Source organism: Actinomycetospora aeridis (assembly GCF_037400275.1).
GTDB lineage: Bacteria > Actinomycetota > Actinomycetes > Mycobacteriales > Pseudonocardiaceae > Actinomycetospora > Actinomycetospora aeridis.
Window position 1 is genome coordinate 1 of sequence record NZ_JBBEGL010000004.1, and the last position, 115,343, is coordinate 115,343.

The following is a 115,343-nucleotide window of genomic DNA, read 5'->3' on the forward strand; positions in this document are numbered from 1 at the left end:
AGGGGCAGGATGCGGGCATGACGGAGAGCGACGAGCCGGGCTACGAGGAAGCGCGCGAGGAGCTCGAGAAGGTCGTCGCGCGCCTGGAGGCCGGGGGCCTGAGCCTCGAGGACTCCCTCGCGCTGTGGGAGCGCGGCGAGACGCTGGCGCGCCTGTGCGAGCGCCACCTGGCCGGGGCCCGCGAGCGCGTCGAGACGGCGCTGCAGGAGGCCGGCGACGGCACGCGCGGCGAGACACCCGGGTGACGACCGGGCGACACCCGGGCGAGGAACCCCTGCGCCACGCCGTGATGCCGCAGACTCGACGGCCATGAGCAGTCCGTACGGCCCGGGCGGTCCCGGCGACGTGGACCGGGCGGTGTCCGGTGCCCACGCCGACTACCACCGCGAGATCCAGCAGCACACCGAGCCGGACGGGCTCGTCGACGACGTCGTCACCTACCGCATGCTCGCGCCGCACCTCATGCGCACGCTGCTGTTCCTCGTGGCGCCGACGGTGCTGCTCCTGCTGAAGTTCGTCATCGACTACCTCGCGTCGATGTCCTCGCCCGACGACGTCACCGACATCGTCTCCACGCTGCTCGGCCTGGTCATCGTGGTGCTCTACCTCGCCGGGATTGCGTCGTTCTTCGCGCCCGCCAAGGAGCCGATCGCCGAGTACGCCCGCCTGCTCGAGAACCGGGGCGACGCCGCGACGAGCGCGTTCGAGTACGTCCGCGCGGCCGCCGAGGGCCGCCGCAGTCCCGCCGAGGTGCGGCCGTCGACGGTGGCGGGCGTCCCCGTGCTGCTGTTCCACCAGTACAGCGAGCGCGCGATGCTGCTCGTCCAGCCCTACGGTCGCGACCTCTACGTCGGCTGGACGATGTGGCGGTCCCGCTCGACGGCGACCCTGCTGGTGCACTTCCTGCGCGACACCTTCGGGCGCTTCGCGCCAGCGCCGCGCTTCTCCGCCGAGCTGCGCGCGGCGGCCACCCGGGCGCTGCGCGAGAGCGTGCACTCCCTCGCCCGGGAAGGGGTCGCCGCGGCAACGAACCTGCCCACCGGACCACCCCCGTCGGCCCCCTTCCCCGCCCAGGCACCCCAGCAGGCCCCCCACCAGCAGGCCCCGTACCAGCAGGCGCCCCACCAGCAGGCCCCCCACCGCACCGAGAGCCCCCGCGAGGACGACGACCGACGCGCGGACGCCCTCCCCCCGCGTGCGGCGCCCCCGCGGGACGACCGAGAGGCCTGGACCGGCGGGAGCACTGACACCGGCGGCTGGACCGCCCCGCGCCGGGACGACGAGCGCGTCGGCGTCCGTCGCGACGCCCGCCAGGAGGACGACGACGACGGCTGGGGGCCGCCGCCGCGCGACCGCTGGTGAGGGCGGGACTCAGCGCACGAACGGCGCCGCGAGCGCGGCCTCGGCGAGCTGGCCCAGGCGTTCGGGCGCCGCGCTGCCCGTGACGAGCAGCCGCACGCCGTCGACGTCGGTGACCCAGATCGGCTCGCCGCGTCGTCCGGTGTGGGTCACCCACGTCCGCCCGCCGGCCGTCACGGTGCCGGAGGCGGTGGGGTCGCCCGCCTCGGAGACGACGACGGCGGCCTCGTCGGCGTCGGTCTGCACGAGGCGCGCGAACTCGTCGTCCGGCGTCACCCAGCCCACCCGCGCGGCGCGGGCCCCACCGACCAGCACGACGTCGGACGACTGCGGGATCCAGTCCCCCGGCAGCGACGGCACGCGCAGCGGGAACGTCAGGTTCGGCGCGTCGCGGCGCAGTTCGGCGGCCGGGTCGATGCGCGGCACGCTCTCGCGGTCGACCTCGGGCTGCCCCGGAGCGAACGAGCAGGCCCGTACCAGGCCGGCCAGCAGGAGCACCCCGACGCCGAGCACGACGAAGGCGCGCAGCAGGGCCGCGGGGCCGCGCTGCGGCTCGTCGTCGCGGGCGCCGGGACCAGGCGTTGGGGTGGCCACGACGTCATCCTCGCAACGAACGGCTCACCCGGCCCGCGAGGCATCCGGACGGGAGGGCTGTGTGAAGCAGATCCGCACGACCGCCGCGCCCGGCGGATTCTGCGAGGATGGCGGCCCGACCCGCCCCGCTCCCGCCCCACGGAGGTGCACACGGTGAGCTCGCAGGAACCGTCCCGGACCCCCGAGCGGCCCGACCGCAACCTCGCGCTCGAGCTCGTCCGGGTCACCGAGGCCGCCGCGATGGCGGCCGGACGCTTCGTGGGCCGCGGCGACAAGAACGGCGGGGACGGGGCCGCGGTCGACGCGATGCGCAAGCTCATCGGCTCGGTGTCGATGCGGGGCACGGTCGTCATCGGGGAGGGCGAGAAGGACGAGGCCCCGATGCTGTTCAACGGCGAGGAGGTCGGCAACGGCGACGGGCCCGAGGTGGACGTCGCGGTCGACCCGGTGGACGGCACCACGCTGATGAGCAAGGGGATGCCGAACGCGCTCGCCGTGCTCGCCGTCGCCGAGCGCGGGGCGATGTTCGACCCGTCGGCGGTGTTCTACATGTCCAAGCTCGCGGTCGGTCCCGAGAGCGCCGACGTCGTCGACATCGACGCCCCGGTGCGCGACAACCTGCGCGCGGTCGCCCGGGCCAAGGGCATCAACGTCTCCGACGTGTCCGTGGTCGTGCTCGACCGCCCGCGCCACGACCAGCTGGTCCAGGACATCCGCGACGCCGGCGCCCGCATCCGCTTCATCTCCGACGGTGACGTCGCCGGCGCGATCGCCGCGGCCCGTCCGGAGAGCGGCGCCGACATCCTGCTGGGGATCGGCGGCACTCCCGAGGGGATCATCACGGCCTGCGCGCTGGCGTGCATGGGCGGCGAGCTGCAGGCCAAGCTCTGGCCGAAGGACGACGCCGAGCGCGAGAAGGCCGTCGCCGCGGGGCACGACCTCGACCGCGTGCTGCGCACCGGCGACCTGGTGCGCGGCGAGAACATCTTCTTCTGCGCCACGGGTGTCACCGACGGCGACCTGCTGCGCGGCGTGCACTACCGCGCGGGCGGCGCGTCGACCCAGTCGATCGTCATGCGCTCGAAGTCCGGCACCGTCCGGATGATCGACGCCTGGCACCGGCTGCGGAAGCTGCGGGAGTACTCCGCGATCGACTTCGGCGCGGACGACGACCACCTCGACCCCGACGGTCCGGCCTGGGTGCCGGACCACTCGGTGCTCTGACGGGTAGATCACCGCGACACGGCGGGTCGCTCGGTCGGGCTAGCACGCGTCTGGGATGATCCCGCGCCACTCGGGGTAATCCGATGTGACCAGATCTTCCTCGGAGGTTCTCGTGTCGTCCCACACGCGTCGGTCCACCCCACTGGCCCTCGTCACCGTCGTCCTCAGCGCGCTCGCCGCCCTGCTCGTCGGCACCGGCAGCGCCGTCGCCGCGCCGGCACCCGCCGCCCCGGCCCAGGTCGCCGTCCCCGCGCCCGTCGCCGCCCCCGCTCCGGCGGTGGCCCTGACGGCCGGCACGCCGTGCGCGGCCACCGCCGACGCGTGCGTCGACCTGTCGTCGCAGCGCGCCTGGCTCACCGACGGTGAGGGCAACGTCACCTACGGCCCGGTCGGCGCCCTCGGCGGCACGCGGAAGTACCCGACGCCGACCGGCACGTTCTCGGTGGACTACAAGGACGCCGACCACGTCAGCAACCTCTACGACGCCGACATGCCGTACTCGGTGTTCTTCGCGCCGGCGATCGCCTTCCACACGGGCAGCCTCTCGGAGCGCTCGCACGGCTGCATCCACCTCGGCAAGACGGCGTCGAAGCGCTTCTTCTCCAACCTGGCGCCGGGGGACACCGTGCAGGTGGTCTCCTGAGTCCGGTGACCGTGCCCCGGTGAAAGACTGGGTGGCATGACCGAGGAGCAGGAGACGCAGCGAAGCGGAGCTCGACCCGGAGAGGAGGAGTACCGGACCGAGCACGACACCATGGGCGAGGTCCGGGTGCCGGCCGCCGCGCTGTGGGCCGCGCAGACCCAGCGCGCCGTCGAGAACTTCCCGATCTCCGGACGTCCGATCGAGCCCGCCCAGATCCGGGCGCTCGGGCTGGTCAAGGGCGCCTGCGCGCGGGTCAACAAGGACCTCGGCGTGCTCGACGCCGCGCACGCCGACGCGATCGCGGACGCGGCCGACCTGGTGGCGTCCGGGGCGCACGACGCCGAGTTCCCGATCGACGTCTTCCAGACCGGGTCGGGCACCAGCTCCAACATGAATGCCAACGAGGTCATCGCGACCCTGGCGTCCCGCTCGTCCGGCCAGAAGATCCACCCGAACGACCACGTCAACGCCTCGCAGAGCTCCAACGACGTCTTCCCGACGACGATCCACGTCGCCGCCGCCGAGGCGATCGTGCGCGACACCGTGCCGGCGCTCGACCACCTCGGCGCGGTGCTGAACCGCAAGGCCCAGGAGTGGCGCCACGTCGTCAAGGCCGGGCGCACCCACCTCATGGACGCCGTGCCGATCACCCTCGGGCAGGAGGCCGGCGGCTGGGCGAGCCAGGCCGCGCACGGCACCGAGCGCCTGCGCGCGGTGCTCCCCCGCCTCGCCGAGCTGCCGATCGGCGGCACCGCGGTGGGCACCGGCATCAACACCCCGGAGGGCTTCGGCGGCAAGGTCGTCGAGCAGCTGCGCCAGGCCACCGGCATCCCCGAGCTCACCGAGGCCCGCAACCACATCGAGGCGCAGGGCGCCCGGGACGGGCTGGTCGAGGCCTCGGGCGCGCTGCGTGCCGTCGCGGTGAGCCTCTACAAGATCGCCAACGACATCCGGTGGCTGTCGTCGGGCCCGTCGACGGGGCTCGCCGAGATCCGCATCCCGGACCTGCAGCCCGGCTCGTCGATCATGCCCGGCAAGGTCAACCCGGTGATCTGCGAGGCGGCGATGATGGTGTCCGCCCAGGTCATGGGCAACGACGCGACCGTCGCGTTCTCCGGCAGCCAGGGCAACCTCGAGCTCAACGTCATGATGCCGGTGATGGGCTACAACGTCCTCGAGTCCTGCCGGCTGCTGGCCGCCGCGGCGCGCCTGCTCGCCGACCGCGTCCTCGAGAACACCGAGCCCGACGAGGAGGCGTGCCGCCGCTACGCCGAGTCGTCGTCGGCGATCGTCACCCCGCTCAACCGCCTCATCGGCTACGAGGAGGCGGCGAAGATCGCCAAGCAGGCGATGAAGGAGCGGAAGACCATCCGCGAGGTCATCGAGGCCGAGGGCTACGTGCAGGACGGGCGCCTCACCCAGGAGCAGCTCGACACCGCCCTGGACGTGCTGGCGATGACCCGCGTCGACCAGTGACGCTGCTGGGCGACGTCGTCGCCGCCTCGGGTGAGGTGGCGGCGACCCGCTCGCGCAAGGCCAAGACCACGACGCTGGCGACGCTGCTGGCCCGTCTCGAGCCCGACGAGATCCGCCCGGCGACGGCGTGGCTCGCCGGCGAGATGCTGCAGGGCCGCACGGGGATCGGGTGGCGCACGCTGCAGGCGGTGACGCCGTCGCCGGCGGCGGCGTCGACCCTGACCGTCGGCGACGTCGACGCCACCCTCGACCGGCTCGCGGCCATGGCCGGGTCGGGTACCGGGGTCGGGGCGCGCCGCAGCGCCGAGCTCGGCGCCCTGCTCGACGCCGCCACCGAGGACGAGGGCCGGTTCCTCGTGCGCCTGCTCGGCGGGGAGCTCCGTCAGGGCGCGCTCGAGGGGATCATGATCGAGGCGGTGGCGGCCGCGGCCGAGGTGCCCGCCGACGCCGTCCGCCGCGCGTTCATGCTCTCGGGCCGCCTGCCGACGACGGCGCACACCGCGCTGACCGGCGGCGATCTGGCGGCGTTCGGGCTCGAGGTGATGCGCCCGGTCCGCCCGATGCTCGCCTCCCCGGGCGACTCGCTCGACGCGGCGCTCGCCGAGCTGGGCCCGCCCGACGGCGAGCCGGGCGTGGTCGTCGAGCACAAGCTGGACGGCGCACGGATCCAGGTGCACCGCCACGGCGACGAGGTGCGCGTCTGGTCGCGGACCCTCAAGGAGATCACCGGCGCCGTCCCCGAGATCGTGGCGCTGACCCGCACCCTGCCCGTCGAGACCGTCGTCCTCGACGGCGAGACCCTCGCGGTCGCCGAGGACGGGCGGCCGCGCCCGTTCCAGGAGTCGATGCAGGGGCTGGGCAGCGGGGCCATGCAGCCCTGGTTCTTCGACTGCCTGCACCGCGACGGCGTCGACCTCCTCGACGAGCCGCTGTCGGTGCGCCGCCAGGTGCTCGCCGAGGTCGTCGGCGACCGGCTGATCCCCGGCGTCGTGCGCCCCACCGCCGCGCAGGCCGAGGCCGCCGTCGCCGAGGCCCTGGCCGCCGGGCAGGAGGGCTCGATGGTCAAGGCGCTCGACTCGACCTATTCCGCCGGGCGCCGGGGCCGCGCGTGGCAGAAGGTCAAGCCGTCGCACACGCTCGACCTCGTCGTCCTGGCCTGCGAGTGGGGCTCGGGTCGGCGGCGGGGGTGGCTGTCGAACATCCACCTCGGCGCCCGCGGCGAGGACGGCGACTTCGTGATGATCGGCAAGACCTTCAAGGGCATGACCGACGCGACGCTGACCTGGCAGACCGAGACGTTCCCGCGGTACGAGACCCACCGCGACTCCTGGGCCGTGTACCTGCGCCCGGAGATCGTCGTGGAGATCGAGGTCGACGGCGTCCAGACCTCCACCCGCTACCCGGGCGGCGTGGCGCTGCGCTTCGCGCGCGTCGTGCGCTACCGCGACGACAAGACCGCCGCCGAGGCCGACACGATCGAGACGGTGCGCGAGCTCCGGGGCTGACCCCACTCGCAACGAACGTCCTATCGGCGTGCTCAACAGGACGTTCGCTGCTTCTAAGCGCGCGAAGTCCCCGTTCGCTCCTCGCCCAGCTCGCCGCCCAGCTCGCCGCGGCGCACGGCGCGGCGCTCGAACCAGATCGTCGCGGCCGGCGGGATGCTGGCGGCGAGGGCGAGGATCGTCGTCACCGCGCTCCACCGGAACACCCGGGCGGTCACCAGCGCGACCACGACGTAGGCGACGAACAGCGCCCCGTGGATCGGACCGAACACGCGCACCCCGACGTCGTCGAACACCACGAGGTACTTGAACGCCATCCCGATCAGCAGCCCGATCCAGGAGCAGGCCTCGGCGATCGCGACGACGCGGAACCCGCGGGCGAGGACGGCGGCGCGGGGCCCGGCGATGATCGTGGACACGGTCCCACTCTGCCTGCCGCGGCCACCGATCTCACCGCGCGCGTAGCCTCGTCACACGTGCAGTTCCTCGACGGCGAGCGCCCGCCCCACGACCTGACCTACGACGACGTCTTCCTCGTCCCGACGCGGTCGGACGTGGCCTCGCGCTTCGACGTCGACCTCGGCGTCGCCGACCCGTCCGGCGCCACGATCCCGATCGTCGCGGCCAACATGACGGCGGTCAGCGGGCGGCGGATGGCCGAGACCCTGGCCCGCCGCGGGGGGCTCGCGGTCATCCCGCAGGACGTCGACGCGGACGCCGTCGCCGACATCGTCGCGGGCGTGAAGTCGCGGCACACCGTGTGGGACACCCCGGTCGTGCTCCACGCGGGCGACGCGGTGGCCGACGCGCTGAACCTCGTCAACAAGCGGGCGCACGGCGCGGTGGCCGTCGTCGACGAGGCCGGGCGGCCGGTCGGGGTGGTCAACGAGTCGTCGTGCACCGGGGTCGACCGCTTCACCCGTCTCGCCGACGTCCTCTCCCCCGCCGTGACGCTGCCGGTCACCACCGCGCCGCGGGCGGTGTTCGACGCCCTCCAGGATCCGGCGCACGCGGGCGCCCCGGCGCTCGGGGTCGACGCCGACGGCCGGCTCGCCGGCATCCTCACCCGCACCGGCGCGCTGCGCGCCGAGGTCTACCGGCCCGCCGTCGACGCCGACGGCCGGTTCCGGATCGCCGCGGCGCTGGGCGTCAACGGCGACGTGGCGACGCGGGTCAAGGAGCTGGTCACCGCCGGCGTCGACGTCCTCGTCGTCGACACGGCCCACGGCCACCAGGAGAAGATGCTCGCCGCCCTGGCCACCGCCCGCGAGGCCGCGCCGGACGCCGTGATCGTCGCCGGCAACGTGGTCACGGCCGAGGGCACCCGCGACCTCGTGGCGGCCGGCGCGGACGTCGTCAAGGTCGGGGTCGGTCCGGGCGCCATGTGCACCACGCGGATGGCGACCGGCGTCGGTCGCCCGCAGTTCTCCGCGGTCGCGGAGTGCGCGGCGGCGGCCCGGGCGGTCGGCGCGCACGTCTGGGCCGACGGCGGGGTGCGTCACCCGCGCGACGTGGCCCTCGCCCTCGCGGCGGGCGCGTCGGCGGTGATGGTCGGGTCGTGGTTCGCCGGCACCTACGAGTCGCCGGGCGACCTGCTGCGCGACGAGCACGGCGCGGCGTACAAGGAGTCCTTCGGCATGGCGTCGAAGCGCGCGGTCACCGCCCGCACCCGCGGCGACTCCGCGTTCGACCGCGCCCGCAAGGGCCTGTTCGAGGAGGGCATCTCGTCCTCGCGGATGCGCCTGGACCCCCAGCGCCCCGGCGTCGAGGACCTGCTCGACAGCATCTGCGCCGGCGTGCGCTCGGCGTGCACGTACGCGGGCGCCGCGAGCCTCGAGGAGTTCCACGCCCGGGCGACCCTCGGCGTGCAGTCGGCGTCCGGCTTCGCGGAGGGCCGCCCCCTGCCCGCCGGCTGGTAGGTGCCTGCGGCTCGTGAGCAGTTTGGCGTGCTGTAGCCCGCCAAACTGCTCACGAGCGCGAAGCGCACCTAGCGCTCACCCTCCAGCATCTCGGTGACCAGCGCCGCGATCGGCGAGCGCTCGGAGCGGGTCAGCGTGACGTGGGCGAACAGCGGGTGGCCCTTGAGCTTCTCGATCACGGCGGCGATGCCGTCGTGGCGCCCGACGCGCAGGTTGTCGCGCTGGGCCACGTCGTGGGTGAGCACGACGCGCGAGTTGGTGCCGAGACGCGAGAGCACCGTGAGCAGGACGTTGCGCTCCAGCGACTGCGCCTCGTCGACGATGACGAACGCGTCGTGCAGCGAGCGCCCGCGGATGTGGGTCAGCGGCAGGACCTCGAGCATCCCGCGCTCGATGACCTCCTCGACCACGTTCGACGAGACGAGCGCGCCGAGGGTGTCGAACACCGCCTGCGCCCAGGGCGCCATCTTCTCGTTCTCGCCGCCGGGCAGGTAGCCGAGCTCCTGCCCGCCGACGGCGTAGACGGGGCGGAACACGACCACCTTGCGGTGCTGCTGGCGTTCGAGCACGGCCTCGAGGCCGGCGCACAGCGCGAGCGCCGACTTGCCGGTGCCCGCCCGCCCGCCCATCGAGACGATGCCGATCTCGGGGTCGGAGAGCAGGTCGATGGCGATGCGCTGCTCGGCGGACCGGCCGTGCAGCCCGAAGACGTCCCGGTCGCCGCGCACGAGGCGGACCTGCTTGTCGGGCGTCACGCGCCCGAGCGCCGACGAGCCGCCGCCGAGCAGGCGCAGCCCGGTGTGGCACGGCAGTTCGCGGGCGGCCTCGATGTCGGCGAGGCCGTCGGCGAAGAGCGACGACACCTCGTCGGGGGTGGTCGTGATCTCCGCGGTGCCCGTCCAGCCCGTCGTCGTGACGTCCTGGCCGTGGTACTCGTCGGCGGGCAGGCCGACCGACGCCGCCTTGACGCGCAGCGGCATGTCCTTGGTGACGAGGGTGACGAGGTGACCGTCGGCGGCGAGGTTCAGCGCGCACGCGAGGATGCGGCTGTCGTTCTCGGCCGTGCGGAAGCCCGCCGGCAGCACCGACGGGTCGGAGTGGTTGAGCTCGACGCGCAGCGTGCCGCCCTCGGGGGTCATGGGCAGCGGCTGGTCGAGGCGGCCGTGACGGATGCGGAGGTCGTCGAGCAGCCGGAGCGCCTCCCGCGCGAACCACCCCAGCTCGGAGTGGTGACGCTTGCCCTCGAGCTCGGAGATCACGACGAGCGGGAGGACCACCTCGTGCTCGGCGAACCGCGTGGGCGCCCACGGGTCCGACAGCAGCACGGAGGTGTCGAGGACGTAACAGCGCGCGCCGTCGGCGGCCCCGGAGGGACCGGCGGTGCTGTGGGGGCTCACGGAAGCGGGACGCTCGGCTGGTGCTGCGCTCACGGCTACTCCCTCGAGCGGCCACGGCACCCGCGACCACTGTGTTCCTCGTCGGAACGGGTCGGCTAGTCAGGCGGCTCGACGGCGCGGTGGCGCGGCCCGGGGGCCGTCCTGCGCCATCGCGGGGCAGAACCGGGTGCCGGCCCTCCCCCGGGACCGGACCAGGGCGGTCGCGTCACGCCGGCCACGGACACGGGTGCCGAGGCACCTGCGCCGCGAGCGGTGGACGTCCCCGTCCCGCTCCGATCTGCCACTACCGGCCTCCCCGGACGCCCCGCATCCGGTGCGGGTCCGTCGGCGCGGACGCTACCGCCGGTGACCGGTCGTTGTCGCGCGCCGAACGCGACGAGTTCGTGATGTGGCTTACCCATTTTCGGGCGACCTGCGGTGGGGGACGACCGTTCGGCGCAGCCACGGCGCCCACCCGGCACGCTCCGGCCGGGGACGCACGCTCGTCGTGGACGGTGCGACGCGCCCGCCGGCCTGCAGTGCGGCGGGCGTCGGCGGGTCGTCGAGCACCTGGGCGAGACGCGCCGTGACCACCGCCCGCGACGGGGCGGCTCCCCCGGGCCGGTCGGGACCCAGCAGCCACGGCCGCAGCAGGCGCGCGCCCTCGACGTAGGTCGTGGTGTGGGTGCGCCAGCGGGGATGGGCCAGGAACTCGAGCATCCGCCGGGCGCGGGGCTCGTCGACCAGCAGCCAGCGACGCAGGTGCGCGACCACCTCGTCGGCGGGCCGGTGCCGGTCGTGCAGCATCAGCGCGGCGTCCTGGCGCACCGGGGCGAGGCGGGCCATCACGCTCTCGACGGCCTCGCCGAGGGCACCCTGCTCCGGGTCGGCGGGCACGCCGGCCCCGGCCAGCACCTCGGCGTTCCACCGGCCCCACCCCGGGCCGACGACCGCCTCGAGGCCCAGCTCGGCCGCGCCCTCGGCGATGAGGCTCTGCGGGGTCCGCGCGAGGAACACCCGCCGCTCGGGGCGCGCCCGCAACCGGTCGGGGGCGGCGGCGAGGCGGCAGTGCTCGGTGTGGTGCCCGGGGTACGCCTCGTGGGCCACGAGCAGGGGCAGGTGTGTCATCCGGTGGGAGATGCCGCCGTTGACGGTGACGGCCGAGCGCAACGGCCCGACCCAGCGGCTGAACCCGCTCCACGGCGCGGAGTCGACGACCTCGAGCGCGACGTCCTCGCCGGGGGGCAGGCCGACGGTGGCCGCGGTGCGCTCGCGCAGGGCCCGGACCGCCGCCCGCAGGGCCACGGGCAGGTGCCCGGGCGCGAGACGGTCGCCGTCCCGGAAGGCCGCGAGCCGCGTCGCGAGGTCCCCCGAGCCCCCGAGCAGCCCGCCGAGCGTCCGGTGGGCCTCGCGGTAGCCGTCCCGGTCCCCGGGGGAGATGCGGACGCCGAAGGACCGCTCGACCTCGTCGACGAAGCCGACCTCGCGCCCGCCCGCACGCTCCGCGAGGACCCGGCAGGCACGCAGCTGGGCGGCCAGGAACGCGGCGCGGCCCGCGTCGGCGCCGGAGCTCCCGGACAGCTCGGCACGCAGGTGGTCGGCCTCGCGGGCGAGGGCACCGGCATCGGGCGCGGGCCCGTCGTCCACGCGGGCGGGCTCTCCGAGGTGGGCGTCGAGCACGCCGGGCAGCACGCGGTCGAGGCGCAGCGCGAGGCCGACGTAGGCCTGCGCGAGCCCGTCGAGGCCCGGATCCGCAACCACCGGCCGAGGCTACGCCGCGTGGCCGCCGGAGGCCTCGTCCGACCGTGACCGGCCCTTGATACGACAGCCGGGTGTCGAGGTGTCTGACGCACAGGCACTGAATAGGCCGCCGGCCGTGGAATCCGGGTGCCCGGTGATCGACGGATCACCCGGATATCCCACTCAAGTCGCGCTCGGAATTGTCAATCACTCGATGGGGGTCCGCGGCTGGAAAAGCCCCTCCGGAGACGGCTAGCTTTTCTCCCATCAGCCGCACCGTCCGTGAGGCTGGAGCCATTCGACGGGAACCCCGAATTCCCGCCGATGACCACGAACGAAACTGGAGCACTGGATGCTGAAGAAGGCGGGAATCGTCGTGCTGGGCGCGACGGCGGGCATGCTCTCCCTCGCCCCGCTGGCGAGCGCCGGCGAGGCCCCCCAGCGCAACAACGACCACGGCCACCACCACGACGGTGACCACGGCGGCCACCACCACGGCGGCCACCACAAGCACGACCGCGGCCCGCGCGGCTGCGACGGCGACGCCGCGCTCCTCAACGTGAGCTGCATCGGCAACGACGCCGACATCAACCCGATCAACGTCGGCGGCGACCAGGTCAACGTGGACGACGATGACGACGACGGCCGCGACGGCCGCGACGACCGTGGGGGCCCCGGTGGGCGCTTCGACGACGATGACGACGCCCTGATCAACGTCAGCGACATCCTCCAGCGGCCCGAGGTCGGCCCGATCAACGCGCTGGGCGACCAGGCCAACATCGACCGCTGACGAGCAACCCACGGCCCGGACGACCGTGCTTATCGGGGGATGGCACGGCTGAACGGGTGAGGAACGGGTGAGAAACGGCCCCGGGAGCGCTGCTCCCGGGGCCGTTCGCGTGCCGTGCTACTGACCCAGCCGACGATTCCGTCGCGAGTAGTCGCGCAGAGCGCGCAGGAAATCGATGTGACGGAACTGGGGCCAGAGCGCCTCGGTGAAATAGAACTCCGAGTAGACCGACTGCCACATGAGGAAACCCGACAGGCGTTGCTCGCCCGAGGTGCGGATCACGAGGTCCGGATCGGGCTGGCCCGAGGTGTAGAGGTGCTCGGCGATGTGGTCGACGTCGAGCACCTCGGCGAGCTCCTCGATCGACGTGCCCGCCTCGGCGTGCCGCAGCAGGAGCTTGCGCACGGCGTCGGCGATCTCCTGGCGCCCGCCGTACCCGATGGCGACGTTGACCTGCATGCCGTCGCGGCCTGCCGTGCTGTCCGCGGCCACCTCGATGCGCTCGGCGATGCGCCGGGGCAGCGCGTCCGGGTTGCCGACGACCCGGAGGCGCCACCGCCGGTCGGGCGCCGCGAGCCCTTCGACGGCCGCGGCGATGATCTCGAGGAGCTGGTCGAGCTCCGCTCGGGGCCGGTCGAGGTTGTCGGTGGAGAGCAGGAACAGCGTCACCAGCTCGACGCCGGCGTCCTGGCTCCAGTCCAGCAGGTCGACGATCTTCGCCGCGCCCGCGCGGTGCCCCGCGCTGGGGTCGGCGAGCCCGGCCTCACGGGCCCAGCGCCGGTTGCCGTCGAGGATCACCCCGATGTGGCGGGGCGGGTCGATCGTCGCGCCGCGGCGACGGAGCCGCTGCTCGTAGAGCGTGTAGGCGACCCGGCGCAGATCGTCCCGGAGTGTCACGGGCCACCACGCTAGCCGGTGCCCCGCACGCCCGGGATCCCCGTGACGGGGCAGTGACGACCGCCGGTCGGGACGGGGAACCCGACCACAGGGACAGGGCACGCACAGGTCCGCGACCTACGCTGGTGCCCGTGACCCTCATCGACCCCCTCGCCGAGCCGGCCGCGGTCAAGCCGCGGATGCGGGGCTGGCTGCACCTGTGGTCGTTCGTGGTCGCGGTCGCGGCCGGGATCACGCTGGTGTCGCTGGCCGGCGCGACCGTTTCCACCGAGGCCGCGTTCGCCGTCGCCGTCTACTCACTGACGGTCTGCGGTGTCTTCGGCATCAGTGCGCTCTACCACCGGCGCACGTGGGTCACGCCCCGCGCCCGGGGGGTGATGAAGCGCCTCGACCACGCGATGATCTTCGTCTTCATCGCCGGCACCTACACGCCGTTCGCGGTCCTCGCCCTCCCGGAACGGACCGGGCTGATCGTGCTCGCGATCGTCTGGGCGGGCGCGCTGGGCGGCGTCGTGCTGAAGCTGGTGTGGCCGCACGCGCCGCGGTGGGTCGGGGTGCCGTTCTACCTGGCCCTCGGCTGGGTCGCGGTGTTCGTCATCCCCGACCTGCTCCACCGCGGCGGCGTCGCGGCCCTCGTCCTGCTCATCGTCGGCGGGGTCTTCTACAGCATCGGCGCGGCGTTCTACGCGCTGCGCCGGCCGGTCGGCTGGCCCGCCACGTTCGGCTACCACGAGTTCTTCCACGCCGCGACCGTGGTGGCCGCCGCCTGCCACCACGTCGCGATCTGGCTGGTGCTCTACGCGGGCTGAGCCCCGCGCCCGACCTCAGCCCTGCGGCGGGGTCGGGTCGCCGCCGCCCCCGTCACCGGCGTCGGGACGCCCCTGCCCGTCGGCGTCGTCGTCGAGCACCGGACCCTTCGACCGCAGCTCGTCGACGGCGCTCATCGCGCCGCGCAGGTCCTCCAACCAGGTGCCGGCGTGCTCGCCGACGAGGGCCACCGCCCACGCCAGCGCGTCCGAGCGCGACCGGGCCACCCCGGCGTCGACCAGCGTGTCGAGCACGAGGCGCTCGGGCTGGCGCAGCCGCGTCATCACCGGCACCGACAGCGTCGTGAACAGGTCCTCGACGTCGCCGATCCGGGCGCCCCACGCCACCTTGCGCCCGTAGCGGTGCTCGGCCTGCCGGGCGACCTCCATGCGCTCGCCGCGCGTCTCCTCGCGGAAGCGCTCGATGCGTCCGCGCGCCGCCGCCGTCCGCGCGGCCTCGTCGGCACCGTCGTCGAGGGTCGGCGCCGGCAGCTCGCCGACGACCAGGATCTCCTCCCGGTCGACCGTCACCGACGGCGCGCCCGTGAACCACCCGTCCGGCAGCCGGCCCGCGAGCCAGCCGGCGAGGTCGTCGGTGCCGGGCAGATCGGTCGGCACCCGTCCGCCGCCCCGGCGCCCGGGACCCCCTCGACCGCCCCGGTGTCCTCCGCGTCCCACCATCATCGCGCTCTCCCTCCGTGCTGTGCTTACAGCATTACACAGCTACGCGAGCATCGGTGTTCGCTCGGCGCGAAGCGCTCCGCCGGCCCCTCGGCGGGTGATCAACGCGGACTTTCGACGCCTAGAAGCAGCGAACAGCGCGTTCGTTGCGAAAGGCGGGCGCGGGGCGCGGGGCGCGGGGCGCGGGGGCGCGGCGTGGGGGCAGCGGGTCAGCGGGTCAGGGCCGCCGCGAGGTCGTCGGCCTCGGTGCGGGGTCGGTCGCGCACGAAGCCCCGGCAGACGTAGGCCGCGGGCGCGCCGTCGACGAGCGCGCGGTCGGCCAGCAGCGGCACGCCGTCGGCGTCGGGCTCGCCCGCGACGACCACCGTCCCGCCCGGGGCGTGCCGGCGCGCGACGTCGGCGAGGCGGTCGCGACGCGCGCCGTCGTCCGGACCGCCGACCACGGCCACCTGCAGGGGCCCCTGCACGGCGGCCTCGGCGACCGTGAGCCACCCGCCCGCGAACCGGGCGTGCTCGCCGAGCAGGCCGCCGACGGCGGCGACCGCGGCGTCGGCGATCTCGCGGTAGCGCGCCGAGGCCGCGGGCTCGACGAGCAGCGAGGCCGTGAGCAGGGCGCCCGCCACCAGCGACGACCCGCACGGCGAGGCGCCGTCGGTGACCTCCCGGGGCCTGGTCACCAGGGACTCCGCGTCGTCGGCGGTGTCCCAGAAGCGGCCCGTGAACGCCCCGTCGTCGCCGATCTCGGCGAAGTGGTCGAGCGTGGTCTCGAGCAGGGTCCGGGCCTCGGCGAGCCAGCGGGCCTCGCCGGTGGCCTGGTGCAGGGCGAGGAGGGCGTCGGCGAGCGCGGCGTGGTCCTCGAGGACGGCGGGCGCGTCGCCGACCTCGCCGTCGCGCGAGGTGCGCCGCAGGCGGCCGTCGACGACGTGCACCCGCAGCAGCAGCGCGACCGCGCGCCGGGCCGCCGCGAGCCACTCGCTGCGGCCGAGGGCCGCGGACGCCTCGATCAGCGCGGTGACGGCGAGCGCGTTCCAGGCGGCGACGACCTTGTCGTCGCGCTCGGGCTGCGGGCGCCGGGCGCGGGCGGCGAGCAGGGCCCGGCGCGCGGCCTGCCAGCGGCCCTGGTCGTCGGGGTCGGCGCGCATCTGCAGGGTGGAGCGGCCGTGCTCGAACGTCCCGTCCTCGGTGACGCCGAGCAGCGCGGCCGCCCAGGCGCCGTCGTCGGGCCCCAGGACCTCGACGAGCTCGGCCGGGCTCCACACGTAGGTCGAGCCCTCCTCGCCGGCGGCGTCGGCGTCGAGGGCGGAGGCGAGCCCGCCCTCGGGCGTGCGCAGGTCGCGCAGGAGGAAGGCCGCGGTCATGTCGGTGACCCGCGCCGCGAGCTCGGAGCCGGTGACGCGCGCGAGGTGGGCGTAGGCCCGCAGGAGCTGCGCGTTGTCGTAGAGCATCTTCTCGAAGTGCGGCACGGTCCACGTGGCGTCGACGGAGTACCGCGCGAACCCGCCCGCGAGCTGGTCGAACAGCCCGCCGCGCGCCATCGCCTCGGCGGTGGTCCCCGTCATCGCCAGGGCGTCGGAGCTGCCGGTGCGCTCGTGGTGGCGCAGGAGGAACTCGAGCACCGCCGACGGCGGGAACTTCGGTGCCGGGTGGGAGGGCGAGGCGAAGCCGCCGCGCAGCGCGTCGAAGTCGGCGGTCAGCGCCGCCACGGCGCCCGCGAGCAGGTCGGCGTCGACGCTCGCGGCCGGCAGCGACCGCGACACCGACGCGAGCCGCTCGGTGATCGAGCGGGCCGCGCTGCGCACCCGGTCGCCGTCCTCGGACCACGCCGTCACGACGGCGCCGACGAGTTGCATGAACGACGGCATGCCGCCGTGCGGGCGCGCCGGGTAGTACGTGCCGCAGTGGAACGGGTCGCCCTCGCCGGTGAGGAAGCAGGTCATCGGCCAGCCGCCCTGGCCGGTCATGGCCTGCGTGGCCTCCATGTAGACCGCGTCGACGTCGGGACGCTCCTCGCGGTCGACCTTGACCGCCACGAAGTGCTCGTTGACGTACCCGGCCACCTCGTGGTCGGAGAACGACTCGTGGGCCATGACGTGGCACCAGTGGCACGCGGCGTAGCCCACCGAGAGCAGCACCGGGACCTCACGCCGCCGCGCCTCCGCGAACGCCTCCGCCGACCACGGCTGCCAGTCGATCGGGTTGTCGGCGTGCTGTCGCAGGTAGGGGCTGGTGGAGCCGGCGAGCCGGTTGGGCATGACGGGAGATGGTCGCAGCCGGGGTGCGTCAGGGCGAGCCGGCGCCGGGTGGTCGCCCGCCGCCCGGATCCGCCCGGTCCGTGCCGCCGTGTCCCGCCACGGAGCGGTCCTCGCCGTCCGGAGCACCGTCCTCCTCCGGACGGGCCGACCCGTCGTGCTCCTCCGGCGGATCGAACGACTCCGGCACGTTGCGCAGCCGCTTGGTCATCGAGCGGATGAGCAGCGCCGTCGCCACACCGAGCAGCAGGATGACCACGAGCGCGATCGGCGAGGACTTGCCGAACTCCTCGCCGCGCTCCGAGCCCGGGGCACCGCCGGGCGGGGGCGCGGGCACCCTCGCCGGCAGCGTCGTCCACCAGGCGGCCAGCGGGCTCATGCCGCCTCGGCCCGCTCACGCACGCCGGCGAAGAGGTCGTCACCGGGGTGCTCGTTCGACTCCTGGGTGTCCACCAGCGAGCGCGCGAGCTCGTAGTCCTCGGTGGGCCAGACGCGCTGCTGCATCTCCATCGGCATCTGGAACCAGCGGCCGTTGGGGTCGATCTGCGTGGCGTGGGCCCGCAGCGCGTCGTCGCGGACCGGGAAGTACTCCGGGCACGTGACGCGCGTGGTGATCCGCGTGCCCGGGTCCGGCCGCGAGTCGTCCCACTTCTCGAGCCACTCCGCCCACGGCGACTCCATGCCGGCGTCGAGCAGGGCGTGGTGGAAGGCCTCGATGCGGGCCTTCGAGAACCCGTGCGAGTAGTAGACCTTCGACGGCTGCCAGGGCTCGCCCGCCTCGGGGAACCGCTCCGGGTCGCCCGCCGCGTCGAACGCCGCCATCGACACCTCGTGGCAGCGGATGTGGTCGGGGTGGGGGTAGCCGCCGTTCTCGTCGTAGGTGACCACGACGTGCGGGCGGAACTCGCGCATGAGCCGCACCAGCGCCTCGGTGGGCACCTCGAGGGGCTCGAGCGCGAAGCAGCCCTGCGGCAGCGGGGGCTTCGGGTCGCCCTCGGGCAGCCCCGAGTCCACGAACCCGAGCCAGCGGTGCTGCACGCCGAGGATGGCCGCGGCCTTCGCCATCTCCTCGCGGCGCGTGCCGACCATGTCGGCGCGGACCTCGGGGGTGTCCATCGCGGGGTTGAGGATGCTGCCCGCCTCGCCGCCGGTGCACGTCACGACCATGACCTCGACGCCGTCCGCGACGTAGCGCGCGCAGGAGGCCGCGCCCTTGCTGGACTCGTCGTCGGGGTGGGCGTGGACCGACATCAGCCGCAGCGGCTGATCGGTGGAGTGTGCGCTCATCGTGTGTCCGGAGCCGTCCTCGTGCGTCGTACGGTGGGGAGTACCGGGAAGTGCTGGGGCCCTGCCGGGGGACGGTTGTCGACGTCCGACATCGTTCAACGCCCCCGCTGCTCCCCATCATCCCGGGCACCCCCGACAGCGCCCGCCGTGGGCCGCTGCGGCGCCGTCGACGATCATGGGCGGGCACCCCGCCGCGGGTCGCCGCCGGGGTCGTGGAACACCGAAATCGCAGGTCGTCAAGGCCCTTCACACGCATCCGATCTCAGCGCCCGCACCCTCGAACGGGTTTCGCACGGGCCTGGGCGTGTTACCGTAGGGCGACACGGCCCGCATGCCGCGGGCCGTGTTTTTCCGTCTGTGGCCCCCGGGCCGCCGACACCGCGGACCGGTGCGGTGTCGGGTGAAGGCCCGCGAGGAGAACAGGCCGCCGACCCGCGCAGCGCGGGAACGGACCTCCGAGGAGTTGATCGACGTGACCGAGACGCAGACGCAGGTGACCTGGCTGACCCAGGATGCGCACGACCGGCTGAAGGCCGAGCTCGACGACCTCGTCGGCCAGCGTCCCGTGATCGCGCAGAAGATCAACGCCGCGCGCGAGGAGGGCGACCTCAAGGAGAACGGCGGCTACCACGCGGCGCGCGAGGAGCAGGGCGTCATGGAGGCCCGCATCCGCCACCTCCAGGAGCTGCTGCACACCGCGAAGGTCGGCGAGACGCCCACCGAGAGCGGCACGGCCGTGCCCGGCACCGTGCTGACGGTCCGCTTCGAGGGCGACGACGACACCGAGACCTTCCTGCTCGGCTCGCGCGAGGAGGGCGCCCACGGCGACCTCGAGGTCTACTCTCCCAACTCCCCGCTCGGCTCGGCGCTGCTCGGCGCCAAGGCCGGCGACACCGTGAGCTACGACCTGCCCGACGGCGGGTCGATGGAGGTCACGCTGGTGTCGGCGGAGCCGTACAGCTCCTGACTCACTCGGCCGCCACGTCGTAGCCCGCGCCGGCGAGGTCGGCGAGGATCGCCGCCCGGTGGTCGTGGCCCCGCGCCTCGAGCGTGAGGGCCACGTCCACGGTGCCCGGAGCCGTGACCGCATCCGGGCCGCTGCCGGTCAGCCGGCGGTGCTCGACGTCCACGACGTTGCCGCCCGCCAGCCCGACGCGGTGCAGCACGTCCGCGAGGTAGCCGGGGCGGTCCGTGAGCCGCACGCGCAGCGCGGCGTAGCGCCCGGCGGCCACGAGGCCGCGGCGCACGATGTCGACCAGCAGCATCGGGTCGACGTTGCCGCCGGAGAGCACGGCCACGACGGGCGCGGGCCAGCGCCGCGGGTGCTCGGCGACGGCCGCCACCGCCGCGGCGCCCGCGGGCTCGACGAGCAGCTTCTCGCGCTCGAGGCAGCGCAGCACGCCCCGGGCGATGGCCTCCTCGTCGACGGTGACGATCTCGTCCACCAGCGCCTCGACGTGCGCGTAGGTGACCTCGCCGGGCCGGGACACCGCGATGCCGTCGGCGATGGTCGCGCCGGCCACGCTCGTCGGCGCGCCCGCGGCCAGCGAGGGCGGCCAGGCGGCGAGCCCCGCGGCCTGGGCCCCGACCACGCGGACGCCCGCCGGCGCGCATGCCGCGGCGATGCCGGAGAGCAGACCGCCCCCGCCGGTGCAGACGACGATCGTCGCGACGTCGGGGACCTGCTCGAGGATCTCGAGGCCGACCGTGCCCTGGCCCGCGACGATGTCCGGGTGGTCGAACGGGTGGATGAGGACGGCCCCGGTGCGCGTGGCGAAGGCTTCCGCCGCGGTGAACGTCTCGTCGAGCGTGTCGACGAGCTCGACCTCCGCGCCGTACTCCCGCGTGGCCTCGATCTTGGGCAGCGGGGCCCCGGCCGGCATGAACACCGTGGCCCGGGTCCCGAGCAGCCGGGCGGCGAGCGCCACGCCCTGCGCGTGGTTGCCCGCGCTGGCGGCCACCACCCCGGCCGCGCGCTCGGCGGCGGAGAGGCGCTGGATGCGCCGGTAGGCCCCACGGATCTTGAAGCTGCCCGTCCGCTGCAGGTTCTCGCACTTGAGGAGGACGGGGGCGTCGGTGACGGTCTCGAGCGCCCGCGAGGGCGTCACGGGCGTCTCGCGCACCACCCCGGCCAGCGCCGTCCGCGCGGCCTCGATGTCGGCGGGACGGACGAGCTCCACGGCCCCGATCCTGGCAGCCGGCCGCGGCGGTGCCTCTCAGGCCCCGCTCAGGACGAGCGGTGGCCGAGCGGCGGGCGGCGTGTGCCCGCCCCTTACCACACCGGACGTGTGACCGGTCGTCGCGCCCGGCCCGACGCCGGACGCCCGATCGTGCGCGTCGGGTTCGCACTCCCGCGACGTCGGTAGCCTTGTGGTGTCGGCGTGAGGATCCCGCCGCAGCACGGTGCCGGAGGGGGGTGGGCGAGGTGGACACGGTCCCGGCGTCCGACGCGCGCATCACCCGTCTCGCCCGCGCGCTCCCGCTGCTCCTCGCCGCGCTGCTCGCCCTCGGCGCCGTCGGCACGGTCGGGTCCGCGGGCTGCGACGACCCCGCCCGGTACGTCAGCACCCCCGACGGCATCGCGCTCGAGGGCGGCTGTCTCAAGCCCGCCGAGATCGACCCGCTCGTCGGCGAGCCGAGCGATCACGACGCCTGGTCGCGCCGCGGGTAGGCGCATCATCGGGGGATGACGTCCTCGTCGTCCTTCGACCCCCGCGCCCTGCTCGTCGAGAGCCGCCTCGGCGTCCTCGCGACCATCAAGAAGGGCGGGCTCCCCCAGCTCTCGCCCGTCATGCCGTTCTACGACCCCGTGGCGGGCACGGTGTCGGTCTCGATGACCGAGGGCCGCGCCAAGACCGCGAACCTGCGGCGTGACCCGCGCGCGGCGCTCGAGGTCACCGCCGCCGACGGCCGCGCGTGGGCGACCGCCGAGGGTCCCGTGACCCTGACCGGCCCCGGCGCCGACCCCTCCTCCTCGGAGGTCGACGCGCTCGTGGAGTACTACCGCGCGGCGGCGGGCGAGCACCCCGACTGGGACGAGTACCGCGCGACCATGGTCGCCGACCGCCGCGTGCTGATGGTCATGCTCGTGGAGCGGATCTACGGCGAGAGCATCCGGGCCTAGCCGACCCGGTCGAGGGCCTGACGCAGGTCGTCGACGAGGTCGTCGGCGTCCTCCAGGCCGACCGACAGGCGCACGAGGTCGTCGGGGACCTCCAGCAGCGAGCCGGCGGTCGACGCGTGGGTCATGGCGCCGGGGTGCTCGATGAGCGACTCGACCCCGCCGAGGGACTCGGCGAGCGTGAAGACGCGGGTCGCGGCGCAGAGGTCGCGGGCGGCCTGCCCACCCCCGGCGACACGCACCGAGACCATCCCGCCGAAGCGGCGCATCTGCTTGGCGGCGACCTCGTGGCCCGGGTGCTCGGCGCGGCCCGGGTAGAGCACCGACGTGATCGCGGGGTGGGCGGCGAGGACGTCGGCGACCCGCTCGGCGTTGTCGCTGTGGCGCTCCATGCGCACCGCGAGGGTCTTGATCCCGCGCTGGGTGAGGAAGCAGTCGAACGGCGAGGGCACCGCGCCCATGCCGTTCTGCATCTTGCCGAGCAACTCATGCAGCGCGTCGTCGTCGGTGACGAGCGCGCCGCCGACGACGTCGGAGTGCCCGCCCAGGTACTTCGTCGTCGAGTGCACGACGGCGTGCGCCCCGAGCGCGATCGGGGTCTGCAGGTAGGGCGAGGCGAAGGTGTTGTCGACGACGAGCATCAGCTCGTGCTCGCGGGCCAGCGTGCCGAGGGCCGCGATGTCGGCGATGCCGAGCAGGGGGTTGGTGGGCGTCTCGCACCACAGGATCCGGGTGTTCGGACGGATCGCGCCGCGCACCGCGTCGAGGTCGGCGGTGTCGACGGCGGTGAACTCCACGCCCCAGTCGGCGTAGACCGTGGAGATCAGCCGGTAGGTGCCGCCGTAGGCGTCCAGTGGGATCAGCACGTGGTCGCCCGGGCGCAGGACGGCGCGCAGCAGCGCGTCCTCGGCCGCCATGCCGGAGGCGAAGGCGCGGGCGTGACGGGCGCCCTCGAGCGACGCGAGCGTCGTCTCCAGCGAGGTCCGCGACGGGTTGCCGGTGCGCGCGTACTCGTAGCCCGAGCGCAGGCCGCCGACGCCGTCCTGGGCGAAGGTCGACGTCGCGAAGATGGGCACGACCACCGAGCCCGTCGTCGGGTCGGGCTCCTGTCCGTCGTGCAGGGCGCGGGTGGAGAAGCCGTTCACCCCGTCCACCCTAGGCACCGTCCCGTCACGCGGATCCACCGACGTCGTAGCGGCTGCCGGTGGCCAGGAACGCGAGGATGTCGGCGCGCGTCACGATGCCCGCCGGCCGCCCGTCGACGACCACCATCGCGCCGTCACCGCCGCGCAGCGCCTCGACGGCCTTGGACAGCGGCTCGGTGCTGCCGAGGCTGGGCAGGGGCCGCGAGAGGTGGCGCTCGACGGGGTCGGTGAGCGACGCCTCGTTGTTGAACACCTTGTCGAGCAGGTCCCGCACGGTCACCGCGCCCCGGACCTCGGCCGCCATGACCGGCGGCTCGGCCTTGACGATCGGCATCTGCGAGACGCCGAACTCGCGCATGATCGACACGGCGTCGGCGACGGTCTCGCTGGGGTGGCCGTGCACGAGGTCGGGGATCGAGCCGTCCTTGCGGCGCAGCACGTCGCCGACGGTCCACTCGCCGGTGTCGGGGGCGATGAAGCCGTAGGACGACATCCACTGGTCGTTGAAGACCGTCGAGAGGTAACCCCGGCCGCCGTCGGGCAGCAGCACCACGATGACGTCGTCCGGACCCGCCTCGGCGGCCACCTTCGCCGCCGCGCACACGGCCATCCCGCAGGAGCCGCCGACCAGCAGCGCCTCCTCGCGGGCGAGGCGGCGGGTCATGCCGAAGGAGTCGCCGTCGGCCACCGCGACGATCTCGTCGCAGATGCCGCGGTCGTAGGTCGTCGGCCAGAAGTCCTCGCCGACGCCCTCGACGAGGTAGGGCCGCCCGTCGCCGCCGGAGTAGACCGAGCCGACGGGGTCGGCGCCGACGATCCGCACGCGCCCGTCGGAGATGTCCTTGAGGTAGTGGCCCGTGCCGGAGATCGTGCCGCCGGTGCCGACGCCCGCGACGAAGTGGGTGATGCGCCCCTCGGTCTGCTCCCAGATCTCGGGGCCGGTGCTCGCGACGTGCGAGGCAGGGTTCGCGGGGTTGGCGTACTGGTTGGGCTTCCAGCCGCCCTCGGTCTCGCGGGCGAGCCGGTCGGACACCGAGTAGTAGGACTCGGGGCTCTCGGGCTCCACGGCCGCGGGGCAGACGACCACCTCGGCGCCGTAGGCCCGCAGCGCGTCCTGCTTGGCGACGCTGACCTTGTCGGGGACCACGAAGATGCAGTGGTAACCGCGCTGCTGGGCGATGATCGCCAACCCGATCCCGGTGTTGCCGGACGTGGGCTCGACGATCGTCCCGCCGGGCTTCAGCTCGCCCGACGCCTCGGCCGCGTCGATCATCTTCTCGGCGATGCGGTCCTTCACGCTGCCGCCGGGGTTGAAGTACTCGACCTTGGCGAGCACCAGCGGCGCGTCCGGGCCCGTCGGCACCACGTGGTTGAGTCGGACCAGCGGGGTGTTCCCGACGAGTTCGGCGACGTGCTCGACGTAGCGCATACGCCCATCTTCCGGCCTCGCCCCGGCCCGCGCCGCTCACCCCCACGGACGTGCCCGGTCTCACGTCCCTCGGCGTGTCGCGCGCGGCGTGTCGTGTCAGCGGCGTGCCTCCGCAGACGTTCAGTGTCCGTCACGCCACTCACTCGCTCGCCCTCGCGGTCGTAGGGTCGGCGCCATGGTCGACCCTGGCCGCGAGGCCGTCATCGTGTCCGCCGTCCGCTCGCCGATCGGCCGCGCCCGCAAGGGCTCGCTGGCCGCGATGCGCCCGGACGACCTCACCGCGCAGGTCGTGCGCGCCGCGCTCGACGCCGTCCCGTCGCTCGACCCGGCCGAGGTCGAGGACCTCCTGCTCGGCTGCGGCCTGCCCGGCGGCGAGCAGGGCTTCAACCTCGCCCGCATCGTCGCCGTCGAGCTCGGCCTCGACCGCCTGCCCGGGGCGACGATCACGCGCTACTGCTCGTCGTCCCTGCAGACCGCGCGGATGGCCGCGCACGCCATCCGCGCCGGCGAGGGCGACGTCTTCCTCGCGGCGGGCGTCGAGACGGTGTCGCGGTTCGAGAAGGGCAACTCGGACTCCTGGCCCGACACCCACAACCCCCTGTTCGCCGACGCCGAGCAGCGCACCGCCGACGTGGCCGCGGCGGGCGCGTCGGAGTGGCACGACCCGCGCGCCGACGGCCTGTTCCCCGATCCCTACATCGCGATGGGGCAGACCGCGGAGAACGTCGCGCTCGCCGAGGGCGTCAGCCGCGAGGAGATGGACCGCTTCGCGCTGCGCTCCCAGCAGAACGCCGCGCGGGCGCAGGAGTCGGGCTTCTGGCGCCGCGAGATCACGCCCGTGCGCCTGCCCGACGGCTCGGTGATGGAGCACGACGACAGCCCGCGGCCCAGCACCACCTACGAGGCGCTCGCCGACCTCAAGCCCGTCTTCCGTCCCGACGGGCGCATCACCGCCGGCAACGCGTGCCCGCTGAACGACGGCGCCGCGGCGCTCGTGATCATGTCCGCGGAGCGCGCCGAGGCGCTGGGGATCACCCCGCTCGCACGGATCGTGTCCACCGCCGTCAGCGCCCTCTCCCCCGAGATCATGGGGCTCGGGCCCATCGAGGCGTCCGCCCGGGCCCTGGCCCGTGCCGGCCTCACCGTCGGCGACGTCGACCTCGTCGAGATCAACGAGGCATTCGCCGCGCAGGTCATCCCCTCGGCCCGCGGGCTGGGGATGAGCGACGACGACATGGAGGCCAAGCTCAACGTGCACGGCGGCTCCATCGCCGTCGGCCACCCGTTCGGCATGACCGGCGCGCGCATCGCCACGACGCTGCTCAACGGTCTGCGCGAGCGCGACGCCACCCTGGGGCTCGAGACCATGTGCGTCGGCGGCGGGCAGGGCATGGCGATGGTGCTCGAGCGCTTGAACTGAGCTGGGGGCTTTCCTGACGTTCAACGTCAGCGTGGCCGCCAGGCTGGAACACCCCGGACATGCGGCGGCCCCTCCCGGAAGCTTCCGGAAGGGGCCGTCGTCTCGGGAACGCCTACTCGCGGAAGTAGCTCAGCAGGCGCAGGATCTCGATGTAGAGCCAGACCAGCGTGGTCATGAAGCCGAAGGCGAGGTACCACGCGAAGCGGGCGGGAACGCCGGCCTTCACGGCCTGGTCGGCCTGGTCGAAGTCGAGCAGCAGCATGAAAGCGCCGATGCCGATGCAGACCAGGCTGAAGACGATCGCCAGCAGGCCGCCGCTGCGCAGGCCCAGGCCGTCGGCGACGAAGAAGCCCGCGACGAGGTTGGCCAGCATGAGCACGACCACGCCGATGGCCGCCCCGATGACCATCTTGGTCAGGCGCGGGGTGACGCGGATGGCGCCGGTCTTGTAGACGACCAGCATGCCGATGAACACGCCCAGCGTCGCGAGGACGGCCTGGACGCCGATGCCGGCGTAGCTCGTGCCACCCGGCGAGGTGGCGATGCTCTGGAACACGCCGGTGATCGCTCCGAGCGCCATGCCCTCGGCCGCCGAGTAGCCCAGCACCAGGAACTTGTTGGTGCTCTGCTTGAAGATGATGATCAGCGCGAGGACCAGGCCGACCACGAAGCCGACGATCCCCAGCACATAGAGCCCGCTCCACACGGTGGCGACACCGACCGCGAGGGCGAGGACCACGTTGATCGCGGTCTTCTGGACGACGTCGTCCACGGTGAGCGGACGGTCGTCCGCCGCCGCGGTCGGCAGGGGACTGCCGCCCCCGCCGAACATGCCGCCGGCGCCGGCCATGCCGGCCGGGGCCTGGCCTGCAGCGCCGAACCGCGCGTACCCACCCGGTGAGGTGGGCAGGTTGCGGAACGCCGGGTTGCTGGTGGTGCGCACCTCTGGGTCCTCCTCCTACGCGGAGCCGGCACCGATGGCGGGTCGTCATCGGCCGGGTCGGCCGCGGACTGTTGCGTCCACCCGGTCCAACGACGGTGCGGGTGGATCGGTTCCCGTCTCGGTAAACAGAACTTTACCGGATTCGTGGTGAACGCAGCGTGTCCGCTTCGCCCCGGGATGGGGTCCGTCAGGCAAGTCTATCCGCCCGTTCGGAGGTACCGACCCGGGTCCGAGGTGTCGGCCCGCGACGGGACGGGGCATGCTGCGGGCGCAACCTCGCAACCAGCGACGAGGAGGGGTGTCGATGGTGGACTTCGGCAGCATGGCGGACAAGGCCAAGGACTGGGCCGGGGAGAACCCGGAGAAGGCCGACGGCTTCGTGGACAAGGGCACCGACTTCGTCGGTGAGCGCTTCGGCCACGAGGAGCAGGTCGACCAGGCCGGGCAGAAGGCGAAGGACTTCCTGCACGGCGGGCAGGACGAGGGCCAGGCGCCCCCGCCCCCGCCGCCCGGCGAGGAGCCCCCGCGGCCCTAGGCGCACGACACGCACCACGGCCCGGTCCCGCCACGCGCGGGCCGGGCCGTGGTGCGTCGGGTGCGGGAGCCGGTCAGGCCGGCGCCGGCCCGTCCTCGCCCTCGATGCGGATCGCGAGCAGCACCGCGTCGTCGCGCAGCCCGTCGACGCCGAGCATGCCGAGCAGCCGGTCGCACAGCTCCTCGACGGGCATGTCGGGCGACTGGGCGGCAAGGGTGTCGGCGATGAGCTGCGTGCGGTCGTCCGGGTCGGCCCCGGGCGCCTCGATGAGGCCGTCGGTGTGCAGGACGAGCAGGTCGCCCTGGCCGCAGCGCACCGACGTCTCCTCGCGGGTGATCGCGCGCGTCGCCCCGATCAGCGGCGAGAGGTTGCCGGTGAGCAGTTCGACGGTGCCGTCGGCGCGGCGCAGCAGTGGCGGCGGGTGCCCGGCGTTGGAGTACCGCAACGTCCAGCCGCCGCCCTCGCCGCGCTCGAAGCGCGCGTAGACGGCCGTGGCCATCGCCGCCATGCCGAGCCCCTGGACGACGTCGTCGCAGCGGTCGACGACGTCGGCGGGCCCGAGGCCCTCCCACGCGTAGGAGCGCAGCACCCCGCGCAGCTCGCCCATCGCCGCGGCGGCCCGCAGGTCGTGGCCGACGACGTCGCCGACCGCGAGGCCCACGGCGCCGTCGGGCAGCGCGAGCATGTCGTACCAGTCGCCGCCGACCTGGGCGCCGTCGGTGGCGGCGAGGTAGCGCGACGCGATCGACATGCCGGGCATGGCGGGCACCGCGGGCAGCAGGCTGCGCTGCAGCGTCTCGGCCGCACCGTGCTCGCGGGCGTAGAGCCGGGCGTTGTCGACGGCGAGGCCCGCGCGGGCGGCGAGGTCCGCGGCGAGGTAGAGATCCCGCTGGGCGTAGCGTCGGCCGTAGGGCAGCTCGGTGCCGAGCGTCAGCGCCCCCAGCACCTGGCCGCGGGCCCGCAACGGCACGACGATCGCCGAGCGGGGCCGCAGCGCCTCGTAGCGGCGCAGCAGCTCGGGCTGCTCGGAGATGCCGACGGGGCGCACCGGCAGCTCGGGCAGCAGCGACGGCGAGCCGGACGCGAGGGCCTCGCCGATGGGGTCGCGGCCGTCCTCGGTGGGGCTGACCCAGCGTCCGAGCCCCTGGACCTCGTCGGTCTTCGTCTCGTCACGGTGGTTGACCGCCGCCCGGCGCACCGAGGAGTTGCCGTCGGCGTCCTCGAGCAGGTCGACGCAGCAGAAGTCCGCCATGGCCGGCACGACGATGCGCGCGAGCGCCTCCGCGACGCCGGTGGTGTCGAGGCTCGCCGACATCGCCTGCGTCGACTCGGTGAGCAGGCGCAGCTGCTCGCGGGTCTCCTCCGCGGCGGCGAGGGCGGCGCGGCGCTCGTTCTCCACCATCACGCGCTCGGTGACGTCGGACTGGACGCCGACGAAGTTGACGACCCGGCCCTGGCCGTCGAGCACCGGCGTGATCGACACCTGGTTCCAGAACGCCGTGCCGTCGCGCCGGTAGTTGAGCAGCACCTCGGTGATGGGCCGCTCCTCGTCGAGCGCCGTGCGGATGCGCGAGATCGAGGCGGGGTCGGTGTTCGGGCCCTGCAGGAACCGGCAGTTGCGGCCCATGACCTCGTCGAGCTCGTAGCCGGTGAGGCGGGTGAACGCCGGGTTGACCCACACCAGCGGGTTCTGCTCGCGGGCCGGGTCGGAGATCGTGAACGACAGCTCGGTGGCCACCACCGCCCGGTCGCGCACCATCTCGAGGTGACGCTGGGCGCCCGCGCCGGAGAGCTGCAGGAACACCACCAGCGCGAGGCGGCGCTGGTCGGCGTTCACGGCCTCCGAGAGCGGGAAGCCGGTGACCCACAGCAGCCGGCCCTCGGCCTCCTCGCGCTCCTCCTCGCTGGACTCCGAGCCACGGCGGGCGGCGTCGGCCACGGCGACGGGCTCCCCCGAGACCGGGATGCCCTGCGCGACCCGCGAGAGCGGGGACGCCGTGTCGCGCATGGGGCGCCCGGCCAGGTCGGTGAGCCCGGCCGCCTCGCTCCACGCGTCGACGTCGAGCGGCAGGCCGGCGCGGCCGCCGGTGAGGCCCGCGGCGGAGTCGTTGGCGTACGTGACGAGGCCCTGGCCCAGGTCGATCAGCGCCACCGCGGCAGGCGCGGTGTGCAGCACCTGCGGGAGGTCGGTCTGCCCGACGCTGCTCGGCTCGACGACCGCGTCGCGGACGCGCTGGGCCTCGGCGGCGTAGTCCGCACCCAGCTCGGGGGCCGAGTCGGGGTTCTCCGTGGCCACCTCGCCGTGGTCGCCGTTCGTCCAGCCCGTCACCTGACGGAGCCTATCGGCCCCGGATGGTGGCCGACCGGGGTGTGACACCCACGAGAACGCACGGCGACGGGACACGCCGACCGGCCGGGCGAAACAGAGGGTGCGGGGACACCCGAACGGGCGACGACGAGCCTGCTCACACCAGGAAGACCTCACGGGGACCGGGGGCGGAGCCGTCGGGCAGTTCGCGATCGCGTCCGGGACGGCCACCGAACGCCGCGCTGGCGGCGAGCTTACGTGCCTGCACCGTCTCCGACAGCGCGAGCTGGCGGGCCCGCCGCCACGGCACCTCCGCCGACTCCGGACCGGCCCAGCTCCACGCCTGGTCGAGCCACCGGACCAGCCGCACGCGGTAGGCGGCGCACACGACCTCCGCGGCGCGACCGGCGGCCTCGTGGTCGTCGTCGCCGTCCCCGGACCACGGGGCGAGGACACACAGCCCGTGCGGGTCCTCGACGAAACCGACGATCTCGCTCAGGGCGGCGACGACGTCGGCCTCCCGCCCGGCCAGCCCCGCGTCGGGCAGGCCGAGGCGGTGCCGGCGGACCTCGGCGACACCGAGCGCCCGGTAGGCGTCGTCGAGCGCGTCCGCCTCGGCGTCGACCGACGTCTCGGTGCCGGACTCGTCGTCGGTGCTCTCCGCCGCCTCGTCCAGCTGCGCCAGCACCGAGGCCAGCGTGTCCGGGTCCGACAGGTCCTCGGGGCGCACCACGAGGTCGCCGAGCGGCGGCTCCGGCTCTCGGGGCACGGCCAGCCCCTCCGGCGGGGTGCAGGTGCGTCCCGGGCCGTCGGTGAGCGCGAGGACGTCGACCGACGCGTGCCGCGCGGCGAGACGGCGCAGCAGCCCGCCGGCCGCGCGGATCTCGTCGCGCGGGTGCGGGGCGACGACGACGAGCCGGCGGCACGCGCGCAGCGTCAGCGGGCGCAGGCCCTCGAGCTCGCGCCACGGTGGACGGGCCCGTCCGGGCGCGGGGATCCGACCCGACAGGTCCCCTTGGTCAGCCACGGCGCTCACCTCCCTCGCCGACGAGTGTGGCCGATCTTCTCGCCCGTTCGGAGCAGCTTCCGGGCGTCGGCGTCGAGCGGTCCGCTCGGGGCGCCCGAGCGGTCAGCGGGGGAGCCGATCTCCGACGCATCGACCGCTCTCCGCGCGGCCGCTGCGACGGGCGGGTGACGGGAAGCTGTCGCGACGGGGTGGGAACGGTGACGCCCCGGCGTCCGCGGGCCGTCGGGCAGGGCCATCCGAGGTCGTCCTGCGGGGCGGTACCCCCGGTGGGGTTCGAACCCACACTGTGGCGATTTTAAGTCGCCTGCCTCTGCCGGTTGGGCCACGGGGGCTGGAGGTCGCGGCAAGCCTAGCCGTGGTCACGTCGCGGAGTGGTCGGTTCCAGGCCGGCGGCCGTGGCGGCCTCGGCGAGGACGTCCTCGAGCATCGCCGGGGTCAGCCGTCCGGTGAAGGTGTTCTGCTGGCTGACGTGGTAGCAGCCGAACAGCTCGAGCGGCGCCGCGTGCGCCCCGGGCGCCGGCGGCAGCGTCACGTGCGCGGCGTGTCCGAAGGTGGGCCGCGGTGCCGGGACGACCCAGCCCGGGTGCCCGCTCGCGGGGTCCGCGGTCGCGAGCACCGGCAGCAGCGCCTGCCACCCGAAGCCGCCGAGGACGACGACGGCGCGCACGGTGTCGCGCAGCAGCGCGAGCTCCCGCGCGAGCCACGGCCGGCAGCGATCACGTTCGGCGGGGGTCGGCTTGTTCTCGGGCGGGGCACAGCGCACCGGCGCGGTGATGCGGGTGCCGGACAGCTCGAGGCCGTCGCCGATCGCCACCGACGTCGGCTGGGACGCGAGCCCGACGGCGTGCAGGGCGGCGTAGAGGACGTCGCCGCTGCGGTCGCCGGTGAACATCCGCCCGGTCCGGTTCGCCCCGTGCGCGGCCGGCGCCAGGCCCACGATCAGCAGCCGCGCGTCGGTCGCGCCGAAGCCGGGCACCGGGCGGCCCCAGTAGGTCTGGTCGCGGAACGCGGCGCGCTTGGTGGCCGCCACCTCCTCGCGCCAGGCCACGAGCCGCGGGCACGCGCGGCAGTTCGCGACCGCGGTGTCGAGGGCGGCCAGGTCGGCCACGCTCTCAGCGGTACCAGGCACCGACGGCCTCCCGGGCGGCGAGGACGGCCACGACCGCCGACACCGCGGGCGCGGCCACGGACGGGGCGACCGCGGCGCTGCTCAGCAGGTCGACGCCGGCGGCCGCGACGAGCACCGCGACCAGGGCGACCACGAGCACCCCGGGGACGGCGGGCCGCACGCGCGGGTCGCGGTCGGCGCCCTCCCGCCGCATCGCCCGGGCGTCCGCGGCGACGAGCAGCGGCAGCGCGACGGCCGCCGCCAGCCCGAGCAGCCCGCCGACGAGGGTCTCCCCCGGCCGGGCGGGGGCGAGGGCGTCGACGACCGCGTCGACCGCGCTGTACACCGCGAGGATCACGAACGACACCGTCATCGCCCGCACCGCCCGGTGCTCGCGGCGGGCCGGGTCGCCGGCGAACTGCCAGCGCACCGGCAGCGCGGCGCCCAGCGAGATCGCGAGGTGCGCGACGAACGCGGCGACGCCCGGCAGCGTCGGGCCGTTGCCCGCGAGCCAGGTGGCGACCGCCAGCACGGTGGTCGCCACGACGGTCACCGCGACCAGCGCCCGCACGCGGCGGGCCAGCACCAGCGCCGCCAGCGGCAGCACGCCGGGCCCGGCGGTCACGGCCGTCACCAGCGGGCGGCCAGCGCCCGCGCGATCCCGTCGAGGATGTCGTGCTCGGAGACGACGAGCTCGGTGACGTCGGTGCGCTCGGCCAGCTCCTCGGCGAGCACCCGCATGACGAGCGAGCCGCCGCCGATGACGTCGACGCGGCCGGGGTGCATCGGGCCGAGCGCGGCCCGCTCGTCGCGCGGCATCGCCTCGAGCCGGCGGGCGGTGGCGCGGACGTCGTCGAGGCCGAGGCGCGAGAGGTGGATGCGCTCGGGGTCGTAGGCGCGCAGGTCCATGGCGACGGCCGCGAGCGTGGTCGCCGTGCCCGCGACCGCCACCCACGTCTGGACGTCGGCGACCGCGACGTCGGCGAACGCCGGCGCGAGCGTCGCGCGGGTGAACTCCTCGGCCTCGGCGACCTGCTCGGCGGTCGGGGGGTCGTCGTGCAGGAACTTCTCGGTCAGTCTCACGCAGCCGACGTCGGTCGAGCGCGCCGCGGCGACCTCGGCGTGCACGGCGTCCCAGGTGCCCGTGACGATCTCGGTGGAGCCGCCCCCGACGTCGGCGACGACGAACGGGCCCTCGTCGGGGTCGAGGTCGGCGACGGCACCGGCGAACGACAGCCGCGCCTCCTCGTCACCCGTGATCACGTCGGCGTCCACCCCGATGACCTCGCGGACGGCACCGAAGAACTCGTCGCGGTTCTCGGCGTCGCGCGTCGCCGAGGTGGCGCAGACGCGCACCGTGTCCGGCCCCACCGCGACGCCGTGGCGGCGCAGCATCTCGGCGTAGGCGCCGAGGGCCTCGCGCGTGCGGGCGAGCGACTCCGGCGCGAGACGGCCGGTGGCGTCGACGCCCTGCCCGAGACGGTTGATGCGCATCTCGCGGTGGACGTCGCGCAGCCAGGCGGAGCCGTCCTCGCGGACCGTCACGTCGGCCACCAGCAGGCGGATCGAGTTGGTCCCGCAGTCGACGGCCGCGACCCGTGGCATGGGCGCTCCCTGCACCAGCGTCGTCCCCGGTGGACCGGGCTCCGGGACGACGCTAGCTCTGCCGCCCCCCGCGCGCCGTGCGCGGGGTGGGTGACCGCGTCCGGCGTCCAGGGGTGCCGGACGCCGGGCGCCCCCGGCGGGAGGGGGTCGCCCGGCGACCGGTTCCCGGGCACGTGGCTCGTCGGGCAGCCGCGAGAGGGCGCCATACGGCGGGTCACCACCCGTCGTGCGGCGGGCCGTCCGCTCCGCCGCACTCGGCCGGTCGGGGGAACCGGCACGATCATCCTGCGCCGCGCGGGGCTCCCGGATCCACTCAGGACGGGGGGCGTGACCGGGCCAGGTGTCGGGTCCACCGGTCCGTGGCGACGCGGCCACGGTGCGTACCGTGCGACGGCCGGCCGCGCGTCACCGGTGTGGGGCTGCGGTGATCAGCCCGACGGGGTGCCGTGTGGTGGGTCGAGCGCCGGTCCGACGCACGGCCCGGCGTGCCACCAGGCGTCGAGCCGCTCGAGGGCCTCGTCGCCCGCCGGGTTCACCGCGGGCCCGCGGGCGAGGGTGTGGGCGACGTGCACGTGCAGGCACTTCACCCGCTCGGGCATCCCGCCGGCGCTGACGTCGGTGCCGAGCGGGGCGATCGCGTCGCGCTCGGCGAGGTAGTCGGTGTGCGCCCGCGCGTAGCGGTCGGCGAAGTCGGCGTCGGTCCCGAGCCGCTCGGTCTGCTCACGCATCAGGCCGTCGGCCTCGAGGGTGCCGATCCGCGAGGTCAGCCGAGGGCACGTCGCGTAGTAGAGCGTCGGGAACGGGGTGCCGTCCTCGAGGCGGGGCGCGGTCTCGACGACGTCGGGCAGGCCGCAGGGGCAGCGGTGCGCGACGCGGCGCAACCCGCGGGGGCGACGGCCGATCTGGGCGGCGACCGCGGCGCGGTCGGCCTCGGTCGGCTCGCTCACGGGGTGGTGCCCAGCGTCGAGCGCGCCACGCGGGCGTACCAGGGGAGCTCGGCCTCGGCGGGCGGCAGCCCCGCGCGCGGGTCGGTGTCGCGCGGGTCGCGCGGCGCGCCCGCGTCGCCCGGCAGCTGGACCCGGTAGGGGACCTCGCCCGGCCGGGCGTAGCCCAGGCGCTCGCGGGCGAGGGCCTCGATGTGCGCGGGGTCGCGCAGCGCGCCGCGCTCGTCGGTCAGCGTGCGGACGTCCCGGGCGAGACGCTCCTGCTCGGCGGCCACCGCGGCGATCTCGTGGCGCTGGGTGACGTAGTTGCGCAGGGGCACCGCGACGGTCAGCGCGACCGCGCAGACGACCACGGCGAGCACCGCCGCCCGGCGGGCCGTGGACAGCCCCAGTGCCCCGCCGGTGGCCTGGGCGGCACGCCGGGCGCGCGCCGCGGCGGCGGCCGGGCCGCCGGAGGGCACGCGCAGCGGGTTGCGGCGACGCACGACCCGCTGCGGGTCGCGGCGGGGTCCCTGACGGGCGCGTGTGCGTCCGCGGGCCGGGGACGACCCGCCCGTCGTGCGCTTGGCCGGGGACCCGTCACGCCCGCCGCGCCGACCGCGTCCCCGCGAGGTGCCGGACCGTCCGGTGGAACGGTCGGCGGGCCCCTCGTCCCCGGGGGTGCTGCGGTCGGCGGGCACGCTCAGGCGTCCGGGTCGAAGCGCGGGAAGGCCAGGTCGCCGGCGTAGCGGGCGGCGTCGCCGAGGGCCTCCTCGATGCGCAGGAGCTGGTTGTACTTCGCGACGCGCTCGGAGCGGGCCGTCGCGCCGGTCTTGATCTGCCCGCAGTTGGTGGCGACGGCGAGGTCGGCGATCGTGGTGTCCTCGGTCTCGCCGGAGCGGTGGCTCATCATGCAGCGGTAGCCGTACTGCTGGGCGAGGCTGACCGCGTCGAGCGTCTCCGAGAGCGTCCCGATCTGGTTGACCTTGACGAGCAGGGCGTTCGCGGCGCGGCGCTCGATGCCCTCCTCGAGGCGCTCGATGTTGGTGACGAACAGGTCGTCGCCGACGATCTGGATGCGGTCGCCGATGTCGCCGGTGAGCTTGGTCCAGCCGTCCCAGTCGTTCTCCGAGAGCGGGTCCTCGATGCTGACCAGCGGGTAGGCGTCGAGCAGCTCGCCGTAGTAGGAGCTCATCTGCGCGGCGCTGCGGGTCTCGCTCTCGAAGGTGTAGACGCCGTCGGAGAAGAACTCGCTGGCGGCCACGTCGAGGGCCAGGACGATGTCGCGGCCCGGCGTGTACCCGGCGTCGCGGACGGCGGCGACGATGAGGTCGAGCGCCTCGCGGTTGTTCGGCAGCGACGGCGCGAAGCCGCCCTCGTCGCCCAGGCCCGTCGACAGGCCCTGCTTCTTGAGCACCTTCTTCAGCGACTGGTAGACCTCCGCGCCCCAGCGCAGGGCCTCGCGGAAGGACTCGGCGCCGATCGGCGCGATCATGAACTCCTGGACGTCGACGCCCGAGTCGGCGTGGGCGCCGCCGTTGAGGATGTTCATCATCGGCACCGGCAGCACGTGGGCGTTGGGGCCGCCGACGTAGCGGAAGAGGTCGAGCTCGGCGGACTCGGCGGCCGCGCGCGCGACGGCGAGGCTCACGCCCAGCAGGGCGTTCGCACCGAGCCGCGACTTGTCCGGCGTGCCGTCGAGGTCGATGAGCTTCTGGTCGACGACGCGCTGCTCGGCCGCGTCGATGCCGACCAGGCCCGGCCCGATCTCGTCGAGCACGCCGGCCACGGCGCGCTCGACGCCCTTGCCGAGGTAGCGGGAGTCGTCGCCGTCACGCAGCTCCACGGCCTCGTGCTCGCCGGTCGACGCCCCGGAGGGCACCGCCGCACGGGTCAGCGTGCCGTCGTCGAGCGCCACCTCGACCTCGACCGTGGGTGTGCCCCGCGAGTCGAGGATCTCCCGTGCGCCGACCTGCTCGATGACCGCCACGGACCATGCCTCCGAACCCAGAGATGAATCACTGCATCGCTTCACCGCGCCCCGGGGCACGGCACGTCGCCCGCATCGTAGACGTCGCCCCCGACCCGGTCGGGGAGCCACGCTCCGGGAGACGGAGCCTGCGGAGCTCGACCCGTGTGCGGGACGGCAGGCCTCGCGCCGCTCCGTGAGTCGGCCTACGGTGGCTGAGATGTCCGCCGCGCAGCACGACCCCGCCGAACCGGACAGCCACGGAGGGTCGGTGGCGGAGTTCCGCCGCGCCGAGGACCTCCTCGAACGCCGCCGGCCTCTCGACGCGCTCAAGGCCCTCGCGCCGCTGCTGGAGACCGAGCAGGCCGCCGCCTCGGTGCACCTGCTGGCGGCCCGGGCCTACCTGGCGTCGGCGCAGTTCCGGCGGGCGGAGGAGGGCTTCCTGCGGGTGCTCGAGCTCGACCCGTCGGACCACTACGCCCGCTTCGCGCTGGGCCGCACGCTGCAGCGCCAGAGCCGCCTGGTGGAGGCGCGCACGCAGCTGCGCATGGCGGCGGCGATGGATCCGCGCCCGGAGTACCAGGAGGCGCTGGGCGAGGTCAGCGCCAACATCGCCGTGCGCGCCGACCGCACCGGCGGCGCGTGACCTACCCCTGGCTGGCGCGGGCGTACTGGTCGGCGGCGGCGTAGACGCGGCGGCCGTACTCGTCGGAGTTGTTGTACGACAGCACCGCGGCGCGCCAGCCCGGGCCGGTCGCGAGGTCGCGCCCGCCGGTGCAGAGGTAGCGCCCCGCCGCGAGGGCGGCGTCGTCGATGTTGTTCGGGTCGGCGACGCCGTCGCCGTTGCCGTCGGAGCGCCACTTCGCCCACGTCGACGGGATGAACTGCAGCGGGCCGACGGCGCGGTCGAGGGTCGTGTCGCCGTCGAGGACGCCGCCGTCGGAGTCGCCGATGGTCCGGTTGCCGCCGGTGCCGTCGAGGGGGACGCCGATGATGCGCGGGGTGACGTCGCCGTTGTCGGCGATCGAGGCGCCGCGGTAGCGGCCGTGGTTGGACTCGATGCGCGCGAGGCCCGCGATCGTGACCCACGACAGGTTGCAGTCGGGCTCCTCGCGCTTCACGGCGAGGTCGGCGGCGCCGTAGGCCTGCAGCGCGCGGGCGGGGACGTCGGCGCGGCTCGCGATGCCCTCCGACCAGCCGGCGAGGGAGGTGCCGCTCGGCGCCGCCCCGGCCGCGCCGGTGCCCCCCAGCGACGGCGGGGCCAGCGCGCCGGGCTGGGCGACCGTGCCCAGCTGCACCGGGGCGGGCTCGACCTCGAGCGCCGGGATCTCCTCGGCGCCCGCGTCCTCACGGCCGAACTCGCCCTGGCGGCTCACCAGGACGACGGTGGCCACCACCGCGAGCAGCAGGACGAGCACGAGCCCGAGCCGCCCGAGGATCGCGAGGCGCCGCCGCGGGGTCGTGGCGGCGCTCTCCGGCGCCTCGGTGCCGCTGCGCACCGTGGAGCGCCGGCCGGCCGGCACGCGGTCGCGGGAACCCGGGGTGGGGTCGGTCGGCGCGCTCATCGTGCTGGAGATTACGCGGCGGTAGACAGCGCCCTCGGCTCACCCGGGCGGCTCAGCCCTCCAGGACCGTTCGGCCCCAATAGGCCCCGTCGCCGAGCCCCGGCGGGACCGCGAAGACGGCCGATCCGGTGTGCTCGATGTACTCCATCATCTTGTCGCGACGGGCCAGCGCGCTCTGCATCGGCACGAACTGCCGGTGCGGGTCCCGCATGAACGCGACGAAGAACAGGCCGGCGTTGAGGTGCCCGAGCCCGTCGGAGCCGTCGACGAAGTTGTAGCCGCGCCGCAGGATCTTCGCGCCGCCGTTGTTCTCCGCCGACGCGAGCCGGATGTGCGCGTCGACGCCGATCGGCGAGCCCGGGCCCAGGTTCGGCAGGTCGAACTCCTGCGCCTGCCCGATCGGGGCGCCCACCCCCTTGGTGCGCCCGGTCAGCGACTCCTGCTCCGCGAGCGACGTGCGGTCCCACGTCTCCACGTGCATCCGGATGCGGCGCGCCACGAGGTAGGTGCCGCCCGCCATCCAGGGCGGGCCCTGCTCCGGCGGCACCCAGACGTGCTGGTCGAGCAGGTCGGTCTCCTCGGCCTTGAGGTTGTTGGTGCCGTCCTTGAAGCCGAAGAGGTTGCGGTGGGTCTGCTGGGTCGTCGACGTCGACGACGTCCGCCCGAACCCGAGCTGCGACCACCGCACGGACGTCGTGCCGAACCCCGTGCGGACGAGGTTGCGCACGGCGTGCACGGCGACCTGGGGGTCGTTCGCGCACGCCTGCAGGCACAGGTCGCCGCCCGAGAACGCCGGGTCGAGCTGGTCCTGCTGGAAGGGCGGGAGGTCGGCGAGCTCGGGCGGGCGGGGGATGCCGAGCTTGTCGAGGAGGCTCCCGCCGATCCCGAACGTGATCGTCAACGCCGCCGCCGGCAGCCCCAGCGCCTCGCCGGTGTCGCTCGGCGGGGCCTCCGGGTTGCGGTTCACCGCGCCGCCGGGCGCGGCCTCGGCGCCCGCGGTCATGCGCTCGGCGGCCGTCGTCCAGCGCTGCAGGAGGCTGATCACCGCCCGGCGGTCGGTCGTCGTCAGGTCCAGGGCGACGAAGTGCAGCCGGTCCTGGGCCGGCGTGACGATCCCGGCCTGGTGCGGCCCGCGGAACGGGACGACGCCGCCGGACGGGTCGGGCGCCGGCTCCGTGGCCGACTCGCCGGCCGCGAAGCCGGCGACCGCCCCGGCCCCGGCCAGGGCGGCCCCGGCGCCGGTCCATCCGAGGAGCCGGCGCCGGGAGACACCACGCAGTCCGGAACGCGTCACTCTTACGCCGCCACCAGTCCGGCCACCTGACTCACCGGCTCGCCGAGGGCGTCGACGGCCTGGGTCATGCGCTGCTTGTCCTGCTCGGTCAGCTGGGTGTAGAGGACGTACCCGTCGCCCGCGCGGTACTGCTCGAGCACCGCGTCGACGTCGGCGAAGCGCTGGTCCAGTGTCGGGCCGAGCGCCGGGTCGCGCTGGTCGATGGCCGGGCGCAGCGCCGCGACCGCCGCCTGCGAGCCGTCCACGTTGGCGCGGAAGTCCCACAGGTCGGTGTGCGAGTAGCGGTCCTCCTCGCCGGTGATCTTGCCGGTGGCGACCTCGTCGAGCAGCTCCTTGGCGCCGTTGGCCAGCTGGACCGGGGTGAGCTGGACGGTCGCGGCGCGGGTCTGCAGATCGCGCAGGTCGGCCATCAGCTGGTCGCCGATCGCCGCCGAGTCGGGCTGCAGGCCGGTGACCCAGAGGTCCTTCTCGAGACGGTGGTAGCCGGTCCACGCCACACCCGGGTCGCGCTCGTCGTCCTCGCGGCCGTCGACGCGCGGGTCGATGTCGCCGAACGACTCCGCGACCGGCTCGATGCGCTCCCAGTAGGTCCGCGAGACGGGGAAGAGCGCCTTGGCCTGCTCGACGTTGCCGGCCTTGACCGCGTCGACGAACTCCTGGGTCCGCGCGATGCCGGCCTCGATCTGGGAGTTCGTGTAGCGCTGGTAGCCCGCGACCGCCGAGGCGAGCAGCGCGTCGCCCTCGGCCGCCCCGGGCACGTTGCCGGTGACCGTGAACGGCGCGCGGATGCCGTCGCCGACCATGCCGGGCTTGCACGCCGTCGTGTACTGGCCGCCCTGGGGGACCTCGACGATCAGCTGGCGCGACAGGCCGGGGCCGATGTTCTCGACCTCGCCGACGATCCGGTCCCCCGTGCCGTAGACGTAGAACTCCGTGATCTTCGTGCCCGTGTTCTGCACGGCGAACGAGATGTTGCCCGCGGGCGCCTCGGTCGCCGACACCTGGCAGGCGGTGTCGGAGGCCTGGACCTGGATGGGCCCGCCCTGACCGCCCGCGCCGGGGGGCGGGGGTGCGGTGCTCGTGCACGCGGCGAGCGCGAGCATCGCCAGGGCCGCGGTGGCGGCGGCCAACATCCTGCGGGACATCGTTCTCCTCCAGGGGGCGCGCGGCGGTGCACGCCGGCGGTCGTTCGGGGTCGGGGAAAGCGGGATCAGGCGGCCGTGTCGGCCGTGTCGGTGGAGCTCCCGGCGGCCGGCGCCTCACGTCGTCGTGGCTTGCGCACGAACAGCGTCAGCACGATCGCGACGTAGAGCACCCACACCACGGCCTCGAGCACCGTGGTCTGCGGGGAGAAGTTGAAGACGCCCTTGAGCAGCGTCCCGTACCAGGAGTCGGCCGGGACCGCGGCGCTGACGTCGAAGGCGAGGGTGTTCAGACCGGGCAGGATGCCGGCCTCCTGCAGGTCGTGGACGCCGTAGGCGAGGATGCCCGCCGCGACGAAGATCAGCAGGACGCCCGTGACCGTGAAGAACTTCCCGAGGTTCAGCTTCACCGCACCGCGGTAGATCAGGTACGCGAGCACGACGGCCACGGCGATGCCGGCGAGGAAGCCGATCAGCGGGCCCGTCGTCTCCCCCGCGGCCTGGACCGCCGCGAAGAAGAACACCGCCGTCTCGAGACCCTCCCGGCCGACGGCCAGGGCGGCCATGACGACGACGGCGACGGAGCCCATCGCGATCGCCTTCTCCAGGCCACCCTCGAGCTCCGCGGCGATCGTGCGCCCGACGCGGCGCATCCAGAAGATCATCCAGGTGACGAAGCCGACCGCGATGATCGACAGCGAGCCCCCGAGCGCCTCCTGGGCCTCGAAGGTCAGCGCCTGCTGGCTCAGGGTCAGGGCGAGGGTGACGCCGATGCTGACCGCGATCGCGACGCCGACGCCCAGCCAGACCTTCGGCAGCTCCCGCCGACGGCCGGTCCGGACCAGGAACGCCACGAGGATGCTCACGACGAGGGAGGCCTCCAGGCCCTCGCGCAGCCCGATCAGGGCGTTCCCCAGCATGGCGTCCCCTCGACTCGCGTCAGGTGACCCTCACCTGCAGTGAGGTGAGGCTAGCCTGGCTGCGCCGGACGAGGGAAGAACGCACCTCTGTGATCACAGCAAGTGACCGATTTGTCCGTTTACCGACGCGGACCTCACACCCGCCAGTGCCGGCGCCATCCCGCGTCGTCGAGGTCCGTGGGATCGTCGCCGGCGGCGCGGGCGGCCGCCTCCGCGCCGCGGACGCGCCGCGCCAGCTCCCCCGCGGCCGCCCGCAGGTCGCCCTCGGGGTCGGCATGGTCGGCCGCGGCCGCGAACAGCGGGTCGTCGGACGCGGCGGCGAGCAGGTCGTCGGGCACCCCGGCGCGGCGCGAGCGCGAGAGGTACTTCGCGACGAGCGCGGCCGCCGGCTGGGCCCGGGCGACGCCGTCGAGCGCCGAGTCGCGGCGCTTCTCGACGGCCTTGAGCTCCTCCCACCGGACCTGCTGCTCCGCCGCTCCGGTGATCGTCTCGCCGTCGCCGAAGACGTGCGGGTGGCGGCTCACGAGCTTGGCGACGAGCTCGGCGGCGACCTCGTCGACACCGAACGGGTCGCCCGCGTCCTCCTGCGCGATCCGGGCGTGGAAGAGCACCTGCAGCAGGACGTCGCCGAGCTCCTCGCGCACCGCGACCCGGTCGTCGTCGGCGACGGCGTCGTAGAGCTCGTAGGTCTCCTCGACGAGGTAGCGCAGCAGCGAGGCCGGCGTCTGCGCCGCGTCCCAGGGGCAGCCACCGGGCGAGCGGAGGCGGTCCATGACCCGTACGGCCTCGAGGAGCTCCGTGCCCGGGGGTCCGTCCTCGCCGGGGACGAGCTCGACCACCGTGCCGTCGCTCTCGGGCACCTCGGGCCCGACCGCGCCCAGCTCCCGCGCGAAGACGCCGGCGACCTCCGCGGGGAGGTCGGGGTGGAGCCGGACCTGGTCGGCGGCGGCGACCGTGCGGACCGCCGCGGCGGGCAGGACCGCGCCGAGCCGGGGGTCGACGGTGACGGTCCGGCGGCTCACGGAGCCGGGGTACGCACCGGGGTGACGACGCCGACGGCCCCCGGGTCGTCGACCACGTCCAGCTGCGTCGGGTCCCAGGCGCCGTAGCGTGGACTGATCGTCACGCCGAGCTCCAGCGCGAGCGGCTGCAGCTGGCGCAGGCCGAAGCCGAACATCGTGTCGTCGTCGACCGCGGCCGCCGGGGTGACGCCCGGGGCCGCCGGCGGCGCGTCCAGGCTGCGCTGCTGCACGTGGACCACCGACCACGGGCCCTGCGCCGGGTCCTGGCCGCCGGACTGGGACGACCCGCCCGGCGTGATCGTCACCGTGCCCGCGGGGAGCCCGAACAGGATCGACGACGCCGACGACTGCAGCGGCGCGCCCTGCTGCTGCTGGCCCGGCCGCAGCGTCAGCCCGCTCGCGCCGGAACCCTGACCGAACAGCTGCGCGGCGCGCGACGGGTCGTCCGCCACCTGCCGGGCCAGCGCCTCGGCCGTGGCCCGGTCGGGCGCGGTGGCGTAGTCGATGGTGACGGTGAGCCGGTCGAAGACCCGCCGGCCGATGTCGCCGGCGGCGAGCTGGTCGGCGACGAGCCCGCGGATCGTCGCGGGGTCGAACCCGCTCCCCCGCGCCGCCGCCTCGGCCCCGCCGGCCCGCGCCAGCGCCTCGTCGACGCGCTGCGGTGCCACGACGATGCCGTCGCGGCGCGCCTGCTCGGCGATCAGCTCGTGCAGCACCCGCACCGTCACCAGGCGCCGCGACTCCTGCGCGAGCAGCTGAGGCGGGATCGGCGCCCCGGGCGCGACGCCCTGCTGCGCGCCCTGCTGGTCGACCGCGACCCGCAGGTCGGGGACCGCGGTGCGCAGGTTGTCCTGGATCTCGGTGATCGGGATGACGGTGGTGCCGACGATCGCGGCCGCGCCCGCGCGGTCGGGGCCCGTCCCGCACCCGGCCAGCACGAGGAGACCGACGAGCACCGACGTGACGAGCGGCAACAGGCGACGCACGGCGTCACCTTCTCACCCGCCCGACCCCGGCCCGCGCGCCGCCCGGGGTTGCCGCGCCGCCCGGGGTCGCCGCGCCACCCGGGGTCGCCGCGAACGCCCTATCGGCGTGCTCAGTGGGACGTTCGCTGCCTCTACGCGCACGCCGTCCCCTGCCCGACGCGGTCGCCGCCGTCGACGCGCTCGCCCGCGCGTGCGGCTTCGGCGCCGCCGACCTCGCCGCCCTCGTGGATGCCCATCCGGGCAGCCGGGGCCTCGTCCGGGTCCGGCGGGTCGTCGCCCTGATGGATCCCCGCGCCGAGTCGCTGCCCGAGAGCCGCCTGCGCGTCGGGCTCACGCTGCGCGGCGTCCCGCCGCCGATCCCCCAGTACCCCGTGGTCCTGCCGAGCGGGAAGGACGCGCGGCTCGATCTCGCGTGGCCCCGGCCGGCGCCGGGGCGGCCGCCGTTCGCGCTCGAGTACGACGGTCCCGACCACCGCACGCCCGTCCGCCACGGCCTCGACCTCGAGCGCGACAGCGGGCTCGACGACCTCGGGTGGGACGTCGTGCACGTGACCGGTCGCCAGATGGCCGATCTCGACGCGCTCGCCGCCCGGGTGCGCCGCGGGATCGGGCTCTGACGATCAGGTCGCCGCGGCGGCCGTCTCGGGGAAGAGCTGGGAGAACAGCTGCTCGCACCACGCCAGCAGCGCCAGGTCGCGCAGCGGCGCCGCCCCCATGCGCACCGGGCCCTTGCCGTCCGCCCCCTCGACCGGCCGGGGCAGCGACAGCGTCCGCGACGCCGCCTTGTACTGCGCGCGCGGGTGCAGGCGCTTCAGCCGCATCTGCATCGACTCGGGCAGGTCGACCGGCGCGAACCGGATCATGTTGCCCTGCCCGGCGACCTCGGTGAGCCCGTGGCGCCGGCACGCCTGCCGGAACGCGGCCACGGCGAGCAGGTTCGTCACCGGCGTCGGGGGCTCGCCGTAGCGGTCGACGAGCTCCTCGCGCACCGCGTCGAGCGCGTCGGCGTCCGCGGCCTCGGCGATCTTGCGGTAGACGTCGAGGCGCAGCCGCTCGGTGTCCACGTAGTCGTGCGGGACGTGGGCGTCGATCGGGAGGTCGACGCGGACCTCGGCGAGGGGCTCGTCGCCGCCCCCGGCGTCGGTGTGCGCCTTGAACGCCTCGACGGCCTCGCCGACCAGGCGCACGTAGAGGTCGAAGCCGACGCCCGCGATGTGGCCCGACTGCTCGGCGCCGAGGATGTTGCCGGCGCCGCGGATCTCGAGGTCCTTCATGGCGACGGCCGTGCCCGCGCCGAGCTCGGAGTGCTGCGCGACGGTGGCCAGGCGGTCGTGGGCGGTCTCGGTGAGCGGCTGGTCGGCCGGGTAGAGGAAGTACGCGTAGCCCCGCTCGCGCCCGCGGCCGACGCGCCCGCGCAGCTGGTGGAGCTGGGAGAGCCCGAGGGTGTCGGCGCGCTCGACGATCAGGGTGTTGGCGTTGGAGATGTCCAGGCCGTTCTCGACGATCGTCGTGCAGACGAGCACGTCGTGCTCGCGCTCCCAGAACTCGTTGACGGTGCGCTCGAGGCGCTCCTCGGCCATCTGCCCGTGCGCGGTCGCGATGCGCGCCTCGGGCACGAGCCTGCGCAGCCGCGCCGCCGCGTCGTCGATCGAGTTGACGCGGTTGTGGATGTAGAAGACCTGCCCGTCGCGGAGCAGCTCGCGCCGGATCGCCGCGGCGACCTGCTTCTCCTCGTAGGCGCCGACGTAGGTCAGCGTCGGGTGCCGCTCCTCGGGCGGGGTGAGGATCGTCGACATCTCGCGGATGCCGGCCAGGCTCATCTCGAGCGTCCGCGGGATCGGCGTCGCCGACATCGACAGCATGTCGACGTGGGCACGCAGCCCCGTGATGTGCTCCTTGTGCTCGACGCCGAAGCGCTGCTCCTCGTCGATGATCACCAGCCCGAGGTCCTTCCACGCCACCCCGGTCTGGAGCAGCCGGTGGGTGCCGACGACGACGTCGACGCTCCCGTCGGCGAGCCCGCGGAGCGTCGCGTCGGCCTCCTTCGGCGAGGTGAACCGCGAGAGCCCCTTGACCGTGATCGGGAAGTTGCGCATCCGGTCGGTGAACGTCTGCAGGTGCTGCTGGGCGAGCAGCGTCGTCGGCACCAGGACCGCGACCTGCTTGCCGTCCTGCACCGCCTTGAACGCAGCCCGCACCGCGATCTCGGTCTTGCCGTAGCCGACGTCGCCGGAGATCACGCGGTCCATCGGGACCGCCTTCTCCATGTCGGCCTTGACCTCGTCGATCGCCGACGCCTGGTCGGGCGTCTCGGTGAACGGGAACGCGTCCTCCATCTCCCGCTGCCACGGGGTGTCCTGGGCGAACGCGTGGCCGGGCGCCGACTGGCGCGCCGCGTAGAGCTGGACGAGCGAGGCCGCGATGTCGCGGACGGCCTTGCGGGCCTTCGACTTCGTCTTCGACCAGTCGGAGCCGCCGAGCTTGTTCAGCGTCGGGACCTCGCCGCCGACGTAGCGGCTGATCTGGTCGAGCTGGTCGGTGGGCACGAACAGCCGGTCCGACGCCTGGCCGCGCTTGGAGCTCGAGTACTCCAGCACCAGGTACTCGCGGGTGGTCGCGGCCTTGCCCGTGCCGGTGGTCCGCTGGGTCATCTCGACGAACTTGCCGATGCCGTGCTGGGCGTGGACCACGAAGTCGCCGGGCTGCAGCGTCAGCGGGTCGACGGCGTTGCGCCGCTTGACCGGGACGCGCTTGACCGCGCCCTCGGTGCCGGGCCGGGTGCCCGTCAGGTCGGTCTCGGTGACGATCACCAGCGCCGTGCCGCCCGCCGTGACGCCGTCCGCGAGCGACCCGCGGGTGATCGTCACAACGCCCGCCTCCGGCGCCTGCCGGAGCCCCTCGTCGGCGAGCGCCACCGGGACCTCGTGCTCGCGCAGCTGTTCGGCGGCGCGCTGGGCGGTGCCGGTGGCCGGCACGACGAGGACGCCCGTGCCACCGGCCGCGGCGAGGGCGCGCAGGTCGGCCGCGGCGCGCGGGATGTCGCCGCGGTAGGCCTCGACGGCCGTGAACCCGGGCCGCAGCACGCGCGCGCCGTCACGGGTGTGCGAGTCGTCCTCGACGTCCGGGTCGGTGGCGAGGCTCGAGAGCGTCCACCAGGGCCGACCCGCCTTGGCCGCGACGGCGCGGACGTCACCGAGGTCGCGGTAGGCCGAGGCGCCCAGGTCGATCGGGGCGCGCCCGTCGGTGCCGTCAGCGGCGGCGAGCCACGACGCCTCGAGGAACTCCTGGCCGGTGCGCACCAGGTCGGCGGCGCGCGTGAGCACCCGCTCGGGGTGGCAGAGCAGCACGTGCCCGCCCGCCGGCAGCAGCTCGGGCAGCAGTGCGAGCTCGGGCGTCTCACCGTCGCCGCCCAGCAGGGCCGGGATGAGCGACTCCATGCCCTCGGACGGGATCCCCTCGGCGACGCGGCTCAGCAGCTCGGCGAGCGCCTTGTCCCTCGTGTGCTCCGCGGCGAGCTCGGCGGCGCGGGCGCGCACCGTCTCGGTGAGCAGCAGCTCGCGGCACGGCGGGGCGACGACCTCGGCCGGACGGGCGTCCGGGCCCTCGCCGGGCAGCGAGCGCTGGTCGGCCACGGAGAAGCACCGCAGCTCCGAGACCTCGTCGCCCCAGAACTCGACACGCACGGGCGCCGCCGCCGTCGGCGGGAAGAGGTCGACGATGCCGCCGCGCACGGCGAACTCGCCGCGCTTCTCGACCATCTCGACGCGCGCGTACGCGAGGTCGACCAGCCGCTCGGTGAGCGCCTCGAGCTCGTACTCGGTGCCCTCGGTGAGCCGCACCGGCGCCAGGTCGCCGAGCCCCGGCACCACCGGCTGGATGAGGCTGCGCGTCGCGGCGACCACCACGCGCAGCGGGACGTCCGGGGTGTCGTCGGCCTCCGGGTGGGCCAGGCGGCGGAACACCGTGACCCGGCGCCCGACGGTGTCCGCCCGCGGGGAGAGCCGCTCGTGCGGGAGGGTCTCCCAGCTCGGCAGGTAGCTGACGGTGTCGTGGCCGAGCAGCTCGCCCACCGCGCCCGCCAGCTCCTCGGCCTCGCGCTCGGTGGCGGTGACCACGAGCAGCGGGACCCCGGCGCCGCCGGCGTCCTCCGTCGCGGCGAGCGCGGCCGCGACGAACGGGCGCAGACCCGTCGGCCCCTCGACCGCCGCGTCGCGTCCGGCGCCGGTGACGACCTCGCGCAGGCCGGGGTCGGCGAGCACGGCAGGCAGCAGGGGCGCGAGGGGCGCCTCGGGTGCTGACGACGGGGCGGTGGGAGCGGGAGCGGCGAGCGACGCAGCGGGCGACAACGCGGGAGGACCCTTCGACGGACCGTCGGGGCGCGACCTTCTTGTCGCGCGGGGGGATGCCTCCAGGGTACGTGCGCACCCCGACACGGGCGCCGCGGCTCCGGTGCCCTGCGTCTCGTCCGTGGGCCCGGGGGACGCGACGGCGCGAGATCGGGGGCGCCGGTGGCGGACCGCCGACGCCCCCGGGCCCCGCGACGTCCGTGCGTGCCCCCCGGTCAAGTCCGCACGGGCCTCCTCGGCGCCGCCGAAAAAGTACCGTGCGGTCCGTTCACCGACAACGGCAGGTCCCGCGACCCCCGGACGCCGGGTGGAAACGGACGAGGGCCCCACGGGGACCGGACAGGCCACGCGGCATCATCTCCGACCGTGACCCCGAGCCGATCACGCCCGGCGCGCGCGCACTCGACCCTGATCGGGGCCCTCTGCGCGCTGCTGACGCTGACCCTCGCCGCGTGCAGTGGCGGCCCCGAGCAGACGTCCGCCGCGGCCCGGGAAGGCGCGGGCGCCCCGCCGCCGCCGACCACGACGGCGCCCACGGGCTCCGCCCTGCGCGTCGAGACCGTCGCCGGCGACTTCGCGAACCCCTGGGACGTCGCGTTCGTCGGGGACGACCGCCTGCTCGTCACCCAGCGGGACGGGTCGTTGTCGCTGGTCACGGGCCTCGGCCCGGGAGCGCGCACCACGCCGGTGACCGCCGACCTGCAGGACGTCTACGCCCGCGGCGAGGGCGGGCTCATGGGGATCGCCGCGGCGCCGGACGTCGCGACCTCGGGCACGTTCGTCACCTGCCAGACCCACCAGGAGGGCGGCCGGCCGGTCGACGTCCGCGTGGTGTCGTGGCGCCTGTCCCCCGACGGCGCGAGCGCCGAGCGGGTGCGCGACCCCCTCGTCGGCGGCCTGCCGATCAACCCGTCGGGCCGCCACTCCGGCTGCCAGCCCACCTTCGCCCCCGACGGCATGCTCCTCGTCGGCACGGGTGACACGGCCCGCGCGACCATCCCGCAGGACCGCAACTCGCTCGGCGGCAAGGTCCTGCGCGTCGACCCCTCCACCGGTGGACCGGCCCCCGGCAACCCCTTCGCCGAGTCGGGCAGCGCCGCGGAACGGCTGATCTCGGGGTACGGCCACCGCAACGTCCAGGCCGTCGCCGTCCAGCCGGGCACCGGTCGCGCCTGGAGCGCCGAGCACGGCCCCGACATCGACGACGAGGTCAACGTCGTCATCCCCGGCCGGAACTACGGCTGGGACCCCGCCCAGGGCGGCGAGTCGCCCGGCGGGTACGACGAGGACGTGCCGATGACCGACCTGGACCGCTACCCGGACGCCGTCCCCGCCGCCTGGAGCTCGGGCGACCCGACGGAGGCCATCAGCGGCGCGGCGTTCCTCGACGGCCCGGCCTGGGGCGACATGGCGGGCCTGCTCGCGGTGTCCGCGCAGAAGGGCGAGAAGCTCTTCCTCATGCGACCCGGTCAGGGAGCCGACGAGAACCGGATCGTCGAGGTGACGGTGCCGCCCGAGCTCGACGGGGAGTTCGGACGCCTGCGCGGGGCGCGTCTCGGTCCCGACGGCGCGCTGTACCTCACCACCGACAACGGCTCGGACGACGCGATCCTGCGCGTGACCCGCGGGTGACCGACCGGCCGGGACCGGAGCGGTACACGCCCGGCGGGTACCGCCCCGGCCCCTCCGGGGCCCCGGCCGGCCGGCCGGGCCCGCCGCGGGGAGGACCGCCGGGGTACCCGGGCCACCAGGGCCAGCAGGGACAGCCGGGCCAGCAGGGACGGCCACCCGGCTGGTCCCCCCCGGCCAACCCCCCGACGCGGCACCTGCCCCCGCCGTCCGGCGCGCAGGGGCCTCCGGGACCTCAGGGACCTCAGGGACGTCAGGGCCCTCACGGCCCGGCCGGCCCCACCGCGGCGATGCCGCGGGACGACCGCCCGCCCCGGCGTGCGGCGCGGCCCTCGCCCGGTCGGTCGCTGCTGGACCGCTCGCGACGCCGGTTCACCGCGCCCGGGCCCGGCGCCATCCTCGCCGCGGCCGTGCTGGGGCTCCCTTGCGCGGTGGTCCTGTTCTCCGACGTCCTCGGCATCGACGACCGCACGCCGTTCGTCCAGACGATCGCGTTCCGCCCGCAGCTCGCGGCGGGCCTCGCCGTGCTCGGCGTCCTCGTGTTCCTGCTCGCCCGCCGGGCCTGGCCGACCGCGCTCGCCCTGGGCCTGGTCGGCGTGCTCGGGCTCGCGATGGTGCTGCCGCGCGCGGTGGGCTCGGCGGAGACCGGCGCCACGGGCGGACCGGAGCTGACCGTCCTCACGGCCAGCGCCTACCTCAGCCGGGCCGACCCGGAGGCCCTCGCCGCGCTCATCACCCGGCGCACCCCTGACGTCGTCGTGCTGCCGGAGGCCCGCGGCACCCTGCGCAACCGCCTGCAGCAGGCCCTCGTGGACGAGTCGGGCGGCGAGGAGGGCCGGAGCGGCTACCGGGTGTTCGCCGCCGACGCGAGTCGCGACGACAGCCCGATGACGGTGTTCGTGCGCCGCAGCCTCGGCCGCCCGACGGTGACGCCGGACCGAGACACCGAGTTCCCCTCGCTCGTCGTCGACCTCGCCGACGTCGACGGCGAGGCGGTCCGGGTCGTCGCCACCCACCCCCAGTCCCCGCGGCCCGGCGACACCAACGCCTGGCGGCGCGACGTCGCCGCCCTCGCGCGGTGGTGCACCGGCGATCGGCCGACCGTCGTCGCCGGCGACCTCAACGCCACCCTCGACCACGCCGAGCTGCGCACCGCGACCGAGGGCTGCACGGACGCCGCGAGCGACGTGGGCGAGGGCCTGGTCGGCACCTGGCCGGCCGCCGCGCCGCGCCTGCTCGGGGTCCAGATCGACCACGTGCTGGTCTCCGGGGGGCCGCGTGCCCGGGAGGTCGAGGTCGTCGACGTCCCGGGCAGCGACCACCGCGGCCTGCTCGCGCGAGTGGGTCTGGGGGGTTAGCCCAGGTCAGCTGGCCCGGGTCAGCGACGCGGCCCGACGCCGACGCCGGGCCGGCGGACCATGGCCGACCGGGCCGGGTCGACCCCGCGCTGGGCCGGCATCCCCGGGGCGTGCACGTCCTCCAGACCCCGCCGCCACGCCTCGTCGAGCGCGCTGCGCGCCCCCTCCCGGACCGTGCGCAGCATGTCGTGCATCGACACGGCGAGCGGGCGCGGCACCAGCGGCGAGTCGGCCAGCCGTGCCAGCGGCTCGAGGCGGGCGGTCGCGTCCTGGAAGAGCGCCCCCGCCGCGACGGGCCCGTCGGGCGGTTGGGCGACGATGCGCTCGCCCAGCGCCGTCTGCCACTGGCGCACGCGCTCCGCGAACGCCGCGGACAGCCGGTCGAGCAGCCGCGCCTCCACGTAGGAGCCGAACCCGCCGCGGACCGGGCCGAGGCCCTCGGTCGACGGGTTCTCGCCCCGGCGGAACGCCTCCAGCCAGTTGACCCACGCCGCGTATCCGCTGCGCGCCGGCGCGCTCACCGCCGGCCCCCCTGGTCGGGCAGGAATGCTGTCGAGCTCACGTCGAGACCGCCTCCACCACGCGCCGGCCTGGCCGGTTCGTGTCGACTCGTGCCGTCGGGCGCCTGGGTGGCGCCCCTGGTTACGGCCCGGAAGTCGTTCGGCGGTCAGCCGCTGTTTCGCGGTTCGGCCAGATCCGTTCAGGTTCGCCCGGGCGGCCCAGTGCCTGCTCACGGAGGAGTGACGGCGTGCCGGCGGGACCGTTCACCCACCGACGACGTTGTCCGTTTCGCGAAACGGCCTGCTCAGGCGCGCACCACCAGTGTCTTCGCGGCCATGTCGCCGACGCGCTGGTGACGTGCCGACGTCGACATGACGATCAGCCCGACGATGCCGGCGAGCAGGCCGTCGACGACGAAGAGGAGCCACCGTGCGGTGCACTGCCCGAGCGAGGGCTCGCCGCCGTCCTCCTCGCGGACGATCCGCACGCCCAGCCAGCGCATCCCCGGCGTCTGGCCCTGGTGGGTCGACGGCCAGTACGCGTTGATGAAGAAGCCGGCGCCGAGCGAGAGGAGGAAGAAGAGGGTGTAGCCGATCCCGATGATCGTCAGCGCGGTCTCCGGGTCGCCCGACGCCCCGGCGATCCCGATGACGACGAAGAGCAGCACCAACGGCCCCGCGGCCGTGATGAGCCCGTCCAGGATGTACTGGCCGACGCGGGACCCGACGACGTCCGTGGGGTCGCCACCGGGCATCCCGCCGTACCCCGGCTGCCCGTACTGCGGGCCGTAGCCCGGCTGCCCGTACTGCGGCTGGCCGTACCCCTGCTGGCCGTACTGCTGCCCGTACCCGGGCTGCTGGCCGTACCCGGGCTGCTGGCCGTACTGCTGGCCGTAGCCGGCGTCGGGCTGGGCGAAGGGCTGGCCGTACCCGGGCTGCTGTCCGTAGCCCTGCTGCTGCCCGTAGCCCGGCTGCTGCCCGTAGCCCGGCTGCTGCCCGTAGCCGGGCTGCTGGCCGTACTGGGGCTGCTGGCCGTACGGGGACTGGCCGGGGTCCTGCGGGCCGGACGCCGCGGCCGACGGGTCACCGAAGCCGGACTGCTGCTCATAGCCACCCGGCGTCGATCCGAAACCTGACTGGTGCTGGTATCCGCCGGGGTTGCTCACGCTCTGTTCTCCCGAAGTCGTCGACGAGGGCGTTCCGCTCCCCGATGGCTGCTCACCGTAGTGCTCGTCCGGCGCGGAGCCGCGCCCCGGACGCGCTCCGGGCGTCCGTCCGTCGTCCGTGGAGCCGACCGCTGCGCCCTTGGCGGGGCAGCATGCCAGCGACCGGTCACGGAGGGCACGACCGGTCGGACCGTCCGGGGGGCTCGTCGGGCTCTTGTCGCCCACACGGAGGGACCTCCGCGTTCACCCTTCGCGGCGGTCGCGGGATCACCCCTTTGCCCACCCGGCCTCGCCCGGCCGGAGCATGACACCCGAGGGACCTCGCGCGTTGGGTGTAGGTCAGGTCACGACACCGCAACAACCGGGAGGAGGTCACCGTGGCCGTCCCGCCCCGGCCCGCCACCGCGGGCCCGTCGACCGCCTCGCCGCCGCCGGTCGCGGCCGTGCCCGCCCCACGGTCGGCCCCCTCCGCCGCGAACACGGCGACCACCGCGGTGGTCGACGTCCGCGCCACCGACGTCGCCGGCGTCGCGTGGATCGTCCGCGAGGTCACCCACGTCCCGGGCGTCCTGCGCCTGCGCTACGGGCGGCTCAGCTTCGAGTCCACGCGCGGCGTGCTGTTCGAGGGGACGCCCCCGGAGCTCGCCCTCGAGATCGGGCGCTCGTCGCGCTCGGGCCTCCATGTCACCGCCCGCGGCGAGCGTCTGCGCATCTGCGTCGTCCGTCCTGCCGGCGCCGTCCCACCCTGCGCCGAGCTGGTCGACCGCGCCGCCGGCGGCCGTCCGGTGACGTCCGGGGAGATGGACTCGGGGTCGGTCTGGCGCCCCCTGCTCGCCCCCGACGGGACCGCGGCCTCGCGTCCCGGGGCGCGGGTGCGCCGCGCGCTGGCCTTCACGCGGCACCTGCCGCGCCCCCAGGACGCCTGGTCGGGCTGAGCCTCAGCGACCCGCGCGCGGCACCGAGTACTCCTCCGGCGCGGCCTCGACGTCGTCCCCGAGGTCGTCCCTGAGGTCCTCGCCGAGGTCGTCGCGGTGCCGGCCGTTCAGCGCGTCCCCGTGGCGGACGGAGCCGTGCCCGTCCGCGGCGTCGCCGTGCTCCGGGCGCACGCGGTCGTCCGGGGTCGGCGGGGAGAACCGGTCGGCCGTGATCGGCGGTCGGGGCGCGCCGTGCTGCGCGGGCAGGGGCGGCGCTCCCGGCGCGGAACCGGGCGGCGCCACGGGCGGGCGCGCCCCGGGCGGGGGAGGTCCGGACGGGCCGGGGCCCGGCGCACCGACGGGCACCGGGGGCGGTCCGTACGGACCGGCCGGACCGGGAGGCCCCTGCGGCAGCCCGGCAGGCGGGCTGAACGGCGGACCACCGGCGGGGACGGCGCCGCGGGGCGGGCCCGGCGGTGGGCCCGGCGGCGCTCCCTGGGGTGCTCTGGACGGCGGCCCCTGGGGCATCGGAGGCATCGGACCGCGGCGGGGCGGGCGGGCCGGCCACGGCACCGCGGCCCCGATCGCGTCCACCAGCGGGCGGATCGCCGCGTGCATCCGCCGGGCGGCCTCGACGTGGGCGTCGATCTCCCCCTGCACCGGGTCGGGGATCGCGTCGTCCTCCGGGTCGACCGGCGCACCCTGGCCCCGCTCGGCGAGGGCCGCCGCGACGAGGGCGTGCGCGCGTTCCCGGGGGTCGGTCGGGAGGGCCGCGTGGTCGACACCCTCGAGCAGCCGCGCGAACTCGGGCATCGTGAACGTGCTGCGCAGCGCGCGCGGCTCCAGCTCGAGCACGGCCGAGCGGTGGGAGCGGCTGACGGTCAGGACGAGGTCGGCGAGCTCGACGTCGCGGGCCGGGATCTGACGGGCGCGGAACGCGGCGACGTCGGGGTGCTGGGCGAGCGGCCCGAGCTGCGCGCGCGAGAGCGGATGCATCTCCGCGCCGACCACCGCCCCGGTGCCGCCACTGGCTACGTCGAACCAGGACGCCCACCGCGGACCCAGCCGCATCTCGAGCAACGCGCGGGCGTGGAACCGCGCGAACGGGGACCGGCAGATGTTCCCGGTGCACACGAACAGGAGCCGGAAACGCCGCGGAGCCCCGTCTCCCCGACCGTTCATACGGCCGATCGTCGCAGTCGGTGGCCGTCGGCGCGAGTCCATGGGATCAGTCGACCTGGTCGGAGGGGGTGCGCAGCCCACGGAGGAGGGCCAGGACGGCGGCGTTCAGCGGCGTCGCGACCCCCGTCCGGGCGCCCGTCGCGACCACCGCGCCGGTGAGGTACTCGTGCTCGAGCGGACGTCCGGCAAGGCGGTCGTAGAGCATCGAGGTGCCGAGCCCGGGCGCCATCCGGTCGTACATCGTGACGAGGTCGTCGACGTCGTCGTCGGTGAGCGCGGCCCCCGCCGAGCGCCCGACGGCCAGCACCTCCCGGGCCAGGTCGACGACGAGGTCCCGCGTCGCCGGCTCGGTGAGGACGTCGTTGCGGCGGCCGGTCAGGGCGGTGATCGGGTTGGCGACGGCGTTGCTGAGGAGCTTGCGCCACGCCACGGTCACGAAGTCGTCGGTGGCCACCACACGCAGCGCGCCGATCCCGCCCGTGCCGTACAGCGCCGCGAGACCGCGCGCCGCCTCCCCCGCGGGCACCGTGAGCTGCGCGTAGTCGTGGTGCACGATCCGCCCGGGCGCGACCGCCTCGGCGCCGAGCCGCACGGACGCCGGCAGCACGGTCGCACCGGGGTCGACGAGGCCGTCGACGCGCGCGGTGTGGTCGACGCCGTTCTGGGCCACGACGACCACGCTGCCCGGCCCGGCGAGCGCGCCGAGCCAGCCCGCCGCCGAGGCGGTGTCCTGGGCCTTCGTCGCCAGCAGGACCCAGTCGGCGGGGGTCACCTGGCCCGGGTCGGTCGCGATCGTCACGGGCACCGCGCGCTCGACACCGTCGGCGACGACGGTGAGCACGTCGAACGGGGTGCGCACGCACACGGTGACGTCGTGGCCCCGGTCGGACGCCAGGGCTGCGAGGACACCGCCGATCGCCCCGGCCCCGATCACCGCGACACTCGCCACGACGGCGATTGTCGTCCGCGCCCCTCAGGGGCCGGAGGGCGGCCCTGATCGCTCCGGGTGCTCCTCGGACCCCCCCTGAGCGGGGGTCGGCGGGGCACCCGCGGGGATCACGCCCGCGACGGGGTCAGCGCCCGTGGCGGGCGAACGCCTCGAGGTCGAGCACCATGCGCGCGACCTGCAGCGCCGTGACCACCCCGCCGACCTCGGCCGCCGAGCCCGGCCGGTCCTCGGCGTCGAGCCGCTCGACCAGCGCCGCGGCCGCGTCGTGCAGCGAGAGCGTCAGGTCGCCGGCGTCGGCGAGGGACTCGGCGTCGAGGCCGTCCTCGCGGGACCACCCGCCGTCGGGGACCCCGGTCGCGGAGCGGTCGAGCGCGCACACCAGGGCGTGCCGCTCGGGTGCTGGCGCGTCACGGTCCTGCTCGAGCTCGGCGAGCCGGGCCGCGAGCTCGTCGACGGCGCGCAGGAGGTCGGCGGGCGGCGTGCTGCCACCGCGCCCGAACGGGGCCGGCGGCACCACGCCCTCGGGCGTGCGGGGCGCCGGGATGACCGTGGGCTCGGGCTGGAGGCGCGCGCGGGCCTCGCGCAGGCGGGCGGTGAGCCGGCCACCGGCGTCGTCGGCCACCGGGCCCGGACCGGCGTCGGACTGCCGGTCGTGGTCGGGCGACGCCTGGCGCGGCACGTCCGGGACCCGGGTCACCGGAGGGGTCGAGCTCTCCTCGTCGACGGGGGTCTCGTCCGCCGGCGGCTCACCGGGAGCCGCCTCCGTCCCGGAGCCACCGTCGGTGTCGGCGTCGGCCGGGCTCTCGGCGGGGGTGTCGGTCGCGGTCACGTCGGTGCTCGCCGTCTCGTCGGGCGCGGTCTCGTCGGGAGCGGTCTCGCCGGCCCCGTCGGACGGGGACTCGCCGGACGGGGAGCCGTCGACCGCGGACCCGTCGTCCGCCCCGTCGGTCTCGGGGCGCGCGGGTGTCTCGGGGGTCGCGGCGTCGGTCGACAACGGCGCTCCTTCACGGGCGAGGATGTGACGCCGCCGGGTGTGCCGTGGGCGTCGGATCGGCGTCGATGGGTCACCCGGTGGATCGTCCCCGCCAGCGTGACGCGTTGCAGACGGCTCACGGAACAGCCCGTTCGGGGGATCTCCTTCACCCGGTGAGCCGCTTACCAGCCGGAATCGGCGCCGATGGGCGTCATCGGTACCGCCGCTCGGTCGTCCACGACCCGTCTCGGCGGGCACGGGCGAGGTCGATGCTCCGTCTGTCGGCGGGGCGTCAGACCGCGTTCCGGTGGCGTGTCCCGCCGATCCGGCGGGGTCGGGGACCCGACGGGACGCCGCGCGCGGTCCGCGTCATCAGGGCGCGGCGGGTCTCCGCGGCCGAGCTCCCGCGGAAGCGGCTGACGATGACGACGGCGGCGAACGCGAGGCCGTTGAGGGACCCGAGGGCGAGCATCGCGACCTCGAGCACCTGGGACTCGTCGAACGACCCGCCCGGGTCCGGGGCGTCGAGCGCGCCGCCGTAGGGCGCCGGAGCGGGTGCGGGGTCGGCGGCCGACACGGGGTCGGCGGCGCGGGCGGGCCCGGGGTCGGGGAGCTGCGCGCTGACGAGCAGTCCACCGACGACGAGGCACGCGACGACGGCCAGCCGCCCGACGAGGGAGCGCAGCCAGGGCCCGCCCCGTCCCGGGGAACCACCGTGCGTGACGTCAGTGCCCTGCTCCGCCGCCGGCCCGTCCATGTGCCCGCCCCGTTCGCCCGGTGTGTCCTCGGGCACTCATCGGGATTCCGGCGGGCCCGTTACCGACACGAGGCCGTCGCGACGGCGACACGCGACAATCGTGACCTCACCGTGACCTCACGCGGGCGTTCTGTCCGTGGGGTCCGGTTTTCGCAGCGCACGGCGCTGCGGGAGCCGGGCAGGCTCAGACGCGCTGGCCGAGGTAGTCGTCGACGACCTGGCGGTACTCGTCGTCACCGATCTCGCGGCCCAGCATGCGGCCGGCGAGGCGGCGCGAGAGGCGGGCGACGTCGGGCTGCAGGTCGGAGGCGACCGACGACCGCTGGGTCGCGAGCTCCTCGCGGCCCTGGGAGACGAGGGAGGCCGACTCCTCGCGGGCGGCGGCGAGCACCTCGTCGCTGCGGCGCTGGCCCTCCTCGCGGGCGGCGTCGCGGATGCGCGCGGCCTCGTCGCGGGCCTCACCGATGCGCGTGCGGTACTCGGTCTGCACCCGGCGGGCCTCGGCGCGGGCCTGCTCGGCGCGCTCGAACCCGCCCTCGATGCGGTCGTGACGCTCGGCGTAGACCTTCTCCAGCCGCGGCATGAAGACCTTGGTCATGACGAGGAAGAGCGCGCCGAACGCGATCAGCCCGATCACGATCTCGTGCCAGATCGGGGTGAGCACGAAGTAGCCACTCGCCAGGGTCATCGCCGGCTGCACCGCCTGTTCGGGTCGTCGTCCTGCGTCGCGGGCACCACGGACCGGCGGCGCAGGGCACGGCCGGTCGGGCGCTCGCGCACAGTCTGTCCGATCTCTCCCGGTGGGGCGACCCCGGGGCACCCGTGAGGCCCCGCACCTCCGGGGCGCCGAGCCGCCCCCTAGGGTGCCGCCGTGGGTGACTACAAGCTGGTGGCGGTGGGCACGGACGGCTCCTCCTCGGCCACCACGGCCGTCACGCGGGCCGCGTCGATCGCCGCGGACGCGAACGCGAAGCTCCTCATCATCTGCGCCTACGAGCGCTCCGGGCGCTCGGGCACGCGCGACCAGGCCGAGGCGGAGCGTGCCCTGGGCGACGAGGCCTACAAGATCATCGGCTCGAACCCGGCCGAGGAGAAGCTGCGCGACGCGCGCGACGTCGCCCGGCGGGCCGGCGCCGAGGAGGTCAACACCGTCGCCGTCGAGGGCGAGCCGGTGCAGGCGATCTGCGACAAGGTCGAGCTGCACCACGCCGACCTCGTGGTGGTGGGCAACAAGGGCCTGGCGAGCTTCGCCGGGCGCCTGCTCGGGTCGGTGCCCGCCGAGGTCTCCCGCCGCTCCCCCACCGACGTGCTGATCGTCCACACGACCTAGGTCAGCGGGACGCCTCTTCGAGGGTCACGGCCGCCTCGACCCGCTCGGAGAGGTCGCTGCGCCGCGGCGCCGGCGTGGCCGGCGTCGGGGGCGTCGCCCACGTGCCGGGCACCGAGCAGTAGGGCGCCGCGCCGTGGCGCCCGAGCAGCGCGGACAGCGGGGCGTCGGCGAGCACGTCGCCCAGCGCCTGCTCGAAGCAGCGCCGCGTGCCGCGGTCGCGGGGACGGGCCAGGGCCTCGGCGAGCCGGCGGGTGAGGCGCTCGGACTCGGAGAGGAAGCTCGTCAGCGACAGCCGGCCGCGTCCCAGCTCGCGCCGGCAGCGCCCGGCCACCGTGTCGCCCTCGCCGACCACGCAGACCTCGACGTCGACGTCGCCGTCCTCGAGCACCGCGCCGACGGGCCCGGTGCCGTCCGGCGCGGGCCGGGCCATCGTCGCGCGGAAGACGGCGTTGGTCACCCGGTCGGACGGCTCGCGCACGAGGGCCGCGAGCAGGTTCCACCCGCCGCGGCTCTCGAGCACGTCGCGCAGGCCGCGGACGTCGACCGTCAGCCGCCGGACGCGCACCCCGTCCGCGTCGCCGGCGCGGTCGAGGAGCTCGCCGACGGAGTCGGGCCGTGCCCCCTCGCCGGGCAGGACGACGTGCAGCCGCGGGACCGCGGGCGTGCCCGGGACCTGGGGGTCGATACCGCAGACGGCGACCTCCGGTGCCGGCGGGCGCAACGCCTCGCGGGCGGGGAGGTCGAGGTACTCCATCCCGACCATGACCTCGGGACCGGGGACGACCCGGGCCGTGGTGGTGGCCCGGGCCGCCGCGGTGGTGGGGCCCGTGGTGGTGCGTGTGGTGGGACGACGACGGACGAACGGGATGCGCACTGGCTCTCCGCTCACTCGGATCGGGGAGCCCTCCACGATGCCATGCCGACGTGACCGTCGCCACGTCGAACGATTCAGTCCGCCTGATCGGCCGTGCCGATCACCCGCTCACCCGATCCGCTCCGTCCCCGAACCGTCGAGGATCCGCTTGAGCTCGGCGAGCGTCTGCTCGAGCCCGGCTCGGATGCCGGGTCCGTCGGCGCGCTCGGTGTGCAGCGTGACGGTGACCCGGGAGTCCTCGTCGCCGATCCCCGTCACGAACAGCTCGCCGTGGTAGCCGCTGGAGCGCTCGGCGCCCCACCGCAGGCTGCGGGCGTCCGCGTCGGCGTGCAGCCAGGCCGTGCCCTCGTAGCGCTCGCCCTCGACGTTCGCGACCACGCCGATCTCCTCGCCGCCGGCGCTCCACGCCTTCTCGAGGCCGCTGAAGTACTCGGGGAGGTGCTCCACGTCGGCGAGGTAGGCGAAGACCTCCTCCGGCGGGCGGCGGACGTCGGTGGTGTGCTCGTAGTCACCCATGCCGGGGGCTACCCCGGCCCCGCCGGTCTCACCGGATCGCCGGCGTGATCGTCGCGCCGCCGCCGAAGCCGGCGACTCCGCCGGCCTCCGCGCCGAGGCCGAGGTAGGCGTTGACCAGCACCGGGGCGGCGCCCGGCCGCGTGTCCCGGTCGGCGCCGGTGCGCGCGTCGAGGACGAGGGGGCCGTTCACCGTCGTCCCGTAGACCGCGCCGTGCCAGGCCGTCGTCATCCGCGGGGCGACGCGGTTGGCCGCGGGGTCGGGCAGCTCCCAGAGCGGCGCCGCGGACGCGGCGTCGACCGCGAACACGCGGGTGTCGCCGCCGCAGACGGTGGTGGCCGCCTCGTCCCACACGCAGCGCGGCGGCGTGTACGAGCGCCCGACGTCGACCGTGCGGACGGTGGCCCCCCGGGCGTCGACGAAGCGCAGCGACGCCGACGGGGCCGAGAGCGTCGTGGCCGCCGTGCGCCCGCTGACCACGGCGAGTCCCGGACCCGCCGGCGTGATCTCCGGCGCCCGCAGCACGTCGCCGGGCGCGAAGCGCCGCAGGCCGGTGACGACGTCGAGCCCGACGAGCGTCGAGTCGGCGTACGCGCGGCTGCCGCCCGGTGCCGTGGCCACCCCGAGCGCGGTGCCGCCCGCCGGCCCGTCGGCGAGCACCGCGTCGGCCGCGACGCCGTCGGCGGTCCAGAGCACCTGGTGCGAGGTGAGGTCGACGCCGATCGCGGTCCGCTGGGAGTCCGTGCTCGCGGTGAGCACGCCGACCCCGGCGACGACGCCCGCGACCGTCATCGTCACCGCCGGCGGGCGCTCCGACCACGGCAGCACCGTCGGGGCGTTCCACCGCAGCGCGCCGCTCGTCGCGTCGAAGGCGAGGAGGTCGACCGCCAGGCCGGGCGGGGTGGTGCCGGAGCCCGGGACCACGCTCGCCGCGCCGACCAACACACCGCCGTCCGGCGTCGGCACCGGCTTCCCGGCGGCGAACCGGCCCGCCGGCGCGACGGGGCCCGGGATCTCGGCGCCGGTGGAGTCGGTGCGCAGGACGCGCCCGCCGTCGGTGGCCCAGACCGCGGTGCCGATCAGCGCGGCGGGCAGGGCGTCCGCGTCGCGCCCGAACACCCGCGTCCCGGAGCCGCCGAACAGGCTGCCGGTGGGCGCGGCGAAGCCCGTCGGCGGGTCGTAGGACGGCGGCGGCGCGCTGCCGACGGGCGTGCTCCCGCAGGCGGCGAGCAGCAGGGCCGTGGCGAGCGGGACGACCACCGCGGCGAGCAGACGGGCACGCACGCCGCGCAGGTTCTCATGCGCGCGCGCTCACTCCGACGGGACGGCGTTCTCCGGCGAGCGGCGCTGGGGCACGACGGGCAGCGGCCCGGTGGCCTGGGCGAGACGGCGCTGGGCGCGGGCGACGCGGGCGGCGAGCTCGGCGGCGGCCGCCTGCTCGGCCTTGAGGGCCTTGCGCTCGGCGCGGGTGAGGCGGCGGGGGGTCTCCGGGGCGGTGTCCCCGACGATCTCCGGGACGATCTCCGGCGCGGGTCCGGGCACAGCGACGGACGCGTCGGCACGGCGGCGCAGGAACGACATCGCGGACTCCTCGATCACCTCGAGCGGTTCTCGCGAGGAGTGTCGTCGCGATCACCGACAACGTGACCTGGTCCCACCCCATCGTGTCGTAGCTGTGACCGTGTCGGGCGACGGGACGGGACGCTCCGGCACCTCCGGGCACGAATCGGGCGTCACCGCAGGTCATGAAGCCGTGTTGCAGCCTGGCGGCCACGCTGACGTCGGGCGTCAGTTTCTCCGCCCGCTCGCGGCGAGGGGCCGCCCGGCGACGAGGTCCGCGGCCCGTTCGCCGAGCATCAGCGCCGTCGCCGCCGGGCCGCGCCGGGGCACGGTGGGCAGCACCGAGGTGTCGACGACGCGCAGCCCGTGCAGCCCGTGCACGCGCAGCTCGGGGTCGACGACGGCCCCGGGGTCGTCGGCGGTGCCGAGCCGGGCGCTGCCGCACAGGTGCGCCGACGTCGTGAGGTGCGCGGCGATCCACGCGTCCAGCGAGCCGTCGTCCAACGTCCGCTCGGGCCCGAGCGCGAGGCCGCCCGCACCGAGCAGTTCGCCCGCGCGGCGCACGACCTGGCGCATCCGTGCGCGGTCGTGCCCGGAGGCGAGGTAGCGATGCTCGAGGCGCGGCGGCCGGTGGGGGTCCGCCTCGAACGTCATCACCCCCCGACTCTCGGGCGCCTGCAGCGCGCACATGAGGTGGATCGCCCCGCCGGGGGCGAAGGGGCGGGCGAAGAGCAGGATCTCGAGGTCGCCCGCGGGGTCGTCGCCGGCGTCGAGGTGGACGGCGGCCTGCGCGCTCGGCGCGTCGGGGTGCGGCCCGCCGTCGCCCGACGTATCGGGGAACGCCAGGAAGACCGCGGGGTGGTCGCTGTAGCCGTGTCCGACGCCGGGCCGCTCGTGGAGCACCGGCAGCCCGGCCGCGCGCAGGGCGTCCGGCGGGCCGATGCCCGACCGGGCGAGCAGCGCGGGGGTGCACACCGAGCCCGCGGACAGGACGATCTCGCCGCCCTCGATGCGCTCCCCGACCCCGTCCGCCCCGACGCCCTCGACGCCGACCGCCCGGTCGCCGTCGAGCAGCACCCGCGCGACCGTGACGTCGCCGCGGACCGTGAGGTTTCCGCGGTCGAGGTGGGGCAGGACGTAGGCCATCGCAGCGTTCACCCGGACCCCGCGCCGCACGTTCGCCGGGACGAGCCCGGCCCCGGGCGGCTGGTCGCCGTTCTTGTCGAGCTCGGTGGGCACGCCGACCGTTGCCGCGGCGGCGAGGAACCGCTCGGTCACCGCGGCGCGCAGCTCCCCCGCGGGCCGCACCACGGGCACGGGGCCGGCGTCGCCGTGCAGCGGCCCGCCCATGTCGAGGTCCCGCTCGCCGCGGACGTAGTAGGGCAGCGTCTCGTCGAACGACCAGCCCGGCCACGAGTCCAGGTCGGCCCGGGTGGCGCGGACGTGGTTGGCGCCGTTGACCGCGCTCGACCCGCCGAGCAGCCGGCCCCGTCCGACGCGTGTGGTCCGGGCGCCGGTGAGGTCGACGCCGACGTCCCAGGTGTGCGGCCCGTCGGGGTCGGAGGCGGCCAGCGAGGCGACGTCGCGGACCTCGGCGGGGAACCGCGCCGCGTCGGTGACCGCCGTCCCGGACTCGAGCAGGAGCACCCGCCGGCCCGGATCCTCGGAGAGGCGCCCGGCCAGCGCGCAGCCGGCCGAGCCCCCGCCGACGATGACGACGTCCCAGCTCATGCCGACGGCATACCCGCTCTCAGCGCGGCGTGTCGGAGAGCTGCTCCTGCGGACGCGCGGCCACCCACTGCGGCACGGCGTCGGTGTTCACCGCGAACCACAGGTCGCGGCCGGCGGTCTCGTCGAGGTAGACGACCGACTGGTCGCCCTCCATCCCGGTCCCGGTGACCGGCACGGTCAGGAACGAGACGTTCGAGTTGCGGATGTCGCGCAGGCTGAAGGCCAGCTGCGCGAGCCCGGTGTTGGACAGCGAGTCGTCCACACCGACGTGGCGGGTGACGGTGTCGACGAGCTGGTAGGCGCCCGTCGGACTGGACAGCGTGCCCGAGGACAGCGCCTTCTCCAGGAACGCGCGCAGGGCGGCCTGCTGGCGGCGGACGCGGTCGAGGTCGCCGCCGGGCAGGTTGTAGCGCTCGCGGACGTAGACCAGGGCCTGCGCACCGTTGAGGTGCTGCTCCCCGGCCGGGACGACGACGCCGTCGCGCTCCGACTCGGAGCCGACGTTGACGTCGATGCCGCCGACCGCGTCGGTCATCTGCGCGAAGCCCGCGAAGTCGATGACCGCGTAGTGGTCGACGTGCACGCGGGTGAGCTGCTCGACGGTCTGGATGAGCAGCGGCGGCCCGCCGAAGGCGAGCGCGGCATTGATCTTGTTCTTGCCGCGGCCCGGGATGTCCACGTACGAGTCGCGCGGGATCGAGACGACGCTCGCGCTCTGCCCGTCCTCGGCGATGGTCGCGACCATGATCACGTCGCTGCGCTGCGAGCCGAAGACGGCGTCGGGCGCCGCGTCGGTGCCGGTGGTGGGCTCCGGCGAGCGGGAGTCGGTGCCCATCAGCAGGAATGTGTCGCCCGCGGAGTCCGCGGGGCGCGACGACGGGTCGATGGGCGCGAACACCGACGGGTAGCGGCCGACCTGCGAGCCCAGCTGCTGGGTGATGATGACGACGCCGGCGGCGGCGAGCAGCACGAGCACCAGCAGGGCGATGAGCCCGTAGACGAGCGCGCGCAGCCCGCGGCGGCGGCGTCCGCGCTCCTCGTCCGGGTCCGGACCCCGGCCGTCCTGATCGACCATCCCGCCGATGCTCATGCCCCGACCACCCCTGCTCCCGTGGGTCCGGCCTCCGTCGGCCGGCACACCTGCGTTCTCCTCGGACGACGAGCGGCTCTCGTTACGCGCCGCGCGGTGTGAGCCCGTCCGGGTCGACACAGCGTGACAGCCCGCCCACACCCCGCTGCACGCGGTTCGTCGCGCGCAGCGCGCCGTCGCCCGCCCGGACGCCCGGCGTCGTCCCCTCGGCCGGGCGGTCGACCTACGCTCGGTCGGGTGACCCCCGATCGAGACGACGGCGACTCAGCCCTGGACGTCCGGGAGGTCGGCGAGGTTGCTCGCGAGGCGGCGGACGTCGCGCTGGGGTCGGTCCCGGCCCCGCGCCCCGAGGTCCTGGCCCGCGTGCTCGACGGGCTCCGCGACCTGCCCGCCGCCCGGCCCGCGCCGGCCGACGTCCCCGGCGACGGCGCCGGGAACGCCCTGCCGCTGCCCCGCCGCCGCTCCTGAGCTCCTTCGCCGCGGGCGAACGCCCGCCGGGCCGACAGCGGGGCGCGGGCGACCTACCGTGGTCGCGGGACACGTCCCGGCGTGTCGCGGATCGAGCGTGTGGCGATCCTGGCGTGGGACGCCAGGAAAGCCGCATTCCTCGAACACCGACGGAGGAGGCGCACGATGACCGTCCCCGACCCCGGCCACCCCGACGCGCGGCCCGGTGGACGCCCGGCGAGCGGGCTCGACCCGATGCCGTCCTCGGTGCCACCGCCACCCCTCGGTGAGCGCCCGCCCCCGCCCCGCCCCGACCCCGGTGACCCGTCCCCGGGCGGCACGCTCGTCCTCGTCGCCGCCGGCCGCGACGACCGGCGGCGCCACGTCGTCGACGTCACCACCGGCGAGCTGGGCGACCCGACCGGCCTGCGCGCCCGCTGCGGGGCGGCCGTCGAGCGCGTCGTGCCCGGCCTCCGGGCGGAGCAGGCCGACTGCCCGGGCTGCGCGGTGTCCGCGCACCGCTGAGGCGACGGGGTGGCGTTGCAGACACTGAACGTCCGCGGAGCCACTCCGCTGACACGCCCTACTCGTCGTCGGGGCCGGCGCGGCGGACGCAGAGGAGGCGGTCGCCGCGCTCGAGGGCGTCCACCTCCGGGGCGTCGATGGCGTGGACGTGCCCGTCGCGCACGACCCCGAGGACGATGTCGCGCAGGTGGCGCGGGGACCCGCCGATCTCGGCCTCGGTCACCGTGCGCTCGCCGATGCTCATGCCCGCCTCGGGCGAGATGAGGTCCTCGACCACCGAGACGACGGCGGGCGTGGTCGTCGCCATCCCGAGCAGGCGCCCGGCCGTCTCCGCGGACACGACCACCGAGTCGGCGCCGGACTGGCGCAGCAGGTGCACGTTCTCCGCCTCGCGCACGGCCGCCGTGATCGTGATCTTGGGGGCCATCTCGCGGGCGGTCAGCGTGACCATCACGGCCGTGTCGTCGCGGTTGGTCGCGACGACCAGGGCCGTCGCGTGCGGCAGGCCCGCCGTGCGCAGCACCGACGACTGGGTCGCGTCGCCGCGCACCGTCACCAGCCCGAGCGCCGACGCCGCGTCGAGGCGCCCGCGGTCGGTGTCGACGACGACGATGTGGTCGACGTCGTGGCCGTCGCCGCGCAGCGTCGTCACCGCGGCCTGCCCCTTCGTCCCGTAGCCCACGACCACCACGTGGTTGCGCACGCGCGACCTCCACCGTCGGATGCGGAACGCCTGCCGGGACCGTTCGGTGAGCAGCTCGACCGTGGTGCCGACCAGGACGATGAGGAACAGCAGGCGCAGCGGCGTGATGACGAGGATCGTCCACAGCCGCGCGGACTCGGTGACCGGGACGACGTCGCCGTAGCCGGTGGTCGAGAGCGAGACCGTCGCGTAGTAGAACGCGTCGATCAGCCCGATGCCGTCGTCGTTGTTGTTGTCGATGTAGCCGTCGCGCTGGAAGTAGACGATGAGCGCGGCCGCCGTCAGCGCCCCCAGCGCCAGGAACAGGCGCCGCAGCAGCGCGACGACCGGGCCGACGCGGCCCTCCGGCATGAAGACCGTGGCCCCGGCGGCCGGGCCTCCCGGGACGTCACGCGACACCCGGCTCCGCAGGACCATGCCCGGGCCCTCCCCACCGACGTGACACGACTCGGCGGGCCCGCTGCCGCGCCGGGGGGAGGTTACCCGCGCGGTGGGTCAGGTCGCCGGGTACCGGTGGTAGCCGGGGAAGTTGCCGTAGAGGTTCTCCCCGGGCGGGCCCTCGGTGACGGCCTGCACGAGGTACTCGCCGCCGACGAACGCGCCCTTCCACGACTCGCCGCGCCCGCCGAACGCCTCGTCCTTGTCGCCGCGGGAGCGCAGCTTGTTGATCCCGACCTTGAACGCCTGCACCTGCTCGGCGAGGCGCTCGGCGTGGGCGGTGTCGTCGGAGGCGATGCTCGCGACCAGCGCGCCGTTCGAGGCGTTCATGTTCGCGAGCAGCTCGGCCTCGGTGTCGACGACGACGATCGAGTCGACGGGCCCGAACGGCTCCTCGTGCATCAGCCGCGACGCCCCCGGCGGGGCCAGCATCGACACCGGCGCGTGGTAGGCCGAGGTGTCCTGACCGGGCAGGAAGGTGCCGTTGTCCTTGCTCCCGCGGTACATCGGGACCGCGCCGTGGCGCAGGGCCTCCTCGACGCTGTCGTCGAGCTCCTGGGCCTTCGACGCCGAGATCAGCGGGCCGAAGTCGAGGGCCGGGAGGTCGTCGGTGGACCCGGACGAGCCCTGCTCCACCGCCAGCGGGTGCCCGAAGCGGACCCCGTCGAGCACGGGCAGGTAGGTCGCCAGGAACTGGTCGACGAGCTTGCGCTGCACGACGAAGCGCGGGTAGGCGGTGCAGCGCTGCTTGGCGTACTCGAAGCCCTTCTTGAGGATCTCCGAGAACGACTCCCAGTCGGAGAACTCCCAGATGCCCCAGGTGTTGAGGCCCTCCTGCTCGAGCATGTGCCGCTTGCCGGTGTCGGCGAGCTGCGCGGCCACCTTGCCGCCGTTGGAGCGCCCGCCGACGAAGGCCAGCGCGCCGATCTCGGGCGAGCGGATCAGGGCGTCGGAGAGCTCGGAGCCGTCGCCGGAGAGCAGTGTGACGGGCAGGCCCTCGCGCGCCATCAGCGCGTGCGCGACGGTGAGCGTCATCCAGCCGCCCTGCGTGGGCGTCTTGGCGACGACGCCGTTGCCGGCGAGCAGCTGCACGAGCTCGGCGTGCACCTGCACGCTCATCGGGTAGTTCCAGCTCGCGATGTTCGAGACCGGCCCCTCGAGCGGCACCCGCTTGGCCGGGGCGCCCTCGACGTCGCGCGCGAGCATCCCCTCGATCTCGTCGACGTACCAGCGCACGCCGGAGATCGCGCGGTCGACGTCCGAGCACGCCGCCTTCCAGGGCTTGCCGATCTCCCACGCCAGCAGCAGCGCGAGGTCGTCGCGCGCGCCCTCGATCGCGTCCAGCGACGCGGAGACCTTGCGCCGGCGCTCGTCGAGCTCGGTGCCCGCCCAGCCCCGGTGGGTCTGCGCGGCGCGCTGGACGGCGTCGGTCGCGGTCGCCGCGTCGAGCTTGAGCATCGTCCCCAACGACGACCCGTCGTTGGGGCTGATCTGCTCGGAGGGCGTGCCGACGGCCCGCCACTCCCCGTCGATGAGGTTGGCGGGCCCGTCGTCGGTGAAGGCCTCGCCCACCAGATCGCGCACCCGGCCGGTCACCGCGGACCAGGTGAAGTGCTCGGGCACGTGCAGGGTGGTGTCGTCGCTCATGGCCGTCCTCCCGTGGCGGTCTGGGCGTCGAACGACCCTAGGCATCCCGACCCGGCGGCGGGAACCGCCGGACCGGAGGGGCCGGGCACGGATCCGGCGGGGATCACCACGCCGCGTGACCCGCGAACGGGACGAACCGGACAGCGTCGCCTCAGCGTTCCGCGGTGAGGAACGACGCCTTCCCGTTGAGCCGCTGCGTCAGCGGGTCGAACTCGCGACCCCAGCCCTCGGCCACGGCGGTGGCGCGGGCCCGCTCGGTGCGCCACCCGTGCGCGGTCAGCCAGTCGGACGGGTCGGTGCGGTCGTCGGTGTGGATCAGCTCGGTCATGTCGACGCCGATGTTCGCCGCCACGCGCCGGAACGCCGGGTCGGCGAGCTGGTCGCCGAGACCCGCGAAGTCCTCGATCGCGAGGCGGGACCCGGGCGCGGAGCGCTCGTCGACGGCGGCGAGCAGCGCGTCCTGCGCCTCGGCGGGCAGGTAGGGCAGCAGCCCCTCCGCGAGCCAGGCGGTCGGCGCGGCCCGGTCGAACCCGGCCGCGTCGAGGGCGCCGGGCCAGTCGTCGCGCAGGTCGACCGCGACGGCGCGGCGGTCGCAGCGCGCCCGGTCGTCGCCGATGACCTCGTCCTTGAAGGCCAGCACGGCGGGCTGGTCGATCTCGAAGAGCGTGGTGCCCGCGGCCCAGTCGAGGCGCTGCGCCCGGGCGTCGAGGCCGGCGGCCAGGATCACGGCCTGGCGCACGCCGGCGTCCCCCGCGGCGGTGAAGAACTCGTCGAAGAAGCGGGTCCGCACCCCCATGTAGCCCGACATCATCTGCCAGAGCTCGTCCTCGGAGGCGTCCTCCGGGTCGGACTCCAGCGGGACCGGGCGGGTCGGCAGCGGCGTGGGGGGCGCGGCCGCGTCGACGAAGCGCTCGGCGTACGGGTCGGAGATCAACGCGTCGCTGCGGTGGGTGTCGACCGACCGCCCGGCGGCCACGACGAGCGCGGTGAGGCCCACGCTCGACACGATGTCCCACTGCTCGTACCGGTTCACGGTGTCCCGCCTCCCGAGAAGAAGTTAGTTCGCCTAACGATCTATCTGGTGGGCGATTTTCACAACGTCCCGTGAGCGAGCCAACACGTCCAGTGACACTGCGCAGCGGGTCGGGAGACCCGTCGCCGAACGGTCCCCCCGCACGGGTGAATAGTTGAAATCTTGAGTCAGAGGCTGGGCACTCTCGCGTCACCACTCGTGACAGCGACCTGCGTCGGGCTCGCCACCGTCCCTCGACGGTGTCACGCTCCAGCGCGGTCGACCGGGACGGCGTACGGAAGCCGGCGCCGAACGTGGAGGAGGACCGATGGACCACGATCCCCGGTGCTGCGCTCGTGTCGATCCCCCCGACACCGACCTGACCGAGACCCCGATGACCGACATCCCCATGGCCGACACCGACCCCGCCGACCTCTCCGTCGAGCTCCCCACCGAGCTGAGCGTCGAGGACGCCGAGCGGATCGACTGGGTCGAGGCGCAGACCGAGCTGGACCGGTGCGACGGGTACGTCGTGCTCGCCGTCGACCCGCAGACCGGCGAGGTCGACGCCCACGGCCCGTTCCCGGGCCTGGACGCGACCGAGATCGCGGACGAGATGCGCGAGGACCTGGACCGCGAGGGGCTCGACGACGTCGTCATCCGCGTCGTGCGCTGGCATCAGGACCGGACGGACGACAGCGCGGCGTGATCCCGGGCAGCCCGGCCGGCGCGACTCAGCGCCCCAGGGTCGCCAGGATGCCGGCCGCGATCCCGTCGGCGTAGCGCTGCCGTCCCGCCGGATCGGCGACCACGCGCGCCTCGGCGGGGTTCGCCATGTTCGCGCACTCCACCAGCGCCGACGGCACCCGCGCGAGGCTGAGCCCGGCGAGGTCGGGGCGGCGGTCGATCCCCGCCTCGCCCCGGTAGGTCGACGGCGTGAACCCCTGCTCCTCGAGGCCCGCGACCAGCGCCCGCCCGAGCGCCGCCGACGGCTCCCGCTGCGACGGGGCCAGCGGGGGGTCGGAGAGGGCGACGTGGAACCCGCGCCCGTCCCGGGTGGCGCCGTCGGCGTGGATCGAGACGGTGAGCGCGGCCCTCGATCCGTCCGGGGCTGCGTCGTTCGCGATCGCCGCCCGCCGGTCGACGCACGGCCCGACCCCGGTGTCGTCGGGGCGCGTGGAGCGCACCTCGACACCCCGCGCCTCCAGCAGGCGCGTCACCCGCGCCGCGACGTCCCACGCGAACGCGTGCTCGGTGTAGCCGTCCGCCGTCGCCGTGCCGGTGGTGTTGCACGGCTTGGTGCCGCCCCGCCCGTCGGGCACCTCGCGCCCGATCTCCTCGGCGGCGTCGGCGTTCCCGCCGTTGTGACCGGGATCGAGGACGACGACGGGAGCCGGGGCCGGTGCGGGCGACGGGGTGGCCGCGCGGGCGACGGGCGCGGGCTCCGGTCGCGGGGACGGCGCCGGGGGCGGCGGCGGCGACCCGCACCCGGCGAGCACGAGCAGCATCCCGAGGAGCAGCGTGCGCTGCGCGCATGTGAGCACTTCTGAGTGTCCCAGCACTCAGCAGTGCTCACGTGGGCCGGAGGCCCACCCTCGCGGCGACGCCCCGCGGGCGACGAGCACCGGGTCGTAGCGGCCGGGCGTCGCGGACATCGCGACCTGGTCGGTGACGCCCTGATAGGCGCCGAGCGCGGTGTCGGCGGTGAAGGTCTCGGGATCGAGGTAGCGGTGCTCCTCGGTGCTGTCCGCCGTCGCGTGCGCCCAGTCCCGGTCGAAGAGCCCGAGCGACAGGATCCACAGCGCGACGCGGGTCAACGACACGTGCACGTGGTACGAGCCGCCCTCGACCGCCCGCCGGCGCAGCGCCGCGACGACCCCGGCCTGCGCGAGCCACGGCACGATGTAGTCGTTGACGACGAGGATCGGCGGCAGGCGCGGGACGTCACCCCCGCCCTCGAGCAGCATCATCCCGCTCACCGAGCCGGCGGTCTGGTCGAAGCCCGGCCGCCCCGCCCACGGGCCCTCGAGACCGTGCAGCGACACCGTCACCGCCACGATCCCCGGCCGCTCGACCGCGACCTGCTCGGGACGCAGCCCGACCTCGTCGAGGAACGCCAGGCGGCGGTTGTGGAAGAACACGTCGGCGCCGGCGACGAGGCCGGAGAGCTCGTCACGGTCGCGGCGCGGGTCGAGCCAGGACGAGCGCATGCCGACGTTCGCGGACGCGTAGGTCGTCTCGTGCTCGGTCTCGCCGAGGCGCCAGAGGTTGAGGACGTCCGCGCCGTGCAGGGCGAGCGAGCGCCCGAAGCCGGCGCCGGCGATGACGTGGCCCATCCCGAGGGCCCGCAGCCCGGAGAACGGCAGCTCGCCGGCCGGGGGCAGCGGTTCGGGGTCGCTGTCGCCGATCCGCGTGACCTCGACGAGCGGGAGGCCCGCGAGCGCGTAGGTGTACTGCGTGGTCGCGAGCATCTCGGGCAGCGTGCGCACCATCGGCATGACGACCCCGGCCGCCGACGCCGCCTCCTCGAGCTCGTCGGCCCGCCACCGCCCGATCGCCTCGCTGACCGCGGCCTTGGTCAGCGGCACCCCGAGCAGCTCCTGGGCCCGCAGCCGCAGGTTGGGGTACATGTTCTGCGGCATCACGAAGCGGCCGTCCGCGCAGCGGAAGAACGAGAACCCCATCGCGTTGCCCCGCTCCACGCTCGACGCGACGGGGTAGCCGCCGAGGCGCTCCCAGCGCCGGTCGTAGAACGGGCACAGCCGGTGCGGCGCCGCGCGGAGGTCGACGTGGACGTCCTGGCCGGGCCCGCCGCGGTCGCGGTGCAGCGCCGCGGCGGCCACCGACTTCGCCAGCAGCCCGATGCTCGCCGCCGCCCCGACGCGCACGGGGCTGGGCACGACGGGGTCGCGCCCGGTGACGGTGACGGCCCCGCCGGCGTCCCCCGACGACAGCCCGAGCGGGGCGAGCACGTCGTCGAGCTCGGCGACCGGGTCGAAGCCGTCGTCGCCGGTGAGCGGGTGCGCCCACGCGTGCTCGAGACGGCTGGTCAGAGCAGACACTCGGGGACCTCCACGAATCGGGCGCGCAGGAACTCGGCCACGGCCTTGCCGGCGATGTCGGGCCGGCCGTTGGACGACGCCCCCTTGCCGAGGACGTCGTGGACGACGAAGTGCACGGCCCGCAGGCCGGGGAACTCGTGGCGTTCGACGACGACGCCGGCGGCGTCGGGGAAGAGCGCGCGCAGCCGCTCGGTGGTCAGCGTGCCGCGCAGCCACTCCCAGGCCTCGTCCCGGGCCCAGAACCCGACGTTGGAGTTGCCGCCCTTGTCCCCGCACCGGCCGTGCGCGACGAGCCCCAGCGGCGCGCGCCGGGTCGGGCCGAGGTCGGGCACCGGCGGCGCGTCGTCGGAGGGCCGCTGCCCGGCGGCGGGCACCCGGACCGGCGTGTCCTTGACCGGCGTGCGCCGCCCGTCCGCGGTGACGACGACGTGGTCGAGCACGTCGACCGGCACCAGCGCCGGCCAGTACTCGACCACGGGCGCGCACACCTTGAGCGGGTTGACGTAGAGGCCCGGGTAGCCGGGCAGGAAGAGGCCCGTCATCGGGGCGACGAACCGCCGCGCGTCGACCTGGTCCTTCGCTCGCGCCTGCGCCGTCACGAGGATCTGCTGCGCGGCCGCCCACTGGTCGGGCGGGTCCTCGACGGGCGCGCCGATGCGGTCCACCCGTAGGAGGCCCAGGTCGAGGCCGGCGGTGATCCGCTCGACGTGCGTGCGCAGCAGGGCGACCTTGGCCTCGAGGTCGAGCCCGGTGGCGTAGAAGGCGACGCTCGACTCGAAGCCGCCGGGCGCAGTCATGGCGAGCTTGGTGGTGGCCGGCGGCGGGGAGCCGGTGACGCCGGCGATCTCGACGCGGTCCGGGCCGACCTCGGTGAGCGCGACGTCGTCGAGGTGGACGGTGACGTCGGGGTTGAGGTAGGTCGGGCCCTGGATCTCGTAGAGCAGCTGGGCCGTGACGGTGTCGGTGGTGACGGTGCCGCCGGCGCCGTCGTGCTTCGTGATCACGGCCGTGCCGTCGGCCGCGATCTCGGCGATCGGGTAGCCGAGGTCGTCGACGCGCGGCACGGCGGTGAAGCCGGAGAAGTTGCCGCCGGTGGCCTGGGGCCCGCACTCGATGACGTGCGCGGCGGTGACGGCCCCCGCGAGGGCACCCCAGTCCTCGGTGCCCCAGCGGTGCCACCACGCCGCCGCGCCGACCGTCAGCGAGGCGTCGGTGACCCGCGGGCAGATCACGACGTCGGCGCCGCCCGCCAGCGCCGCGGCGATGCCCCAGCCGCCCAGGTAGGCGTTGGCGGTGGTCGGCTCGAGGCCCGCGTCGGCGAGCGGGACGCCCGTGTCGAGGTGCTCCAGCGCGCCGAGGGTGTCGAGCCGCGCGGACAGGTCGTCGCCCTCGACGTGCGCGACGACGAGGTCGAGGCCGGCGTCGGCGATCACGCGCCGGACCTCGCCCGCGAGGCCGGCCGGGTTGAGCCCGCCCGCGTCCACCACGAGCCGCGCCCCGCGCTCGGCGAGCAGCCCGACGGCGTCGGTGAACTGCGCGAGGAAGCTCTGGGCGTAGCCGAGCGAGGGGTCCTTGGCCCGCTCGAGCGCGAGCTGACGCAGGGTGGGTTCGGCCAGGTAGTCGCCGGTGACGACGTCCACGGGGCCGGCGAGCGCGTCCCGGAGCCCGGAGAACCGGTCCCACAGCCACCCGGCGCAGTTCGCGATGCGGACGGGCCGCCCGTCGGGGCTGGTGTCGGCCACGTGACCTCCCGGAGGCTCGGCATGAACGGTCAGGCCTGACCGTTCCCGGAGTCTCCTCCCGCCCCACCCGTTCTGCCGAGTGGCCTGGATCACAAAAGACTGAGAGCAACCTGAGCGTCAGTCACCCGTATGGCTCAGTGCTTCTGAAGATCACCCCTCTACCGTTCAAGGGCGCCGACCGCTGGTCGGTACGGACGTTCGAGCCCGACCCCGGTCGGGCCAGGGGGGACTCGCATGAAGACGCTCGCGCTCGCCCTCGGGGGCCTCGCCGCCGCGTGGATGGCCGCGCCGACCGTGGCCATGGCCGCCCACGGCACGATCGACGACCGCACCCGGGCCGCCTGCCGCGCGACGCCGGTGCGGCAGCGCTTCGCCGCCGTCCCCGCCCCGCGCCGCGCGCCCGTCGCGGAGCGCATCCCGGCCTGACCGCCGGACCGGGCGGGCCGGTATACCCACGGCATGCGCACCCTCGAGGTCACGAAGCTGCGGGACCTGACCGGGCCCGGGCACACCGACGACTACGGGATCGGCGGCACCGACCTGGGCGCCGCCGCCCTCGCGCCCGACGGACGGCTCGTCGCGGTCTTCGGCGACACGTTCGAGAGCAGGGAGGCCGGCGGGCGCGGCTGGCGCTCCCCGGTGATCCTCTTCGGCGACGCCGCGTCGGTCCGCGGCGACGGCGGCGTGCGGTGGACCGGCTCCGCGGGCTCCGGCGGCGCCTACGCCGAGCAGGTCGTCTCCTACCGCCACAACGCGCGGATCGGCGGGCGGTTCGGCGGGCTCATCGGCGGCACGCGGATCACCACGCAGCTCCCCACCGACCTGATCACCGTCGGCGACGAGATGTACCTGCACGTGATGGCGTGCGAGGGCCTCGGCAACGTCCACTGGACCGAGATCCACCGCTCCCGCGACAACGGCGTGACCTGGGAGTCGACGGGCCTGAGCTGGCCGGGTGGGCACCTCGGCGGGCTGTTCCAGATGCTGACCTGGGAGCTCGGCCCCGACGGCTACGTCTACGCGCTGACCACGGGGTTCCAGCGCGACAAGGGCCTGCTGCTGCACCGCGTCCCCGCCGACCGGCTGCTCGACGCCGCGTCGTGGGAGGGCTGGGGCTTCTCCGGCGGGGCCTGGGCGTGGGGGAACGCCCCGACGCCCGTGCTCCCCGGCGCGTTCGGCGAGCTCTCGCTGCGCCGGGTCGGCGACCAGTGGTGGCTCGCGGCCTTCGACGCCGGCCACTACCGCGTCGACCTGATCCCCCTGCCCCAGGGGCCGACCACCGACCTCACCACCGCCGAACGCCTCACCGTGATCGCGGGCTGCGGCTGGGGCGACGAGGACCACGGCTGCGGGCGGGTCGCCCAGTGCTACGGCGGCTACATCCTGCCCGGCTCCACGCCCGAGGAGATGCACCTCGTCGTGAGCCAGTGGCACACGAACGACAACTGGCCCTACCGCGCGATGCACTTCCGCACGCGGATCGGGGCGTGACCTGTCAGGCCGCGACCTCGCGCGCGAAGACCACCGTGTTGTCGCGGTAGGAGCCCGCGCCGCGGTCGAAGCTCCCGCCGCAGGTGATCAGCCGGAGCTCCGGACCGCGGGTGGGCCCGTAGACACGCTCGCTCGGGAACGCGTCCTTCGGGAACACCGCGACCTCGGTGACCTCGAACGTCACCGTCGCCCCGTCGGCACGCGTCACCGCCGCGCGGTCGCCGGGGCGCAGCCGGCCGAGCTCGTAGAACACCGAGGGTCCGGACGTCGCGGAGTCGACGTGGCCGATGAGGACCGACGGGCCCTGACGCCCCGGGGTGACCGAGTAGCGGAACCAGGCGGCGTGGTCGTAGCCGGGCGTGCCCTCGGCGGGCACCTCCATGGTGCGGTCGGGGTTGAGGCCGACCTGGTCGACCGGCGAGTCGACCCGGATCGCGGGGATGCGCAGCGTCGCCGGCGGGGACGAGGTGCCCAGCGGCTCGGCGGTCTCGACCTCCCGCCCGGCGACCACCGACGCCGGGGGCGGCGGGCCGGTCTCCGACGCGAGGGCCGGGGCGGGCGGCGGCCCCGACTGGTGCGTGAACGCCCAGCCCACGAGCCCGAGGCCCAGCACGGCGAGCACCACCGCGCCCGCGACCATCGCCCACCGGAGGCGATCGGGTCCGCGCGGCTCGGGGTCGATGTCAGGGTCGAGGTCGGGAGCGAGGGCGTCGTCCGCTGCGTCGGAGGCAGCCGGGGAGTCCCTCGCACCCTCGGGGTCGGCGTCGCTCACCCCGTGCTCCTCCCGCTCACCGGTCCTCGGCCCCACTGGTACACCGCACGGCAGCACCCGTACACGCGGCGACCCCGCACACCGGACGGGTGTGCGGGGTCGCCGGGACGCGATCAGCTGTCGGTGCGACGACGCCGCTCGGCGGTCGCGCCCAGCGCGCCCGCACCCGCCAGGGCGAGCGCCCCGGCACCGATCAGGCCGGCGTGCTCGACACCCGAGGTGGAGCCGCCACCGGTGGCCACGCCACCCGAGGGCGTCTGGCTGGCGCCGCCACCCGAGCCCGAGCCGCTGCCCGAACCGCTGCCCGACCCGCTGCCCGAGCCGCCCGCGCCACCAGCACCACCGGCGCCACCCTCGCTGCCGGAGCCGTCGGCGTTGGCGCCGCCCGGGGCCCCGGTGCCGCCCGCACCGCCGCCACCGGGCTGGGTCCCGGCCGCACCGCCCGGCTGGCCCTCGGCACCCGCACCCGGCGCCACCGGCGCACCCGCACTCGGCGCGCCGGGTGCGCCGGCACCCGGAGCCCCCGGAGCTCCCTGCCCGGCGGCGGCGCTCGGCGCGCCGGCCCCACCGGGCGGCGGTGCCGGCTGGCCCTGCGAGCAGCCCGCCAGGATGCCGAGGCCGAGGGCGCCGAAGAGCGCCGGAGCCACGATCAGACGCGCCCTGCTGGTAGAGATCACGGTCTTCCCCTCACGTTCGTCGCGGCACGCCAGGCCCCCACCGGGGCGTGACGCGGTCGCCGGAACCCTTCCCTGCTCACGCACCGCGCACACACAGATGCAGGACGAGGTTGCGCTGAACGGCCGCGCACAACCTGTCGAACGGCCGTCGTGATCGGCACTGTCGATCACTACATTCCTGCCGGTGCTCGGCATCGTGCGGCCCTGCCGCCACCACCTCTCCCCCGCGCTGCACCGGCGCTGGATGGCCCACCTCTGCGGCACCTGTCTGTCGCTGCGCGACGGGCACGGCCAGCTCGCCCGGACGGCGACGAACGTGGACGCGCTGCTGATCTCCGTGCTCACCACGGCCCAGAGCAGCGCCGACGACGGGGAGCGGCGGGCCGGGCCGTGTCCCGCCCGCGGCATGCGCACGGCCACCGTGGCCGCCGGCGACGGTGCCCGGCTCGCCGCCCACGCCGCGCTGCTGCTCGCCGCCGGGCACCTCACCGACCACGTCGACGACGCCCAGGGCGTCCTGCGCCACCGCCCTGCGGCCGCGCTGACGAGGAAGGTCGCCGACCGCTGGAGCGCGCGGGCCCGCGCCACCGCCCCGGCCGGGTTCGACCCGTCGGCGCTCCTCGCCGTGCCGGCCCGCCAGTACGCGGTCGAGCACGCCGGGGGCGCGGTCACCCTGGAGGAGGCCACCGCCCCCACGGCCGACGCGGTGGCCGCCGCCTTCGCGCACACCGCCGTCCTCGCCGGCCGCCCCGGCAACGCGGCACCGCTGGCGACGGCCGGGGCGGCGTTCGGGCGGCTGGCCCACCTGCTCGACGCGCTCGACGACCTCGACGACGACCGGAGCGCCGGGCGCTGGAACCCCGTCGACGCGACCGGCGCGGGCGTCGCGGCGACGCAGGCGACGGCCCGCCGCCAGGTCGAGATCCTCGGCGCGTCGATCCCCGTCGTCGAGCTGCCCTCCCCGCACGCCCTCGACGCCCGGCTCGCCCACCGCCTGCTCGTCCACGAAACCGACCGCGCGGTCACGCGCACGTGCGTCCGGATGGAGCAGCCGTCCACCGACAAGCCGCCGCATCCTGGCGACCGCACGCCCGCCCGTCCGCCGCGTGGGTTCGTCGCCGGCTGTGCCGCGGCGGCCGGCCTCTGCTGCACCGGACAGCTCTGCTGCACCGACCCGATCGTCGGGCCGTGGAGCGGGCAGCCGCGGCCCAACCCCTGCGCGAGCTGCTGCGACTGCACCTCGTGCAGCTGTGACTGCTGCGACGCCTGCTCGGGCGACGGGTGCTGTTGCGACGGGTGCTGCTGCGGCGACTGACGGCAACGCGCCCGACGAACGGGCGAACTCGCGCGCCGAATCGGCGACCCGCCGTTGCCGACCCGCTCCCGCGCCGTTGGACCCGTCCGGGTGATGCTGGTCCGCGCCCCCGCAGCAGCACCTCGGTGGGCACGCGGGAGCCGAGCAGGAGCGGAGGCACGAGGAGCGCATGTCGCAGGCGACGCTGGTGGCCGGGCGGTACCAGCTCGGTCCCGCTCTGGGCCGTGGCGGCATGGCAGACGTGCACGCGGGGCTCGACGTGCGCCTCGGACGCGAGGTCGCGGTGAAGGTGCTGCGCTCCGACCTCGCCCGCGACCCCTCGTTCCGCCTGCGCTTCGAGCGCGAGGCCCAGAACGTCGCCGGGCTCAACCACCCCGGCATCGTCGCCGTCTACGACACCGGCGAGGTGGCCGCGGAGGGCGTCGGGCTGCCGTTCATCGTCATGGAGTACGTCAGCGGCTCCACGCTGCGCGACCTGCTCCGCGTGCACGGCCCGATGCCGCCGGAGCGCGCCTGCGCGGTGATGGCCGACGTCTGCGCGGCGCTGGGCTACAGCCACGAGAACGGCGTCGTGCACCGCGACGTGAAGCCGGCCAACATCATGATCACGCCCGGCGAGGTCGTGAAGGTGATGGACTTCGGCATCGCCCGGGCCCTCACCGAGACCGGGCCCGCCCTCACCGGCGACATGGTCATCGGCACCGCCCAGTACCTCTCCCCCGAGCAGGGCCTCGGGCAGGAGGTCGACGCGCGCGCCGACGTCTACGCCGCGGGCTGCGTGCTCTTCGAGCTGCTCACCGGCGAGCCGCCCTTCACCGCGGACAGCCCGGTCGCGATCGTCTACCAGCACGTGCGGGAGGACCCGCCGCTGCTCGCGACCCTCGCGCCGCCCGGGGTCAGCGTGTCCCCCGACCTCGAGGCCGTCGTGCGCCGCGCGATGGCGAAGAACCCGGACAACCGCTACGAGACCGCGGCCGACATGCGCGCGGACCTGCTCCGCGTGCTGGCCGGCGAACGCCCGGACGCGCCCGGGGTGCTCGACGCCCACGACACCGGCGCCGTCACCGACGACCAGGGCCTGGACACGGGTCGGTGGACCGACCCCGGCCGTCGTCGGCGCCGGGGCACCGCCGACCCCGCCGACACCGCCGAGACCGTCCTGTCGCCCGAGCTCGCCCGTTCCGGCGGTCGGCGCAGCGCCGACGGTGGCCGCACGGGGGCGCACGCGGCCGTGCGGACCGGCCGGTCCCGCCGGCGCTACGGGGTCGTCGCCGCGGTGCTGCTCGTGCTGCTCGGCGGCGGGTGGTGGCTGCTCGGACCGTCGGACAGCGAGGTGCCCCGCCTCGTCGGGCTCACCCGCGACGACGCGGTCCGCGCGCTCGCCGACGCGGGGCTGGCCCCGATCGTCGTGCCGACGGCGTCGCCGCCCGACCAGGTCGACCGCGTCGTGGGCGCGACCCCCGACGTCGGGGCGCGGGTCGACGAGGCGTCGGCGGTGACGCTGCGCATCGGGCGCGGTCCGGGGCTGGTCCAGGTCCCGCTGCTCGTGGGCCGCAGCCCGGAGGCGGCGCGCGTGGCGGCCGAGGGGGCGGGCCTGGTGCTCACCCCGGTGCCGAAGACCCGCGAGACCAACGACCCCACCGAGGTCGGCCAGGTCGTCGGGCAGGACCCGGTGCCCGGCTCGCTACGGCCGCCGGGCGGCTCGGTGGAGCTCGTCATCGGGCAGCGGCGCGCGACGCTGCAGATCCCGGACGTCATCGGCCGCACCCGCGCGTCGGCGGAGTCCACGCTCGAGGGCGTCGGGCTGGAGGTCTCGGTCCGCGAGGTCGACACCGGCGGCGGGGCGGGCACCGTCGTCACCGTCCAGCCCGGCGTCGGCACGGCGGTCCCGCGCGGCAGCACGGTGACGCTGGACGTCGTGCGCGAGGGGTCCGCGCCGAGCTCGGGGGCGCCGTCGGGCGGCAGCGGCGACACCGGGTCCGGCGGGGGCGGGCAGACCGAGGGCGGCGACGGGTCGACCGGCACGGACGGCAGCGGTGACGGCGACACCGGCGAGGGCGACACGGACGGGTCGTCGGACGACGGCTTCTTCGACGGCCTGTTCTGAGCGTGCCCCTCGGCCGATCGCCGGCCCGACTGGACCCCCCGGACGGCCGATCAAGAGAGGCCGCCTGCCGCTCGATGCAGAGGGTGACCGCACGACGGCCCGCCTGCACCGAGGGACGTGATCCACGATGTTCCGCCGCTCGACCCGCCCCACCCCCCTGTTCCCCGCCGACGCGGCCACCGAGGGCACTGCCGAGGGAGCCGCCGGTTCCGCCGGTTCCGCCGCCCAGGACGCCGGTCCCCGGCACACGCGCCGCGCCCGGCAGCGCAAGGCCGACGACGCCGCCGCGCTGCGCGCCCGCCTCGAGCGGGTGGAGCGCCGCCTCGCCGAGGTCGGCTCGGTGCAGGTCACGGCGCACGGGAGCGCCATCGACAACGCCGTCGCGCGCCGCGACCCGCTGACGCGCCCCTTCGCCGCGCCGCTCCCCCGCCCGGTGGGCGAGCTCCCCGGCGCGCGGCGGTCGGTCACGGCCCCGCTGCGCCGCCCCGCCTGAGCCCCGGCACCCACTGCCGGATCACCGGTGACCGGGAGTGACAGCACGGCGCGATTATCGCGAACCCTCTGGATGGCTCCCCCCTCGCGAACACAGACTGTCACCACCACGGGCGTCCCGTCCCGGGGGAGGTGACGTCTCCGGGCCCGACGGTCCGGTGCGCGAGGGAGGACACCCGGTGCATCCCGTGGAGCCCGTGCCCCGGTCGGCGGCCGGTCGCCGGGCGGCGCGCGGCCGGCCGCTCACGGCGCCGCAGCTCGAGCTGACCCACGGTGACCGCCGGATGGTCGTGCCTCCCGGGCAGCCGGTGACCATCGGACGCGACGAGGCCGCCGGGTTCCAGGTCGTGCACCCGCTCGTGTCGCGCGTGCACGTCGAGCTGCGGCCGCTGCCCACGGGGTGGGAGCTGGTCGACCGCAGCCAGAACGGGGTGTTCGTCGCCGGCGAGCGCCTCCAGCAGCTGCGATTCTCCCCCGGCGCGACACCCCGCCTGACGCTCACGCTCGGTGTCGGTGGTCCGGAGGTGTCGGTGCTGCTGCGGGCGGTCGGCGCCGACCCGGGCGCCCCGCCGGTGCCGATGCTCGCCCCGCTCGTCCCGCCCGCGCAGCGTCCGCCCCGGCGGGAGGCACCCCCCGCCCCCGAGCCGGCGCCCGAGCAGGTCGGCCCGAGCCAGCAGGGTCGCTTCTCCGCGGTGCACCGGCTGCCGCCCGCGCCGCCGTCGCCCGGACCCGCGGCGCCCGCCGTTCCGGCCGGGCCACGCGGCCGGATCCGCATCGGCCGCGAGACCGACAACGACGTCGTCGTCAGCGACCTGCTCGTCTCCCGCCACCACGCCGAGCTGGTCGCCGACGGCGCGGGCGGCTGGGAGCTGATCGACCTCGGCAGCCCCAACGGCACCTACGTCGACGGCCGCCGCATCCACCGCGTGGCGCTGCGTCCCGGGATGCTCGTCGGCATCGGGCACGCGCTGTTCCACCTCGACGCCGCCCCGGACGGATCGGTCCGTCTCGTCGAGCGCGAGGACGCCGGGGCGATCGCGTTCCGCGCGCAGGACCTGGTGGTGCGCACGTCGAAGGGCAAGACCCTGCTCGACCGGGTCGGGTTCGCCCTCGAGGAGAACAGCCTGCTCGCGGTGGTGGGCCCGTCGGGTGCGGGGAAGTCGACGCTGCTGCGCGCACTGACCGGGTTCCGGCCCGCCGACGAGGGCGTGGTCACCTACGCCGACCGCGACCTCTACGCCGACTACGACGAGCTGCGCCAGCGCATCGGCCTGGTGCCGCAGGACGACATCCTGCACCCGCAGCTCACCGTCCGGCGCGCCCTCGCCTACGCGGCCCGCCTGCGGTTCCCGTCCGACACGACCTCCGACGAGCGCGACCGGCGGATCGCCGACGTCATCGGCGAGCTGGGCCTCTCCGATCAGGCCGACCAGCGCATCGACTCCCTCTCCGGCGGCCAGCGCAAGCGCACCTCGGTCGCCCTCGAACTCCTCACCCGGCCGTCGCTGCTCTTCCTCGACGAACCCACCAGCGGCCTCGACCCCGGCCTCGACAAGTCCGTCATGCGCACCCTGCGCGGACTCGCCGACGACGGCCGCACCGTCGTCGTCGTCACCCACAACGTCGCCAACCTCGACGTCTGCGACCGCCTCCTGCTCCTGGCGCCGGGCGGCACCGTCGCCTACTTCGGGCCACCCCAGGAAGCCCTCGCCTACTTCGGCGTCACCGACTTCGCCGACCTCTTCCTGCTCCTCGAGCGGCAGTCCGGGGCGGAGTGGGCGGAGCGGTTCCGGCGCTCGCCGCTCGGTGAGCGCTACATCGGCACGCCGCCGGCGTCGCGTCCGGTCCCGCGCGCGGCGCCCGCCGCCCCCGTCGCGGCCGCACCACCACGCCAGCAGTCCGCGCCCGCCCAGTTCGGGGTGCTCTGCCGCCGCTACCTCGCGGTGATCGCCGCGGACCGGCAGTACACGATCTTCATGGTGGCGCTGCCGCTGCTGCTGGCGGCGCTGTCGCACGCGCTGCCCGTGGACACCGGGCTCTCGCTCGGCGAACAGCTGCGCGGGGTCTCCGGCGCCCCGCAGAGCCTGCTCATGGTGTTCGTCGTCGGCGCCGCGCTGATGGGCTCGGCCGCCTCGATCCGCGAGCTCGTCAAGGAACGCGAGATCTACCGCCGGGAACGGGCGATCGGGCTCTCCCGCGGCGCCTACCTGCTGTCCAAGGTGGTCGTGCTCGGCTTCGTCACGGGCCTGCAGGGCGTGGTGCTGGGCGTCCTCGGCCAGATCGGCCGCCCGGCGCCCGACGAGGCGGTCGTGCTCGGCGACCCGCGCCTGGAGATCATCGTCGCGATCGCGGCCATCAGCATCGCCAGCATGGCGGTGGGCCTCGCGGTGTCGGCGTGGATCGACAACGCCGACCGCGGCATGCCGTTGCTGGTGCTCCTCGCGATGCTGCAGTTCATCCTGTCCAGCGCGCTGCTGCAGATCCAGGACAGCCCCGTCCTCGCCCAGCTCTCGTGGTTCGTCCCGGCCCGCTGGGGCTTCGCGCTCGGCGCCTCGACGATCGGGGTGCGCTCCGGCCCCGGGGTCCCGCCGCCCTACACCGACGCCGAGCCGCTGTGGGACCACGACGCGGCCACCTGGCTGTTCGACCTGGGCGCCCTCGCCGGCGTCACCGTGCTGTTCGTCGTCGTCACCGCGCTGCTGCTGCGGCGCCTCGATCCCCGCGCCGGGAGGGCACGATGAGCATCACGCGGTCCGCGGGCGAGCAGACCACGGCGCGCTACGTCCCGGTCCCCGCGGACGCGCCCCGGGCGGACGAACACGCCTTCGTGCCGACCGCCGTCCCGTCGCCGCGGCCTTGCACGGGGGAACCGGTCCGGTCGGTCACGCCGGACCTGCCCGTGCTCCCGCCGGGCGCCGGATCCGTCCGGCGTCCCACGGCTGCGCCGCCGCGACGGCGCGGGCGGCTCCTGCTCTGGGCGGCCGGGGGCCTGGTGGTCGGGCTGCTCGGCGTGCTCGTGATGCTGGTCGTCGTCGGCTGGCCGCCCGGGTCCGCCCTGCGCGGATCGGCCGGCGAACCGGGCCCGGCGGTGCCCGCCGCGGTGGGCCCGGGGGCACCGGGCGTGGCTCCGGTCGTCCCGACGGGCCGGCTCGCCGCGGCGTTCCCGGACGTCGCCGCGCTCGGCGACCGCTGCACGCCCTACCGTCCCGGCGCCGAGCAGTACGTGACGTCGACCGGTGCCCGCCCCGTGGCCGTGGTGCTCTGCGACTACGGCGCCGCGGTCCCCGGCGGCTTCGTCTACTACACGGAGTGGTCAACCCCCGCCGACGCCCGGCAGTGGCACGACGACCAGCGGGGATGGGGCCCGAGCCTCGACGGGCTGACCGAATGGGGCCACGGACCCGACCAGCGCCAGGGACCACTGCACCGGCGTGTTGCGCCCGACGGCACGGTCTACGCCACCGCCGCCTACGCCGAACGGCCCTACACCTTCGACATCGTCACCCGTTCGACGGAGGACTCCAACCGCATGTTCCCGGCGATGCACCTGCTCCCGGCTGCGCAGCTGCCCTCCTGACGGTCACGCTCCGGCGGCGCCGGGCGTGACGAAGAGTAAGGAAACTCTGCGAAATGTGTGAGGCCTATGGCTTGGCCCGGGGCGATCACACATACTCTCGGTGACTTTCATCCGGGGCGAGGTCACCCCCGGGGAGCCACGATCCAGGAGAGCGCCGCATGAGCACCGAGGCCCCGGGCCAGACGCCGCCGTCGTCGGGCGAGCCCGCGGAGACGTTCGGTCCCTACCGCCTCGAGGAACGGATCGGCCGCGGCGGGATGGGCGAGGTGTTCCGCGCCTTCGACACCTCCCGGCAGCGCACCGTGGCGGTCAAGCGGCTGCACGGCGGCCTCGCCGACGACGGCGACTACCAGGAGCGCTTCCGCCGCGAGTCGCGCACGGCCGCGCGCCTGTCGTCGCCGCACGTCATCCCGATCCACGACTTCGGCACCATCGACGGCCGCCTCTACATCGACATGCGCCTGGTCTCGGGCGTCGACCTCGCCGAGGAGATCGAGCGGCACGGCCGCCTCGACCCGCGGCGCGCCGTCGAGATCGTCCGCCAGACCGCCGACGCGCTGGACGCCGCCCACGACGACGGGCTGATCCACCGCGACGTCAAGCCGTCCAACGTCCTCATCACCGCGCACCGCGGCCGCGACTTCGTCTACCTCGTCGACTTCGGCATCGTCCGCGCGATGGGCGGCGACACGAAGAGCTCGCTCACCGGCACCGGCTCCGCGATCGGCACGCTCGCCTACATGGCCCCCGAGCTGTTCGTGGGCCGCGAGATGGACCGGCGCGTCGACGTCTACGCGCTGGGCTGCCTGCTCTTCGAGGCGGTCGCCGGGCGCCCGCCCTTCGTCTCCGAGGGCCCGGGCCTCATGTACGACCACCTCAACGAGACCCCGCCGCGCCTCTCCGAGGTCGCCCCCGGCTCGCCGCCCGCGCTCGACGCGGTGCTGGCGCGGGCGATGGCGAAGGACCCGGCGCAGCGCTACGCCACGGCGGGCGACTTCGCCGACGCGGCCATCACCGCGGTCGGTGGCGACGCCGCCACCGTCGCCACGCCGCCGGTGACGGGTCCCGAGGACGCGACGACCCGCTCCGCTGCCGCCGGCGTCGTCGGTGCGGGCGCTGCGGGCGCTGCGGGGATGGCGGGCGCCGGCGGGTCCGGCCCGCAGGGCGCCACCCCGACGCAGGTCCCCGGTCCGCGGCAGACCTCGGGGCCGCAGGCCCAGCCGTGGACCCCGGCCCAGGGGCCGTCGGGCCCGCAGGGGCCGTCACCGTTCGGCACGCCGCAGTCCGGCCCCCAGAGCTCCGGGCCCCAGGGCTCCGGACCGCAGCCCGCACCCGCCGCGTGGGGACCGACCCAGCCCGGCGGCACCCAGGGCTACGGGCAGCCCGGCTACCCCGGCACCGCGCCGCACCCGGGCTACGGCCCTCCCGGCTACGGCGGCACCGGGCAGTACCCGCCGCCTCCGGGCGCGAGCGGGCCGCAGGGCTGGTACGGCCAGCCGCCGCAGCCCCCGAAGAGCGGCAAGGGCAAGCTGATCGGGATCATCGCGGGCGTCGCGGCCGTGCTGCTGCTCGTGGTGGTCGGCGCGGTCGTCGTGCTCAACCAGAACAGCTCGCCGACCCCGGGCCCGATCACCACCACCGGCGCGCAGCCGCCCGTCAACGGCGGTACCGGCGGCAGCGGCACCGGCGGCAGCGGGACCGGGGGCACCACGCCGGGTGGCAACGGCACCTCCGCGCCCGCCGGGCAGGCGACGATGGCCCAGGTGTTCCCGGACGTCACGGGGTCCACGTGCCGGCCGTCCACGTCGAACGACCAGCTGACCACCAGCACCGGGGTCAACCCGACCGAGGCCTACATCTGCGACTTCTCCAGCGCCGCCCCCGGCGCCCGGGTGATCTTCGCCCGCTGGCCCGACGCGTCCGGTGCGCAGTCCTGGTACCAGGACACCGCCAACCTCGGGCCGCGCATCGAGAACTTCGACGTGTGGCGCGCCGGCGGCGTCGAGCAGGGCCCGCTGTACACCGCGGAGCGCAACGGCACCGTCTACTCCACGGGCATCTACTCGGGGCTGAACTACAGCTGGGAGATCCGCACCACCACGCTGGACCAGTCGAACGCCGTGTTCCAGCGGGTGCAGTTCCGCGCCAAGACCACCTTCGGCGGCTGACCGCCCCGGGACCGGTCCGGCGACACGACGTGATCGAGCGGTGAACACGCCGGGAGATGCCGGTGACCTGCTCTCGGGTGGCCACTACCGCCTCGGCACGCCCCTGACGGAAGCGGTGCGGGCGGCGCACGACGAGTGGGACGGCGGCGGGGACGATCACCTGGTCGCCGTGGCGCTCCCGCCCGACGACGGTCCCGGCGCGTTGGCGCGCGTCGCCCGCGACATCCGGCGCGCCGCGGCGCATCCCCGTCCCGGGCTCGCCCCGGTCCGCGACGTCGCGGCGGGTCGGGACCGTGCGCTGTGGCTGGTGCACGAGGCGCCCCGCGGGTCGCGGGGGCTGGGCGACGCCGGGGTCCTGCCGGCGGACCGGCTGCTCACGGTCGCCCTGGTCCTCGGTGAGGCGCTCGCGGCCGCCCATGCGGCGCGGCTCGTGCACGGCGGCGTCCGCCCGGCCGTCGTGCTCCTCGGACCGGGGGATGCCGCGACGCTGCTCGGCGCGCCCTCGGGACGGCGCCCGACCGACCGTCCCGGCGCCGAGGACGACGACGTGCGTGCGCTCGCCGGGATGCTCGCCGGGGTCCCGGTGGAGGGCGACACCAGCGATCTCGCCACCGACCTCGTCACGGTGCTCCGGCGCGTGGCGGACGACCGGTCGTCGGCGCCCGGGGAGCTCGGCGCCACGCTCCTGCGCGATCTGCGGGCGCTGGACGCTCCGGGCGACGGGGGCATCCGCGTCACCGACGTGATCGCGACCAGGGCACCGGGAGCGCCGGGAGCGTCGGCCGAGGGGCCGACCCGTCCCACGACCCGCCCGGACGCCGGTGGCGTGCCCCCACCGGATACCTCGGACCGGGCGACGGCGCGCGTGGGCGTGCTCCCGGCACCGCCCGCCCCACCCGGAGCTCCCGGAGCTCCCGGAGCTCCCGGAGCTCCCGGCCGGCCCGGACCGTCCCACCCGCGCGGCGCACCCGGACCCGTCGCACCGCGACCGGCCGGTCCGCCCCGGCCGCCGGTCCCCCCGCCGCCTCCGGCAGCTCCGGCAGCTCCGGCGGCGGACGACGGCACCCCACGGCGCCGCCGAGCGGTGGTGGCCGTCGCCGTCGCGGCGGCGGTGCTGCTCGTCGCCGTCGTCGCCGGGGTGGCGCTCCTGCCTCGCAGCGGCCCGCCGGGCGAGCCCGGCGACCGGGTCGTGCCCACCGTGATCGGGGACCCGCGCACCGTGGAGCCCTGCGGCCTCGTCGACCCGGCCGCCCTGGCCCCCGCCGCGCGGGTCGTCCCCGACCTCGGCAGCCCCGCCGCCTGCACGGTGGACGTGCCGGCGCCGGGCGGCGACGTCGCGGTCGTCGCGACCCTCGAGCCCGTCGCCACCGACGTCACCGCGGCGCCGGAGGAGCGGGTCGGCGCCCTGCTGGTGCGACGTCCCGCGCCGCTGCCGGGGGCGTGCACCCGCACGGTCGTGACCACCGAGGGCGTCCAGGTCGCGATCGACGCGCTGCTCCCCCAGGGCTCCGCGGCCGACCCGTGCGCCACCGCGGACGCCGCCACCGGCTCCACGGTCCGCGCCCTCGGGCGCGGCACCCCGCTGCCCCGCCGCACGGACGTCGACCCACCCTCCGCGCTCACGACGGTCGACACCTGCGCCGTGCTGTCCCCCGCGGACCTGACGGGCGTGCCCGGCCTCGACGCCTCCCGCGTGATCCCGGGCGTCGGCGGCTGGTCCTGCCGGTGGGGCAACAGCCCCGGCGGCCCCGGCGGCACCGTCGTCGACGTGGGCGTCGAACGCCGCCGCACCCTCACCGCGACCACCGACGTCGCGGGGCGGCCCGCTGCCGTCACACCGCGTCCGGGGTCGTGCGACGCCGCCGTCGTCCAGCGCGCCTACGAGGTGTCCGGCGGCAGCGGGCGGGTGGAGCTGCTCGAGGTCACGGTGGTCGGCGCGCGGTCCGGTGGCGATCCCTGCGCCGAGGCGACCCGCCTCGCCGCGGCCTCGGTGCCTCGCCTGCCGGCGCCGTGACCGGGTCGCCGGCGGGGTGTACGAACTCGACCGTGTGACGCAGACTGCCCGACCAGCGGTAACACCAGTGGGTGATCGTCCCGATACTGCGGCCGGGACCGTTCGAGGAGGCCACATGAGCAGCACCGGGATCGCCGAGCAGGTCACGGCGTCATGGCGGTGAGCGCACCGGCCGCGTCCGCGGGCGCCGGCCGTGGCCCGTGGATCGCGAGCGCGGCCCTCGGCGTGGCGATCGTCGTGGCGGCGGCCCTGTCCGTCCTCACCCTCGTCACCGCGCCGACGGCGCCGACGAGCAGCACCGAGACCGCGCCCGCGCCGGTCGCCGCCGCGCCGCCGAGTGCGGCGCCCGCCCCGGCGCCCGCCCCCGTCCCGGCCGGCACCCCGGCCGCCGCCGACACCGCCGGGCGCGCGCTGCCCGCCGCCGTCGCCACGGGCGTCCAGGGCCTCTACACCGCCCTCGGTGCCGGCGACCTCCCGGCCGTCGAGCAGCGCTACCGCCCGTCGGCCGCGTTCGACGCGGCGCCGTGGTCGGAGGTCGCCCCGCTGCTCGCCCAGCCCGCCAACCGCGAGCAGCTCCTCGCCGCACTGCGGGAGCCGCCGCAGCGCCGCTCGGGCATCTACCGCTACTCCGCGGGCGGCACCCGCGTCGGCGTCGACGCGCAGGGCCGCATGGCCTTCGTGCTGCTGCCCTGATCCCGGCTACCTTGCGCGCATGGCCTACGACCCGGCGCGCGCGGGTGCCCTCCCCGGGCCGGTGAGCGCCCCGTCGCTCGAGCTCCGCGCCGGCGGCCGGCACCGCACGCTGCGGCCGGGCGAGAGCCTCGTCGTCGGGCGGGACGAGTCGTCCGACCTGCAGGTGCTCGGCCCCCGCGTCTCTCGCGAGCACCTGCTGATCCGTTCCACGCCGGCGGGCTGGCAGATCGTCGACCGCAGCCGCAACGGCTCCTTCGCCGGCGGCCGTCCGTTCCGGGAGATCACGGTGACGGGGCCGGTCGTCGTCCGGCTCGGTGACGTCGCCGCCGGCCCCGAGGTGCACGTCGCGGTGATCCCGGCGCGGCCGCCGGCGCCCCCCGTGCCGACGCCGTCGCCGGCCCCCGAGCGCTCCACCGTCACCGTGCCCGCCGCCGAGCGCTCGTCCGCCCAGGGCCGGCTCTCGGCGGTGCACCGCCTGGCCACCACCGCCGACCTGCCCCGCAGCGGTCCCTCCCCGGTGACACCGCGCGTGCGGATCGGACGCGCGGACGACAACGACGTCGTCGTCAGCGATCTGCTCGTCTCGCGCCACCACGCCGAGCTCGTGCGCCGCCCCGACGGGGGCTGGGACATCGTCGACCTCGGCAGCCCGAACGGGACCTTCGTCGACGGCGCCCGGGCGCGTCGTGCGCCCGTCAGCCCGACCTCGGTGGTCGGGATCGGGCACGCGTTGTTCCACCTCGAGGGTGACCGGTTGGTGGAGCACGTCGACACCGGCGACATCGGTTTCCGCGCCGATGGTCTCGTCGTGCGGGAGGGTGACAAGACGCTGCTGCACGGCGTGGGGTTCTCGCTCGGCAGCCGGAGCCTGCTCGCCGTCGTCGGGCCCTCGGGTGCGGGGAAGTCGACGCTGCTGCGGGCGCTGACGGGGTTCCGGCCGGCCGACGAGGGCGTCGTCGAGTACGCGGGACGCGACCTGTACGCGGAGTACGACGAGCTGCGCCAGCGCATCGGGCTGGTGCCCCAGGACGACATCCTGCACCCGCAGCTCACCGTCCGGCGGGCTCTCGCGTACGCGGCGCAGCTGCGCTTCCCCACCGACGTGTCGGCCGCCGACCGCGACCACCGCATCGAGCAGGTCATCACCGAGCTGGGCCTGTCCGGCCAGGCCGACCAGCGCATCGACTCCCTGTCCGGCGGCCAACGCAAGCGCACCTCCGTCGCGCTGGAGCTGCTCACCCGCCCGTCGCTCCTCTTCCTCGACGAACCCACCTCCGGCCTCGACCCCGGGCTCGACAAGTCGGTCATGCGCACGCTGCGAGGGCTGGCCGACGACGGCCGGACGGTGGTGGTGGTGACCCACAACGTCGCCAACCTCGACGTCTGCGACCGCCTCCTGCTCCTGGCGCCGGGCGGGACCGTCGCCTACTTCGGACCGCCCCAGGAAGCCCTCGCCTACTTCGGCGTCACCGACTTCGCCGACCTCTTCCTGCTCCTCGACCGCGAGAAGGGTGTCGACTGGGCCGACCGCTACCGGCGCTCGCCGCAGTGGGCGCGCTACGTCGGGGCACCCGACGCGCAGCGGCGCCATGCGCTGGGCGCCACCACCCCGGCGCAGGCGGCCCGCCAGCAACCGGTGCTCACGCAGTTCGCGGTGCTCTGCCGGCGCTACCTCGCCGTCGTCCTCGCCGACCGCCAGTACACGATCTTCATGGCGGTCCTGCCGCTGCTGCTCGCCGTCCTGACGCACGCGCTGCCCGGCGACACCGGGCTCTCCCAGGCGGCCCAGGCGCGCGGCACGCCCGGCAACCCGAACAGCCTGCTGCTCGTGTTCATCGTGGGCGCCGCGCTGATGGGGTCGGCGGCGGCGATCCGCGAGGTCGTCAAGGAACGCGAGATCTACCGCCGCGAGCGGGCCATCGGGCTCTCCCGCGGCGCGTACCTGGCGTCGAAGCTGACGGTGCTCGTCGTGATCACGGGCATCCAGGCGGTGCTGCTCGGCGTCCTCGGCATGATCGGGCGCCCGGGCCCGGACGAGGCGGTGCTGCTGGGCTCCGGCAGCGTCGAGATCGTGGTCGCGCTCGTCGGCGTCACCGTGGCCAGCATGGCGCTCGGGCTCGCGGTCTCCGCCGCGATCACCAACGCCGACCGCGGCATGCCGCTGCTGGTGCTGCTCGCGATGCTGCAGTTCATCCTGTCCAGCGCGCTGCTGCAGATCCAGGGCAGCCCCGTGCTGGCGCAGCTCTCGTGGCTCGTGCCGGCGCGGTGGGGGTTCGCCCTCGGCGCGTCGACCATCGGCATCCCCAGCGGCCCGGGACTGCCCACGTCCTACCGCGAGCACGACCCGCTCTGGGACCACGACCCGGCGACGTGGCTGCTCGACCTCGGCGCCCTCGCCGGCCTGACCGTGCTGTTCGCGGTGCTCACCGCCGTGCTCCTGCGCCGCGTCGAACCCATCCGGGGTGGGCGCCGGCGGTAGGTCCCGCTGCCACGGTTCTCTCAGGAACATCCCGGGCCGCCCGCAGCGTCAGAGAGTCGATCGAGCCACCGACCTCGGCAAGGGAGCACACGATGAGCGACTCCGGCGACTACACCTCGAGCGACGGCACCGTCTACGGCGTCGACGGCGGCCTGGTGGCCTTCCCGGCCGGCACGCCGAGCACGACTTCGTTCGACGGCGACCACGACGGCTACTACGAGACGTCCTCCACCGACGCCGACGGCGACGGCTACGCCGAGACGGCCTCGGCGGACGAGAACCGCGACGGGTACGACGAGTACGCCGTCTCCGACAACGACCACGACGGCCGCGTCGACGAGGTCGTCCTCGACACCGACGCCGACGGCTACGGCGACGCCGCGATCACCGACGGCGCCCCGTACGGCGAGGACGGCCCCGTCGCGGTGGCCGACACCGACGGCGACCTCTACGCCGACGTCGTCATCCCGGCGCTCTGAGCCCACGCCACCTCGCGGAGCTGACTGAAGGGCACCTTCGCTCGAATAGACGGGCGAGGGGCGCCCTTCGCCAGAACGCCGGCGCGGGACCCCGGGCGCGAGGGGCACGTTCGGCAGCTCCGCGTCCCTGTCGATCATGTTGAACGTGCTGGTCGCGGCCGGGGTGTGTCGCACGTGCCCCCGCTTCACGGGACACGCCTCTACGATCCGGGCGTGAGCTCGCCGTGGGAACCCCAGCGCGACGGCCGGGACGGGCAGGACACCCCGGCGCCCTTCGCATCGCCCGGATCGACCCCGACGTCATCACCGACACCGGATCCGGCGACCTCCGAGCCGTACTCGTCGGACCCCTACGGGCCGAGCCCCTACGCGCTCGAGCCGTACTCGGATCCGTACGCCGCCGACCGCGCACGAAATCCTTACGCGCAGAGCGGCTACGGCCAGAACCCGTACGCCCAGCCCTACGACCAGAGCGGCTACGGGCAGGGCGGCTACGGACAGGACCCGTACAGCGCCTACCCGCCCGGCTCGTACAGCCCGTACCCGCAGGGCCCCTACACGGCGGCGCCCTACAGCTCCTACCCCACCGGCCCAGCCGTCTCGGGACTCGCGGTCGCCTCACTGGTGTGCGGCATCCTCGGCTTCTTCACCGCCGGCCTGACCTCCATCCCCGCCGTGATCTGCGGACACCTCGCCTGGCGCGAGACGAGCAGCGGCCAGAACACCGGCCACGGCATGACGATCGCCGGCCTCGTCCTGGGCTACCTGCCGATCGTCGGCTGGATCCTCTTCTGGCTCTTCGTGCTCGTGGTCGGCCTCGGCTCCGTCTGAGTCGCCCACGACGCTGCGAGTGGCGGGAGGACCCGGTGACGGCGAGCGACATCCCCGCACCCGGCCTGCGTGAGCGCAAGAAGGCCGCTACCCGCGCCGCGCTGCGCCAGGCGGCGGTACGGCTGGGCCGGGAGCACGGCCCCGACGGGGTGACGGTCGAGGCGATCTGCGCCGAGGTCGACGTCTCGCCGCGCACGTTCTTCAACCACTTCACCAGCAAGGACGACGCCTTCTTCGGCGCCGGCCCCGAGGGCACGACCGACGTCACCGACGCCGTCGTCGCCCGTCCCGCCGACGAGGACCCGCTCGCCGCGGCGGCCGCCGTGCTCGCCGACGTCCTCGACACCGCGACGGGCTCGGGCGTCTGGCACCAGCAGCTCCTGCTGCTCCGCGAGCACCCCGAACTGCTGGGGCGCATGCACGCCGCGACCCGCGCCACCGAGTCCGCCGTCGCCGCCGGCCTCGCCGCCCGCACGCGCCGCACCGAGACGGACCCGTACGTCCTCACCACCGCCGCGATGGCGATGACGGCGGTGCGCGTGGCCGTCGGCCTCTGGCTCGACCACCCCGAGGCGTCGGGAACCACCGCCCGCGACCACCTGGACGCCGTCGTCGCCCTCGTCCGTGCGGGCCTCGCCCCGCCCGCGTGACGCGTCCCGGCCGCACCACCCGCACCACCACCCGCCAGGAACAGGGAGACATGAGCCAAGCGACGCTGCCCCGCGACGACCACGCGGATGCGGAGGAGCCGGCGGGCCCGCCCGAGCTCTCGCCGGAGATGAAGCGCAGCAACGTGCGGTTCGCGCTCACGCTCCCGCTCTTCTTCATGATCATGTTCCCGCTCTGCTACATCACGGCGCTGCACCTCCCGGTGCCGCACGACCTGCCGGTCGCCGTGGTCGGAGCGGGCGCCGCGTCGTTCATCGCGGCCGCCGGTCCCGCGTTGGCCGGGAAGTTCGCGCTCGTGCCGGTCGACACCCCGCAGCAGGCCACCGACATGATCTTCAACCAGACGGTGAAGGCGGCCTACGTGACGGCACCGCCCGGGCAGCCGGCGCAGATGCTCGTGGCGGGGGCCGACGGCCGGGTGATGACGCAGCTCGTCCCCACCGCGCTCCAGCCCTTCGCGACGCAGGCCGGCAACACGATCCAGACCGTCGACATCGCGCCGCTCGCCCCGGGCGACGGCAACGGCATCGGCCTCATGTTCTTCATGCTGATCGTCAGCATCGTCGGCTTCATGACCGCGAACATCCTCGGCAACGCGGCGTTCTTCCTGCCCATGCGCGCCCGCGTCGCGATCAGCGCCGGGGTCGCCGTGCTCACGCCGGTCGTGCTCTACCTGTTCATGGGCGCGTGGCTGCAGATCCTGCAGGGCAGCGTCGGGCAGATCGTCGCGGTGATCGCCCTGGGCGCCGTGACGTCGTTCACCGTCGGACTCACGACCACCGCACTCGTCGCGTTCCTCGGGAAGTGGGCCCTGTTCCCCGGGATGCTCGTCTTCGTCTTCCTCAACATCCCGTCGTCGAACTCCGCCTACCCCGCCGAGATCGTCCCGCCGTTCTTCGGCTGGCTCTCGGAATGGCACCTCGGCGCCGCGTTCGTCGACTCCGTGCGCGCGATCCTCTACCTCGACAACGCGGGCCTGGGCGGGCACCTGCTGGTAATCGGCTGCTGGCTCCTCGCCGCGGTCCTGCTCATCGCCGCGGCGGCCTGGCACACCCGGGCTCCGGCGGACGACGTGTCCGGCCCCGCGGATGCGGCGGCGTCGGGTGCGGGACCGGAGCGCGTGCTGCTCGGCCGCGTCCACGACCACCACGGCAGCCCGGTCTCCGGCGCCGTCGTCACCCTCGTCGACCACGACGGGTCCCAGACGGGACGGACCAGTACCTCGACGGAGGGCAGCTTCCGCATCGACGACCTGCCGACCGGCGCGTACACGCTCATCGCCGCCGCGCCGGGGCACGAGCCGGTCGCGCGCTCGACGGTGCTCGACCATCGCGGTCGTCCCGAGCAGGATTCCCGCGCCGACCTCGGCGACATCCGCCTCGTGGCGCTCGAGGACCAGCACCGCCACCGCACGTCGGTGGCCACCGACGGCACGGTCCCCCCGTCCGCGGCCTCGTACGGGGGCGGCTGATCACCGCCCGGTGATCACCAGGCCACCACGGGCGATGTCGATCTCCCTCGCCCGCCCGGAAGCCTGCTGATCACGAACCGAGCCGGCCTCTGGCCCGCGGACTCTCGATCAGGCCGACGTCGGTTCCGGGCTCGCTGTCAACCCTTTCGCGCGACACGACCACCCCGCTGCAGACGCCACCCTCGGAATGCGGTACGAACGAAGAACAGTTGCTCGTCGCCCGCCCTGTGCTAGCGACGACTACTCACGAAATTCGGTCACGAATCGACCTCCTGCTCAGAGTCTCCGACCGTGGCCACCCATCGCGAAAGCCATTACCCGTGGCTTCTTCGGCGCGCCGGGAGGAAGACCGTGAACATCTCCGATGTGAGCTTACTCGTCTTGACCTCACCGCTCCTGCTCGCGGTCCTACTATTCGGAGTCGCGGTCATCATCTCGGCAATCCGAAGTGAACCCGCTAGCCTCGCAGAGCTCGTAAGCACGGTTGGCGCCGGATTCGTATCGATGATGAAGAGCATCGGCTCGCCTGCTTATTGGCGCGGGAACGGGGTTCCAGACGTCGGCGACCGCCGACAGGTCTGGACTGCAGGTCAGCACAACGCAGAGGCGTCTGGCATCGAGGACGGATCGGAGAAGTGATTGTGCTTAGCCATTGCCCGCTTAGTGCTCGGCGTATCCGGATAGTCACCCTGATGAAGATGCTCGATCCACTAACAAGCAACCCCAGGAAAGGTCGCGATGCCCGAGGCCGGCCATGGAGAGCCTCGACCCGCCGTGAACACCACACTCGACCTTGAGGACCCGGGCCCACGCGCTCAAGATCAACACTGTGGAGGCACTCCAGCGGCGTCGACGTAGAGCGCCATGCCCGGCCTAGGACTGAGCCGACAGCCCCTCGGGCGAGATGCTCACCGGGCAATCACCCAGCGACTTCATCCGGTGTCAGTGAGCTGGTAGTTCCCGGAGTCGATCATCCGCGACCCGGGAACATGTGCGCAGCCCCACCACCGGGAAGGCGACGAACCGCACCGCCACCGGGGAGTGATCGGACTGCCCCACCGCCGGGCACGTTCCTGACCGCACCGCCCCCAGGCGCGGAAGGGTACTCAAGCTCCCCCGAGGCGGGACCGGCAAGGTGGGATGGGAACACTTGCCGACGCGGCATGCCGCGCTCGAAGATCCAGCCGGACATGCGTGTTGCGCTCCGCTCTCGGGTCAGGTGCAGTGCTGGTGCCTCGCGGGCGCTGCGCCGCGTGGCGCACTTCATACACCCTCGCGCCATCGGACCGACGACGACCCCCCGATCTACGCCGCAGAAACACACGGAGGGGATCGCTCGGCGCGGCGCAAGAGTTACCTCAAGCCAGTTCGCGCCAGACGAGCGCGACCCCATGCCCCGGGAAGAGCCACGCGCCCAGAGGGACCTCTGTGACCCCGTCCGCACCGCTCCAGTAGGACGGGCTGCTCGAGGTAGTCATGGTGAACGGCTTGAGATGGAACCAGTGCTGACCCTCGTATTCGAGATCAAAAGCTGATGTATCAAAGGCCATGCGTTCGACAAAGCACGGGAAAGGTGCCTGCCAATAGCAGAAGCCGTCCGCTAGCAGCTGCAGCGTCGTTGAGCGTATCGTCAGTTCCTCGATTGTCACGACGCGACGCCCAGCCGGTGCAAGGCGATGCAGATCCACCTCGAAGATTCGCAACTTGCTCATGTACAGGCGTCGGTCGAGACCAGCGCCGCCAGGCAGGTCGGGGTGGAAGAAGGACAGATACTTGCCCCAGTCCTGAAGCTTAACCTCTCGCAGACGATCACCCGGCTGCTGAGGTTCGATCGAGTGAACCGAGTCGTCCGCATCGGTGTAGCGCATCCCGATGTGGACCGTGTCTCGAATGCTCTCGACTGATTCTTCGAAAGAGGCGTCGACCGGATCGTCGCGTACGAACCACAGCTCGAACAACGGTAGGCGACAGGCCGCGATGATGTTGTCCCGCAGCGAAGTATCAGAGGTAGCAAAGATGACGAAGCTTGTCGTAGGGACGCGAGCGCGGAAGGTGTAGCGCTCTTCCATCACCATGCGATAGGTGAGCCGATCGACACGGCTGAGCTGGAAGTAGACCTCCGTGCGCTCGCTGATTGTCGCATCGCCTCCGTCGAGCGCCTCTCCCTCACCTCCGAGCAACGCCGTCAGCACATCACGAGGCAGCTTCGAGTCTCCGTACACGCGCCCGAGCAGCGACTCGAGCCCCCGGGCAGGCGGGATCGTCGACAGGGTCGAGAGGGCGCTGCTACCCATGGTCTCAGCCACGAGCTTGGCAGCCCGCCTTATCTCACTTCGTATGATCGAAGCAATGACGCCGGCCACGAAAGTCAACGCGCCGACAAGCACAAGCGTCGCGCCGGCAACGGTCGCCACCCGGCTCGGCCCGAAGAACAGAACGGCAAGACCAAGCGTGGCGCAACCGACCCCGAGGGCGGTCCAACGGCGGAACGAGATCCGCTCAGGCTCGCCGCCCCCCGTGGCCACGACCCCATCCTCTGCGGCGAGGACACCGAGAACAAGACCGAAGATGATCGGCGGAGCGGAAGCGCGTCATCAGCTCCTCGTGGACATTGCTTCCTTGAAATCCGCGTCGTCCTCGAAGCCGACGTACGATCCGAGATCCGCGGACGAGCCACCGTCGGAGTCCTGCGGCCGCCGCTCGCGCACGATGCCCTTGTAGAGGCCCAGCAGGTGGGTGGTCATCGCGATCCGCGCGCCCACCTCGTCCCCACGTCGGAGCTGCACGGCGATCTGGTTGTGGTCGTTGACCGACCGGTCGTGCACCGCGGGGCTGGTGAAGCTCCCTTCGCGCCAGTCGGAGATCAGCGGCGTGACCATCTCGTACAACGTCTGCAGATAGCGGTTCCCCGACGCCTCGACGATCGCGCCGTGGAACTCCTCGTCGGTGCGCAGCAGGGTGGCCGCGTCGTCGTGGTCGGCCTCCTGGTGGGCGAGAGACAGCTTGCGGATGTCGTCGAGTGCGCCCTTGCCCGCCCGTGATGCCGCCAGCGCCGCCGCCGTTGACTCCAGAGCGATCCGGACCTCCATGACGTCGACGATGTCGAAGTCCTCGCCGGCGAGGCGGTCGCGCATGAGGTCGGTGGCCGAGCGCAAGGGCTCGGAGGTGACGAACCAGCCGATGCCGCGGTTCACCTCGACGACGCCACGCGCCTCGGCGCGCTGGAGACCGGTGCGCACGGAGCTGCGGGCCACGCCGAAGAGCCGCGCGAGCTCCGGCTCGGTGGGGAGGCGGGAGCCCGGCGCCAGGTCGCCGGCGCGCACGAGCTCGAGCACCCGGTCGCACACGAGCTCGGGAACCGGGCGTCGCGACGGCGGGAGCACCCAGCGATCGGCGTCGGTGGACTGTCGCTCGTCCAAGGTCAGGCCTCCTGCCGACCGGGTGTCGAGGCAGGCACGGATCGGCCGGGGCTCCACACGTCACTTGTCCGACGGGTGCACGTTGTCGGACAACGGATGACTCAAGGTAGCAGGACTGTCAACCTGCTCTAGTCCGACATCTTACTTTAGTTGACAGACAACCTCTCTCCGTCGGACGCTACCCCTGCCTCACCCGCATCGGTGTACGGGCCGATCCCCGGACACCGCGAGCTCGAGGAGGGTCCACCCATGATCCAATCGCCGTCCCAGGGCATGGTGATCGCGATCGCGTTCGTCATCTTCCTGCTGATCGTGTTCTGGCGGATCTCCATCCCGCTGATCCTCGCCATCGTGCTGGCGAAGGTGATCGTGGCACTGGCGTCCGCGTCCCAGCAGGAGCCGGCCGTGGCCGCGGCCGCGCTCCTGCTGCGGGTTCCTCCTCCCTTCTAGGCCGGGGCGGGCGGCCGATGAGCCGCGGTCCGCCCGCTCCGACCGAGGAAGATCCGCAATCATGGAGCGGACGCTCCGCTGAGCGGAACGATCGCTCAAGAAAGACAGATCTTCGCCCGGCGTCCGCGCGGGCGCGAGAGGGCGCCGCCCGGTCACCTGGCACGCTGACCACGTGCTGTTCGCCCTGCGCTTCGCCGAGCCGATCGCGCGCGGCGAGGTCGACCTGACGTTCCGGCGCTGGCGCCGCGCCCAGGTGCGACCCGGCCGGCCGTACCGGACGCCGGTCGGCCGCCTCCAGGTCGACGAGGTCGACGTCGTGGCCCGCGAGGACCTCGGGCCGGACGACGCCCGGCGCGCCGGGTTCGACGACGTCGCCGCCCTGCTCGCCGAGGCCGACAAGCACGCCGCCGAGGACGCCGAGCTCTACCGGGTGCGCTTCCACCTGCTCGACGAGCCCGACCCGCGCTCGGAGCTCGCCGCCTCGGTGCCGGACGCGGACGACCTCGCCGCGGTCTGCCGGCGCCTCGACGCCATGGACGCCCGCAGCGGTCACGGCCCCTGGGCGTGGGCGACGCTCGCGGCGATCGCCGAGCGCCCCGCCGTCCGCGCGCCGGACCTCGCCGCCTCGTTCGGCCGCGAGACGCTCCCGTTCAAGGCCGACGTCCGCCGCCTCAAGGCCCTCGGCCTGACCCTCTCGCTGCCCGTCGGCTACGAGCTCTCGCCCCGCGGCCGCGCCGTCCTGGCGAGCCGGACCTAACGCGCCCAGTTCGGGTGCACCGCGCCCACCACGGCGACGCCGTCCATCTCGGCTCCCGGCACGCAGGGCACGAGCGCGCGGGCCGGGGCCGCCGGAGACACCTCGTCGCCGACTGACCGACGGACCGTCGCCCAGTCCCTGACCTCCTCCGGGAGCTCCGGCGTCAGGTCCACGACCGTGTCCCGGGGACACGCCTCGAGCACCGTGCCCTCGAGCGACGTCGGCGGTGCCGCCGGGAGACGATGTGTCGACGGGGTCCGCGACGACCCGAAGAGCCGCCGGCGGCGCAGCGCGCGCAACGACCCCGTGCCGGCGGAGAGCACGAGCGCCCGGTACCCGTCGCCGAAGTGCTCGCGCAGCAGCGCACCGACGGAGCCGGGGCGGACGACGACGTGGTCGGCGTGCGCCCACAGCACGACCCGCCCGTGCGCGCCGGCTGCGATCACCGCCTCCGCCATCAGCCGCGACGCCACGGCGTCCGCGCGGCCGGGCGGCGTGGCCGCGAGCTCCGCCGCCCGCGCCAGGAACTCCGCATGACGCACCGCCTCCGCGTGCGCGGCGGGTGAGGTCGCCGCGACGAGCGCGGGCGCGTCCTGCTCCAGGCGGGACAGCACCCGGTCGACCGCCGCACGAGAAGCGGCGTCGCCGTACCCGAGCGCGAGGTCGGCGAGCGCATCGGCCACCGACGGCAGCACGTCGGGAGCGGCCGTGCGCAGGAAGGCGCCGACGACGCGGACGGCCGTCGCCGGACGGCGCGGGTCGATCCCGACGACCGACACGGAGGGGCCCTCCGCCAGCGAGCGCACGAGGTCGAGGACCTCGCGGGTGTTCCAGCTCCACGACCCGAGACGCTCGAGCGCCTCGCCGAAGGCTCCTCTGCCGCGGATCGCGTCGTCGAGCACCGTCGCCGCCGACTCGCCGGCCTGCAGCGCCAGCGTCCCGGCCCCGTCGGCCACGAACGCCGACACGCACCGTGCCGCCAGCAGCGCCAGCTCCCGCGTCCCCCCGACGGCCGGCCCGAGCGCGACCACCTGCGCGCCGGCCGTCGCGCGGACCCACGCACCGACCCCGTCGGGGCCCCCGTCGGCGTCGTCGGGCACGGCGAGCGGGTGACCGTGGTCGGCGAGCCAGCGCGCGACGGGGTCCGGGGAGGGCACGCCGAGCACCCTGGCAGCACCCCGGCGTCAGGCGGACAGCGGCTCCACCACCCGCGCACGGACGCCGGTGCCGTCGTAGACGCCGGTGATCGTGTCGCACCAGGTCGGCGCGGTGAAACGGTCGCGGAACGACGCTCCCGCCCGCCGGCGCAGGTCGGCACCGCGGTCGGCGACCGCGGCGAGAGCCGCGCGCAGGTCCGCGGTACCGAACGAGGTCGGGACCACCACGCCCAGGTCGTGCGCGGCGACGTCGTCGGCGGCGCTGTTGCCGTCGACGGCGAGCACCGGCAGTCCGGCGGCGAGCGCCTCGAGGTACACCGTCGGCAGGCCCTCGAACCAGCGCGACGGCACGACGAGCCCGGCGTAGCCGCCCATCGCGGCGCGCAGGGCGGCGTTGTCCATCGACCCGAGCAGGCGGACCCCGTCCGGAGCGGCCGACTCGATCGCCGGGCGCAGCTCCCCCTCCCCCACGACGTCCAGCCCCACGCCGGCCGGCCACGAACGCACGAGCTCGAGGACACCCTTCTCCGGGGTCAGCCGCGCGACGCACAGCCAGCGGTCGCCGGGCGCCACGGCCGCGGCCGGCGTCACGGTCACGAAGTTCGGCACGACGTGGAGGCGGTCCACGCCGGCGTCGCGGTACGTCCGGCGCGCCCGCTCGGAGAGGACGACGAGGGCGTCGGCGCGCGCCAGCAGCGGGTCGGCCGGGGCGCCGTGACGGCCGCGGAACGCCAGCGGCAGCGACGCCACCCGCGAGCCGTGGAAGCAGCCGTGCTTCACCGCCGCCCAGCGGTCGCCCGACGGGCACGCCGTGCACGGGGCGCCGTCACGGAAGAGGTAGCCGTTCGCGCACATCGGCCGGAAGTTGTGCAGCGTCGCGACGATGCGGCCGGGCCAGTCGCGCAGCCAGGCGGTGCCGAAGTTCGGGAAGAGGTTGTGCACGTGGACGACGTCGGGGCGGAAGGCGGCGAGCTCGGCGGTCGGGTCGGGCCCGACGCCGGTGGCCGTGGTCAGCGCGGCCTCGACGGGGTACGACGCGCGGCGCAGCCGGTCGTCGGTGTGGCGCGCGACGAGCGCGACCTCGTGGCCCGCGGCGCGCAGCGCCTCGACCTGCGCGAGCACGACCTGGTTCTCCCCGCTCGGCACGCGGCTGGAGTAGAAGCTGTGGACGACGGCGATGCGCATGGTCAGGCCCTTCGGGGAAGACGCAGGGAGAGGGCACGCAGGCCGTCGACGGCCCGCAGGGCGGCCAGCACGGCCGCGGCGTAGACGAGCATCCGCACGCCGGAGCGCAGGTTGTACTGGAGCATCAGGATCGTGAAGACCAGCGGCAGCGCGGTGAGCACCAGCGCGACACCGCGGCGGCCGGCGTCGAGCAGCACGGCGATCCGGTGGTCGAGCGTCCCGAGGAACATCCCGACGACGAACCAGAACCCGACGACGACGCCCCAGCCGTAGTTGGCGAGCTCACCGGCGCCCGAGAACGGCGTGTACAGGTTGATCCGCAGGCTGTCGGACACGTCGTACCAGCCGATCATCGAGCCCGGCAGCGGGTTGACCTGCAGGAAGAAATAGTCCAGCGGCAGCGGCGCGACCTGGAAGGCCGTCGCGCCGACGAGTGGGAACGAGATGAGCAGGTTGTCCGCGGCGCCGCCGAGGATGTCGTTCTGGCCGACGATGCCGGGCAGGGCCTCGGCGTAGGGGATCAGGCCGTGCGCGCCGACGCCGCGGACGTAGAGCGGGATCGGCAGCAGCACGAGCGCGGCGACAACGGCGGCGGCGAGGCCGATCCGGGTGGCGCGCGAGGGCCGGGCGACGTGCGCGCCGACCGCCATGAGCAGCGGCAGCAGCGCGAGGCGGCGGCTGCCGAGCGCGAAGAACAGCGCCAGGTAGCCGGCCGCGAGCGTGATCGGCAGCAGGAGCCGCACGCCCCGCTCGGAACCGAGCACGAGCCCGCAGCCGACGGCCCCGGCGAGGCCCAGCATCGACACGATCCCGCCCGCGGAGCCGGCCTCGCCGATGAGGTAGGTGCTGCGCTCGAGGAGGTCCTGGCCCTGGACGACCACCGTGGCCAGCAGCGGCAGCGCCGCGACCGCCAGCACGATCAGCCGCGTCGATGCGTCGCCGTCGAAGGCGCCGGTGTCGGGGAGCAGCGTCCGGGTGGCGTCACGCCGGTCCCGCGCCCCCAGCATCGTGAGCGCGACCGCCCCGCCGATCAGCAGGGTCGTCGCGGAGACCGCGAGCAGCAGCGCGGTGCGCACCGTCTCGTCGTCGCTGAGCGCGAGGGTCGCGCTGACGCCGCCGTCGGCGCCGACGCTGCGCCCGAAGGCCGCGCCCAGGGCGGCGGTCGCGACCAGCGACAGCGCGACGAGCAGCAGCGGGGACACCCACCCGTCGAGGAAGCGCCGCCGCACGACGACGGCGACCGCGAGCGGGACCCCGAGCAGCGCGAGCCACGTCAGGGCGCTCCCGGCGTGCACGGCCGCGAGCGTCAGCACCGCGGTGACGAGCGCGCCGGTGCCGTAGAGCCCGAACCGGGCGGTGGTCGTCACGACGTCCCCGCGGCACGCGGCGGGACGGGCCGGGCGACGGGCGGGGTGATGGCGTCCGGCACGGCGGACAGGGCGTCGGTCGCCCGGGTCCGCCAGGCGCGCGACTCCTTGCGGTGGGCACCGCCGGCGCGCCGGGCGGGCTCGGTGCCGGTCGCGACCGCGCTCGGCACGATCCGCACCGGCACGGGCGCCGGCAGCGGAGCCGGCAGCGGGGCGGGGACGGGCGCGGGGACCGGCGTCGGGCGGCGGGTCCCGCCGGTCCCGGTGCCCCGTCCCCCGCCCCCGGACCGGTGCGACCCGTACGAGCCGTAGGACCCGTAGCGGCCGTAGCCCTCGCCGCCGGAGCGCGGCACCTGCGTGAGGACCGTGCCGAGCAGGTTCGCTCCCGCCGTCGTCAGCGTGGCCACCGCCTGGCGCACCGCGCCGCTCGAGGTCGTGCCGTGGCGGGCCAGCAGCACCACGCCGTCGCAGCGGTGGGACAGCACCGCGCCGTCGGTGACCGGCAGCAGCGGCGCCGAGTCGACGATCACCCAGTCGTAGCGGGCGCGGAGCTCGTCGAGCGTGGCGGCCAGGCGCTTGGACTCGAGCAGCTCGCTCGGGTTCGGCGGCACCGGCCCGGCGACGACGACGTCGAGGCGCCCGGCCCGCTGGACCGCGTGGGCGACGGGCGCGCCGGTGGCGAGCACCGTGGTGAGACCGACCGCGGGCTCGAGCCCGAACGTCTCGGCGAGCACGGGACGGCGCAGGTCGGCCTCGAGCAGCAGCACGCGGTTGCCGAGGTCGGCGAGGCTCAGGGCGACGTTCGCGGCGGTGGTGCTCTTGCCCTCGCCGGGCACCGCACTGGTGATCATGACGACGGCGGCGCCGTCCTCGCGGTCGACGGTCACGAAACGCAGGTTGCTGCGCAGCTTGCGGTACGCCTCCGACGCGCTGGACGCGGGGCGCTCGCGCACCGCGAGCGGCGAGGTGCCGGCCTGCGGGTCGTGCTCGACCTGCCCGATGTCCGGCACGCCGGCGAGCTCGGCGAGCGCGGCGGCGGTGCCGACCGTGGTGTCCATCGCCGCGCGGGCGACGGCGACCCCGGCGCCGACCAACAGGCCGACGACGAGCCCGAGCACGATGTCGAGGACGGGCTGCGGGGACACCGGGTTCGCGTCGGGCTGGGCGGGCAGCGCGGTGCGCACGGACACCACCGGCGTGCCCGTGGCGGGATCGGCGGCACGCTCCATGCCGGAGACCACGTCGGCCAGGACGTCGCCGTACGTGGTGGCGATCTGCGCCGCGCGCTCCGGGGAGCCGTCGGTCGCGGTGACGAGCAGCAGCGTCGTCTCGGGCTGGTTGGTGACGCTCACGGCCGACTGCAGGCGCTCGGCCGTGGCGCCGCCGCCGACGCGGGCGGCGACCTGCTCGGCGACCCGGTCACTCGCGAGGATCTCGCGGTAGGACTTCACGCGCTCCTGCGAGAGCAGGCTGCCCTGGTAGGCGTTGGTCGCGTCGGCCGTGCCGGCGCTCGCGACGTAGAGGGTGGAGGTCGAGCGGTACTGCGGCGGGCTGAGGAGGACGACGGCGACGCCGACGAGGACCCCGATCAGCGCGAACGCCACCAGGGTCGACCAGCGGGCGCGGATCGCGTGGAGGTGGCTGACGATCACGGGGTGTCCTCTCTCGGGTGGTGGGGCGGGTGAGGACCGCTCACGCGGCCCAGGTCTCGTAGAACCGCACGGCGGCCCCTCCCGGGGCGTGGCGGTAGAACTCCCAGCAGGCGACGGGCGCCGGCAGGGTGGGGATGCGCGCGTCGCGGACGACGGTGGTGGTGCCGTCCGGCAGCGCGATCTCCGCGCGGTCGCCGACGAGCGTCACGTCCATGACCAGCGGGGTGCCGTCGGTCGGCAGGGCCGGGTCGAAGCGCCCGGCGCCGATCTCGGCGAGCTGCGAGCCCACCGCGAGGGACAGGATCCAGCGCTGGGGTGTGGCGACGAGGTGCACGGGCGCCTCGGTCACCCCGGGGTCGTTCGGCGGCAGCGCACCCCGCCAGGCGGCGAGGCAGAGCGAGCCGTCGTCCGACGTGCCCGGGCCGGGGACGAAGCCGAAGCGCGCCCCGATGCGGTGCACCGCCGTGCCGAGGTCCTGGTTGACGTAGGACGCCGCCCGCTGGTCGCCGAGCTCCGCGTCCAGGCCGCCCCCGCGCACCAGCGGTCCGCCGACGGGACCCGAGGCGCGGAGCACGAACGGGGTCCCCTCGTCGCCCCGCGCCGGGATCGGTCCGTCCGGGTGGTCGCTCCAGACCGTGTGCACGCGCGGCACCAGGGGCGGGGACAGGACCTCCCCGCCCCGCCCGCAGGCCGCGAGCAGGACCAGGGCGGCGGTGCCGCCGAGGAGGGCGCGCCGCGACATCGGGCCGGTCATCGGGCCACCTCGAGCGCGACCGGCGCCGGGGCGGGCTCCACGGGGACGCTGCGGTGACCCGCCCCGGCGTGGTGCGCCCGCGGCGTCGCGACCAGCAGGACCAGGTCGACGAACAGCGCGGCGCCGGCCAGGCCCCAGGCGAGGACGACGACCCCGCCGAAGCCCATGCCCGCGGTGGCCGCACCGACGAGCACCGCCGAGCCCAGCACCTGCAGCCCGAACAGCGACCGCGCGCGGTGGAAGCCGCGGAGCTGGGCGTGGAACGGCACCCCGAGCACGTAGAGCGCGGACTGCAGCGCGATCGGGACGACGAGCGGCGCGAACTCGGTGTACTGCGGGAACAGCAGGTCCAGCAGCGTGTGCCGCAGCGGGATGACCGCCAGCACCGCGGCGGCCAGGGTCGCCGACGCGATCGTCGCGAACCGCCGCGCGTGGCGGGCGGCCTCGACGTCGCGGCGGGCCACCGCACCCGCGACGAGCGGGGTGACGAGCACGAGCAGCGCGGCCGCGACCGTCGCCGTGGGCTGGAAGACCAGCAGCTGCACGGCCCGCAGCCCCGCGGCGTCGGCCGGGGCGAGCAGGGTGCCGGCGAGTACGAGGACCGCGTAGATCTCGCACTGGCCGAGCACCGAGGTGAGCACGAACCACCCGGACAGCGAGCGGGTGCGCCGCGCCCAGGCCTTCGGGCAGCAGGGGCGCAGCGAGCCGCCCCCGATCGCCGCCGCGACGAGCAGGCCGGTCAGCGCGCCGATGCCCCACGACGTCGCGAGCCCGGTGACGCTGAAGCCGAGCCCGCCGACGGCGAGCAGGGCGAGCACGACCACCTGCGCGGCCGCCCACGCACCGTCGGAGGCGAGCGCGTGCCCCGGCCGTCCCTGGCTGAGGAAGACGAAGCGGCGCGCGTCCTGCATGAGCGCGATCGGCACCCAGGGCGCGAGCCACAGCAGCCCGGCCAGCGTCCCGTGCCCGAGGAGCCCGCCGGCCACGCAGGCCAGCGAGCCCGCGACGCCGAGCACCAGCGCGGCGCCCGTGGACGACCGCACGATCGCGGGCCGGTCGCCGGCGGCGACGGTCGGCAGGTAGGCGAGCAGGACCTCGCCGATGACCGCGCGCCCGAGGGCGAGCACCACGGTCACCACGGCGTAGGAGACGACGAACGTGGCGAAGCCCTCGGGCGCGAGTGCCCAGGAGGCCACGAACGCGGTGAGGAAGTTGGTGCCCGAGCTGAGCAGCTGGTCGGCCACTCCGAGAACGGGACGACGACGAGAAGCAGCGGTCCCCGACCCCGCGCTCACCGGATGTCCGCGACGTCACGCCGGAAGAAGGCGAGCTGCGGGGACAGCGTGCGCTTGGCGACCGCGGGCACGCCCTCGTAGAGCGTGTGCCCCTCGGCCAGCGGGCCCTTGACGACCGAGCCGGCCGACACGATGGCGTTGTCGGGCACGACCGCGCCCGGCAGCAGCACCGAGCTCGTCGAGACCATCGCGTGGTCACCGATGATCACCGGCTTGGCGACCTGCTTGACCCGCACGATGTCGACCGTGTGCGTCATGACCTGGGAGCCGAAGCCCGCGAGGCCCGAGTAGCGGCCGATCTCGACGAGGTCGCAGCAGTCGATCATGTGCAGGCAGCTGATCAGCGCCGCGCGCTTCAGCCGCAGCACCGGCTGGCGCAGCGGCTGGTCGGCGAAGTAGTGCTTGTCGCGGCGGACGGCGTTGACCCACACCAGCGGGCCGATGACGGCCTCGGGGGCGAGGTCGACCTCCTCGCAGCCGCGGATCACCGAGCAGCTGGCGATGACGGCCTGGGGGCCGAGGACCAGGCGGTCGACGTCGACGAGGCTGCGTCCGAGCCGCGCGGTGGGGTGGATCTCGGCGCCGAGCAGGCGGGTGTGCACCCACCGGCGGGCCTTCCCGGGCAGCAGGATCGCGAGGGCGGCCGCCGCGAGGCGGGGCTTGCGGGCGCGCAGTCTCATGCCGCTGCCCCCGTTCCGACCGCCGGGGTGGCGACCATCCACGGACGCGGCGAGGCCAGGTCCTTGCGGATCGTGAAGCCGAAGATGTTGCCCTGGCGGCGGGCGACGCCGTTGAGGGCGAGGTTGACCGCGCCGACGAGGGCGGCCCGGCCGGAGCCGCTGTCACCGAGCAGCGAGCGCATGCTGCTCGTGAGGGCCCGGTCGGTGCCGATCAGCCAGCGGGCGTGGAACTCGAGCGGCACGTCGCGGCCCGGGTCGAACGACGCGACGGTCTTGGTGACCTCGCGGCGGGTCCAGCGGTAGACGTGGTTGGGCACGCCGGTGCCGTCGACGCCGCCGGTCACGCCGCCGCCGTCGGCGACGGCCTCGAGCTCGTAGGAGTTCGCGAGGCCCATTCGCTGCGCGAGGCGCATCAGCCCGGAGTCCTGGTTCTCGACGGCGACGACCGTCTTCGCCGCGATCCGGTACATCTCGTGCAGCGCCTCGTGCGGCCGGCTGCAGTGGTGCAGGCCGGCGTGCCCGATGACGTGGTCGTAGCCGCGGTCCGGGACGTCCATGTGGTGGGCGTCGGCCGTGCGGGCCTCGGGGAGGCGGCTCGACACCGAGGTCGGCGCGAGGTTGGTGAACGTGCAGCGCGTCAGGCCGAGGCGCCGGGTGACGTCGCGGTCGAACTCCCCGGCGAACTGCACCAGGACGCGGTCGTGGCGGTGGATGACGTCGCGGTCCATGAGGCCCGCGAGGATCTGCTCGTAGGTGCCGGCGCCGTTCTCGGCCATGGCGGTGTTCCTGTTCTCGGGAGTCGGGATCAGCTGGCGAGCACGGGCCGGTCGAAGCCGAGCACCGGCAGCGGGGTGACGGTGGCGGTCGGGCCCTCGAGAGCGGTGAGCTCGGCGTCGACCATCACGCGGGCGAGCTCGGGGGTGAACGTCCTCGGGGTCCAGCCGAGGACGTCGCGGGCCTTCGACGCGTCGCCGATGAGGGCGTCGACCTCGCTGGGCCGCAGGTAGCGCTCGTCGAAGCGGACGTGGCGACGCCAGTCGAGGCCGGCGTGGTCGAAGGAGAGCCGGACGAAGTCGCCGACGGTGTACGCGGTGCCGGTCGCGAGCACGTAGTCGTCGGCGGTGTCGGCCTGCAGCATCCGCCACATGCCCTCGACGTACTCGGGGGCGAAGCCCCAGTCGCGGACGGCGTCGAGGTTGCCGAGGAAGAGCTCGCTCTCCAGCCCCAGCGCGATGCGGGCGGCGGCGCGGGCGATCTTGCGGGTCACGAAGGTCTCGCCGCGGCGCGGGGACTCGTGGTTGAACAGGATGCCGTTGACCGCGTACATCCCGTAGGCCTCGCGGTAGTTGCGGGCGGCCCAGTAGCCGTAGACCTTGGCCGCGCCATACGGCGAGCGCGGGTGGAACGGCGTGGCCTCACTCTGCGGCGGCGGGGTCGCGCCGAACATCTCCGAGCTCGACGCCTGGTAGTAGCGCGTGTCCAGGCCGATCATGCGGATCGCCTCGAGCAGCCGGATCGTGCCCAGGCCCGTCGTGTCGCCGGTGAACTCTGGCTCGTCGAAGCTCACGCGCACGTGCGACTGCGCGCCCAGGTGGTAGACCTCGTCGGGCCGGATGCGCGAGAGCAGCGTGACCAGCCGGGACGAGTCGGTGAGGTCCCCGTAGTGCAGGAACAGCCGGACGCCCTCGGTGTGGGGGTCGACGTAGAGGTGGTCGAGGCGGCCCGTGGAGAACGACGAGGAACGCCGCACCAGGCCGTGCACCTCGTAGCCCTTCGCGAGCAGCAGCTCGGCGAGGTACGAGCCGTCCTGGCCGGTGATGCCGGTGATGAAGGCGGTCTTCACGAGATCTCCTGCGGGGTGAGGGGGAGGACGTCGGCGAGGTCGCCGTGGTCGGTGGTGACGCGGTCGGCCAGGTCGCGCACCCACGCCCCGTAGCGCGCGTGGGCGGCGTCGACGCCGTAGGAGCCGGCGGCGTAGCGGCGCGCGGAGGCCGCGTGGCGGGCGCCGGCGGCGGGGTCGGCGACCAGGGCGAGGGCGCCCTCGACGAGCGCTGCGGGGTCGCCGGGCGCGACGATCGGACCGGCACCGGCGGTACGGACCTCGCGGGCCGCGGCGCTCGTGTCGTTGGTCGCCGCGAGCACCGGGCGGCCGGCGGCGAAGTAGCTGGTGAGCTTGCTCGGGGCGCACATCTCGGCGACCTCGGGGCGCTCGTGCAGCAGCAGGACGTCGGCGGCGGCGAGCGCGGTGCGGAACGCCTCGGTGGGCAGCGGGTCGACGACGGTGAAGCGCTCGACGCCCCTGGCGGCCTCGACCAGGCGGGCGCGCTGGTTGCCGTCGCCCAGCAGCACGAAGCGCAGCGGCAGCCCCCGGGCGTCGGCCAGGCGGGCGGCCTCGACGACGCCGTCGAGGCCCTGCTTGGCGCCGATGTTGCCGGCGTGCAGCACGACGGCCTCGCCCTGCGGCCAGCCGAGCTCGCGACGGGCGGCGGCGATGTCGGTGTCGGGCTGCTCGTCGAGGTGCGTCCAGTTCCGGATCGTCGTCACGCGCTCGGTCGGCAGCCCGGTGCGCAGCAGCGCGTCGCGCAGCACGTCGTGCACCGCGACGACCCCGTCGGCCCCGGCGAGCAGGGAGTGCTCGAGGCGCGCGACGGCGCCGGCTCCCCGCCCGCCCAGCGCGCCGGCCTCGGCCACCGCCGCGCCGTAGAGGTCCTGGACGATGACGCCGACCGGGCAGCCGCGCCCCCACGTGCGGGCGATCCAGCGCGCCGCGCCGACGCCGAGCAGCGCGGGGCTGACGGCGATCACGACGTCCGGTCGCGGGCCGCGGACCATCGCCGCGCGCAGGGCGAACACCGCCTCCATCCCGATCCGCGAGGCGCCGGTCGGGCGCGCGGGCACGGGGTGGGGCACGCGGGTGACGCGCACGGTGCCGTCGCGCTCGTGGCGGGCCCGGCGCGCGCCGCGGTAGTCGTCGGCCACCCGCCACTGCGGGTAGTGCGGCATGCCGGTGACGACGTGCACGGCGTGGCCGTCCTGCGCGAGCATCTGCGCGAGTCCGGTGGTGTACGGGGCGATCCCGGTGGTCTCGGGGGCGTGGTTGAGGCCGACGATCAGGACGTCGAGCCGGCGGGCGGGCTCGCTCGGGGCGAGGGGCTCAGCAGACATCAGGACAACTCCTCCGAGCTCAGTACGCGCCGCGGGCGCTGACGACGGCGGTGACGGTGCGGGCGAGGATCAGCAGGTCGAGGGCGGGCGACCAGTTCTCGACGTAGCGCAGGTCGAGGCGCACGGTGTCCTCCCAGGACAGGTCCGAGCGGCCGCTGACCTGCCAGAGCCCGGTGAGCCCGGGCCGGACGAGCAGGCGCCGGCGGGCGTCCTCGGCGTAGGTGCCGACCTCCTCGGGCAGCGGCGGACGCGGCCCGACGAGCGACATCGAGCCGCCGAGGACGTTGAACAGCTGCGGGAGCTCGTCGAGCGACCAGCGCCGCAGCACCGCGCCGACGGGGGTGACGCGCGGATCGGCGCGCAGCTTGAACAGGGGCCCGGCGCCGTCGTGGTCGCCCTCCGGGCGCACCCGGTCGGCGTCGACGACCATCGAGCGGAACTTGACCATCGCGAACGGGCGGCCGTCGCGGCCGATCCGCACCTGGCGGTAGAACACCGGGCCGCCGTCGCGGCGCACGAGGACCGCGATCCCGGCGAACACCGGGGCCAGCAGCACCAGGGCGCACGCGGCGACCACGCGGTCGGCCACCGCCTTCACCGCGTGCGGGCCCCCGCGGAACGACGGCGGGCGCAGGCGCAGCAGCGGCAGCCCGTCGACCGGGGCGACGTGCAGGCGCGGGCCCGCGATCTCCATGAGGCCCGGGTCGACGACGAGGTCGACGTCGAGGCCCTCGAGGCGCCACGCCAGCTCGTGGAGGCGGCGCGGGGTCCAGCCCGGGGACGGGGCGACGGCGACGACCTCGGCACCGGAGCGGTGGACCTCGGCGGCGACGGCGTCGAGATCGCCGACGATCGGCACGCCGGCGATCTCGCGCCCCGCGCCGGTGGAGGTGCACGCGGCCACCACCTCCCAGCCGTGGGCGGGAACGCGGCGGGTGCGGGCGGCCAGGTCGGCGACCGCGGCGGGCGTGCCGACCGCGAGCACCGTCGCGGTGAGGCGGCCCTGCCGGCGGGCGCGGGCGACGCCGAGGCGCAGGGCGATGCGGCCGAGGGCCGCGCCGACGCCGGTCGCGGGCACGGCGAGCAGGGCCCAGGCGTGCCCGACGGCGTCGGCGCCGGTGGCGGTCAGCACGAGGGCGAGCAGCGCGACGGCGACGGTCGCGACGACGGTGCCGCGGGTCAGGCGGGAGAACTCCGCCCCGCCGGCGCCGATCGCGCGGGGGTCCCAGGCGCGGGCGACGGCGAGGCCGCCGAGCTCGGCGACGACCGTCGCGCCGGCGAGGGTCAGGGTCGTCGGCGTCGGGCCGGTGATCGCCAGGGCACCGCCCGCGACCGCGCCGACCGTCACGACGTCGAGGGCGACCGCCGCGCGGCGCAGCACGCCGCGGTGGCGGTGGCGCGCCGGGCGGTCGGCGACCGCGACCGGCCACCCGCCCGCCGTCGCCGGAGTCGCCGCGACCCGGGCCGACACGGACCGCACGACCTCCGCTTCGCTGCTCATCGACATCCCTCCCTCGCTGCCGGTGGTCGGCGACCCCGGACCTTCTGCTGGGCGCATCGGGCGATCGAGGGAGAGCGCTACAGCCGGTTGTCGTAACGGATCGCGGTCAAACGGCGTGTTCTGCGGCCGATCGGGGTAACAGAGCGGCGACACGCGGACACGATGTGAGGTCGTCGCGTCGTCCGGGCCCGAACCGACGGGCGGTCGCCGAAGACGTGTCGCGAGAACCCCGGATCTTCACCCGATGGGGTCGTCGAGGCCCGGACGACGTCATGAGCGCGGTCGTCACGCAGCGTCGTACCGACCGGTAACCAGCGCGGTGATCGTGACGGGCCGAACACCCGACCGGGTGACCGGCTCCGGGTCCTGGTGGCCGTGATCCGCCCGGGTGCTCCGTCGACCCGACCTCGAGCCCGTCGCCGAATTGTTCGGTGGGTGTTGTCGCGGCACGGACCGCAGGCGTCGCCGTCCTTCGTCTCGACAAGCACGGGCCGACCGACGGAGGGTGCAGGGGTGACGACCACGGACAGCCCTCCGGACGCCGGCGCGCTCGCGCAGCGCGTCGAGGAGTTCCTCGCCGAGCACGACCCGTCGACCACCGACTCCGCCGAGTTCCTCCGCGAACGCTTCGCCGCCGGCCTCGCCTGGGTGCACTACCCGGCCGGCCTGGGCGGGCTGGGCGCGGAGAACGGCCTGCAGACCGCCGTCGACGCCGCCTTCGCCCACGCGGGCGCGCCGGAGAACCGGCCCCGTCTCAACGTCATCGGCCTGGGCATGGCCGCGCCGACGATCCTGCGGTTCGGCGACGACGCCCAGAAGCAGCGCTGGCTGCCGTCGCTGTGGACCGGCGAGGACATCTGGTGCCAGCTCTTCAGCGAGCCCGGCGCCGGGTCGGACCTGGCGGGCGTCGGCACCAGCGCGATGTGGGACGGCGATGCGTGGGTGCTCAACGGGCAGAAGGTGTGGACCTCGATGGCCCACCACGCGCGCTGGGGCATCATCCTCGCCCGCACCGACCCCGAGGCGGTCAAGCACCGCGGCCTGTCCTACTTCGTCGTCGACATGACCGCGCCCGGCGTCGAGGTGCGCGGGCTGCGCCAGATCACCGGCGAGGCGGAGTTCAACGAGGTCTTCCTGACCGACGTCCGGGTCCCCGACGACCAGCGCCTCGGCGAGGTCGGGCAGGGCTGGGCGGTCGCGCAGTACACGCTGATGAACGAGCGCGTCGCGATCGGCGGGGGCACGCTCCCCCGCGAGAGCGGCGCGATCGGCCCGCTCGCGGCCCGCTGGCGCGAGCACCCCGAGGCGCGCACGCCCGGACTGCACGACCGCATGCTGCGACTCTGGGTGCAGACCGAGGCGGCCCGCCTGACCGCCGAGCGCCTCGGCCAGCAGCAGGCCGCCGGGCAGCCGGGCCCCGAGGGCTCCGGCGTGAAGATCACCTACGCCCGCCTCAACCAGGAGTGCTCGAGCCTCGAGCTCGAGCTGCGCGGCGAGGACGGCCTGCGCTACCCCGACTACACCGAGCGCCGCCCCGAGGTCGAGGACTACGGCAGCCGCGACGCGGGCTGGCGCTACCTGCGCTTCCGCGCCAACTCGATCGAGGGCGGCACGACGGAGATCCTGCGCAACGTCGTCGCCGAGCGCGTGCTCGGCCTGCCCGCCGAGGCCCGCGCCGACAAGGACGTCCCGTGGAAGGACCTGCCCCGATGAGCGCCCCCGCCCCCTCCACCCCCGAGACCGGCGACCTCCTCTACTCCGACGTCGAGGACGACCTGCGCGCCAGCGTCCGCGCGCTCGTCGACAAGCAGGCCCCGTGGGACGCGGTGCTGCGGCGCACCGACACCGCCGAAGCGGTGGACACCGACCTCTGGAAGCGGCTCACCCAGGAGATCGGCGTCGCCGGCCTCGCCGTCCCCGAGGAGCGCGGCGGGGCGGGCGCGTCGTGGCGCGAGGTCGCCGTCGTCGCCGAGGAGCTGGGCCGCGCCGTCGCGCCCGTGCCGTTCCTGGGCACCGCCGTGGCCACGGCGCTCCTGCTCGGCACCGGTGAGGAGGAGCTCCTCGCTGCGGTCGCTGCCGGCGAGCGCACCGCCGTGCTGGCCGTCGGCGCCACCCACGGGGCGGGCCGTCCGGTGCCGGTCACGGTCGAGCAGCAGGGCGCCGGGGACCTCCTCGCCGGCACCGTCACCGCGGTGATCGACGCCGTGACGGCCGACGTGCTGCTGGTGCCGGTGGAGGGCGGTCTCGCGGTCGTGGACGCCGACGGGGACGGGGTCACGCGCACGACGTCGGAGTCCCTGGACATGACCCGGCGCCTGACCGACATCACGTTCGACGGGGCGCCGGCACGCCTGGTCGAGGGCGTCGACGGCGCCGTGATCGACGGCGCGCTGCAGGTGGGTGCCGCGATCCTGGCCTCCGAGCAGCTCGGGCTCGCCGAGCGCGTCCTGGCCGACACCGTCGCCTACCTGCGCGACCGCCACCAGTTCGGCCGCCAGCTCGCGTCGTACCAGGCGCTCAAGCACCGTCTGGCCGACCTCTGGGTCGCGATCACCCAGGCCCGCGCGACCGCCCGCTACGCCGCCCGCTGTGCCGCGGACGGCTCGCCGGACCTCCCGGTGGCGGCCGCGGTCGCCCAGGCGCACGGCTCCGAGGTGGCGCTGCTCGCCGCCGAGGACGGGCTGCAGCTCCACGGCGGCATCGGCTTCACCTGGGAGCACCCGGCGCACCTGTTCCTCAAGCGGGCCCGCGCCGACGCCCTGCTGCTCGGCTCGGCCGACCACCACCGGTCGGTGCTGGCCGGCCTCGTGGATCTGCCGGCGTGACGCGTCGTCGGGGGCGGGGCCTACCGTTGAACGGTGGCCTCGCTCCTGACGACGGACGATCTCGACGGTTTGGGCGCCGACGCGATGGCCGCGCGCGACGCGCGCCCGTACGTCCGGGAGCTGATCGCCGCGGTCGACGAGGGTCGGCTGGCCGACGCCGACGACGCCGGCTACGCGCTGAGCCTCGCGGCCGACATCGCCGACGACGCCGGCGACCAGGAGGAGAGCCTGGCGCTCTCGGCCCGCTCGGTCACCGCGGGCGAGGCGACGGGGGACGCCCACTGGCTGCGGGCGATGCACGCCGACCGCCTGCTGCGCCTCGGGCACGACGACGAGGGCATGACCGAGCTGACCGCGCTGCGTCCGCTCCTGCACCGCGAGGCGAGCACGGTGATCCCGATCGTCGACGCGCTCACCGAGAACGGGCGCGGTGAGCTCGCCGAGCAG

At 75.1% G+C, this 115,343-nt stretch carries 106 protein-coding genes and 1 tRNA gene (1 of these 107 running past the window's edge); 44 read left to right on the forward strand and 63 right to left on the reverse strand.

Features of this window, described 5'->3' with window-relative positions; translation table 11 throughout:
• Positions 1-17 precede the first annotated feature (17 nt).
• A complete protein-coding gene (locus WCD41_RS14915; protein ID WP_337714857.1) occupies positions 18-245 on the forward strand; it encodes an exodeoxyribonuclease VII small subunit in 228 nt (75 codons plus the stop codon).
• Between the two features lie 64 nt (positions 246-309).
• On the forward strand, positions 310-1,362 hold the full coding sequence (locus WCD41_RS14920) for a hypothetical protein (protein ID WP_337714244.1): 1,053 nt from the start codon (positions 310-312) through the stop codon (positions 1,360-1,362).
• Between the two features lie 9 nt (positions 1,363-1,371).
• Here WCD41_RS14920 and WCD41_RS14925 read toward each other — a convergent pair whose 3' ends face one another.
• The gene (locus WCD41_RS14925; RefSeq protein ID WP_337714245.1) at positions 1,372-1,953 is read right to left on the reverse strand and encodes a DUF4245 domain-containing protein; all 582 of its coding nucleotides are present in this window, start codon (positions 1,951-1,953) and stop codon (positions 1,372-1,374) included.
• A gap of 153 nt (positions 1,954-2,106) precedes the next feature.
• On the opposite strand from WCD41_RS14925, the gene glpX reads away from it, so the two are divergent.
• From glpX to WCD41_RS14945, 4 genes are all read left to right on the forward strand, one after another.
• Positions 2,107-3,177, forward strand: coding sequence for a class II fructose-bisphosphatase (gene glpX, locus WCD41_RS14930; RefSeq protein ID WP_337714246.1), 1,071 nt, complete (start codon positions 2,107-2,109; stop codon positions 3,175-3,177).
• Between the two features lie 112 nt (positions 3,178-3,289).
• On the forward strand, positions 3,290-3,820 hold the full coding sequence (locus tag WCD41_RS14935; RefSeq protein ID WP_337714247.1) for a L,D-transpeptidase: 531 nt from the start codon (positions 3,290-3,292) through the stop codon (positions 3,818-3,820).
• A gap of 36 nt (positions 3,821-3,856) precedes the next feature.
• Entirely contained in the window at positions 3,857-5,296 is a 1,440-nt protein-coding gene (locus tag WCD41_RS14940) for a class II fumarate hydratase (protein WP_337714248.1), read from the forward strand.
• Positions 5,293-6,801 (forward strand): ATP-dependent DNA ligase, encoded by a 1,509-nt coding sequence (locus tag WCD41_RS14945; protein WP_337714249.1) that lies wholly within the window; start codon positions 5,293-5,295, stop codon positions 6,799-6,801. Before WCD41_RS14940 ends, WCD41_RS14945 begins: the two co-directional genes overlap by 4 nt.
• Positions 6,802-6,854: 53 nt before the next feature.
• Here WCD41_RS14945 and WCD41_RS14950 read toward each other — a convergent pair whose 3' ends face one another.
• Positions 6,855-7,217: a DUF3817 domain-containing protein gene (locus WCD41_RS14950; RefSeq protein ID WP_337714250.1), complete on the reverse strand. Its 363-nt coding sequence runs from the start codon at positions 7,215-7,217 to the stop codon at positions 6,855-6,857.
• Between the two features lie 57 nt (positions 7,218-7,274).
• On the opposite strand from WCD41_RS14950, the gene WCD41_RS14955 reads away from it, so the two are divergent.
• On the forward strand, positions 7,275-8,717 hold the full coding sequence (locus WCD41_RS14955) for a GuaB1 family IMP dehydrogenase-related protein (protein WP_337714251.1): 1,443 nt from the start codon (positions 7,275-7,277) through the stop codon (positions 8,715-8,717).
• 68 nt (positions 8,718-8,785) lie between these two features.
• Here WCD41_RS14955 and phoH2 read toward each other — a convergent pair whose 3' ends face one another.
• Positions 8,786-10,114, reverse strand: a complete 1,329-nt coding sequence (phoH2, locus tag WCD41_RS14960) for an RNA 5'-3' helicase PhoH2 (RefSeq protein ID WP_337714252.1) — start codon at positions 10,112-10,114, stop codon at positions 8,786-8,788.
• 393 nt (positions 10,115-10,507) lie between these two features.
• Positions 10,508-11,854 (reverse strand): DUF885 domain-containing protein, encoded by a 1,347-nt coding sequence (locus tag WCD41_RS14965; protein ID WP_337714253.1) that lies wholly within the window; start codon positions 11,852-11,854, stop codon positions 10,508-10,510.
• Positions 11,855-12,185: 331 nt separating this feature from the next.
• Between WCD41_RS14965 and WCD41_RS14970 the strand changes: the two genes are divergently transcribed.
• Positions 12,186-12,623, forward strand: a complete 438-nt coding sequence (locus tag WCD41_RS14970) for a hypothetical protein (RefSeq protein ID WP_337714254.1) — start codon at positions 12,186-12,188, stop codon at positions 12,621-12,623.
• A gap of 117 nt (positions 12,624-12,740) precedes the next feature.
• On the opposite strand, the gene WCD41_RS14975 is transcribed toward WCD41_RS14970, so the two are convergent.
• Entirely contained in the window at positions 12,741-13,520 is a 780-nt protein-coding gene (locus WCD41_RS14975; protein WP_337714255.1) for an isoprenyl transferase, read from the reverse strand.
• A gap of 179 nt (positions 13,521-13,699) precedes the next feature.
• Between WCD41_RS14975 and trhA the strand changes: the two genes are divergently transcribed.
• Positions 13,700-14,329: a PAQR family membrane homeostasis protein TrhA gene (gene trhA, locus WCD41_RS14980; protein ID WP_337714859.1), complete on the forward strand. Its 630-nt coding sequence runs from the start codon at positions 13,700-13,702 to the stop codon at positions 14,327-14,329.
• A gap of 15 nt (positions 14,330-14,344) precedes the next feature.
• On the opposite strand, the gene abmR is transcribed toward trhA, so the two are convergent.
• The 4 genes from abmR to mca all read right to left on the reverse strand — a co-directional run bounded on the left by abmR (position 14,345) and on the right by mca (position 18,543).
• The gene (gene abmR / locus WCD41_RS14985; RefSeq protein ID WP_337714861.1) at positions 14,345-15,007 is read right to left on the reverse strand and encodes an ATP-binding transcription factor AbmR; all 663 of its coding nucleotides are present in this window, start codon (positions 15,005-15,007) and stop codon (positions 14,345-14,347) included.
• 209 nt (positions 15,008-15,216) lie between these two features.
• Positions 15,217-17,259, reverse strand: coding sequence for a thioredoxin domain-containing protein (locus tag WCD41_RS14990; protein WP_337714256.1), 2,043 nt, complete (start codon positions 17,257-17,259; stop codon positions 15,217-15,219).
• A 28-nt stretch (positions 17,260-17,287) separates the two neighbouring features.
• Complete coding sequence (locus WCD41_RS14995) at positions 17,288-17,635, reverse strand: hypothetical protein (RefSeq protein ID WP_337714257.1); 348 nt, start codon at positions 17,633-17,635, stop codon at positions 17,288-17,290.
• A complete protein-coding gene (gene mca / locus WCD41_RS15000; protein WP_337714258.1) occupies positions 17,632-18,543 on the reverse strand; it encodes a mycothiol conjugate amidase Mca in 912 nt (303 codons plus the stop codon). Before mca ends, WCD41_RS14995 begins: the two co-directional genes overlap by 4 nt.
• Before the next feature lie 472 nt (positions 18,544-19,015).
• Here mca and greA point away from each other — a divergent pair, with 472 nt between their 5' ends.
• On the forward strand, positions 19,016-19,510 hold the full coding sequence (gene greA, locus WCD41_RS15005; RefSeq protein ID WP_337714259.1) for a transcription elongation factor GreA: 495 nt from the start codon (positions 19,016-19,018) through the stop codon (positions 19,508-19,510).
• Position 19,511: 1 nt separating this feature from the next.
• Here the strand turns inward: greA and ilvA are convergent, their stop codons facing one another.
• Entirely contained in the window at positions 19,512-20,723 is a 1,212-nt protein-coding gene (ilvA, locus tag WCD41_RS15010) for a threonine ammonia-lyase (protein ID WP_337714260.1), read from the reverse strand.
• Positions 20,724-20,968: 245 nt separating this feature from the next.
• Between ilvA and WCD41_RS15015 the strand changes: the two genes are divergently transcribed.
• Entirely contained in the window at positions 20,969-21,214 is a 246-nt protein-coding gene (locus WCD41_RS15015; protein WP_337714261.1) for a hypothetical protein, read from the forward strand.
• A gap of 15 nt (positions 21,215-21,229) precedes the next feature.
• Positions 21,230-21,667 carry a PPOX class F420-dependent oxidoreductase gene (locus tag WCD41_RS15020; protein ID WP_337714262.1) on the forward strand — a complete coding sequence of 146 codons (438 nt, stop codon included), beginning with the start codon at positions 21,230-21,232 and terminating at the stop codon, positions 21,665-21,667.
• Here the strand turns inward: WCD41_RS15020 and WCD41_RS15025 are convergent.
• Together WCD41_RS15025 and WCD41_RS15030 are read right to left on the reverse strand one after the other, a co-directional pair.
• Positions 21,664-22,809 carry a cystathionine gamma-synthase gene (locus WCD41_RS15025; protein WP_337714864.1) on the reverse strand — a complete coding sequence of 382 codons (1,146 nt, stop codon included), beginning with the start codon at positions 22,807-22,809 and terminating at the stop codon, positions 21,664-21,666. The genes WCD41_RS15020 and WCD41_RS15025 overlap by 4 nt on opposite strands.
• Before the next feature lie 25 nt (positions 22,810-22,834).
• A complete protein-coding gene (locus tag WCD41_RS15030; RefSeq protein WP_337714263.1) occupies positions 22,835-24,238 on the reverse strand; it encodes a cystathionine beta-synthase in 1,404 nt (467 codons plus the stop codon).
• Positions 24,239-24,413: 175 nt separating this feature from the next.
• Between WCD41_RS15030 and WCD41_RS15035 the strand changes: the two genes are divergently transcribed.
• On the forward strand, positions 24,414-25,658 hold the full coding sequence (locus WCD41_RS15035) for an acetyl-CoA C-acetyltransferase (protein ID WP_337714264.1): 1,245 nt from the start codon (positions 24,414-24,416) through the stop codon (positions 25,656-25,658).
• A 112-nt stretch (positions 25,659-25,770) separates the two neighbouring features.
• Here WCD41_RS15035 and WCD41_RS15040 read toward each other — a convergent pair whose 3' ends face one another.
• Positions 25,771-26,601 carry a Bax inhibitor-1/YccA family protein gene (locus WCD41_RS15040; RefSeq protein ID WP_337714265.1) on the reverse strand — a complete coding sequence of 277 codons (831 nt, stop codon included), beginning with the start codon at positions 26,599-26,601 and terminating at the stop codon, positions 25,771-25,773.
• Positions 26,602-26,905: 304 nt separating this feature from the next.
• On the opposite strand from WCD41_RS15040, the gene WCD41_RS15045 reads away from it, so the two are divergent.
• Positions 26,906-27,136: an antitoxin gene (locus WCD41_RS15045; protein ID WP_337714266.1), complete on the forward strand. Its 231-nt coding sequence runs from the start codon at positions 26,906-26,908 to the stop codon at positions 27,134-27,136.
• A gap of 73 nt (positions 27,137-27,209) precedes the next feature.
• Here the strand turns inward: WCD41_RS15045 and WCD41_RS15050 are convergent, their stop codons facing one another.
• The 9 genes from WCD41_RS15050 to eno all read right to left on the reverse strand — a co-directional run bounded on the left by WCD41_RS15050 (position 27,210) and on the right by eno (position 36,097).
• Positions 27,210-29,465: a SpoIIE family protein phosphatase gene (locus tag WCD41_RS15050; protein ID WP_337714267.1), complete on the reverse strand. Its 2,256-nt coding sequence runs from the start codon at positions 29,463-29,465 to the stop codon at positions 27,210-27,212.
• A gap of 136 nt (positions 29,466-29,601) precedes the next feature.
• Positions 29,602-30,471 carry a PIG-L deacetylase family protein gene (locus tag WCD41_RS15055; protein ID WP_337714268.1) on the reverse strand — a complete coding sequence of 290 codons (870 nt, stop codon included), beginning with the start codon at positions 30,469-30,471 and terminating at the stop codon, positions 29,602-29,604.
• A 258-nt stretch (positions 30,472-30,729) separates the two neighbouring features.
• Positions 30,730-30,803: transfer RNA gene (locus WCD41_RS15060), tRNA-Leu, on the reverse strand.
• A 17-nt stretch (positions 30,804-30,820) separates the two neighbouring features.
• On the reverse strand, positions 30,821-31,579 hold the full coding sequence (locus WCD41_RS15065; RefSeq protein ID WP_337714269.1) for a uracil-DNA glycosylase: 759 nt from the start codon (positions 31,577-31,579) through the stop codon (positions 30,821-30,823).
• Between the two features lie 4 nt (positions 31,580-31,583).
• Positions 31,584-32,204 carry a hypothetical protein gene (locus tag WCD41_RS15070; protein ID WP_337714270.1) on the reverse strand — a complete coding sequence of 207 codons (621 nt, stop codon included), beginning with the start codon at positions 32,202-32,204 and terminating at the stop codon, positions 31,584-31,586.
• 5 nt (positions 32,205-32,209) lie between these two features.
• Positions 32,210-33,184, reverse strand: coding sequence for a Ppx/GppA phosphatase family protein (locus WCD41_RS15075; RefSeq protein ID WP_337714271.1), 975 nt, complete (start codon positions 33,182-33,184; stop codon positions 32,210-32,212).
• Positions 33,185-33,612: 428 nt separating this feature from the next.
• Positions 33,613-34,131, reverse strand: coding sequence for a DUF501 domain-containing protein (locus WCD41_RS15080; protein ID WP_337714272.1), 519 nt, complete (start codon positions 34,129-34,131; stop codon positions 33,613-33,615).
• Positions 34,128-34,808 (reverse strand): FtsB family cell division protein, encoded by a 681-nt coding sequence (locus tag WCD41_RS15085; protein ID WP_337714273.1) that lies wholly within the window; start codon positions 34,806-34,808, stop codon positions 34,128-34,130. Before WCD41_RS15085 ends, WCD41_RS15080 begins: the two co-directional genes overlap by 4 nt.
• A 2-nt stretch (positions 34,809-34,810) precedes the next feature.
• On the reverse strand, positions 34,811-36,097 hold the full coding sequence (eno, locus tag WCD41_RS15090) for a phosphopyruvate hydratase (RefSeq protein ID WP_337714274.1): 1,287 nt from the start codon (positions 36,095-36,097) through the stop codon (positions 34,811-34,813).
• A 199-nt stretch (positions 36,098-36,296) separates the two neighbouring features.
• On the opposite strand from eno, the gene WCD41_RS15095 reads away from it, so the two are divergent.
• Positions 36,297-36,722 carry a tetratricopeptide repeat protein gene (locus tag WCD41_RS15095; RefSeq protein ID WP_337714275.1) on the forward strand — a complete coding sequence of 142 codons (426 nt, stop codon included), beginning with the start codon at positions 36,297-36,299 and terminating at the stop codon, positions 36,720-36,722.
• A 1-nt stretch (position 36,723) separates the two neighbouring features.
• Here WCD41_RS15095 and WCD41_RS15100 read toward each other — a convergent pair whose 3' ends face one another.
• From WCD41_RS15100 to WCD41_RS15125, 6 genes are all read right to left on the reverse strand, one after another.
• Positions 36,724-37,641, reverse strand: coding sequence for a lytic transglycosylase domain-containing protein (locus WCD41_RS15100; RefSeq protein WP_337714276.1), 918 nt, complete (start codon positions 37,639-37,641; stop codon positions 36,724-36,726).
• Between the two features lie 52 nt (positions 37,642-37,693).
• Positions 37,694-38,935 (reverse strand): iron uptake transporter deferrochelatase/peroxidase subunit, encoded by a 1,242-nt coding sequence (efeB, locus tag WCD41_RS15105; RefSeq protein ID WP_337714277.1) that lies wholly within the window; start codon positions 38,933-38,935, stop codon positions 37,694-37,696.
• Positions 38,936-38,937: 2 nt separating this feature from the next.
• Positions 38,938-40,080 (reverse strand): iron uptake system protein EfeO, encoded by a 1,143-nt coding sequence (efeO, locus tag WCD41_RS15110; protein ID WP_337714278.1) that lies wholly within the window; start codon positions 40,078-40,080, stop codon positions 38,938-38,940.
• Positions 40,081-40,145: 65 nt separating this feature from the next.
• Positions 40,146-40,997 carry an iron uptake transporter permease EfeU gene (gene efeU, locus WCD41_RS15115; protein ID WP_337714279.1) on the reverse strand — a complete coding sequence of 284 codons (852 nt, stop codon included), beginning with the start codon at positions 40,995-40,997 and terminating at the stop codon, positions 40,146-40,148.
• A gap of 134 nt (positions 40,998-41,131) precedes the next feature.
• Entirely contained in the window at positions 41,132-42,019 is an 888-nt protein-coding gene (locus WCD41_RS15120) for a nucleoside triphosphate pyrophosphohydrolase (RefSeq protein ID WP_337714280.1), read from the reverse strand.
• The gene (locus tag WCD41_RS15125) at positions 42,016-43,005 is read right to left on the reverse strand and encodes a hypothetical protein (protein ID WP_337714281.1); all 990 of its coding nucleotides are present in this window, start codon (positions 43,003-43,005) and stop codon (positions 42,016-42,018) included. The genes WCD41_RS15120 and WCD41_RS15125 overlap by 4 nt, the downstream gene beginning before the upstream one ends.
• 113 nt (positions 43,006-43,118) lie before the next feature.
• On the opposite strand from WCD41_RS15125, the gene WCD41_RS15130 reads away from it, so the two are divergent.
• A complete protein-coding gene (locus tag WCD41_RS15130; protein ID WP_337714282.1) occupies positions 43,119-43,622 on the forward strand; it encodes a putative endonuclease domain-containing protein in 504 nt (167 codons plus the stop codon).
• Positions 43,623-43,625: 3 nt separating this feature from the next.
• On the opposite strand, the gene mfd is transcribed toward WCD41_RS15130, so the two are convergent.
• Positions 43,626-47,351: a transcription-repair coupling factor gene (gene mfd / locus WCD41_RS15135; RefSeq protein ID WP_373695142.1), complete on the reverse strand. Its 3,726-nt coding sequence runs from the start codon at positions 47,349-47,351 to the stop codon at positions 43,626-43,628.
• 366 nt (positions 47,352-47,717) lie between these two features.
• Here mfd and WCD41_RS15140 point away from each other — a divergent pair, with 366 nt between their 5' ends.
• Both WCD41_RS15140 and WCD41_RS15145 read left to right on the forward strand, forming a co-directional pair.
• The gene (locus tag WCD41_RS15140; RefSeq protein WP_337714283.1) at positions 47,718-48,983 is read left to right on the forward strand and encodes a PQQ-dependent sugar dehydrogenase; all 1,266 of its coding nucleotides are present in this window, start codon (positions 47,718-47,720) and stop codon (positions 48,981-48,983) included.
• Positions 48,984-49,270: 287 nt separating this feature from the next.
• Entirely contained in the window at positions 49,271-50,338 is a 1,068-nt protein-coding gene (locus WCD41_RS15145; RefSeq protein WP_337714284.1) for an endonuclease/exonuclease/phosphatase family protein, read from the forward strand.
• A 20-nt stretch (positions 50,339-50,358) separates the two neighbouring features.
• Here WCD41_RS15145 and WCD41_RS15150 read toward each other — a convergent pair whose 3' ends face one another.
• Both WCD41_RS15150 and WCD41_RS15155 read right to left on the reverse strand, forming a co-directional pair.
• Positions 50,359-50,859, reverse strand: coding sequence for a hypothetical protein (locus tag WCD41_RS15150; RefSeq protein ID WP_337714285.1), 501 nt, complete (start codon positions 50,857-50,859; stop codon positions 50,359-50,361).
• A gap of 284 nt (positions 50,860-51,143) precedes the next feature.
• Positions 51,144-52,004: an RDD family protein gene (locus WCD41_RS15155; RefSeq protein WP_337714286.1), complete on the reverse strand. Its 861-nt coding sequence runs from the start codon at positions 52,002-52,004 to the stop codon at positions 51,144-51,146.
• A 377-nt stretch (positions 52,005-52,381) separates the two neighbouring features.
• Between WCD41_RS15155 and WCD41_RS15160 the strand changes: the two genes are divergently transcribed.
• Entirely contained in the window at positions 52,382-52,939 is a 558-nt protein-coding gene (locus tag WCD41_RS15160) for a hypothetical protein (RefSeq protein WP_337714287.1), read from the forward strand.
• A 3-nt stretch (positions 52,940-52,942) separates the two neighbouring features.
• On the opposite strand, the gene WCD41_RS15165 is transcribed toward WCD41_RS15160, so the two are convergent.
• From WCD41_RS15165 to atpF, 5 genes are all read right to left on the reverse strand, one after another.
• The gene (locus WCD41_RS15165; RefSeq protein ID WP_337714288.1) at positions 52,943-54,100 is read right to left on the reverse strand and encodes an arsenate reductase/protein-tyrosine-phosphatase family protein; all 1,158 of its coding nucleotides are present in this window, start codon (positions 54,098-54,100) and stop codon (positions 52,943-52,945) included.
• Between the two features lie 46 nt (positions 54,101-54,146).
• On the reverse strand, positions 54,147-55,049 hold the full coding sequence (locus tag WCD41_RS15170; RefSeq protein ID WP_337714289.1) for a 2-dehydropantoate 2-reductase: 903 nt from the start codon (positions 55,047-55,049) through the stop codon (positions 54,147-54,149).
• A gap of 124 nt (positions 55,050-55,173) precedes the next feature.
• Positions 55,174-56,043 carry a hypothetical protein gene (locus tag WCD41_RS15175; protein ID WP_337714290.1) on the reverse strand — a complete coding sequence of 290 codons (870 nt, stop codon included), beginning with the start codon at positions 56,041-56,043 and terminating at the stop codon, positions 55,174-55,176.
• A gap of 271 nt (positions 56,044-56,314) precedes the next feature.
• Positions 56,315-56,779 (reverse strand): hypothetical protein, encoded by a 465-nt coding sequence (locus WCD41_RS15180; protein ID WP_337714291.1) that lies wholly within the window; start codon positions 56,777-56,779, stop codon positions 56,315-56,317.
• A 184-nt stretch (positions 56,780-56,963) separates the two neighbouring features.
• Positions 56,964-57,467 carry a F0F1 ATP synthase subunit B gene (atpF, locus tag WCD41_RS15185; RefSeq protein ID WP_337714292.1) on the reverse strand — a complete coding sequence of 168 codons (504 nt, stop codon included), beginning with the start codon at positions 57,465-57,467 and terminating at the stop codon, positions 56,964-56,966.
• A 183-nt stretch (positions 57,468-57,650) separates the two neighbouring features.
• Here atpF and WCD41_RS15190 point away from each other — a divergent pair, with 183 nt between their 5' ends.
• Positions 57,651-58,109, forward strand: coding sequence for a universal stress protein (locus tag WCD41_RS15190; RefSeq protein ID WP_337714293.1), 459 nt, complete (start codon positions 57,651-57,653; stop codon positions 58,107-58,109).
• A 1-nt stretch (position 58,110) separates the two neighbouring features.
• Here WCD41_RS15190 and WCD41_RS15195 read toward each other — a convergent pair whose 3' ends face one another.
• The 6 genes from WCD41_RS15195 to WCD41_RS15220 form a co-directional block, all read right to left on the reverse strand.
• The gene (locus WCD41_RS15195) at positions 58,111-58,983 is read right to left on the reverse strand and encodes a hypothetical protein (RefSeq protein ID WP_337714294.1); all 873 of its coding nucleotides are present in this window, start codon (positions 58,981-58,983) and stop codon (positions 58,111-58,113) included.
• 108 nt (positions 58,984-59,091) lie between these two features.
• Entirely contained in the window at positions 59,092-59,499 is a 408-nt protein-coding gene (locus tag WCD41_RS15200) for an SRPBCC family protein (RefSeq protein ID WP_337714295.1), read from the reverse strand.
• 28 nt (positions 59,500-59,527) lie between these two features.
• Positions 59,528-60,781: a PQQ-binding-like beta-propeller repeat protein gene (locus WCD41_RS15205; RefSeq protein WP_337714296.1), complete on the reverse strand. Its 1,254-nt coding sequence runs from the start codon at positions 60,779-60,781 to the stop codon at positions 59,528-59,530.
• Positions 60,782-60,808: 27 nt separating this feature from the next.
• Positions 60,809-61,096: a hypothetical protein gene (locus tag WCD41_RS15210; RefSeq protein ID WP_337714297.1), complete on the reverse strand. Its 288-nt coding sequence runs from the start codon at positions 61,094-61,096 to the stop codon at positions 60,809-60,811.
• 189 nt (positions 61,097-61,285) lie between these two features.
• Positions 61,286-62,788 carry a mycofactocin dehydrogenase MftG gene (mftG, locus tag WCD41_RS15215; RefSeq protein ID WP_337714298.1) on the reverse strand — a complete coding sequence of 501 codons (1,503 nt, stop codon included), beginning with the start codon at positions 62,786-62,788 and terminating at the stop codon, positions 61,286-61,288.
• Between the two features lie 19 nt (positions 62,789-62,807).
• On the reverse strand, positions 62,808-63,878 hold the full coding sequence (locus WCD41_RS15220; RefSeq protein WP_337714299.1) for an LCP family protein: 1,071 nt from the start codon (positions 63,876-63,878) through the stop codon (positions 62,808-62,810).
• Between the two features lie 237 nt (positions 63,879-64,115).
• On the opposite strand from WCD41_RS15220, the gene WCD41_RS15225 reads away from it, so the two are divergent.
• Complete coding sequence (locus WCD41_RS15225; protein WP_337714300.1) at positions 64,116-64,346, forward strand: hypothetical protein; 231 nt, start codon at positions 64,116-64,118, stop codon at positions 64,344-64,346.
• Positions 64,347-64,511: 165 nt separating this feature from the next.
• Complete coding sequence (locus WCD41_RS15230) at positions 64,512-64,850, forward strand: hypothetical protein (protein WP_337714301.1); 339 nt, start codon at positions 64,512-64,514, stop codon at positions 64,848-64,850.
• 58 nt (positions 64,851-64,908) lie between these two features.
• Here WCD41_RS15230 and WCD41_RS15235 read toward each other — a convergent pair whose 3' ends face one another.
• From WCD41_RS15235 to WCD41_RS15245, 3 genes are all read right to left on the reverse strand, one after another.
• Complete coding sequence (locus WCD41_RS15235; protein WP_373695143.1) at positions 64,909-65,970, reverse strand: potassium channel family protein; 1,062 nt, start codon at positions 65,968-65,970, stop codon at positions 64,909-64,911.
• Positions 65,971-66,048: 78 nt separating this feature from the next.
• Positions 66,049-67,638, reverse strand: coding sequence for an aldehyde dehydrogenase family protein (locus tag WCD41_RS15240; protein WP_337714302.1), 1,590 nt, complete (start codon positions 67,636-67,638; stop codon positions 66,049-66,051).
• A 151-nt stretch (positions 67,639-67,789) separates the two neighbouring features.
• Positions 67,790-68,671, reverse strand: coding sequence for an SAM-dependent methyltransferase (locus tag WCD41_RS15245; protein WP_337714303.1), 882 nt, complete (start codon positions 68,669-68,671; stop codon positions 67,790-67,792).
• Between the two features lie 307 nt (positions 68,672-68,978).
• Here WCD41_RS15245 and WCD41_RS15250 point away from each other — a divergent pair, with 307 nt between their 5' ends.
• Positions 68,979-69,359, forward strand: coding sequence for a hypothetical protein (locus WCD41_RS15250; RefSeq protein ID WP_337714304.1), 381 nt, complete (start codon positions 68,979-68,981; stop codon positions 69,357-69,359).
• Between the two features lie 25 nt (positions 69,360-69,384).
• Here WCD41_RS15250 and WCD41_RS15255 read toward each other — a convergent pair whose 3' ends face one another.
• Genes WCD41_RS15255 through WCD41_RS15265 form a run of 3 tightly spaced genes read right to left on the reverse strand, consistent with a single transcriptional unit; the run spans position 69,385 to position 73,454 of the window.
• Positions 69,385-70,194 carry an N-acetylmuramoyl-L-alanine amidase gene (locus WCD41_RS15255; RefSeq protein ID WP_337714305.1) on the reverse strand — a complete coding sequence of 270 codons (810 nt, stop codon included), beginning with the start codon at positions 70,192-70,194 and terminating at the stop codon, positions 69,385-69,387.
• Between the two features lie 18 nt (positions 70,195-70,212).
• Positions 70,213-71,712 carry a CoA transferase gene (locus tag WCD41_RS15260; RefSeq protein WP_337714306.1) on the reverse strand — a complete coding sequence of 500 codons (1,500 nt, stop codon included), beginning with the start codon at positions 71,710-71,712 and terminating at the stop codon, positions 70,213-70,215.
• Positions 71,700-73,454 (reverse strand): acyclic terpene utilization AtuA family protein, encoded by a 1,755-nt coding sequence (locus WCD41_RS15265; protein ID WP_337714307.1) that lies wholly within the window; start codon positions 73,452-73,454, stop codon positions 71,700-71,702. The genes WCD41_RS15260 and WCD41_RS15265 overlap by 13 nt, the downstream gene beginning before the upstream one ends.
• Before the next feature lie 234 nt (positions 73,455-73,688).
• Between WCD41_RS15265 and WCD41_RS15270 the strand changes: the two genes are divergently transcribed.
• The gene (locus tag WCD41_RS15270) at positions 73,689-73,880 is read left to right on the forward strand and encodes a hypothetical protein (RefSeq protein ID WP_337714308.1); all 192 of its coding nucleotides are present in this window, start codon (positions 73,689-73,691) and stop codon (positions 73,878-73,880) included.
• Between the two features lie 33 nt (positions 73,881-73,913).
• Positions 73,914-74,945 (forward strand): glycoside hydrolase family 183 protein, encoded by a 1,032-nt coding sequence (locus WCD41_RS15275; RefSeq protein ID WP_337714309.1) that lies wholly within the window; start codon positions 73,914-73,916, stop codon positions 74,943-74,945.
• A 4-nt stretch (positions 74,946-74,949) separates the two neighbouring features.
• Here the strand turns inward: WCD41_RS15275 and WCD41_RS15280 are convergent, their stop codons facing one another.
• Both WCD41_RS15280 and WCD41_RS15285 read right to left on the reverse strand, forming a co-directional pair.
• On the reverse strand, positions 74,950-75,717 hold the full coding sequence (locus WCD41_RS15280; protein ID WP_337714310.1) for a class F sortase: 768 nt from the start codon (positions 75,715-75,717) through the stop codon (positions 74,950-74,952).
• Between the two features lie 113 nt (positions 75,718-75,830).
• Positions 75,831-76,394: a hypothetical protein gene (locus tag WCD41_RS15285; protein WP_337714311.1), complete on the reverse strand. Its 564-nt coding sequence runs from the start codon at positions 76,392-76,394 to the stop codon at positions 75,831-75,833.
• Between the two features lie 184 nt (positions 76,395-76,578).
• Here WCD41_RS15285 and WCD41_RS15290 point away from each other — a divergent pair, with 184 nt between their 5' ends.
• From WCD41_RS15290 to WCD41_RS15355, 14 genes are all read left to right on the forward strand, one after another.
• Positions 76,579-77,709, forward strand: coding sequence for a DUF5685 family protein (locus tag WCD41_RS15290; protein WP_337714312.1), 1,131 nt, complete (start codon positions 76,579-76,581; stop codon positions 77,707-77,709).
• Between the two features lie 169 nt (positions 77,710-77,878).
• Positions 77,879-79,816 carry a Stk1 family PASTA domain-containing Ser/Thr kinase gene (pknB, locus tag WCD41_RS15295; protein ID WP_337714313.1) on the forward strand — a complete coding sequence of 646 codons (1,938 nt, stop codon included), beginning with the start codon at positions 77,879-77,881 and terminating at the stop codon, positions 79,814-79,816.
• A 127-nt stretch (positions 79,817-79,943) separates the two neighbouring features.
• On the forward strand, positions 79,944-80,309 hold the full coding sequence (locus tag WCD41_RS15300) for a hypothetical protein (protein ID WP_337714314.1): 366 nt from the start codon (positions 79,944-79,946) through the stop codon (positions 80,307-80,309).
• A gap of 178 nt (positions 80,310-80,487) precedes the next feature.
• Positions 80,488-83,049 carry an ATP-binding cassette domain-containing protein gene (locus tag WCD41_RS15305; protein WP_337714315.1) on the forward strand — a complete coding sequence of 854 codons (2,562 nt, stop codon included), beginning with the start codon at positions 80,488-80,490 and terminating at the stop codon, positions 83,047-83,049.
• On the forward strand, positions 83,046-83,885 hold the full coding sequence (locus WCD41_RS15310) for a hypothetical protein (protein ID WP_337714316.1): 840 nt from the start codon (positions 83,046-83,048) through the stop codon (positions 83,883-83,885). The genes WCD41_RS15305 and WCD41_RS15310 overlap by 4 nt, the downstream gene beginning before the upstream one ends.
• Positions 83,886-84,043: 158 nt before the next feature.
• A complete protein-coding gene (locus WCD41_RS15315) occupies positions 84,044-86,053 on the forward strand; it encodes a serine/threonine-protein kinase (protein ID WP_337714317.1) in 2,010 nt (669 codons plus the stop codon).
• A 40-nt stretch (positions 86,054-86,093) separates the two neighbouring features.
• A complete protein-coding gene (locus WCD41_RS15320) occupies positions 86,094-88,067 on the forward strand; it encodes a DUF3558 family protein (protein WP_337714318.1) in 1,974 nt (657 codons plus the stop codon).
• A gap of 159 nt (positions 88,068-88,226) precedes the next feature.
• The gene (locus WCD41_RS15325; protein ID WP_337714319.1) at positions 88,227-88,760 is read left to right on the forward strand and encodes a hypothetical protein; all 534 of its coding nucleotides are present in this window, start codon (positions 88,227-88,229) and stop codon (positions 88,758-88,760) included.
• Between the two features lie 19 nt (positions 88,761-88,779).
• Positions 88,780-91,239, forward strand: coding sequence for an ATP-binding cassette domain-containing protein (locus WCD41_RS15330; RefSeq protein WP_337714320.1), 2,460 nt, complete (start codon positions 88,780-88,782; stop codon positions 91,237-91,239).
• A gap of 92 nt (positions 91,240-91,331) precedes the next feature.
• Positions 91,332-91,718 carry a hypothetical protein gene (locus WCD41_RS15335; RefSeq protein WP_337714321.1) on the forward strand — a complete coding sequence of 129 codons (387 nt, stop codon included), beginning with the start codon at positions 91,332-91,334 and terminating at the stop codon, positions 91,716-91,718.
• 213 nt (positions 91,719-91,931) lie between these two features.
• Positions 91,932-92,549, forward strand: coding sequence for a DUF4190 domain-containing protein (locus WCD41_RS15340; protein WP_337714322.1), 618 nt, complete (start codon positions 91,932-91,934; stop codon positions 92,547-92,549).
• Between the two features lie 35 nt (positions 92,550-92,584).
• Positions 92,585-93,199: a TetR/AcrR family transcriptional regulator gene (locus WCD41_RS15345; RefSeq protein WP_337714323.1), complete on the forward strand. Its 615-nt coding sequence runs from the start codon at positions 92,585-92,587 to the stop codon at positions 93,197-93,199.
• A gap of 50 nt (positions 93,200-93,249) precedes the next feature.
• Positions 93,250-94,689, forward strand: a complete 1,440-nt coding sequence (locus WCD41_RS15350; RefSeq protein ID WP_337714324.1) for a carboxypeptidase-like regulatory domain-containing protein — start codon at positions 93,250-93,252, stop codon at positions 94,687-94,689.
• Positions 94,690-94,980: 291 nt separating this feature from the next.
• Positions 94,981-95,328 carry a hypothetical protein gene (locus WCD41_RS15355; protein WP_337714325.1) on the forward strand — a complete coding sequence of 116 codons (348 nt, stop codon included), beginning with the start codon at positions 94,981-94,983 and terminating at the stop codon, positions 95,326-95,328.
• A 719-nt stretch (positions 95,329-96,047) separates the two neighbouring features.
• Here the strand turns inward: WCD41_RS15355 and WCD41_RS15360 are convergent.
• Positions 96,048-97,214: a hypothetical protein gene (locus WCD41_RS15360; RefSeq protein ID WP_337714326.1), complete on the reverse strand. Its 1,167-nt coding sequence runs from the start codon at positions 97,212-97,214 to the stop codon at positions 96,048-96,050.
• 69 nt (positions 97,215-97,283) lie between these two features.
• Positions 97,284-98,108: a FadR/GntR family transcriptional regulator gene (locus WCD41_RS15365; protein ID WP_337714327.1), complete on the reverse strand. Its 825-nt coding sequence runs from the start codon at positions 98,106-98,108 to the stop codon at positions 97,284-97,286.
• Between the two features lie 249 nt (positions 98,109-98,357).
• Here WCD41_RS15365 and WCD41_RS15370 point away from each other — a divergent pair, with 249 nt between their 5' ends.
• Both WCD41_RS15370 and WCD41_RS15375 read left to right on the forward strand, forming a co-directional pair.
• On the forward strand, positions 98,358-98,558 hold the full coding sequence (locus WCD41_RS15370) for a hypothetical protein (protein ID WP_337714328.1): 201 nt from the start codon (positions 98,358-98,360) through the stop codon (positions 98,556-98,558).
• A gap of 172 nt (positions 98,559-98,730) precedes the next feature.
• Positions 98,731-99,315 carry an ASCH domain-containing protein gene (locus WCD41_RS15375; protein ID WP_337714329.1) on the forward strand — a complete coding sequence of 195 codons (585 nt, stop codon included), beginning with the start codon at positions 98,731-98,733 and terminating at the stop codon, positions 99,313-99,315.
• Here WCD41_RS15375 and WCD41_RS15380 read toward each other — a convergent pair.
• The 11 genes from WCD41_RS15380 to WCD41_RS15430 are packed head-to-tail and all read right to left on the reverse strand — an operon-like array spanning position 99,312 to position 112,071.
• On the reverse strand, positions 99,312-100,472 hold the full coding sequence (locus WCD41_RS15380) for an erythromycin esterase family protein (protein WP_337714330.1): 1,161 nt from the start codon (positions 100,470-100,472) through the stop codon (positions 99,312-99,314). The two genes, WCD41_RS15375 and WCD41_RS15380, sit on opposite strands and share 4 nt — an antisense overlap.
• A gap of 27 nt (positions 100,473-100,499) precedes the next feature.
• Complete coding sequence (locus WCD41_RS15385; protein ID WP_337714331.1) at positions 100,500-101,657, reverse strand: glycosyltransferase family 4 protein; 1,158 nt, start codon at positions 101,655-101,657, stop codon at positions 100,500-100,502.
• 2 nt (positions 101,658-101,659) lie between these two features.
• A complete protein-coding gene (locus WCD41_RS15390; RefSeq protein ID WP_337714332.1) occupies positions 101,660-103,024 on the reverse strand; it encodes a hypothetical protein in 1,365 nt (454 codons plus the stop codon).
• Complete coding sequence (locus tag WCD41_RS15395) at positions 103,021-104,676, reverse strand: tyrosine-protein kinase domain-containing protein (protein ID WP_337714333.1); 1,656 nt, start codon at positions 104,674-104,676, stop codon at positions 103,021-103,023. The genes WCD41_RS15390 and WCD41_RS15395 overlap by 4 nt, the downstream gene beginning before the upstream one ends.
• Positions 104,677-104,716: 40 nt before the next feature.
• Positions 104,717-105,430 carry a hypothetical protein gene (locus WCD41_RS15400; protein ID WP_337714334.1) on the reverse strand — a complete coding sequence of 238 codons (714 nt, stop codon included), beginning with the start codon at positions 105,428-105,430 and terminating at the stop codon, positions 104,717-104,719.
• Positions 105,427-106,674, reverse strand: a complete 1,248-nt coding sequence (locus tag WCD41_RS15405) for an MATE family efflux transporter (protein WP_337714335.1) — start codon at positions 106,672-106,674, stop codon at positions 105,427-105,429. Before WCD41_RS15405 ends, WCD41_RS15400 begins: the two co-directional genes overlap by 4 nt.
• A gap of 47 nt (positions 106,675-106,721) precedes the next feature.
• Positions 106,722-107,405 (reverse strand): acyltransferase, encoded by a 684-nt coding sequence (locus WCD41_RS15410; protein ID WP_337714336.1) that lies wholly within the window; start codon positions 107,403-107,405, stop codon positions 106,722-106,724.
• Positions 107,402-108,181, reverse strand: a complete 780-nt coding sequence (locus tag WCD41_RS15415; RefSeq protein ID WP_337714337.1) for a class I SAM-dependent methyltransferase — start codon at positions 108,179-108,181, stop codon at positions 107,402-107,404. The genes WCD41_RS15410 and WCD41_RS15415 overlap by 4 nt, the downstream gene beginning before the upstream one ends.
• A gap of 29 nt (positions 108,182-108,210) precedes the next feature.
• Positions 108,211-109,248 (reverse strand): GDP-mannose 4,6-dehydratase, encoded by a 1,038-nt coding sequence (gene gmd, locus WCD41_RS15420; protein ID WP_337714338.1) that lies wholly within the window; start codon positions 109,246-109,248, stop codon positions 108,211-108,213.
• Positions 109,245-110,570 carry a glycosyltransferase family 4 protein gene (locus WCD41_RS15425; RefSeq protein WP_337714339.1) on the reverse strand — a complete coding sequence of 442 codons (1,326 nt, stop codon included), beginning with the start codon at positions 110,568-110,570 and terminating at the stop codon, positions 109,245-109,247. The genes gmd and WCD41_RS15425 overlap by 4 nt, the downstream gene beginning before the upstream one ends.
• Positions 110,571-110,589: 19 nt before the next feature.
• Complete coding sequence (locus WCD41_RS15430) at positions 110,590-112,071, reverse strand: sugar transferase (RefSeq protein ID WP_337714340.1); 1,482 nt, start codon at positions 112,069-112,071, stop codon at positions 110,590-110,592.
• Positions 112,072-112,584: 513 nt separating this feature from the next.
• Here WCD41_RS15430 and WCD41_RS15435 point away from each other — a divergent pair.
• The 3 genes in view from WCD41_RS15435 to WCD41_RS15445 are tightly spaced (at most 33 nt apart) and all read left to right on the forward strand, a layout consistent with a single transcriptional unit that may run on beyond the window.
• A complete protein-coding gene (locus tag WCD41_RS15435; protein WP_337714341.1) occupies positions 112,585-113,784 on the forward strand; it encodes an acyl-CoA dehydrogenase family protein in 1,200 nt (399 codons plus the stop codon).
• Positions 113,781-114,896, forward strand: coding sequence for an acyl-CoA dehydrogenase family protein (locus tag WCD41_RS15440; RefSeq protein WP_337714342.1), 1,116 nt, complete (start codon positions 113,781-113,783; stop codon positions 114,894-114,896). The genes WCD41_RS15435 and WCD41_RS15440 overlap by 4 nt, the downstream gene beginning before the upstream one ends.
• A gap of 33 nt (positions 114,897-114,929) precedes the next feature.
• A protein-coding gene (locus WCD41_RS15445; protein ID WP_337714343.1) for a YecA family protein crosses the window boundary here: on the forward strand, positions 114,930-115,343 show its start. 648 nt of this gene lie beyond the right edge of the window; the window shows 414 of its 1,062 coding nt (coding positions 1-414); the start codon lies at positions 114,930-114,932; its stop codon lies beyond the right edge, outside the window.

Coding starts and splice junctions, on each gene's coding strand:
- mftG (WP_337714298.1), bottom strand. CDS start 62,788: ATGAGCTGGGACGTCGTCATCGTCGGCGGGGGCTCGGCCGGCTGCGCG.
- WCD41_RS15035 (WP_337714264.1), top strand. CDS start 24,414: ATGGTCGACCCTGGCCGCGAGGCCGTCATCGTGTCCGCCGTCCGCTCG.
- WCD41_RS14920 (WP_337714244.1), top strand. CDS start 310: ATGAGCAGTCCGTACGGCCCGGGCGGTCCCGGCGACGTGGACCGGGCG.
- WCD41_RS14990 (WP_337714256.1), bottom strand. CDS start 17,259: ATGCCCAACCGGCTCGCCGGCTCCACCAGCCCCTACCTGCGACAGCAC.
- WCD41_RS15410 (WP_337714336.1), bottom strand. CDS start 107,405: ATGAGACTGCGCGCCCGCAAGCCCCGCCTCGCGGCGGCCGCCCTCGCG.
- WCD41_RS15165 (WP_337714288.1), bottom strand. CDS start 54,100: ATGAACGGTCGGGGAGACGGGGCTCCGCGGCGTTTCCGGCTCCTGTTC.
- WCD41_RS15075 (WP_337714271.1), bottom strand. CDS start 33,184: ATGCCACGGGTCGCGGCCGTCGACTGCGGGACCAACTCGATCCGCCTG.
- atpF (WP_337714292.1), bottom strand. CDS start 57,467: ATGACCCTGGCGAGTGGCTACTTCGTGCTCACCCCGATCTGGCACGAG.
- WCD41_RS15385 (WP_337714331.1), bottom strand. CDS start 101,657: ATGCGCATCGCCGTCGTCCACAGCTTCTACTCCAGCCGCGTGCCGAGC.
- WCD41_RS15220 (WP_337714299.1), bottom strand. CDS start 63,878: ATGAGCATCGGCGGGATGGTCGATCAGGACGGCCGGGGTCCGGACCCG.
- mca (WP_337714258.1), bottom strand. CDS start 18,543: ATGAGCGCACACTCCACCGATCAGCCGCTGCGGCTGATGTCGGTCCAC.
- WCD41_RS15200 (WP_337714295.1), bottom strand. CDS start 59,499: ATGGGTGACTACGAGCACACCACCGACGTCCGCCGCCCGCCGGAGGAG.
- WCD41_RS14995 (WP_337714257.1), bottom strand. CDS start 17,635: ATGAGCCCGCTGGCCGCCTGGTGGACGACGCTGCCGGCGAGGGTGCCC.
- abmR (WP_337714861.1), bottom strand. CDS start 15,007: ATGGTGGGACGCGGAGGACACCGGGGCGGTCGAGGGGGTCCCGGGCGC.
- WCD41_RS15415 (WP_337714337.1), bottom strand. CDS start 108,181: ATGGCCGAGAACGGCGCCGGCACCTACGAGCAGATCCTCGCGGGCCTC.
- WCD41_RS15100 (WP_337714276.1), bottom strand. CDS start 37,641: ATGAGCGCGCCGACCGACCCCACCCCGGGTTCCCGCGACCGCGTGCCG.
- WCD41_RS14940 (WP_337714248.1), top strand. CDS start 3,857: ATGACCGAGGAGCAGGAGACGCAGCGAAGCGGAGCTCGACCCGGAGAG.
- WCD41_RS15370 (WP_337714328.1), top strand. CDS start 98,358: ATGATCCAATCGCCGTCCCAGGGCATGGTGATCGCGATCGCGTTCGTC.
- WCD41_RS15350 (WP_337714324.1), top strand. CDS start 93,250: ATGAGCCAAGCGACGCTGCCCCGCGACGACCACGCGGATGCGGAGGAG.
- WCD41_RS15275 (WP_337714309.1), top strand. CDS start 73,914: ATGCGCACCCTCGAGGTCACGAAGCTGCGGGACCTGACCGGGCCCGGG.
- WCD41_RS15030 (WP_337714263.1), bottom strand. CDS start 24,238: ATGCGCTACGTCGAGCACGTCGCCGAACTCGTCGGGAACACCCCGCTG.
- WCD41_RS15230 (WP_337714301.1), top strand. CDS start 64,512: ATGACCGTCCCCGACCCCGGCCACCCCGACGCGCGGCCCGGTGGACGC.
- WCD41_RS15095 (WP_337714275.1), top strand. CDS start 36,297: ATGTCCGCCGCGCAGCACGACCCCGCCGAACCGGACAGCCACGGAGGG.
- WCD41_RS14970 (WP_337714254.1), top strand. CDS start 12,186: ATGCTGAAGAAGGCGGGAATCGTCGTGCTGGGCGCGACGGCGGGCATG.
- WCD41_RS15045 (WP_337714266.1), top strand. CDS start 26,906: ATGGTGGACTTCGGCAGCATGGCGGACAAGGCCAAGGACTGGGCCGGG.
- WCD41_RS15425 (WP_337714339.1), bottom strand. CDS start 110,570: ATGTCTGCTGAGCCCCTCGCCCCGAGCGAGCCCGCCCGCCGGCTCGAC.
- WCD41_RS15400 (WP_337714334.1), bottom strand. CDS start 105,430: ATGACCGGCCCGATGTCGCGGCGCGCCCTCCTCGGCGGCACCGCCGCC.
- WCD41_RS15430 (WP_337714340.1), bottom strand. CDS start 112,071: ATGAGCAGCGAAGCGGAGGTCGTGCGGTCCGTGTCGGCCCGGGTCGCG.
- pknB (WP_337714313.1), top strand. CDS start 77,879: ATGTCGCAGGCGACGCTGGTGGCCGGGCGGTACCAGCTCGGTCCCGCT.
- WCD41_RS14915 (WP_337714857.1), top strand. CDS start 18: ATGACGGAGAGCGACGAGCCGGGCTACGAGGAAGCGCGCGAGGAGCTC.
- WCD41_RS15235 (WP_373695143.1), bottom strand. CDS start 65,970: ATGGTCCTGCGGAGCCGGGTGTCGCGTGACGTCCCGGGAGGCCCGGCC.
- efeU (WP_337714279.1), bottom strand. CDS start 40,997: ATGCTGGGGAACGCCCTGATCGGGCTGCGCGAGGGCCTGGAGGCCTCC.
- WCD41_RS15330 (WP_337714320.1), top strand. CDS start 88,780: ATGGCCTACGACCCGGCGCGCGCGGGTGCCCTCCCCGGGCCGGTGAGC.
- WCD41_RS15240 (WP_337714302.1), bottom strand. CDS start 67,638: ATGAGCGACGACACCACCCTGCACGTGCCCGAGCACTTCACCTGGTCC.
- WCD41_RS15145 (WP_337714284.1), top strand. CDS start 49,271: ATGCCGCGGGACGACCGCCCGCCCCGGCGTGCGGCGCGGCCCTCGCCC.
- WCD41_RS15250 (WP_337714304.1), top strand. CDS start 68,979: ATGGACCACGATCCCCGGTGCTGCGCTCGTGTCGATCCCCCCGACACC.
- WCD41_RS15020 (WP_337714262.1), top strand. CDS start 21,230: ATGACGTCCTCGTCGTCCTTCGACCCCCGCGCCCTGCTCGTCGAGAGC.
- efeO (WP_337714278.1), bottom strand. CDS start 40,080: ATGTCCCGCAGGATGTTGGCCGCCGCCACCGCGGCCCTGGCGATGCTC.
- WCD41_RS15300 (WP_337714314.1), top strand. CDS start 79,944: ATGTTCCGCCGCTCGACCCGCCCCACCCCCCTGTTCCCCGCCGACGCG.
- WCD41_RS15335 (WP_337714321.1), top strand. CDS start 91,332: ATGAGCGACTCCGGCGACTACACCTCGAGCGACGGCACCGTCTACGGC.
- WCD41_RS15440 (WP_337714342.1), top strand. CDS start 113,781: ATGAGCGCCCCCGCCCCCTCCACCCCCGAGACCGGCGACCTCCTCTAC.
- WCD41_RS15270 (WP_337714308.1), top strand. CDS start 73,689: ATGAAGACGCTCGCGCTCGCCCTCGGGGGCCTCGCCGCCGCGTGGATG.
- WCD41_RS15315 (WP_337714317.1), top strand. CDS start 84,044: ATGAGCACCGAGGCCCCGGGCCAGACGCCGCCGTCGTCGGGCGAGCCC.
- WCD41_RS15310 (WP_337714316.1), top strand. CDS start 83,046: ATGAGCATCACGCGGTCCGCGGGCGAGCAGACCACGGCGCGCTACGTC.
- trhA (WP_337714859.1), top strand. CDS start 13,700: ATGCGGGGCTGGCTGCACCTGTGGTCGTTCGTGGTCGCGGTCGCGGCC.
- WCD41_RS15180 (WP_337714291.1), bottom strand. CDS start 56,779: ATGGACGGGCCGGCGGCGGAGCAGGGCACTGACGTCACGCACGGTGGT.